Annotated in this window: 103 protein-coding genes and 1 tRNA gene (1 of these 104 only partly in view); 39 read left to right on the top strand and 65 right to left on the bottom strand. The window is 74.1% G+C overall.

Annotation, left to right across the window (positions count from 1 at the left end):
- Positions 1-615 precede the first annotated feature (615 nt).
- Positions 616-1,614, top strand: coding sequence for a tryptophan--tRNA ligase (gene trpS / locus ACFVU3_RS10635; protein WP_390065449.1), 999 nt, complete (start codon positions 616-618; stop codon positions 1,612-1,614).
- On the opposite strand, the gene ACFVU3_RS10630 is transcribed toward trpS, so the two are convergent.
- A complete protein-coding gene (locus tag ACFVU3_RS10630; RefSeq protein WP_390065447.1) occupies positions 1,581-2,579 on the bottom strand; it encodes a GlxA family transcriptional regulator in 999 nt (332 codons plus the stop codon). The two genes, trpS and ACFVU3_RS10630, sit on opposite strands and share 34 nt — an antisense overlap.
- Positions 2,580-2,654: 75 nt before the next feature.
- Here ACFVU3_RS10630 and ACFVU3_RS10625 point away from each other — a divergent pair, with 75 nt between their 5' ends.
- Positions 2,655-3,260 carry a cysteine hydrolase family protein gene (locus ACFVU3_RS10625; RefSeq protein WP_390065446.1) on the top strand — a complete coding sequence of 202 codons (606 nt, stop codon included), beginning with the start codon at positions 2,655-2,657 and terminating at the stop codon, positions 3,258-3,260.
- 3 nt (positions 3,261-3,263) lie between these two features.
- Here ACFVU3_RS10625 and proC read toward each other — a convergent pair whose 3' ends face one another.
- The 5 genes from proC to ACFVU3_RS10600 form a co-directional block, all read right to left on the bottom strand.
- The gene (proC, locus tag ACFVU3_RS10620; protein WP_390065444.1) at positions 3,264-4,073 is read right to left on the bottom strand and encodes a pyrroline-5-carboxylate reductase; all 810 of its coding nucleotides are present in this window, start codon (positions 4,071-4,073) and stop codon (positions 3,264-3,266) included.
- Positions 4,074-4,158: 85 nt separating this feature from the next.
- On the bottom strand, positions 4,159-4,896 hold the full coding sequence (locus tag ACFVU3_RS10615) for an ABC transporter permease (RefSeq protein WP_390065443.1): 738 nt from the start codon (positions 4,894-4,896) through the stop codon (positions 4,159-4,161).
- Positions 4,893-5,726 carry an ABC transporter ATP-binding protein gene (locus ACFVU3_RS10610; RefSeq protein ID WP_390065441.1) on the bottom strand — a complete coding sequence of 278 codons (834 nt, stop codon included), beginning with the start codon at positions 5,724-5,726 and terminating at the stop codon, positions 4,893-4,895. The genes ACFVU3_RS10615 and ACFVU3_RS10610 overlap by 4 nt, the downstream gene beginning before the upstream one ends.
- Before the next feature lie 88 nt (positions 5,727-5,814).
- Entirely contained in the window at positions 5,815-6,321 is a 507-nt protein-coding gene (locus tag ACFVU3_RS10605) for a hypothetical protein (protein ID WP_390065439.1), read from the bottom strand.
- A gap of 49 nt (positions 6,322-6,370) precedes the next feature.
- Positions 6,371-6,625 (bottom strand): SH3 domain-containing protein, encoded by a 255-nt coding sequence (locus tag ACFVU3_RS10600; protein WP_390065438.1) that lies wholly within the window; start codon positions 6,623-6,625, stop codon positions 6,371-6,373.
- 138 nt (positions 6,626-6,763) lie between these two features.
- Between ACFVU3_RS10600 and ACFVU3_RS10595 the strand changes: the two genes are divergently transcribed.
- Positions 6,764-8,995 (top strand): protein kinase, encoded by a 2,232-nt coding sequence (locus ACFVU3_RS10595; protein WP_390065436.1) that lies wholly within the window; start codon positions 6,764-6,766, stop codon positions 8,993-8,995.
- Between the two features lie 89 nt (positions 8,996-9,084).
- Here the strand turns inward: ACFVU3_RS10595 and ilvD are convergent, their stop codons facing one another.
- The 4 genes from ilvD to ACFVU3_RS10575 all read right to left on the bottom strand — a co-directional run bounded on the left by ilvD (position 9,085) and on the right by ACFVU3_RS10575 (position 13,531).
- Positions 9,085-10,938 (bottom strand): dihydroxy-acid dehydratase, encoded by a 1,854-nt coding sequence (gene ilvD, locus ACFVU3_RS10590; RefSeq protein ID WP_390065434.1) that lies wholly within the window; start codon positions 10,936-10,938, stop codon positions 9,085-9,087.
- 92 nt (positions 10,939-11,030) lie between these two features.
- Positions 11,031-11,645 carry a TetR family transcriptional regulator gene (locus ACFVU3_RS10585; RefSeq protein WP_390065433.1) on the bottom strand — a complete coding sequence of 205 codons (615 nt, stop codon included), beginning with the start codon at positions 11,643-11,645 and terminating at the stop codon, positions 11,031-11,033.
- Positions 11,642-12,466, bottom strand: coding sequence for a sugar phosphate isomerase/epimerase family protein (locus ACFVU3_RS10580; protein ID WP_390065432.1), 825 nt, complete (start codon positions 12,464-12,466; stop codon positions 11,642-11,644). The genes ACFVU3_RS10585 and ACFVU3_RS10580 overlap by 4 nt, the downstream gene beginning before the upstream one ends.
- A gap of 120 nt (positions 12,467-12,586) precedes the next feature.
- Positions 12,587-13,531, bottom strand: coding sequence for a Ppx/GppA family phosphatase (locus ACFVU3_RS10575; RefSeq protein WP_390065431.1), 945 nt, complete (start codon positions 13,529-13,531; stop codon positions 12,587-12,589).
- 152 nt (positions 13,532-13,683) lie between these two features.
- Between ACFVU3_RS10575 and ACFVU3_RS10570 the strand changes: the two genes are divergently transcribed.
- A complete protein-coding gene (locus ACFVU3_RS10570; protein ID WP_390065473.1) occupies positions 13,684-14,490 on the top strand; it encodes a hypothetical protein in 807 nt (268 codons plus the stop codon).
- Between the two features lie 21 nt (positions 14,491-14,511).
- Here the strand turns inward: ACFVU3_RS10570 and ACFVU3_RS10565 are convergent, their stop codons facing one another.
- The gene (locus tag ACFVU3_RS10565; RefSeq protein ID WP_390065430.1) at positions 14,512-16,359 is read right to left on the bottom strand and encodes a hypothetical protein; all 1,848 of its coding nucleotides are present in this window, start codon (positions 16,357-16,359) and stop codon (positions 14,512-14,514) included.
- 206 nt (positions 16,360-16,565) lie between these two features.
- Between ACFVU3_RS10565 and radA the strand changes: the two genes are divergently transcribed.
- Positions 16,566-17,972, top strand: a complete 1,407-nt coding sequence (gene radA / locus ACFVU3_RS10560; protein WP_390065428.1) for a DNA repair protein RadA — start codon at positions 16,566-16,568, stop codon at positions 17,970-17,972.
- Positions 17,973-18,215: 243 nt separating this feature from the next.
- Positions 18,216-19,340: a DNA integrity scanning diadenylate cyclase DisA gene (disA, locus tag ACFVU3_RS10555; protein WP_390065426.1), complete on the top strand. Its 1,125-nt coding sequence runs from the start codon at positions 18,216-18,218 to the stop codon at positions 19,338-19,340.
- A gap of 130 nt (positions 19,341-19,470) precedes the next feature.
- Here the strand turns inward: disA and ACFVU3_RS10550 are convergent, their stop codons facing one another.
- Positions 19,471-20,343 carry a hypothetical protein gene (locus ACFVU3_RS10550; RefSeq protein ID WP_390065425.1) on the bottom strand — a complete coding sequence of 291 codons (873 nt, stop codon included), beginning with the start codon at positions 20,341-20,343 and terminating at the stop codon, positions 19,471-19,473.
- Positions 20,344-20,558: 215 nt separating this feature from the next.
- Between ACFVU3_RS10550 and ACFVU3_RS10545 the strand changes: the two genes are divergently transcribed.
- The 6 genes from ACFVU3_RS10545 (at position 20,559) to cseC (ending at position 25,812) form a co-directional block, all read left to right on the top strand.
- Positions 20,559-21,236, top strand: coding sequence for a phosphatase PAP2 family protein (locus tag ACFVU3_RS10545; RefSeq protein WP_390065423.1), 678 nt, complete (start codon positions 20,559-20,561; stop codon positions 21,234-21,236).
- 33 nt (positions 21,237-21,269) lie between these two features.
- Complete coding sequence (locus ACFVU3_RS10540; RefSeq protein WP_390065421.1) at positions 21,270-22,208, top strand: A/G-specific adenine glycosylase; 939 nt, start codon at positions 21,270-21,272, stop codon at positions 22,206-22,208.
- Between the two features lie 159 nt (positions 22,209-22,367).
- Positions 22,368-22,964 carry a SigE family RNA polymerase sigma factor gene (locus ACFVU3_RS10535; RefSeq protein ID WP_390065420.1) on the top strand — a complete coding sequence of 199 codons (597 nt, stop codon included), beginning with the start codon at positions 22,368-22,370 and terminating at the stop codon, positions 22,962-22,964.
- Complete coding sequence (locus tag ACFVU3_RS10530; RefSeq protein WP_390065419.1) at positions 22,952-23,737, top strand: hypothetical protein; 786 nt, start codon at positions 22,952-22,954, stop codon at positions 23,735-23,737. Before ACFVU3_RS10535 ends, ACFVU3_RS10530 begins: the two co-directional genes overlap by 13 nt.
- A gap of 47 nt (positions 23,738-23,784) precedes the next feature.
- Complete coding sequence (cseB, locus tag ACFVU3_RS10525) at positions 23,785-24,492, top strand: two-component system response regulator CseB (protein WP_390065417.1); 708 nt, start codon at positions 23,785-23,787, stop codon at positions 24,490-24,492.
- A gap of 3 nt (positions 24,493-24,495) precedes the next feature.
- The gene (gene cseC, locus ACFVU3_RS10520; RefSeq protein WP_390065415.1) at positions 24,496-25,812 is read left to right on the top strand and encodes a two-component system sensor histidine kinase CseC; all 1,317 of its coding nucleotides are present in this window, start codon (positions 24,496-24,498) and stop codon (positions 25,810-25,812) included.
- A 68-nt stretch (positions 25,813-25,880) separates the two neighbouring features.
- Here the strand turns inward: cseC and ACFVU3_RS10515 are convergent, their stop codons facing one another.
- Positions 25,881-27,455: an MDR family MFS transporter gene (locus ACFVU3_RS10515; RefSeq protein WP_390065413.1), complete on the bottom strand. Its 1,575-nt coding sequence runs from the start codon at positions 27,453-27,455 to the stop codon at positions 25,881-25,883.
- A gap of 105 nt (positions 27,456-27,560) precedes the next feature.
- On the opposite strand from ACFVU3_RS10515, the gene ACFVU3_RS10510 reads away from it, so the two are divergent.
- Positions 27,561-28,118 (top strand): TetR/AcrR family transcriptional regulator, encoded by a 558-nt coding sequence (locus ACFVU3_RS10510; protein ID WP_390065411.1) that lies wholly within the window; start codon positions 27,561-27,563, stop codon positions 28,116-28,118.
- A 20-nt stretch (positions 28,119-28,138) separates the two neighbouring features.
- Here ACFVU3_RS10510 and ACFVU3_RS10505 read toward each other — a convergent pair whose 3' ends face one another.
- Positions 28,139-28,858, bottom strand: coding sequence for a M23 family metallopeptidase (locus ACFVU3_RS10505; RefSeq protein ID WP_390065409.1), 720 nt, complete (start codon positions 28,856-28,858; stop codon positions 28,139-28,141).
- A 790-nt stretch (positions 28,859-29,648) separates the two neighbouring features.
- Entirely contained in the window at positions 29,649-32,168 is a 2,520-nt protein-coding gene (locus ACFVU3_RS10500) for an ATP-dependent Clp protease ATP-binding subunit (protein WP_390065407.1), read from the bottom strand.
- Between the two features lie 473 nt (positions 32,169-32,641).
- Between ACFVU3_RS10500 and ACFVU3_RS10495 the strand changes: the two genes are divergently transcribed.
- The gene (locus tag ACFVU3_RS10495) at positions 32,642-33,238 is read left to right on the top strand and encodes an SCO3374 family protein (RefSeq protein ID WP_390065405.1); all 597 of its coding nucleotides are present in this window, start codon (positions 32,642-32,644) and stop codon (positions 33,236-33,238) included.
- Here ACFVU3_RS10495 and ACFVU3_RS10490 read toward each other — a convergent pair.
- The 10 genes from ACFVU3_RS10490 to ACFVU3_RS10445 all read right to left on the bottom strand — a co-directional run bounded on the left by ACFVU3_RS10490 (position 33,217) and on the right by ACFVU3_RS10445 (position 41,388).
- Entirely contained in the window at positions 33,217-33,552 is a 336-nt protein-coding gene (locus ACFVU3_RS10490) for an Lsr2 family protein (RefSeq protein ID WP_390065403.1), read from the bottom strand. The genes ACFVU3_RS10495 and ACFVU3_RS10490 overlap by 22 nt on opposite strands.
- Before the next feature lie 164 nt (positions 33,553-33,716).
- The gene (locus tag ACFVU3_RS10485) at positions 33,717-34,226 is read right to left on the bottom strand and encodes an amino-acid N-acetyltransferase (protein WP_390065401.1); all 510 of its coding nucleotides are present in this window, start codon (positions 34,224-34,226) and stop codon (positions 33,717-33,719) included.
- A 15-nt stretch (positions 34,227-34,241) separates the two neighbouring features.
- Complete coding sequence (locus ACFVU3_RS10480; RefSeq protein ID WP_390065400.1) at positions 34,242-34,652, bottom strand: BlaI/MecI/CopY family transcriptional regulator; 411 nt, start codon at positions 34,650-34,652, stop codon at positions 34,242-34,244.
- Between the two features lie 120 nt (positions 34,653-34,772).
- Positions 34,773-34,949, bottom strand: coding sequence for a hypothetical protein (locus ACFVU3_RS10475; RefSeq protein WP_390065398.1), 177 nt, complete (start codon positions 34,947-34,949; stop codon positions 34,773-34,775).
- 14 nt (positions 34,950-34,963) lie between these two features.
- Complete coding sequence (locus ACFVU3_RS10470) at positions 34,964-35,539, bottom strand: hypothetical protein (protein ID WP_390065472.1); 576 nt, start codon at positions 35,537-35,539, stop codon at positions 34,964-34,966.
- Between the two features lie 318 nt (positions 35,540-35,857).
- Positions 35,858-36,664, bottom strand: coding sequence for a type III pantothenate kinase (locus ACFVU3_RS10465; RefSeq protein ID WP_169093168.1), 807 nt, complete (start codon positions 36,662-36,664; stop codon positions 35,858-35,860).
- Positions 36,664-37,677, bottom strand: a complete 1,014-nt coding sequence (gene nadC, locus ACFVU3_RS10460; RefSeq protein ID WP_390065397.1) for a carboxylating nicotinate-nucleotide diphosphorylase — start codon at positions 37,675-37,677, stop codon at positions 36,664-36,666. The genes ACFVU3_RS10465 and nadC overlap by 1 nt, the downstream gene beginning before the upstream one ends.
- Positions 37,674-39,365 (bottom strand): L-aspartate oxidase, encoded by a 1,692-nt coding sequence (locus ACFVU3_RS10455; RefSeq protein ID WP_390065395.1) that lies wholly within the window; start codon positions 39,363-39,365, stop codon positions 37,674-37,676. The genes nadC and ACFVU3_RS10455 overlap by 4 nt, the downstream gene beginning before the upstream one ends.
- Positions 39,362-40,432 (bottom strand): pantoate--beta-alanine ligase, encoded by a 1,071-nt coding sequence (gene panC / locus ACFVU3_RS10450; RefSeq protein WP_390065394.1) that lies wholly within the window; start codon positions 40,430-40,432, stop codon positions 39,362-39,364. The genes ACFVU3_RS10455 and panC overlap by 4 nt, the downstream gene beginning before the upstream one ends.
- Positions 40,429-41,388, bottom strand: a complete 960-nt coding sequence (locus ACFVU3_RS10445; protein WP_390065393.1) for a Rossmann-like and DUF2520 domain-containing protein — start codon at positions 41,386-41,388, stop codon at positions 40,429-40,431. Before ACFVU3_RS10445 ends, panC begins: the two co-directional genes overlap by 4 nt.
- 136 nt (positions 41,389-41,524) lie before the next feature.
- On the opposite strand from ACFVU3_RS10445, the gene ACFVU3_RS10440 reads away from it, so the two are divergent.
- A complete protein-coding gene (locus tag ACFVU3_RS10440) occupies positions 41,525-42,784 on the top strand; it encodes a threonine aldolase family protein (protein ID WP_390065392.1) in 1,260 nt (419 codons plus the stop codon).
- Here the strand turns inward: ACFVU3_RS10440 and ACFVU3_RS10435 are convergent.
- On the bottom strand, positions 42,741-42,980 hold the full coding sequence (locus ACFVU3_RS10435; protein WP_390065390.1) for a hypothetical protein: 240 nt from the start codon (positions 42,978-42,980) through the stop codon (positions 42,741-42,743). The two genes, ACFVU3_RS10440 and ACFVU3_RS10435, sit on opposite strands and share 44 nt — an antisense overlap.
- Positions 42,981-43,080: 100 nt before the next feature.
- Here ACFVU3_RS10435 and ACFVU3_RS10430 point away from each other — a divergent pair, with 100 nt between their 5' ends.
- Positions 43,081-44,172, top strand: coding sequence for a DUF5937 family protein (locus tag ACFVU3_RS10430; protein ID WP_390065388.1), 1,092 nt, complete (start codon positions 43,081-43,083; stop codon positions 44,170-44,172).
- A gap of 20 nt (positions 44,173-44,192) precedes the next feature.
- Here ACFVU3_RS10430 and ACFVU3_RS10425 read toward each other — a convergent pair whose 3' ends face one another.
- Positions 44,193-44,870 (bottom strand): response regulator, encoded by a 678-nt coding sequence (locus ACFVU3_RS10425; RefSeq protein WP_390065386.1) that lies wholly within the window; start codon positions 44,868-44,870, stop codon positions 44,193-44,195.
- A gap of 37 nt (positions 44,871-44,907) precedes the next feature.
- Positions 44,908-46,110: a sensor histidine kinase gene (locus ACFVU3_RS10420; protein ID WP_390065384.1), complete on the bottom strand. Its 1,203-nt coding sequence runs from the start codon at positions 46,108-46,110 to the stop codon at positions 44,908-44,910.
- 96 nt (positions 46,111-46,206) lie between these two features.
- Here ACFVU3_RS10420 and ACFVU3_RS10415 point away from each other — a divergent pair, with 96 nt between their 5' ends.
- Together ACFVU3_RS10415 and ACFVU3_RS10410 are read left to right on the top strand one after the other, a co-directional pair.
- Complete coding sequence (locus ACFVU3_RS10415) at positions 46,207-47,208, top strand: SAM-dependent methyltransferase (RefSeq protein ID WP_390065382.1); 1,002 nt, start codon at positions 46,207-46,209, stop codon at positions 47,206-47,208.
- Between the two features lie 225 nt (positions 47,209-47,433).
- Positions 47,434-48,576, top strand: a complete 1,143-nt coding sequence (locus ACFVU3_RS10410; RefSeq protein WP_390065380.1) for an NADH-quinone oxidoreductase subunit D — start codon at positions 47,434-47,436, stop codon at positions 48,574-48,576.
- Between the two features lie 13 nt (positions 48,577-48,589).
- On the opposite strand, the gene ACFVU3_RS10405 is transcribed toward ACFVU3_RS10410, so the two are convergent.
- From ACFVU3_RS10405 to ACFVU3_RS10385, 5 genes are all read right to left on the bottom strand, one after another.
- The gene (locus ACFVU3_RS10405; protein WP_390065379.1) at positions 48,590-49,090 is read right to left on the bottom strand and encodes a GNAT family N-acetyltransferase; all 501 of its coding nucleotides are present in this window, start codon (positions 49,088-49,090) and stop codon (positions 48,590-48,592) included.
- On the bottom strand, positions 49,087-50,244 hold the full coding sequence (locus ACFVU3_RS10400; RefSeq protein WP_390065377.1) for a hypothetical protein: 1,158 nt from the start codon (positions 50,242-50,244) through the stop codon (positions 49,087-49,089). The genes ACFVU3_RS10405 and ACFVU3_RS10400 overlap by 4 nt, the downstream gene beginning before the upstream one ends.
- Before the next feature lie 130 nt (positions 50,245-50,374).
- Positions 50,375-51,349: an ABC transporter substrate-binding protein gene (locus ACFVU3_RS10395; RefSeq protein WP_390065375.1), complete on the bottom strand. Its 975-nt coding sequence runs from the start codon at positions 51,347-51,349 to the stop codon at positions 50,375-50,377.
- 35 nt (positions 51,350-51,384) lie between these two features.
- Positions 51,385-52,053 (bottom strand): ABC transporter permease, encoded by a 669-nt coding sequence (locus ACFVU3_RS10390; protein ID WP_390065374.1) that lies wholly within the window; start codon positions 52,051-52,053, stop codon positions 51,385-51,387.
- 1 nt (position 52,054) lies between these two features.
- Positions 52,055-52,741: an ABC transporter permease gene (locus ACFVU3_RS10385; protein WP_390065372.1), complete on the bottom strand. Its 687-nt coding sequence runs from the start codon at positions 52,739-52,741 to the stop codon at positions 52,055-52,057.
- A 160-nt stretch (positions 52,742-52,901) separates the two neighbouring features.
- Between ACFVU3_RS10385 and ACFVU3_RS10380 the strand changes: the two genes are divergently transcribed.
- Positions 52,902-53,918 carry an ABC transporter ATP-binding protein gene (locus ACFVU3_RS10380; protein WP_390065370.1) on the top strand — a complete coding sequence of 339 codons (1,017 nt, stop codon included), beginning with the start codon at positions 52,902-52,904 and terminating at the stop codon, positions 53,916-53,918.
- A 15-nt stretch (positions 53,919-53,933) separates the two neighbouring features.
- Here ACFVU3_RS10380 and ACFVU3_RS10375 read toward each other — a convergent pair whose 3' ends face one another.
- Complete coding sequence (locus ACFVU3_RS10375) at positions 53,934-55,046, bottom strand: alpha/beta hydrolase (RefSeq protein WP_390065368.1); 1,113 nt, start codon at positions 55,044-55,046, stop codon at positions 53,934-53,936.
- A 161-nt stretch (positions 55,047-55,207) separates the two neighbouring features.
- Here ACFVU3_RS10375 and ACFVU3_RS10370 point away from each other — a divergent pair, with 161 nt between their 5' ends.
- The 6 genes from ACFVU3_RS10370 to ACFVU3_RS10345 all read left to right on the top strand — a co-directional run bounded on the left by ACFVU3_RS10370 (position 55,208) and on the right by ACFVU3_RS10345 (position 60,051).
- A complete protein-coding gene (locus ACFVU3_RS10370; RefSeq protein ID WP_390065366.1) occupies positions 55,208-57,061 on the top strand; it encodes a phosphatidylglycerol lysyltransferase domain-containing protein in 1,854 nt (617 codons plus the stop codon).
- A gap of 37 nt (positions 57,062-57,098) precedes the next feature.
- Complete coding sequence (gene folP / locus ACFVU3_RS10365) at positions 57,099-57,962, top strand: dihydropteroate synthase (RefSeq protein ID WP_390065365.1); 864 nt, start codon at positions 57,099-57,101, stop codon at positions 57,960-57,962.
- A gap of 74 nt (positions 57,963-58,036) precedes the next feature.
- A complete protein-coding gene (locus ACFVU3_RS10360) occupies positions 58,037-58,456 on the top strand; it encodes a nuclear transport factor 2 family protein (protein ID WP_390065471.1) in 420 nt (139 codons plus the stop codon).
- Between the two features lie 111 nt (positions 58,457-58,567).
- Entirely contained in the window at positions 58,568-58,927 is a 360-nt protein-coding gene (gene folB / locus ACFVU3_RS10355) for a dihydroneopterin aldolase (RefSeq protein ID WP_352058171.1), read from the top strand.
- Positions 58,924-59,523 (top strand): 2-amino-4-hydroxy-6-hydroxymethyldihydropteridine diphosphokinase, encoded by a 600-nt coding sequence (folK, locus tag ACFVU3_RS10350; protein WP_390065363.1) that lies wholly within the window; start codon positions 58,924-58,926, stop codon positions 59,521-59,523. Before folB ends, folK begins: the two co-directional genes overlap by 4 nt.
- Before the next feature lie 48 nt (positions 59,524-59,571).
- Positions 59,572-60,051 (top strand): DUF3180 domain-containing protein, encoded by a 480-nt coding sequence (locus ACFVU3_RS10345; protein WP_390065361.1) that lies wholly within the window; start codon positions 59,572-59,574, stop codon positions 60,049-60,051.
- A gap of 18 nt (positions 60,052-60,069) precedes the next feature.
- Here the strand turns inward: ACFVU3_RS10345 and folE are convergent, their stop codons facing one another.
- From folE to dacB, 6 genes are all read right to left on the bottom strand, one after another.
- Positions 60,070-60,675: a GTP cyclohydrolase I FolE gene (gene folE / locus ACFVU3_RS10340; RefSeq protein ID WP_319009021.1), complete on the bottom strand. Its 606-nt coding sequence runs from the start codon at positions 60,673-60,675 to the stop codon at positions 60,070-60,072.
- 100 nt (positions 60,676-60,775) lie between these two features.
- Positions 60,776-62,803: an ATP-dependent zinc metalloprotease FtsH gene (gene ftsH, locus ACFVU3_RS10335; protein ID WP_390065359.1), complete on the bottom strand. Its 2,028-nt coding sequence runs from the start codon at positions 62,801-62,803 to the stop codon at positions 60,776-60,778.
- A 192-nt stretch (positions 62,804-62,995) separates the two neighbouring features.
- On the bottom strand, positions 62,996-63,535 hold the full coding sequence (gene hpt / locus ACFVU3_RS10330) for a hypoxanthine phosphoribosyltransferase (RefSeq protein WP_067161225.1): 540 nt from the start codon (positions 63,533-63,535) through the stop codon (positions 62,996-62,998).
- Between the two features lie 41 nt (positions 63,536-63,576).
- On the bottom strand, positions 63,577-64,593 hold the full coding sequence (gene tilS, locus ACFVU3_RS10325; protein ID WP_390065358.1) for a tRNA lysidine(34) synthetase TilS: 1,017 nt from the start codon (positions 64,591-64,593) through the stop codon (positions 63,577-63,579).
- Positions 64,594-64,832: 239 nt separating this feature from the next.
- Complete coding sequence (locus tag ACFVU3_RS10320) at positions 64,833-65,972, bottom strand: zinc-dependent metalloprotease (RefSeq protein WP_390065357.1); 1,140 nt, start codon at positions 65,970-65,972, stop codon at positions 64,833-64,835.
- 58 nt (positions 65,973-66,030) lie between these two features.
- Positions 66,031-67,437 carry a D-alanyl-D-alanine carboxypeptidase/D-alanyl-D-alanine-endopeptidase gene (gene dacB, locus ACFVU3_RS10315; protein ID WP_390065356.1) on the bottom strand — a complete coding sequence of 469 codons (1,407 nt, stop codon included), beginning with the start codon at positions 67,435-67,437 and terminating at the stop codon, positions 66,031-66,033.
- Between the two features lie 102 nt (positions 67,438-67,539).
- On the opposite strand from dacB, the gene ACFVU3_RS10310 reads away from it, so the two are divergent.
- The gene (locus ACFVU3_RS10310) at positions 67,540-68,031 is read left to right on the top strand and encodes an inorganic diphosphatase (protein ID WP_030495855.1); all 492 of its coding nucleotides are present in this window, start codon (positions 67,540-67,542) and stop codon (positions 68,029-68,031) included.
- Positions 68,032-68,156: 125 nt separating this feature from the next.
- Positions 68,157-69,806 carry a threonine/serine exporter ThrE family protein gene (locus ACFVU3_RS10305; RefSeq protein WP_390065354.1) on the top strand — a complete coding sequence of 550 codons (1,650 nt, stop codon included), beginning with the start codon at positions 68,157-68,159 and terminating at the stop codon, positions 69,804-69,806.
- Positions 69,807-69,907: 101 nt separating this feature from the next.
- Here ACFVU3_RS10305 and ACFVU3_RS10300 read toward each other — a convergent pair whose 3' ends face one another.
- Complete coding sequence (locus tag ACFVU3_RS10300; RefSeq protein WP_390065352.1) at positions 69,908-71,197, bottom strand: DedA family protein; 1,290 nt, start codon at positions 71,195-71,197, stop codon at positions 69,908-69,910.
- A gap of 167 nt (positions 71,198-71,364) precedes the next feature.
- Between ACFVU3_RS10300 and ACFVU3_RS10295 the strand changes: the two genes are divergently transcribed.
- The 3 genes from ACFVU3_RS10295 to ACFVU3_RS10285 all read left to right on the top strand — a co-directional run bounded on the left by ACFVU3_RS10295 (position 71,365) and on the right by ACFVU3_RS10285 (position 74,606).
- Positions 71,365-71,733 (top strand): YbjQ family protein, encoded by a 369-nt coding sequence (locus ACFVU3_RS10295; protein ID WP_390065350.1) that lies wholly within the window; start codon positions 71,365-71,367, stop codon positions 71,731-71,733.
- 151 nt (positions 71,734-71,884) lie between these two features.
- Positions 71,885-73,162, top strand: coding sequence for an ion channel protein (locus ACFVU3_RS10290; RefSeq protein ID WP_390065348.1), 1,278 nt, complete (start codon positions 71,885-71,887; stop codon positions 73,160-73,162).
- 22 nt (positions 73,163-73,184) lie between these two features.
- Entirely contained in the window at positions 73,185-74,606 is a 1,422-nt protein-coding gene (locus tag ACFVU3_RS10285; RefSeq protein ID WP_390065347.1) for a glutamate decarboxylase, read from the top strand.
- Between the two features lie 17 nt (positions 74,607-74,623).
- Here the strand turns inward: ACFVU3_RS10285 and ACFVU3_RS10280 are convergent, their stop codons facing one another.
- The 4 genes from ACFVU3_RS10280 to ACFVU3_RS10265 all read right to left on the bottom strand — a co-directional run bounded on the left by ACFVU3_RS10280 (position 74,624) and on the right by ACFVU3_RS10265 (position 79,106).
- On the bottom strand, positions 74,624-75,850 hold the full coding sequence (locus ACFVU3_RS10280) for a WD40/YVTN/BNR-like repeat-containing protein (protein WP_390065345.1): 1,227 nt from the start codon (positions 75,848-75,850) through the stop codon (positions 74,624-74,626).
- A 220-nt stretch (positions 75,851-76,070) separates the two neighbouring features.
- Positions 76,071-76,610, bottom strand: a complete 540-nt coding sequence (locus ACFVU3_RS10275) for a DinB family protein (protein WP_390065343.1) — start codon at positions 76,608-76,610, stop codon at positions 76,071-76,073.
- A gap of 71 nt (positions 76,611-76,681) precedes the next feature.
- Positions 76,682-78,139, bottom strand: a complete 1,458-nt coding sequence (locus ACFVU3_RS10270; protein WP_390065341.1) for an aldehyde dehydrogenase family protein — start codon at positions 78,137-78,139, stop codon at positions 76,682-76,684.
- Between the two features lie 94 nt (positions 78,140-78,233).
- Positions 78,234-79,106 carry a helix-turn-helix domain-containing protein gene (locus ACFVU3_RS10265; RefSeq protein WP_390065340.1) on the bottom strand — a complete coding sequence of 291 codons (873 nt, stop codon included), beginning with the start codon at positions 79,104-79,106 and terminating at the stop codon, positions 78,234-78,236.
- Between the two features lie 350 nt (positions 79,107-79,456).
- Here ACFVU3_RS10265 and ACFVU3_RS10260 point away from each other — a divergent pair, with 350 nt between their 5' ends.
- Positions 79,457-79,960 carry an ATP-binding protein gene (locus tag ACFVU3_RS10260; RefSeq protein WP_390065338.1) on the top strand — a complete coding sequence of 168 codons (504 nt, stop codon included), beginning with the start codon at positions 79,457-79,459 and terminating at the stop codon, positions 79,958-79,960.
- Positions 79,961-80,038: 78 nt separating this feature from the next.
- Here ACFVU3_RS10260 and ACFVU3_RS10255 read toward each other — a convergent pair whose 3' ends face one another.
- The 7 genes from ACFVU3_RS10255 to ACFVU3_RS10225 all read right to left on the bottom strand — a co-directional run bounded on the left by ACFVU3_RS10255 (position 80,039) and on the right by ACFVU3_RS10225 (position 86,467).
- The gene (locus ACFVU3_RS10255) at positions 80,039-80,251 is read right to left on the bottom strand and encodes a DUF397 domain-containing protein (protein ID WP_030219358.1); all 213 of its coding nucleotides are present in this window, start codon (positions 80,249-80,251) and stop codon (positions 80,039-80,041) included.
- A 282-nt stretch (positions 80,252-80,533) separates the two neighbouring features.
- Complete coding sequence (rpmG, locus tag ACFVU3_RS10250; RefSeq protein ID WP_351851482.1) at positions 80,534-80,698, bottom strand: 50S ribosomal protein L33; 165 nt, start codon at positions 80,696-80,698, stop codon at positions 80,534-80,536.
- 77 nt (positions 80,699-80,775) lie between these two features.
- Positions 80,776-81,507 (bottom strand): hypothetical protein, encoded by a 732-nt coding sequence (locus ACFVU3_RS10245; protein ID WP_390065336.1) that lies wholly within the window; start codon positions 81,505-81,507, stop codon positions 80,776-80,778.
- Positions 81,504-82,067: a SigE family RNA polymerase sigma factor gene (locus ACFVU3_RS10240; RefSeq protein ID WP_390065335.1), complete on the bottom strand. Its 564-nt coding sequence runs from the start codon at positions 82,065-82,067 to the stop codon at positions 81,504-81,506. Before ACFVU3_RS10240 ends, ACFVU3_RS10245 begins: the two co-directional genes overlap by 4 nt.
- Before the next feature lie 80 nt (positions 82,068-82,147).
- Entirely contained in the window at positions 82,148-82,720 is a 573-nt protein-coding gene (locus ACFVU3_RS10235; protein WP_390065334.1) for a hypothetical protein, read from the bottom strand.
- Between the two features lie 167 nt (positions 82,721-82,887).
- Complete coding sequence (locus ACFVU3_RS10230; protein ID WP_390065333.1) at positions 82,888-85,146, bottom strand: FUSC family protein; 2,259 nt, start codon at positions 85,144-85,146, stop codon at positions 82,888-82,890.
- 169 nt (positions 85,147-85,315) lie between these two features.
- Positions 85,316-86,467: a DUF2786 domain-containing protein gene (locus tag ACFVU3_RS10225; RefSeq protein WP_390065332.1), complete on the bottom strand. Its 1,152-nt coding sequence runs from the start codon at positions 86,465-86,467 to the stop codon at positions 85,316-85,318.
- A gap of 140 nt (positions 86,468-86,607) precedes the next feature.
- Here ACFVU3_RS10225 and ACFVU3_RS10220 point away from each other — a divergent pair, with 140 nt between their 5' ends.
- Both ACFVU3_RS10220 and ACFVU3_RS10215 read left to right on the top strand, forming a co-directional pair.
- Complete coding sequence (locus ACFVU3_RS10220; RefSeq protein ID WP_390065330.1) at positions 86,608-87,390, top strand: ABC transporter ATP-binding protein; 783 nt, start codon at positions 86,608-86,610, stop codon at positions 87,388-87,390.
- Positions 87,384-89,474, top strand: coding sequence for an FtsX-like permease family protein (locus ACFVU3_RS10215; protein ID WP_390065328.1), 2,091 nt, complete (start codon positions 87,384-87,386; stop codon positions 89,472-89,474). The genes ACFVU3_RS10220 and ACFVU3_RS10215 overlap by 7 nt, the downstream gene beginning before the upstream one ends.
- An 86-nt stretch (positions 89,475-89,560) precedes the next feature.
- Here ACFVU3_RS10215 and ACFVU3_RS10210 read toward each other — a convergent pair whose 3' ends face one another.
- Complete coding sequence (locus tag ACFVU3_RS10210) at positions 89,561-90,472, bottom strand: NADP-dependent oxidoreductase (RefSeq protein WP_390065469.1); 912 nt, start codon at positions 90,470-90,472, stop codon at positions 89,561-89,563.
- A 175-nt stretch (positions 90,473-90,647) separates the two neighbouring features.
- On the opposite strand from ACFVU3_RS10210, the gene ACFVU3_RS10205 reads away from it, so the two are divergent.
- Positions 90,648-91,892 (top strand): LuxR C-terminal-related transcriptional regulator, encoded by a 1,245-nt coding sequence (locus ACFVU3_RS10205; protein ID WP_390065326.1) that lies wholly within the window; start codon positions 90,648-90,650, stop codon positions 91,890-91,892.
- Between the two features lie 80 nt (positions 91,893-91,972).
- Entirely contained in the window at positions 91,973-93,670 is a 1,698-nt protein-coding gene (locus ACFVU3_RS10200) for a bifunctional 3'-5' exonuclease/DNA polymerase (RefSeq protein WP_390065324.1), read from the top strand.
- A 151-nt stretch (positions 93,671-93,821) separates the two neighbouring features.
- On the opposite strand, the gene ACFVU3_RS10195 is transcribed toward ACFVU3_RS10200, so the two are convergent.
- Both ACFVU3_RS10195 and ACFVU3_RS10190 read right to left on the bottom strand, forming a co-directional pair.
- Complete coding sequence (locus ACFVU3_RS10195) at positions 93,822-95,180, bottom strand: hypothetical protein (RefSeq protein WP_390065323.1); 1,359 nt, start codon at positions 95,178-95,180, stop codon at positions 93,822-93,824.
- A 91-nt stretch (positions 95,181-95,271) separates the two neighbouring features.
- Positions 95,272-95,781: a SigE family RNA polymerase sigma factor gene (locus tag ACFVU3_RS10190; RefSeq protein ID WP_390065321.1), complete on the bottom strand. Its 510-nt coding sequence runs from the start codon at positions 95,779-95,781 to the stop codon at positions 95,272-95,274.
- A 169-nt stretch (positions 95,782-95,950) separates the two neighbouring features.
- Between ACFVU3_RS10190 and ACFVU3_RS10185 the strand changes: the two genes are divergently transcribed.
- Positions 95,951-96,328, top strand: coding sequence for a DUF6479 family protein (locus ACFVU3_RS10185; RefSeq protein ID WP_390065319.1), 378 nt, complete (start codon positions 95,951-95,953; stop codon positions 96,326-96,328).
- Position 96,329: 1 nt separating this feature from the next.
- Positions 96,330-97,100 carry an RNA polymerase subunit sigma-70 gene (locus ACFVU3_RS10180; RefSeq protein ID WP_390065317.1) on the top strand — a complete coding sequence of 257 codons (771 nt, stop codon included), beginning with the start codon at positions 96,330-96,332 and terminating at the stop codon, positions 97,098-97,100.
- 50 nt (positions 97,101-97,150) lie between these two features.
- Here ACFVU3_RS10180 and ACFVU3_RS10175 read toward each other — a convergent pair whose 3' ends face one another.
- The 9 genes from ACFVU3_RS10175 to ACFVU3_RS10135 form a co-directional block, all read right to left on the bottom strand.
- Positions 97,151-97,798, bottom strand: a complete 648-nt coding sequence (locus ACFVU3_RS10175) for a pyridoxamine 5'-phosphate oxidase family protein (RefSeq protein ID WP_390065467.1) — start codon at positions 97,796-97,798, stop codon at positions 97,151-97,153.
- Positions 97,799-97,937: 139 nt separating this feature from the next.
- Positions 97,938-98,852 (bottom strand): DMT family transporter, encoded by a 915-nt coding sequence (locus ACFVU3_RS10170; protein WP_390065316.1) that lies wholly within the window; start codon positions 98,850-98,852, stop codon positions 97,938-97,940.
- A gap of 31 nt (positions 98,853-98,883) precedes the next feature.
- A complete protein-coding gene (locus ACFVU3_RS10165) occupies positions 98,884-99,381 on the bottom strand; it encodes a YbaK/EbsC family protein (RefSeq protein WP_390065314.1) in 498 nt (165 codons plus the stop codon).
- Positions 99,378-101,330: a class II fructose-bisphosphate aldolase gene (locus tag ACFVU3_RS10160; protein WP_390065465.1), complete on the bottom strand. Its 1,953-nt coding sequence runs from the start codon at positions 101,328-101,330 to the stop codon at positions 99,378-99,380. Before ACFVU3_RS10160 ends, ACFVU3_RS10165 begins: the two co-directional genes overlap by 4 nt.
- Before the next feature lie 5 nt (positions 101,331-101,335).
- Positions 101,336-102,778 (bottom strand): hypothetical protein, encoded by a 1,443-nt coding sequence (locus ACFVU3_RS10155; RefSeq protein ID WP_390065313.1) that lies wholly within the window; start codon positions 102,776-102,778, stop codon positions 101,336-101,338.
- Positions 102,779-103,459: 681 nt separating this feature from the next.
- Positions 103,460-103,533 (bottom strand) — tRNA-Thr (locus ACFVU3_RS10150).
- Between the two features lie 96 nt (positions 103,534-103,629).
- Complete coding sequence (locus tag ACFVU3_RS10145) at positions 103,630-105,189, bottom strand: alpha/beta hydrolase (protein WP_390065312.1); 1,560 nt, start codon at positions 105,187-105,189, stop codon at positions 103,630-103,632.
- A 68-nt stretch (positions 105,190-105,257) separates the two neighbouring features.
- Positions 105,258-106,460: a DNA polymerase III subunit delta' gene (locus ACFVU3_RS10140; protein ID WP_390065310.1), complete on the bottom strand. Its 1,203-nt coding sequence runs from the start codon at positions 106,458-106,460 to the stop codon at positions 105,258-105,260.
- 154 nt (positions 106,461-106,614) lie between these two features.
- Positions 106,615-106,788, bottom strand: coding sequence for a hypothetical protein (locus tag ACFVU3_RS10135; RefSeq protein ID WP_390065309.1), 174 nt, complete (start codon positions 106,786-106,788; stop codon positions 106,615-106,617).
- Between the two features lie 143 nt (positions 106,789-106,931).
- Between ACFVU3_RS10135 and ACFVU3_RS10130 the strand changes: the two genes are divergently transcribed.
- Together ACFVU3_RS10130 and ACFVU3_RS10125 are read left to right on the top strand one after the other, a co-directional pair.
- Positions 106,932-108,131 (top strand): sensor histidine kinase, encoded by a 1,200-nt coding sequence (locus tag ACFVU3_RS10130; protein ID WP_390065307.1) that lies wholly within the window; start codon positions 106,932-106,934, stop codon positions 108,129-108,131.
- Complete coding sequence (locus ACFVU3_RS10125) at positions 108,119-108,763, top strand: LuxR C-terminal-related transcriptional regulator (protein WP_390065305.1); 645 nt, start codon at positions 108,119-108,121, stop codon at positions 108,761-108,763. The genes ACFVU3_RS10130 and ACFVU3_RS10125 overlap by 13 nt, the downstream gene beginning before the upstream one ends.
- Before the next feature lie 138 nt (positions 108,764-108,901).
- On the opposite strand, the gene ACFVU3_RS10120 is transcribed toward ACFVU3_RS10125, so the two are convergent.
- Positions 108,902-109,585: the final stretch of an FtsX-like permease family protein gene (locus ACFVU3_RS10120; protein ID WP_390065304.1), read on the bottom strand. The gene runs 1,734 nt beyond the window's last position; the window shows 684 of its 2,418 coding nt (coding positions 1,735-2,418); the start codon falls outside the window, past its right edge — the gene reads right to left on this strand; the stop codon is at positions 108,902-108,904.

The following is a 109,585-nucleotide window of genomic DNA, read 5'->3' as shown; positions in this document are numbered from 1 at the left end:
TCCTTCGTTCCTGTTTCCAGGCCCTCCGGGCGCTTCCTTCGTTTCCGACTCTATCAGATCTTTCCGATCCGATTTCCTCGGTGCTTTCCAGTCCCTTTCGCTTTCGCTCCGGGCCCTTCCGGCGTTTCCGACTCTATCAGATCCTTTCGGCGTCTGATTCCCAGTCAGCGGGGTTTGTCTTCCCGGCTGTTGGGCCGTTCCGACGAGTGAGACATTAGCGGATTCCCCGGCCCCGAAGCGAATCGGGGCCCGCGTCCGGACTTCGAACGCGGATTCCTCATTTCGCAAAAACGCACGGAAAGCAGAACGGCACGACGAATCGCGGCCGTCAGGCTCAGTGGTTCTTGCGGAATCGCTGTCCGGGGCCGGCCGGGGCCGGTGCTCACGTCGGACAACTCGGAGAACACTACGGATCCGTCAATCCCGTGTCAACCCTGGTCCGGAGGCGTACGCTCTCCCCATGACTACGCATGCGCACACCACCCAGTGGTGGGCCGCCTGACCGGCGGCCCGTACTGACGCATGCACACGGCCGCCGCCTCGGCGGCCGTTCGCGTATCCCCCTCCGGGAGCCGGGCCGTCGGGCCGGCGATGGACGGAGAAGGAACGGACGCGATGACGAGGATCTTCAGCGGGGTCAAGCCGACCGGGCATCTGACGCTGGGCAACTACCTCGGGGCCGTACGGCGGTGGGTCGAGGTGGACCAGCACCGGGGCGAGGCGCTGTTCAGCGTGGTGGACCTGCACGCGCTGACCGTGGAGCACGATCCCGCGCGGGTGCGCCGGCTGAGCCGGCAGGCGGCGACGCTGCTGCTGGCGTCGGGGCTCGATCCGGAGCTCTGCACGCTCTTCGTGCAGAGCCACGTGGACGAGCACGCCCGGCTCTCGTACCTCCTGGAGTGCACGGCCACCGACGGCGAGCTGCGGCGGATGATCCAGTACAAGGAGAAGAGCGTGCGGGCGCGGGAGTCGGGGCAGAGCGTGCGGCTGTCGCTCCTCACCTATCCCGTGCTGATGGCGGCGGACATCCTGGCCTACGGGGCCGAGGAGGTGCCGGTGGGCGAGGACCAGACGCAGCACGTGGAGCTGACGCGGGACCTCGCGGTGCGGTTCAACCAGCGGTACGGGCACACGTTCGCCGTGCCGAGGGCGACGCGGCCGGCGGTGGCGGCGCGGGTGATGGACCTCCAGGACCCCGGTTCGAAGATGGGGAAGTCGCACGAGAACGGGGCCGGGATCGTCTATCTGCTGGACGACGCGGAGACCGTGCGGCGGAAGGTCATGCGGGCCGTGACGGACAGCGGGCGTGAGGTCGTCTACGACCGGGACGCCAAGCCTGGTCTCGCGAACCTGCTCGATCTGATGGCGGCGGCGACGGAGGGGAGCCCGGAGGAGCTGGCCGGGGCGTACGCGTCGTACGGAGCGCTGAAGAAGGACACCGCGGACGCCGTCGTCGAACTGCTGCGGCCGGTGCGGGAGCGGCATGCCGAGCTCGCGGCGGATCCCGGGTACGTGGACGGGGTGCTGAGGGAGGGGGCCGAGCGGGCCCGGGGCATGGCGCGGCCGCTGGTGGACCGGGCCTATCGGGCGATCGGGCTGTTGCCCGCCGTGTGACGGAAGGCGCCGCGGTAGTCGCGCGGGCTGGTGGCGAGGTGCGAGGCGAAGTGCTGGCGCATCGTGACCTCGCTGCCGAAGCCCGCGCGGCGGGCCACCTCGGGGAGGGGGTGGTCGGTGCGTTCGAGGAGTTTCTGGGCGGCGGCGACGCGCTGGGTGATGAGCCAGTGGAGCGGGGTCGTTCCGGTGGTGGCCTGGAAGTGGCGGGCGAAGGAGCGCGGGGACATGCCGGCGCGGGCCGCGAGGCTCGCGACGGTGTGGGGCTGGTCGAGGTGGGCGAGCGCGTGGGCGCGGACGGCGGCGAGCGCGTCCTCGTCGCGGTCGGCCCTGGGGGTGGGGCGCTCGATGAACTGGGCCTGGGTGCCGGTGCGGAAGGGGGCGGTGACCATCGAGCGGGCGACGGTGGCGGCGACCTCGGCGCCGTGGGCCGTACGGACGAGGTGGAGACAGAGGTCGATGCCGGCGGCGGTGCCGGCCGAGGTCCAGATGCCGGTGTCCTCGATGTGGAGCGCCTCGGGTTCGACGCGGACCCGGGGGTGGCGGGCGGCCAGGGTGTCGGCGAGGCGCCAGTGGGTGACCGCGCGGCGGCCGTCGAGCAGGCCGGCGCGGGCCAGGACGAAGGCGCCGGCGCAGAGGGAGGCGACGGGGACGCCGCGCGCGTGGGCGCGGCGGAGGGCGTCGAGGACGGGGGCGGGGACGTCCGTGTCGGGGTCCTCGATGCCGGGGACGAGGACGAGGTCGGTGGGGGTGAGGGTGTCGAGCCAGTCCAGCGGGCGGTCGGGGGTGAGGCTCAGGCCGCCGCGGATCGGGATCGGGGTGGCCGGGTCGGCCGCGGTGCGGCGGAGTTCGAGGGCGGGGACGCCTCGGTCGGTGCGGTCGGTGCCCCAGACCTCGGTGACGACGGAGACGTCGAAGGCGCGGATGCCGGGGAAGGAGAGGAGAGCGATGCGCTGGGGGGCCGCCATGGCTGGCAGTAAACCATCGATCGTCGGCTTCCGGGCTTCTGGGGCGGGCGTCGGGGCGGCGGCAGGATCGTGGTCATGGAGATCGAGAAGAACGCGGCGCTGATCGTCGTCGACGTCCAGAAGGGCTTCGGGAGCGAGTTCTGGGGACGCCGGGACAATCCCGGGGCGGAGGAGAACATGGCCGCCCTGATCGACCGGTGGCAGGAGACGGGGAGGCCGGTGGTGTTCGTGCGGCACGACTCGGTGCAGGAGGGGTCGCCGCTGCGGCCGGGTACGGAGGGCAACGCGTTCCAGGACTTCGTCGAGGAGCGGCGGGGCAGGGGCGCCGGGCCCGAGGTGCTGGTGACGAAGACGGTGAACTCCGCCTTCTACGGGGAGCCGGACCTCGACGCGTGGCTGAGGGGGGCGGCTCGCGGCGGAGCCGCCGGCGGACGCCGTGGGCAGGTCGTGATCGTCGGGATCCAGACGAACATGTGCAACGAGACGACGGCCCGGATGGGCGGGAACCTCGGGTACGACGTGCTGTTCCCGCTGGACGCGATGCACACCTTCGACCTGGCCGGGCCCTTCGGGTGGACGCGGACGGCGGAGGAGCTGACCCGGGCGACGGCGGTGTCGCTGCACGGTGGGCGGTTCGCCCGGGTCGTGACCACCGAGGAGGTGCTGGCGGCGGCCGGGTAGGGGTCAGCCGTTGCCGGAGGCGAGCTCGCGGCTGCGGTCGCGGGCGGCTTCGAGGGCGGCGATGAGGGCGGCGCGGACGCCGTGGTTCTCCAGCTCGCGGATGGCGCTGATGGTGGTGCCGGCCGGGGAGGTGACGGCCTCGCGGAGCTTCACGGGGTGCTCGCCGCTGTCGCGGAGCATGACGGCGGCGCCGATGGCGGCCTGGACGATGAGGTCGTGGGCCTGGGCGCGGGGCAGGCCGAGGAGGATGCCGGCGTCGGTCATGGCCTCGACGAGGAAGTAGAAGTACGCGGGGCCGGAGCCGGAGAGGGCGGTGGCGGCGTCCTGCTGGGACTCGGGGACGCGGAGGGTCTTGCCGACGCCGCCGAAGATCTCCTCGGTGTGGGCGAGGTGGGCGGCGGTGGCGTGGCTGCCGCCGGAGATCACGGACATGCCCTCGTCGACGAGGACGGGGGTGTTGGGCATGACGCGGACGACGGGGGTGCCGGGGCTGAGGCGTTCCTCGATGAAGGAGGTGGGGATGCCCGCGGCGGCGCTGATGACGAGACGGTCGGTGGCGACGTGGGGGCCGAGTTCGTCGAGGAGGCGGCCCATGTCCTGGGGCTTGACGGCCAGGATGAGGGTGTCGGCGCGCTTGGCGGCCTCGGCGTTGGTGACGGTCTCGACGCCGTAGCGGTCGCGGAGTTCCTCGGCGCGCTCGCTGCGGCGGGTGGTGACGAGGAGGTGCGCGGGGCGCCAGCCGGCTCGGATCATGCCGCTGAGGAGCGCTTCACCGATCTTGCCGGTGCCGAGGACTGCGACGGTCTGGGTCATGGCTCTGTTCACCTCGCCGGAGGGGGTACGTGTCGTCATCCTCGCACCGGCGGGGCGGCCGGTGCGCGGGGTGTCCGAGGGTCGGTCACGCGGTGCGGCGGCGGAGGGTGGCCGCGCCGAGGACGAGGACGAGGACGGCGCAGCCCGCGACGACGAGGGCGTCGCGGACGAAGGCGCCGGTGATGTCGGGGTGGCGGAGGACCTCGTTCATGCCGTCGACGGCGTACGACATGGGGAGGACGTTCGAGACGGCCTCCAGGGCGGGGGCCATCTTGTCGCGCGGGGTGAAGAGGCCGCAGAGGAGGAGCTGGGGGAAGATCACGGCCGGCATGAACTGGACGGCCTGGAACTCGGAGGCGGCGAAGGCGGAGACGAAGAGGCCGAGGGCGGTGCCGAGGAGGGCGTCGAGGAGGGCGACGAGGAGGAGGAGCCAGGGGGAGCCGACGACGTCGAGGCCGAGGAGTCCGACGGCGAGGCCGGTGGCGAGGACGGACTGGACGACGGCGACGAGGCCGAAGGCGAGGGCGTAGCCGGCGATGAGGTCGGCCTTGCCGAGGGGCATGGCGAGGAGGCGTTCGAGGGTGCCGGAGGTGCGTTCGCGCAGGGTGGCGATGGAGGTCACCAGGAACATGGTGATGAGGGGGAAGATGCCGAGCAGCGAGGCGCCGATGGTGTCGAAGGTGCCGGGGCTGCCGTCGAAGACGTAGCGGAGCAGGAAGAGCATCGCGCAGGGGACGAGGAGCATCAGCGCGATGGAGCGGGGGTCGTGGCGGAGCTGGCGCAGGACGCGGGCCGCGGTGGCGAGGGTGCGGGAAGCCGTCATGGGTGGGTCTCCTCGTGGGCGGCGCGGGCCGCGGCGGCGTCGACCAGGTGGAGGAACGCCTCTTCGACCGTGGTGGTGCCGCTCTGCCGGCGGAGGGCGTCGGGGGTGCCTTCGGCGAGGATCTCGCCTTCGCGCATGAGCAGGAGGCGGTGGCAGCGCTCGGCCTCGTCCATGACGTGGGAGGAGACGAGGAGGGTGGTGCCCCGGTCGGCGGCGAGGCGGTGGAAGAGGTCCCACAGGTCGCGGCGGAGGACGGGGTCGAGGCCGACGGTGGGTTCGTCGAGGACGAGCAGGTCGGGGGTGCCGAGGAGGGCGACGGCGAGGGAGACGCGGCTGCGCTGGCCGCCGGAGAGGCGTCCGGCGAGGGCGTCGGCGTGGTCGGTGAGGTCGACGTCGGCGAGGGTGTGCTCGACGGCGGTGCGGCGGGCGGGGCGGTGGGCGCGGCCGGGCAGGAGGACGGAGGCGAAGTAGTCGAGGTTCTGCCGGACGGTGAGGTCGTCGTAGACGGAGGGGGCCTGGGTGACGTAGCCGATGCGGGGGCGGAGGCCGGGGTGGCCGGCGGGGCTGCCGAGGACGGTGAGGGTGCCGGTGACCTTGGCCTGGGTGCCGACGACGGCCCGCATGAGGGTGGTCTTGCCGCAGCCGGAGGGGCCGAGGAGGCCGGTGACGCGGCCGGCGGGGACGGTGAAGTCGAGGTCGCGCAGGACGGTGCGGTCGCCGCGTACGGCGGTGAGGGCGCGGGCGGTGAGGGCGGGGGCCGGGTCGGGGGGTTCGGGTTCGCCGGGCTCTCCGGGCCGCTCCGCGGGCTCCCCGGAGTCGTAATTCATCATGTGATGAATAGTGGGGACGGAGAAGCCCCCGCGTCAAGGACCGCGGGGGCTCGGGAAGGGGCCGGGGCCGGGCGCGCCGGACCGGGCCTCAGGAACGCCTGGGCTTCTTGCGGGCGGCGGGGTTGCCGGTGCGGGCGCCGCGCCGCTTCTCGTGGCGGGTGCGGGCGGTCTCGTACTCGGCGCGGCGCAGCTTCTCGCCGGGGGCCTCCAGGAGACAGCGGAGGGCGTAGGCGAGGAGCACGCCGATGAAGCCGATGGCCTTGAGGCTCTTGAGGGAGTCCTCGCGGGCCTGGTCGGCGGGGCGGCGGCCGAAGCCCTCCCAGGTCTTGGTGAAGGCGATGGCCGCGCAGATCGCGAACATCAGGATGACCAGCGTGTTCACGATGCCGCCGACGTCCGCGACCTGGAGTCCCTGGTAGGCGAAGCGCAGGACGAAGGCGCCCGCGACGGCCGCGGCGAGCGCGCCGGCGGCGAGGCCGGCGCGCCGCAGTCCGTAGTGGGCGCTGTGGTCGACCCAGGTCGTCCCGAAGAAACGGATCTCCTCGGGCTGGGGGCCGCTCGTGCCGGTTCCGGGGGTCTGCTTGTCCTCGCTCACGAGACCGATTATCCCCGGTGCGGCGCCCGGAGGGCCGAGGCGAAGGTCCTCAGGCGCAGCGCGGCGCGACGTAGTCGTCGCTTCCGGTCTTCACGTAGGCGTCGGAGACGTACTGGCCCGGGGCGATGCTGTCCCAGACGCGGGTGGTGCCGTACGGTCCGGAGACCCACTCGCCCGGCTTCTGGCAGTGGATCGGGACGGTCGCGCCCTCGGACAGCACCCGGACCACCGGGTACTGGGTGCTCGGACCGGACCGGACGTTGAGCCGGTAGCCCGGCGCGACCGGGTAGTACTTCACCGCCATGATGTTCTCCCCCTGGTTTCACTCTGTGCGACGCGCGCAGGCTAGCAAGCTCCTCCGACATCACGGGGCCCATCGACTAGGCTCCGTCGCGTCGCGCACGCGCGCGTGGACGGACGCGGAACCACACGGGGGTGGGAGATGCCGCCGTTGAGCAGCACCAACGCCGACAGGGACGCCGAGGGTCCCGAGTACGCCGGGGAGTACCGGCTGCAGGCGGTGCTCGGCGCGGGCGGCATGGGTGTCGTCCATCTGGCCTCCTCGCCCTCGGGGCTGCGGCTCGCCGTGAAGGTGGTGCACGCGCGCTACGCGGAGGATCCCGACTTCCGGGCCCGGTTCCGGCAGGAGGTGGCCGCCGCCCGACGGGTCAGCGGCGCCTTCACCGCGCCCGTCGTGGACGCCGACCCGGACGCCGAGCGCCCCTGGATGGCCACCCTCTACGTCCCCGGCCCCACCCTCGCCGACCAGGTCCGCCAGCGCGGCCCCCTCTCCCCCGCCGAGCTGCGCCGGCTGACCGCCGGGCTCGCCGAGGCGCTGCGCGACATCCACCGCGCCGGGGTGGTGCACCGGGACCTCAAGCCGAGCAACGTGCTCCTCACCGACTCCGGGCCCAAGGTCATCGACTTCGGGATCTCCCGTCCCGTCGACAGCGACCTGCACACCGAGACCGGGAAGCTGATCGGCTCCCCGCCGTTCATGGCCCCCGAGCAGTTCCAGCGACCGCGTGAGGTCGGGCCGTCCGCCGACGTCTTCGCGCTCGGCTCGGTCCTGGTGCACGCGGCGACCGGCCACGGCCCCTTCGACTCGGACAGCCCGTACATCGTGGCCTACCAGGTGGTCCACGACGAGCCGGACCTCAGCGGGGTGCCCGCCGAGCTGGCGCCGCTGGTCGCGCGCTGCCTCGCCAAGGAGCCGGCCGACCGGCCCGGCCCGGCCGAGATCATGGCGGCCCTGCTGCCGCCCTCGTACGAGGCCGAGGCGTTCATACCGTCCCAGCGGCGGCGGCCCTCGCTGCCGGTGGACCCGTTCGCGCCGGACGGGCGTACCGGCGGCTCCGCCGGGGCCCGGACCGGCGGCCTCGGCCGCGACGACACCACCACCCGGGCCTCCGTGCCCGCCCCGCCGGCGCCCCGCCGGCGCTCCCGGCTCGCCCCGCGCCTGACGGTCTCCGCCGCGGTCGTGCTCGTCCTCGCCGGAGCCGGCGTGTACGCGGCGGTGCGCCCGCCGGCCCGGCCCGTGGTCGAGGGGCCCGCCCACCCCGCCGAGGTGGCGACCTCGTTCGACGGCTGGCACACCCAGCTCCAGCGGTACGGCGCCTCCACCGCGCCCGCCTGCTTCCACGAGGCCGGCTCCCTCTACTGCGCGGCCCGGGGCGTGGCGCTCGCCCGCCTCGACCCGCGGACCGGCGAGCTCCTGTGGAAGCGGACCGGCCCCGTCGACGCGGAGCCGCCGGACGCGCCCGTGCCGCTGGCAGGCGGGACGGACGCGCTGGTCGGCGCCGCGCCGAAGGCCGGTCCCCTGCGCGCGTACGGCGTCGCGGACGGGACGCCCGGCTGGGCCGCGGACACGGACGTGCCCGAGACGTACCGTCCGGCCGGCCCGGTGGTCGTCCTCTCCGACGGGCGCGGCGCGCTCCGGGCGGTCGACGCGCGGACCGGGGAAGCGCGGTGGGCGCGTCGCCTGCCCGGGTTCGACGCGCCGGTGCTCGGCGCGTACGACGCCCCGACGGGGCTGCTCACCGTCTCCGAGACGGCCGCCGACGGGCGGAGCAGCCGGATCGCGGCCGTGCTGCCGGCGACGGGCGAGATCGTGTGGAGCCGGGAGGTGACCGGGGACGCCGCCCCGGTCGGGCGCACCGGCGACGGCACGCTGGTCCTCGCCTCGCGGTACCAGGGGGATCTGGTCGACGCGCTGGTGCTGCTCGCGCCGGGCGACCCCCGCGATCCGGGCAGCGGGCCGGACGCCGGTGCGGAGCGCCGGATCGGGCTCCAGGAGCGGATGCCGCTCGGCGGCATCGCCGTGCGGGGCTCGGTGGTCCACCTGCTCTCCGTGGACGGGCGGCTGCTCGCCGTGGACACGGCGGTGGAGAAGGGCGGCCGGCTGTGGGAGCTGGAGACGGGGGCCTCGAACGTCTCCGCGCCGGTCCTCGGCCCGGACGACCGGCTCTACCTCTCCGCGGCGGACGGGCGGCTGTTCGCCGTGGACACCGCGCGCGGCGCGGTCGTCGGGCAGACCCGCCCCCGGCTGCGGAACGGGCGGCTCGGGTACGCGACGCAGGTGCCGGCGCCCCTGGTCGCCGGGGACCGGGTGTTCGGCACGGCGCCGGACGGCTCGGTCTTCGCGGTGGACGCGCGGGTGGCGGAGTCCTGGTAGCCGTACGTCCGTACCGGACGCACGCGTGAGGGGGAGCGGGTCCGTCGACCCGCTCCCCCTCTCGCGTACCCGCCGGGGACGTCCCGGTGTCAGCCGAGCTTCGACACGTCGCGGACGGCGCCCTTGTCGGCGCTGGTCGCCATCGCCGCGTAGGCGCGCAGCGCCGCCGACACCTTGCGCTGGCGGTTCTTCGGCGCGTAGACGCCGCCGAGCGCCTCGCGGCGGGCGGCGAGGGTCTCGTCGTCGACGAGCAGCTCGATCGCGCGGTTCGGGATGTCGATGCGGATCCGGTCGCCGTCCTCGACGAGGGCGATGGTGCCGCCCGAGGCCGCCTCGGGGGAGGCGTGGCCGATGGAGAGGCCCGAGGTGCCGCCGGAGAAGCGGCCGTCGGTCACCAGGGCGCAGGTCTTGCCCAGGCCCCGGCCCTTGAGGAAGGAGGTCGGGTAGAGCATCTCCTGCATGCCCGGGCCGCCCTTGGGGCCCTCGTACCGGATGACGACCACGTCGCCGTCCTTGACCCGCTTGTTGAGGATCTTCTCGACGGCCTCCTCCTGCGACTCGCAGACGACGGCCGGGCCCTCGAAGGTCCAGATCGACTCGTCGACGCCGGCGGTCTTCACGACGCAGCCGTCGACGGCGATGTTGCCGCGCAGGACGGCGAGGCCGCCGTCCTTGGAGTAGGCGTGGGCCGCGTCGCGGATGCAGCCGCCGGCCGCGTCCAGGTCGAGGGTCTCCCAGCGCTCGGACTGGGAGAACGCCTCCGCGGAGCGGACGCAGCCGGGAGCCGCGTGGAACAGCTCGACGGCCTCGTCGGTGGGCGAGCCGCCGCGCACGTCCCAGGCGTCCAGCCACTCCTTGACGGAGCGGGAGTGGACGGCGTGGACGTCCTCGTTGAGCAGCCCGGCGCGGTACAGCTCGCCGAGGATGGCGGGGATGCCGCCGGCCCGGTGGACGTCCTCCATGTAGTACGTGCCGCGCGGGGCGACGTTCGGGGCGACCTTGGCCAGGCAGGGGACGCGGCGCGAGACCTCGTTCATGTCCGACAGGCCGTAGTCGAGCTCGGCCTCCTGGGCGGCGGCGAGCAGGTGCAGGATCGTGTTGGTCGAGCCGCCCATGGCGATGTCCAGCGCCATGGCGTTCTCGAAGGCCGCGCGGGTGGCGATGGAGCGCGGCAGGACCGAGGCGTCGTCCTCGTCGTAGTACCGGCGGGTGATCTCGACGACCGTGCGGGCCGCGTTCTCGTACAGGGCGCGGCGGCCGGTGTGGGTGGCGAGCATCGAGCCGTTGCCGGGGAGGGAGAGGCCGATGGCCTCGGTCAGGCAGTTCATCGAGTTGGCGGTGAACATGCCGGAACACGAGCCGCAGGTCGGGCAGGCGTTCTCCTCGATGCGGAGGATGTCCTCGTCCGAGATCTTGTCGTTCACGGCGTCGGAGATCGCGTCGACCAGGTCGAGCGTGCGGACGGTGCCGTCGACGAGCGTGGCGCGGCCGGACTCCATCGGGCCGCCGGAGACGAAGACCGTGGGGATGTTGAGGCGCAGGGCCGCGTTCAGCATGCCGGGGGTGATCTTGTCGCAGTTGGAGATGCAGATCAGGGCGTCGGCGCAGTGCGCCTCGACCATGTACTCCACGCTGTCGGCGATCAGGTCGCGGGAGGGCAGGCTGTAGAGCATGCCGCCGTGGCCCATGGCGATGCCGTCGTCGACGGCGATGGTGTTGAACTCGCGGGCGATGCCGCCGGCCGCCGTGATGGCCTCGGAGACGATCCGGCCGACCGGCTGGAGGTGGGTGTGGCCGGGGACGAACTCGGTGAACGAGTTCGCCACGGCGATGATCGGCTTCCGCCCGATGTCCGCGCCCGGTACACCGGAGGCGCGCATAAGGGCGCGGGCGCCCGCCATGTTGCGGCCGTGGGTGACTGTGCGGGACCTCAGCTCGGGCATCGTCGCTCGCTCCTCGTGACGGGTGTGCTTCCTACGAGCGTACGCCGACGCTCCAAGATCTGGACAGCCTGTCCGGAATGCGGGACGGGTGTTCAGGCTTCGGTCAGGTAGCGCTGGAGGGTCGGGGCCACCTCGGCCACGATCTGCTCCGGGTCCGCCGAGGCCAGCGGCTCGACCTGGATCACGTACCGCAGGATCACGATCCCGATCATCTGCGAGGCCGCCAGCTCGGCCCGGAACCTGGGGTCCGGTACGGCCAGGTCGGCGGCGATCCGCTCCAGGAGCCGGCGCAGCACGAAGCTCCGCAGCACCTTCGCCGCCGCCTCGTGGGTGACCGCCGAACGGATCACCGCGAGCAGCGGGGCGCGGGTCGCCGGGTTCTCCCAGACCCCGATGAAGAAGCGGGCCAGCCGCTCGCCGACCGCCTCGCGCGGGCCGTCGAGGATGGCCGGGACGACGAGCGCGGGCTCGAAGGAGACCTCGATCGCCGCCGCGAAGACCTCGTCCTTGGTCCCGAAGTAGTGGTGCACGAGGGCCGGGTCGACCCCGGCCGCCTTGGCGATGCCGCGGACCGAGGTCTTGTCGTAGCCGCGCTCCGCGAAGTGGGTCCGGGCCGCCGCCAGGATGCGCTCGCGGGCGCCGGGGCCGCTGTCGTCGGCGGTGCCGCGCGCGGGGCGGCCGCGGCGCCGGGGGGAGGCGTCGCTCACGCGCGCGTGCCCCGGGCCGCCGAGGCGAGGTGGAGCCGGGTGAAGGCGAGCGCCTCGGCGAGGTCGGCCTCCCGTTCGGCGGCGGACATCGCGCGCCGGGTGTTGACCTCGATGACGACGTGCCCGTCGAAGCCGGACACCGCCAGCCGCTCCAGGAGCTCGGCGCACGGCTGGGTGCCCCGGCCCGGCACCAGGTGCTCGTCCTTGGCGGAACCGCGCCCGTCGGCGAGGTGGAGGTGGCCGAGCCGGTCGCCCATGCGGTCGATCATCGCGAGGGTGTCGGTGCGGGCGGTCGCCGTGTGCGAGAGGTCCAGGGTGAAGTGCCGGTAGTCGTCCTTGGTGACGTCCCACTCGGGGGCGTACGCGAGCATCTCGCGGTCCTTGTACCGCCACGGGTACATGTTCTCGACGGCGAAGCGGACGTCGGTCTCGTCCGCCATCCGCCAGATGCCGGTCACGAAGTCGCGGGCGTACTGGCGCTGCCAGCGGAACGGCGGGTGGACGACGACCGTGGACGCGCCGAGCTTCTCGGCGGCGGCCTGGGCGCGCTGGAGCTTGACCCAGGGGTCGGTGGACCAGACGCGCTGGGTGATGAGCAGACAGGGGGCGTGGACGGCGAGGATCGGGACCTGGTGGTAGTCGGAGAGCCGCCGCAGGGCCTCGATGTCCTGGCTGACCGGGTCGGTCCACACCATGACCTCGACACCGTCGTACCCGAGGCGCGCGGCGACCTCGAAGGCCGTCGCCGTCGACTCCGGATAGACCGAGGCCGTCGACAGGGCGACCTTCGCATCCGGGACGCGCACCGCTGGTTCTGCCACGACAGACAGGGTACGGGGCGCACCTGGGCGCGGGAGGGTGGTTCAGGTCACCCCCGCACGCCGCCGGTCCGCCCCCGTCCGCACGCGCGCGTGGCACCGCCGTACGGCCCCGGGCAGGGCTCACGCGCCGACCGGCACCTCGGGGAGGTGGTCGAGGCGGCGCAGGATGACGCCCTCGCGCAGGGCCCAGGGGCAGATCTCCAGCTGCTCCACGCCGAGCAGGTCCATCGCGCCCTCCGCGACCAGGGCGCCGGCCAGCAGCTGGGCGGCGCGGCCCTCGGAGACGCCGGGCAGGGCCGCGCGCTCGCCGCCGGACATGGCGGCCAGCCGGGGCACCCACTCCTCCAGGGAGGCGCGGGTCAGCAGCCGCTCCACGTACAGGCCCTCCCCGGAGCCGGGCGCGCCGGCGATCCGGGCGAGCTGCTTGAAGGTCTTGGAGGTGGCGACGACGTGGTCGGGCCTGCCGAAGCGGCTGAACTCGCCGACCGTCCGGGCGATCTGCGCGCGGACGTGGCGGCGGAGCGCCTTGACGTCCTCCGTGTCGGGCGGGTCGCCGGGCAGCCAGCCGGCGGTGAGCCGGCCCGCGCCGAGCGGCAGGGAGACGGCCGCGTCGGGGTCCTCGTCGATGCCGTAGGCGACCTCCAGGGAGCCGCCGCCGATGTCGAGGAGGAGGAGCTTGCCCGCCGACCAGCCGAACCAGCGGCGGGCGGCGAGGAAGGTGAGCCGGGCCTCCTCCTCGCCGGTGAGGACCTGGAGGTCCACCCCGGTCTCGTCCTTGACCCGGGCGAGGACCTCGTCGGCGTTGCTGGCCTCGCGGACGGCGGAGGTCGCGAACGGCAGGACCTCCTCGCACCCCTTGTCCTCGGCCGCGTGGAGCGCGTCCCGGACGGTCCCGATGAGCCGCTCGACACCGCCGGGCGCGATGGCGCCGCGCGGGTCGAGAAGCTCGGCGAGCCGCAGCTCCGCCTTGTGGGAGTGGGCGGGCAGCGGGCGGGCGCCGGGGTGGGCGTCCACCACGAGCAGGTGCACCGTGTTCGAACCGACGTCGAGGACTCCGAGTCTCATGGCGGAAACGCTACTGCGCCCACCCGCATACGCTTGGCGTTGTGCCAAAGACGAAAAAGGCGAAGCCGGGCAAAGACAGTGCCTCCGGTGGCGACGGTGCCGTGCGCGACGAGGCCGCGCACGACGTGCGGGACGTGAAGTACGCGCGGGACGTGAAGGGCGCGAAGCCGCCCGTCAAGGGTGTGACGAAGCAGCGCAAGGGAGCGGAGCCGGACGAGCAGGGGCTCGACTTCCCGCGCGCGTGGGTGGAATTCGCGGATCCGGCCGACGAGGAGCAGGTCTTCCGCTGCGACCTGACCTGGCTGACCTCGCGCTGGACCTGTGTCTTCGGCAGCGGCTGCCAGGGCATCCAGGCGGGCCGGGCCGCGGACGGCTGCTGCACGCTGGGCGCCCACTTCTCCGACGAGGACGACGAGAAGCGGGTCGCCGAGCACGTGGCGAAGCTCTCGCCGGAGCTGTGGCAGTTCCACGACGTCGGCAGCGAGACGGGCTGGACGCAGGTCGACGAGGACGGCGACCGGCAGACCCGCCGCTGGAAGGGCTCGTGCATCTTCCAGAACCGTCCCGGCTTCGCGGGCGGCGCCGGCTGCGCGCTGCACATCCTGGCCCTGAAGGAGGGCCGGGAGCCACTGGAGACCAAGCCGGACGTGTGCTGGCAGCTGCCGGTGCGCCGGACGTACGACTGGATCGACCGGCCCGACGACACGCGCGTGCTCCAGGTCTCCATCGGCGAGTACGACCGCCGGGGCTGGGGCCCGGGCGGTCACGACCTGCACTGGTGGTGCACGTCGGCGACCTCGGCCCACGGCGGCGGGGAGCCGGTCTACGTCTCGTACCGGCCGGAGCTGATCGAGATGATGGGCAAGGACGCGTACGACGTCCTGGTCGGGCTCTGCGAGGCGCGGCTCGCCTCGACGCTGCCGATGGTGGCGCCGCACCCGGCCGACCCGAAGCCGTAGCTCCTCCTTTCGGGAGGAGCCTCAGGAAGAGGGCTCCGGGGTCGGTCCGTCCGTGGCCGGCGGGGGCGTGCCGGGGTCGGTGGTGCCCGGCTCCGTGGTCGGCGGCGGGTCCGTGGCCGGCGGGGGCGTCGTCGGCTCGGTCGTCGGCGGCGGGGTCGTGGGCTCCGTGGTCGGCGGCGGGGTGGTGGGGGGCTCCTCCGTCGGCGGGGGCGTCGTCGGCTCCGTCGGCTCCGGGGGCTCCGTCGGGAGCGTCGGCCCGGGACCGACCGGCCCGCCGCTGGGCGGGGGCGCGGTGGGCGGGGTCGTGGGCTCCGTGGTGACCGGCGGGGGCGGGATCACCCGGTCGTCGATCGGGGCGACCGGCCCCTGGCCGCTGATCCGCAGCACCGCCCCGGTGGGGTCGACGCCGATCCGGGCGCTCCAGGGACCGCGCGGTTCACGGGCGCGGTCGACGCGGACGGCGACGGTGACGGTCCCGCCCGGGCCCAGGGTGCCGAAGGCCCGGTCCACGTACAGCCAGGGCGCGTCCGTCCACAGCGCCCAGTCGACGGGGGTGCCGCCCTCCCCGGTGAGGGTGATCAGGGTGACGTCCCCGAGACAGCGCGCGGTGACGCCGATCCAGCCCGGCACCGGGTCCCCGGGCCGCGCGGGGGCGGCCGGGGCCGCGGAGCGGGCGGGGGTGACGACCTCGACGGAGACGTCGGGGGAACGGCTCCCCCGGGTGGAGTCCGCGTCGGGGGTCGTCCGGGCGTTGCCGGCGTTCTCGTACCGGTCGTAGGGCCGCCCGTCGGCGCCCGTGCCGTCCCCCCGCTCGCCGGCGCTGACCCGGGAACCGTCCCGTCCCGCCTCGGCGCCCGCGGGGACGCCCCGGTAGGAGGTCCACAGGGCGAGCACCGGCGCGGCGACGACGGCGGCGACCACGGTGGTGGTGACCGCGCGGGCCCGCATCCGGTCCCGGCGGGCGACGAGGTCCTTCGGGTCGATCGGGAAGCCGGTCGGGGCGAAGCGGGGGGCGCCGGCACGCGCGCGCGGGACGTGCAGCATCGCCATGTAGGCGGCGGCCCGGGGCGCCTCGACCAGCGGCAGCCGGTCCTGGACGGCCCGCGGCCCGCCGCCCGGCCAGGGGGCGGTGGCGCCGACCCGCTCGGCGGTGCGGCGGCAGACCGGGCAGTCGTCCACGTGCCGGACCAGTTCGGCGCGCAGGGCCGCCGAGAGGATCAGCTGCTGGTCGCCGGTGAGGAGCCGGGCGACGGTGGGGCAGCCGCCGGTGGAGACGACGGCGAGCGCGGCCCGGGTGCGCTCGACCTCGCAGCCGGCGGTGGCGAGGAGCTCGCGGGCGGCCTGCGGGTCGAGGGCCAGGACGGCGGCGACCTGGCGCGGGCTCAGGCCGTGCCGGACGGCCAGTTCGAGCGCCTCGCGCTGCTCGGGGGTGGTGCCGGCGGCCTCGGGCCAGGCGAGGGTGGCCAGCTCGGCGCGGCGGCGCTCGGCGGTCTCCGCGGAGACCGGCGGCGGTCCGGGCGGGGTGACGGCGGGGCGGCCGGTGTGCGCGCCCTGGCGCCGGCGGCGCTGCTCGCCGAGGCTGCGCAGACAGGCCCAGCGGGCCAGCGCGTACAGCCAGGCGGTGCGGCCCTCCGCGTCGGAGGGGCAGCGGCCGTGGTGGCGCTCGGCGGCGGCGAGGACGTCGCCGAGGACGGCGGTGGCCGTGTCGTGGTCGCAGAGGACCGAGAGGCAGTACGTGAAGAGCCCGTCGAGGGCGGCCTCGTAGCGGGCGGGGGGTCGCTGGCCGAGCGTGCGCGGTCCCTGCTGCGGGCCGCGGCGCGCCCGGTGGGCGCCCGGGGTGCGGGAGGAGTCCAGCCTGCTGCTCGTCACTGGGCGACCGTAGGCGCGCAGGGGGGCACTCTTCATACCGGATCCGCCGTTCTCAGCCTTACGGGTGAAGCCCTCACTCGAAAGGGGACAGGAGGAGGGTGTTCCGCTGCCGTGGCGGCGGGCTGTCCACAGGTCGCGCGCCGTCCGTCCACAGGCCGGGAGCGGACGGCGGTCCGCTGTCGGTGGCGGCGGCTACGGTGTGGGGCATGGCTGCCCGTACGAAATCCGCCAAGGACCGTCCGTCCTACCGCTGTACCGAGTGCGGCTGGCAGACGGCCAAGTGGCTCGGCCGCTGCCCCGAGTGCCAGGCGTGGGGGACGGTCGAGGAGTACGGCGCGCCCGCCGTCCGGACCACCGCCGCCGGCCGGGTCTCCACCGCCGCGCTCCCCATCGGCCAGGTCGACGTCCGGCAGGCGACCGCCCGCTCGACCGGTGTCGACGAGCTGGACCGGGTCCTCGGCGGCGGTCTGGTGCCCGGCGCCGTCGTGCTGCTCGCGGGCGAGCCGGGCGTCGGCAAGTCGACGCTGCTGCTCGACGTGGCGGCGAAGGCGGCGAGCGACGCGCACCGCACCCTGTACGTGACGGGCGAGGAGTCCGCGAGCCAGGTCCGGCTCCGCGCGGACCGGATCAACGCCCTCAGCGACCACCTGTACCTGGCCGCCGAGACCGACCTGTCGGCGGTCCTCGGCCACCTGGACGAGGTGAAGCCCTCCCTGCTGATCCTGGACTCGGTGCAGACGGTCGCCTCGCCGGAGATCGACGGCGCCCCCGGCGGCATGGCGCAGGTCCGCGAGGTCGCGGGCGCGCTGATCCGGGCCTCCAAGGACCGCGGGATGTCCACGCTGCTCGTCGGCCACGTGACGAAGGACGGGGCGATCGCCGGTCCCCGGCTCCTGGAGCACCTGGTGGACGTCGTCCTGCACTTCGAGGGCGACCGGCACGCGCGTCTGCGTCTGGTCCGCGGCGTGAAGAACCGGTACGGGGCGACGGACGAGGTGGGCTGCTTCGAGCTCCACGACGAGGGGATCACCGGGCTCGCCGACCCGTCCGGGCTCTTCCTGACCCGCCGTGACGTGGCCGTGCCGGGCACCTGCCTCACGGTCACCCTGGAGGGCCGCAGGCCGCTGGTCGCCGAGGTGCAGGCGCTGACGGTGGACTCCCAGATCCCGTCCCCGCGCCGGACCACCTCCGGCCTGGAGACCTCCCGGGTCTCGATGATGCTGGCGGTCCTGGAGCAGCGGGGCCGGATCAGCGCGCTGGGCAAGCGGGACATCTACAGCGCCACCGTGGGCGGGGTGAAGCTCTCCGAGCCCGCCGCCGACCTGGCCATCGCGCTGGCGCTGGCCTCCGCCGCGAGCGACACCCCGCTGCCGAAGAACCTGGTGGCGATCGGCGAGGTCGGCCTCGCGGGCGAGGTGCGGCGGGTCACCGGCGTACAGCGCCGTCTGGCCGAGGCGCACCGCCTGGGCTTCACCCACGCCCTGGTCCCCGGGGACCCGGGGAAGGTGCCGGCGGGCATGAAGGTGACGGAGGTCGCGGACATGGGCGACGCCCTGCGGGTGCTGCCGCAGAACCGCCGCGCGGCCCGGCGGACGGAGGAGTCGGGGGGCTGACGGGGCGGGTCCCGGGGCCGCCGGAGGAGGGCCCCGCCGGGTCCTCCGGTGCGGGGCGGGGGTACTCCGGTGGGGTCGCGGAGGGGTAGGCGCGTGACCGAGCGGGTAGGGCGGATCGCGACCGGGCCGCCCCGGCGGGCGCCCGTCCGGAGCACCCTGGACCGGCGCGCGGCCCAGGGCGGCGGGGTGGTGTCGCTAGACTTTGCCCTGGTCTCGCCCATCCGTACGAGCCGGAGGAGTGCAGTGGCAGCCAAGGACGGGGCAGCAGCTCCTGGAAAGTCCGGCGCGGGCTCCGGCAACGAAGCGCTCATGCGCGCGGCCCTGAGCGCCGTCGCGCCCGGCACCGCCCTGCGCGACGGCCTGGAGCGGATCCTCCGCGGAAACACCGGTGGCCTGATCGTCCTGGGCATGGACAAGACGGTGGACTCGATGTGCACCGGCGGCTTCGTGATCGACGTCGAGTTCGCCGCGACCCGCCTGCGCGAGCTGTGCAAGCTCGACGGGGCGCTCGTCCTCGACAAGGACATCTCCAAGATCCACCGGGCGGGTGTGCAGCTGGTCCCGGACGCGTCGATCCCGACCGAGGAGACCGGCACCCGTCACCGCACCGCGGACCGGGTCTCCAAGCAGTGCAACTTCCCCGTCGTCTCCGTCTCCCAGTCGATGCGTCTGATCGCGCTGTACGTGAACGGCGAGCGGCGGGTCCTGGAGGAGTCGGCCGCGATCCTCTCCCGGGCCAACCAGGCGCTCGCGACGCTGGAGCGGTACAAGCTCCGCCTCGACGAGGTCGCCGGCACGCTCTCCGCCCTGGAGATCGAGGACCTGGTGACCGTCCGGGACGTCACCGCCGTCGCCCAGCGCCTGGAGATGGTCCGCCGGATCGCCACCGAGATCGCGGAGTACGTGGTCGAGCTCGGCACCGACGGCCGGCTGCTCTCGCTCCAGCTCGACGAGCTGATCGCGGGCGTGGAGCCGGAGCGCGAGCTGGTGATCCGGGACTACGTGCCGGAGCCGACGGCGAAGCGTTCCCGCACGGTCGCGGAGGCGCTGACCGAGCTGGACGCGCTCACCCACACCGAGCTCCTCGAACTGCCCGTCGTCGCGCGGGCCCTCGGCTACAGCGGCTCCCCCGAGACCCTCGACTCGGCGGTCTCCCCGCGCGGCTATCGGCTTCTCGCCAAGGTGCCGCGGCTGCCCGGCGCGATCATCGAGCGTCTGGTGGAGCACTTCGGCGGGCTGCAGAAGCTGCTCGCGGCGAGCGTGGACGACCTCCAGACGGTGGACGGCGTCGGCGAGGCCCGGGCGCGCAGCGTCCGCGAGGGCCTGTCGCGGCTGGCGGAGTCGTCGATCCTGGAGCGGTACGTCTGACGGACGGGCCTCCGCCCGCCTTCCCCGCCCGGGTCCGGGGCAGGTCGCAGGAGCCGGGTCGCCCGGGGCCGGGTCCTTACGGGCCGGGTCCTCTTGGCGCAGGTCCACGTCGGCCGGTCGCGGGGGCCGGTCAGTCCTTGGCGAGGGCGAACGGTGCCGCGACCGCCTTCGCGCCGGGCACGGTCGCCTCGACCAGGTAGTTGCCCGGACCGGCCTCCCCCGCGGGGGCGGTGGCGCACGGGGAGGCGCTGCGCCGGAGGTCCCACTCCACGGTGTGGGTGATCGTCCCGCGCGCGGGGACCTTCAGCAGCACCGGGTCGCCGGGGCGCGGGCAGTCGTCGGAGGCCCACAGCCGGTCGTTGCGCGCGTCGCTGATCTTCAGCACGGCGGAGCGCGGTCCGAGGTCGGCCTTGCAGTCGGCGTCCGAGGTGTTCCTGACGGCGAGGTGGAAGCGGGGCTTCTCGCCCGGCTCATAGGTGAGCTTGGCGCTGCGCAGCGTCAACTCCAGTGAACCGGCGGGGCAGTTCGGGAGCGTGGAGCCGGCCGGGACCTGCTGGCCGGCGCCGGTGCCCGCGCCGCCGTCGCCGCCCGCGCCGTCGGTGTCGCCGTTCTTGCCCGGCGTACCGGAACCGGCCGAGCCGGAGCCGTCGCCGGAAGCCCCGCCCGTGTCCGTACCGGATCCGGCGTCGGAACCCGCACCCGACCCGGAGCCCGAGCCGTCGCCCGTACCGGACTCGCCCGCGTCGCCGGACTCGCCCGACTCGTCGCGTCCGCCCGGCTGTTGGCTGATGGCGGGTCCGGTTCCGGCGGGGCCGGGGGTGATGGAGGGCGCGGGGGCCGAGCCGTTGGCGGCGTCGTTCGCCTTCTTCCCGCCTCCGTCACCGGAGGTGACGGCCCACAGGGTCAACAGGGCGAGAAGTGCGATGAGACACAGCGCGACCGCCCTCCGTCGCCAGTAGATGGTGGAGGGAAGCGGCCCGACCGGATTGCGCAAAGATCCCACGCCCCGAACCTTACGAGAGATCCGGCCCAACTCCCGCCCCACCCGCCGCCCGAGAGGCCAAGTTTTGCCGATGATCACATCCCCCGGGAACGGGAACTCTCGCCGCGATGGCCGGAAATCACCCCTCCCTCCAGCCATCCCCCACTTTCGTCAGGGGTCGGATCCTTCCTTGGCCCGGGGCGCGACACCCAGAATTCCGGTTAGCGTCATGCACCATGGACAACCTCCTCGACCTCTCCGACCGTCTCTACCTCGACGTCCTCGACTTCGCGCACTCCACACCGCACTGGTTCCAGTGGCTCGCCGAGGTCTGGACGGAGCTCGGGCTGCTGCTCTTCGGCGCACTGTTCCTGGCCGGGTGGTGGCGCTCGCGGACCGGATCGAGCCAGGCGATGACCCTCGCGCTCCTCGCCCCTCTCGCCACCGCCTTCGGATACGTGGTGAGCGAGGGCCTGAAGTCGCTGATCGACGAGGAACGCCCGTGCCGGGCCGTCGCCGGGGCACCCGCCGCGCTCATCGAATGCCCCGCCTACGGCGACTGGTCCTTCCCCAGCAACCACTCCGCCATCGCCGGCGCGGCCGCCATCGCCCTCGCCCTCTCCTGGCGCGGGATCGTCTGGCTGACCGTGCCCATGGCGATCCTCATGGCCTTCTCCCGCGTCTTCGTCGGCGTCCACTACCCGCACGACGTGACCGCCGGCCTGCTCCTCGGCGGCCTCGTCGCCTTCCTCTTCATGCGCGCCGCGCGCCGGCCGATGACGGCACTGGTGGACACGGCCCGCTCCAGCAGGAGCGCGGCGGTCGTGTGGTGCGCGGGGCGGGGGCCCGCGACCCCCGCGCACGCCTCCGCGCGCCCCGAGCGCCGTACGCGGGCCCGCCACGGCGCGTACTGATCGCTCCCCGGACGTGCCAGGATCGGGGGTGCCATGACTTCCATCGATGCCCCCGCCTCCCTGTCCTTCCCCACCGGTACGGCTCCGTCCGCCGTCGCCCCGACCGAGCTGCACGGGCCGGTCCTCGCCTGGTTCGACCGGCACGCCCGTGACCTGCCCTGGCGCCGCCCCGAGGCCGGCGCCTGGGGCGTCATGGTCAGCGAGTTCATGCTCCAGCAGACCCCCGTCGTCCGGGTGCTCCCGGTGTACGAGCAGTGGCTGGCGCGCTGGCCGCGCCCGGCCGACCTGGCCGCCGAGCCGCCCGGCGAGGCCGTCCGCGCCTGGGGCCGGCTCGGCTACCCGCGCCGGGCGCTGCGGCTGCACGCGGCGGCCGTGGCGATAAGGGACCGCCACCGCGGTGACGTCCCGAGCGACCACGGACAGCTCCTCGCCCTCCCCGGCATCGGCGAGTACACCGCCGCGGCCGTCGCCTCCTTCGCCTACGGGCAGCGGCACGCAGTCCTCGACACCAACGTGCGCCGGGTCTTCGCCCGCGCGGCGAGCGGCGTCCAGTACCCGCCGAACGCCACCACCGCCGCCGAGCGGCGCCTCGCCCGCGCCCTGCTCCCCGACGACGAGGGCACCGCAGCCCGCTGGGCCGCCGCCTCGATGGAACTCGGCGCCCTGGTCTGCACGGCGAAGAACGAGGACTGCGGGCGCTGCCCCATCGCCGACCGCTGCGCCTGGCTGACCTCCGGCAAGCCCGCCCACGACGGCCCGCCCCGCCGCGGCCAGACCTACGCCGGCACCGACCGCCAGGTCCGCGGCCGGCTCCTCGCCGTCCTCCGCGACTCCCCCGGCCCCGTCCCCCAGTCCGCCCTCGACGCCGTCTGGGACGAGCCGGTCCAGCGCGGCCGCGCCCTCGACGGCCTGGTCTCGGACGGGCTGGTGGAGCCGCTGGACGGCGGGCGGTACCGGCTTCCGCTGACCTGAGGCCGGCGGAATCGGATCCCGGCCCCCCGGCTGTTACACAACCGATGGGTAGCCGTGCGTCCACCGACGGCTGCCCCGCACACCCTCGTGACAACCGCTCCGTAGCGTCGTCGTCGACACGGAGAACAAGCAGGTCACGGGGATGTGGAGGCAGTCGGGATGAGCCAGGGCGAGGTGCTCGACTTCGAGGAGTACGTCCGCACACGGCAGGACGCGTTGCTGCGCAGCGCCCGCCGGCTCGTCCCGGACCCGGTCGACGCGCAGGATCTGCTGCAGACCGCGCTGGTGCGGACGTACGGCCGGTGGGACGGGATCGCGGACAAGTCGCTGGCCGACGCGTACCTGCGGCGGGTCATGATCAACACGCGGACGGAGTGGTGGCGGGCGCGTCGGCTGGAGGAGGTGCCCACCGAGCAGCTTCCGGACGCGAGCGTCGAGGACCCGACCGAGCAGCACGCCGACCGGGCCCTGCTCATGGACATCCTGAAGGTGCTGGCGCCGAAGCAGCGCAGCGTCGTGGTGCTGCGGCACTGGGAGCAGATGAGCACGGAGGAGACGGCGGCGGCGCTCGGCATGTCGACGGGTACCGTGAAGTCGACGCTCCACCGCGCGCTCGCCCGGCTCCGCCAGGAGCTGGAGAGCCGCGATCTGAACGCCCTCGCCCTGGGGCGGCCCGTGGAGCGGACCGGAGGACAGCGGTCGGCTGCGGCGGCCGTGCGAGGTGACGAGGGAGGGCGCCAGCGGTGCGCGGCCTAGACGACGGCGAAGTCGGCGACGGCAGAACCGGCGACGGCGGAACCGGCGACAGAGCCGGGGCCCGGGGCGGGATGCCCCGGGCGGCCGGTACCAAGGCGGCGGGTGTCACGGCGGTGGCCGGACTCGCCGCCCTCGGGCTGTTCGTGGCCGCGTGCTCGACCGGCGGGACGGGTTCGCGCGACGAGGGCGCGGCCCGCGCCGACGCGACGGCCGCCGCCGCCCCCACACCGCCCGCCACGGCCTCCGGCTCGGCGAAGGCGGCCGAGCGCGTGGACCCGATCGCGCTCCTCAAGGGCGACCCGAAGATCGGCGCCCGGGTGAAGGACGACCTGAAGCCGTGCGTGGCCGACGCGTACCCGGTGGACACCTCGTACGGCAACCTCACCGGCGGCACCGCGCCCGACGTCGTCGTCAACGTGATGACCTGCGGGGACGCGGTCGGCATCGGCACGTACGTCTACCGCAAGCAGTCCGGCGGCAACGCCACCGCGGACACGGCCACCGCCGACGGCTACGAGAACGTCTTCATGGCGGAGGACGCGGCGGTCTACGGCACCATCGACCGCGGCGACCTGATCGTGACGAAGCAGGTGTACGCGGAGGACGACCCGGTCGCGTACCCGTCGGGCGAGGACGTGATCACGTACCGCTGGTCGGGGAACCGGTTCACCCAGCACGACTGGGTGCACAACGACTACAGCCGGGCCGTCGGCGAGGGCGACGGGGCCACCGAGACGCCGGAACCCGCGCCGGAACCCTCCGCCGCCGACTGACCCCCGACCCGACCGCCCCACCCCCCACACCGAAGGACCCCCGCACGATGGCCGAGACCCATGTCCTGTTCGTCGAGGACGACGACGTCATCCGTGAGGCCACCCAGCTCGCGCTGGAACGGGACGGCTTCCGCGTCACCGCGATGCCCGACGGGCTCTCCGGCCTCGACGCCTTCCGCGCCCACCGCCCGGACATCGCGCTGCTCGACGTGATGCTGCCCGGCATGGACGGGGTCAGCCTCTGCCGCCGCATCCGCGACGAGTCGACCGTCCCGGTGATCATGCTGTCGGCGCGGGCCGACTCGATCGACGTCGTCCTCGGCCTGGAGGCCGGAGCGGACGACTACGTGACCAAGCCCTTCGACGGTTCCGTGCTCATGGCCCGCATCCGGGCCGTGCTGCGCCGTTTCGGCCACGCGGCCGGCAACGGGACGGGGGAGGCGGAGGAGCGGGCCGGGGACGGCGGGCCGCTCGTCTTCGGCGACGGGGACCTGGAGGTCGACACCGAGGGCATGGAGGTGCGGCGGGGCGGCGAGCCGGTGGCACTGACGCCGACCGAGATGCGACTGCTGCTGGAGTTCTCGTCCGCGCCGAACACCGTGCTCTCCCGGGACAAGCTCCTGGAGCGGGTCTGGGACTACGGCTGGGGCGGCGACACCCGGGTCGTCGACGTGCACGTGCAGCGGCTGCGGGCCAAGATCGGCCAGGACCGGATCGAGACGGTCCGCGGCTTCGGCTACAAGCTCAGGGGCTGATCGGTGAGAGCGCTTCCGCTCCGCACCGGCGTCCGCTGGAAGATCGCCCTGGCCATCGCGGCGGTCGGCGCGCTGATCGCGGTCACGCTCAGCGTGGTCGTGCACAACGCCGCGCGGATCTCGATGCTCGACAACGCGCGCGAGGTCCAGATGGAGCGGCTGCTCTTCGCCCAGCGCCTGTACGAGACCTCCAAGCCGAAGGAGCCGCGCTTCGGCGCCAAGCTCAACGACCCGGCGCTGCCGGACCAGCTCGACCAGCTGATGCGCGACCAGCGCCGGGGCACGTACGTGCAGGAGCACCGGCACGGCGGGCCGCCGGACGTGTGGGCGGCGGTGCCGCTGGCCAACGGCGACGTGCTCTCCCTGCACATCCCCTTCGCCGACCGCAGCGCCACGATCATGAAGGACCTCGACCGGGCGCTGGTCATCGGCTCGGTCTCGGTGGTGTTCGGCGGCTGCGCCCTCGGCATCCTCGTCGGCGGCCAGCTCTCCCGGCGGCTGCGGAAGGCAGCGGCGGCGGCCGGGCGGGTCGCCCAGGGCAACGGCGACGTCCGGGTCCGGGACGCCGTCGGCGGAGTCGTCCGGGACGAGACCGACGACCTGGCGTGGGCCATCGACTCGCTCACCGACGCCCTCAACGAACGGATCGAGGCCGAGCGGCGGGTCACCGCGGACATCGCGCACGAGCTGCGCACCCCGGTGACCGGGCTGCTCACGGCGGCCGAGCTGCTGCCGCCCGGGCGCCCCACCGAACTGGTGCGGGACCGCGCGCAGGCGATGCGGACGCTGGTCGAGGACGTGCTGGAGGTGGCCCGGCTGGACGGGGCCTCGGAGCGGGCGGAGCTCCAGGAGATCGCGCTCGGGGAGTTCGTGGAGCGCCGGGTGCGGTCGATGTTCCCGGACGCGGAGGTCCGGGTGGTGCACGAGTCCTGGGTGTCGACCGACCCGCGCCGGCTGGAGCGGATCCTCGGCAATCTGCTGGCCAACGCGGCCAAGCACGGCAAGGGCCCGGTGGAGGTCACCGTCGAGGGCCGGGTGGTACGGGTACGGGACCACGGCACCGGGTTCCCGGAGGCGCTGCTGCGCGAGGGCCCGAGCCGCTTCCGTACCGGCACGAGCGACCGGGCGGGCCAGGGACACGGGCTGGGCCTGACGATCGCGGCGGGTCAGGCGCGGGTGCTCGGCGCCCGGCTGACCTTCCGCAACGTGGCCTCCGAGGCGTCGCCGGAGGGGGTGGGCGGCGCGGTCGCGGTGCTGTGGCTGCCGGACCACGCGCCGACGAACACGGGGAGCTTCCCGATCCTCCGGCTGCCGGAGTAGGGCTCCGGGTACGCGCGTGGGGCCCGGTCTCGCGGAAACCGGGCCCCACGCGCGCGTGCCGGACGGGGTCAGACCGTCTCGGCGACCTTCGCCGTGCCGTCCTCGGCCGGCTTCTCGGCCGGGGCGGGGCCGGCGCCGCGCAGCGCCACCTCCTTGACGAAGAAGGCGAGGACGAAGCCGAGGACCGCGACCGCCGAACCGACGAGGAAGGCGGAGTGGGTGCCGACGGCGACCGCCTGCTGGTACGCCTCGCGCAGCGCCTCCGGCAGCTTGGCCAGGCTGGCGGCGTCGAGCTGCGCGGTCCGCTCGGTGAGGGCGGAGCCGCCGTTGGCGGCCATCTCGTCCTGGACGCGGCTGGTGAAGAGGGCGCCCATGATGGCGACGCCGAAGGAGGAGCCGAGGGTCCGGAAGAGGGTGGTGGAGCTGGAGGCCACGCCCATGTCCTTCATCTCGACGCTGTTCTGCGCGACGAGCATGGTGATCTGCATGAGGAAGCCCATGCCGGCGCCGAGCAGGGCCATGTAGAGGCCGGAGACCAGGCGGGTCGTGCCGGTGTCCATCGTGGAGAGCAGGAACAGGCCGGCGATCATCAGGGCGCCGCCCGCCACGGGGAACGCCTTGTACTTGCCGGTGCTGGTGGTGACGCGGCCGACGACGAGCGAGACGACCATCATCGACAGCAGCATCGGCAGGAGCAGCAGGCCGGAGTTGGTGGCCGAGGCGCCCTGCACGGACTGCTGGAAGATCGGCAGGTAGAGGACCGCGCCGAACATGACGAAGCCGGTGATGAAGCCGATCAGCGACATGAGCGTGAAGTTGCGGCTGCGGAAGATGTGCAGCGGCATGATCGGGTCGCTCGCGCGGGTCTCCACGTACAGGAAGGCGGCGAGGGCGGCCGCACCGCCGAGCGCGAGGCCGACGATGGTGGCCGAGCCCCAGGCGTACTCGGTCCCGCCCCAGGTGGTGACGAGGACGATCGCGGTGATGCCGACGGTCAGCAGGGCCGCGCCGAGGAAGTCGATCCGGGTGCCGGCCGCCCGCTGCTTCCGGGGCAGGTGGAGGACGGCGGTGACCATGGCGAGGGCGACGGCGCCCAGCGGCAGGTTGATGTAGAAGGACCAGCGCCAGCCCCAGTGGTCGGTGATGGTGCCTCCGACCAGCGGTCCGCCGATCATGGCGAGCGCCATCACGCCGGCCATCATGCCCTGGTACTTGCCCCGCTCACGGGGCGGGATCAGGTCGCCGATGATCGCCATCACGCCGACCATGAGACCGCCGGCGCCGAGGCCCTGGACGGTGCGGAAGCCGATGAGCTGGCCCATGTCCTGGGCCATGCCGCTGAGGGCCGAGCCGATCAGGAAGATGACGATCGAGGTGAGGAAGACGCCCTTGCGGCCGTACATGTCGCCGAGCTTGCCCCAGATGGGGGTGGAGGCGGCGGTGGCCAGGGTGTAGGCGGTGACGACCCAGGAGAGGTGCTCCAGGCCGCCGAGCTCGCCGACGATCGTCGGCATCGCGGTGCCGATGATCATGTTGTCCAGCATCGCGAGGAGCATCGCGATCATGAGGGCGAGGAGGACGACCCGCACGCTGCGCTGCGGCCGCTCCCCCTGTACCTGGTGAGATGGTGCGGTGTCCGTCATGGCCGTCCCCTTACTTGCCGCCCGGCTAGTTACTACACTGGGGACGGTAGGCCCGTCACTTGCCGGTCGTCAAGTAAGTTTTGTGGAAAGTGGGAGTGAACAGCCATGGCCCGAGGCAACACCCGCCAGCGCATCCAGGACGTGGCTCTCGAACTCTTCGCCGAGCAGGGCTACGAGAAGACCTCGCTCCGGGAGATCGCGGAACGCCTCGACGTCACCAAGGCCGCGCTGTACTACCACTTCAAGACCAAGGAGGACATCCTCGTCGGGATCTTCGAGGACCTCACCCGGCCGATGGACGAGCTGATCGAGTGGGCGCAGGCGCAGCCCCGGACCCTGGAGACCCGCCAGGAGGTGCTGCGCCGCTACCAGGTGGCGCTGCGCGCCGCGGCACCGCTCTTCCGCTTCATGCAGGAGAACCAGGCGACGGTCCGCGAGCTCAGCGTCGGCCTCACCTTCAAGGAGCGCATGATCGCGCTGACCGGCCTGATCCAGGAGCCCGACTTCGCGACCGTGGACCAGGTCCGCTGCGTGAGCGCGATCTTCACGCTGCACGCGGGCACGTTCTTCATGCAGAACGTCGAGGGCGACCCCGAGGAGAAGCACGAAGCCGTCCTCGAGGTCGCCCTCGATCTGCTGAACCGGGCCCACGGGGCCGGCTAGCGCGTCGTTCGACCGTCCACTCAGATGGACACGCCGTGGGTCCGCAGGAACGCGGCCGGGTTGACGGCGGAGCCGTAGTTCGGGGTCGTACGGATCTCGAAGTGCAGGTGCGGGCCGGAGGAGTTTCCGGTGTTGCCCGAGAGGGCGATCTTCTGGCCGGCGGCGACCTTCTGGCCGACGTGGACCTGGATCTTCGACAGGTGGGCGTACTGGGAGTACGTGCCGTTGGCGTGCTTCACGACGATGGCGTTGCCGTACGCGGGGCCGTCGCCGCCGCCGTTCGGGCCGGCCTTGACGACGGTGCCGGCGCCGGCGGCCTTGACCGTGGTGCCGACCGGGACGGCGAAGTCCTGGCCGGAGTGCTTGTGCGCCCACATGGCGCCGCCCTGGTTGTAGCTGGCGGTCAGGGTGTAGGCGGCGACCGGCTTGACCCAGCCCTTGGCCTTCTTCGCGGCGGCGGGCTTGGCGGCGGCCTTCTTGGCCGCGGCCTTCACCTGGGCCGCCTTCGCGGCCTTCGCCTGGGCGGTCTTGGCCTGGGCGGCCTTCACCTGGGCGGCGACCTTGGCCTGGGTCTCGGCCTGCGCCTCGATGGCGGCGGCCGCGGTGCCGGCGAGCGGGGCGGCCTTGCTCTCGGCGGCGAAGGCGGACCCGGCTCCGGCCACCAGCGACGCTCCCAGACCGGCGGTGGCGAGGGCGACGGCGGTGACTCGGACGGCGGGGTTCATGACGCGCTTCGACATACGGGGGAAGACCTCCGGGCAGTACGGGACCCGACGCGATCGGTGCGTTGCGCCGGGCTGGCTGTTCCTTGGTAACCCGCCACCCAGGTCATCCCAAAACACCCCATCTACGACACAAGGTCGTAGCGATCTCCACAGGAATACGGCTCTTGACACCCCCGGGGGCCGTCCTTGAAATCGGACATATCAACCCAAGTTTCTAGGTTTAGCGCCATGTCGGCGGGGCCCCGCACGGCCCGGGGGGCGGCGCGGCGCCCGATTCGACCGACTCGGGACCCAGGTCCCGGCGGTTGACTCCTGAACGTCCCGATTCGCCCCTTATCAACACTACGATCCCGTCTAGTACCCCTTAAAACCCCTGTGCCGCTTGTCACCGCGCGGGGCCTGCCATTGGGACCTGGGTCACGCAACCGGAGCCTCCGCGCGACCGTCCCGTACGACGCCGCCCGCACCGGGGACGCTCGGGGAGGGGCCTGGAATCAGCGCTCATCGGCACCCGGCTCGCGTCGGCCGCGATCGGCCCGCCGCCGAGGAGACCGCCGGCCGGCGACGTCCCCGGAGCGGGTCTCACCGGCCGGGACCGGCCCTGACGGGCTGGACGGCCCCCCGCCCGGCCGGAACGGCCGGCAGGGGCGTTCCCCCGGCTCCAGGGCCTCCTCGTCCCGCCGGGCCCGGACGGCCCCGCCCCGTGCGCAGCGTCCGACCACGCACCGGAATCCGGCCCCACCGAAAATAGGGGCGGCCCCGGAACCGTGTGGTTCCGGGGCCGCCCCTTAGGCGCGGACCGTGCTTACGCGTCCTTGGACAGGTTCGGGCCCGTCTCGCCCGCCGCGACCGGCGGAGCGTCCGGCAGGGCCGCCTTCTCCTCGCCGCGGAAGGTGAACTTCTGCTCCTCGCCCTCGCCCTCGGTGTCCACGACCACGATGTGACCGGGGCGCAGCTCGCCGAAGAGGATCTTCTCGGAGAGCGAGTCCTCGACCTCGCGCTGGATCGTCCGGCGCAGCGGCCGGGCGCCCATGACCGGGTCGTAGCCCTTCCTCGCCAGGAGCTCCTTGGCGGACTGGGAGAGCTCGATGCCCATGTCCCGGTCCTTGAGGCGCTCGTCCACGCGGCCGATCATCAGGTCGACGATCTGGAGGATGTCGTCCTGGGTCAGCTGCGGGAAGACGATGACGTCGTCGACACGGTTGAGGAACTCGGGGCGGAAGTGCTGCTTCAGCTCCTCGCTGACCTTCGCCTTCATCCGCTCATAGTTGGACTTCGTGTCGCCCTGGGCGGCGAAGCCCAGGTTGAAGCCCTTCGAGATGTCCCTGGTCCCGAGGTTGGTCGTCATGATGATGACCGTGTTCTTGAAGTCCACGACCCGGCCCTGGGAGTCGGTCAGGCGACCGTCCTCCAGGATCTGGAGCAGGGAATTGAAGATATCGGGGTGGGCCTTCTCGACCTCGTCGAAGAGGACGACGGAGAACGGCTTGCGGCGCACCTTCTCGGTGAGCTGGCCGCCCTCTTCGTAGCCGACGTATCCGGGCGGCGAGCCGAAGAGACGGGAAACCGTGTGCTTCTCGCTGAACTCCGACATGTCGAGGGAGATCATCGCGTCCTCGTCGCCAAAGAGGAATTCGGCGAGCGCCTTGGAAAGCTCGGTCTTACCGACACCGGACGGACCGGCGAAGATGAACGAGCCGCCGGGGCGCTTCGGGTCCTTCAGACCGGCCCGCGTACGCCGGATGGCGCGCGAGAGGCCGATGACGGCGTCCTTCTGGCCGATGACGCGCTTGTGGAGCTCGTCCTCCATGCGGAGCAGACGCGAGGACTCCTCCTCGGTCAGCTTGAAGACCGGGATGCCGGTGGCGGTCGCGAGGACCTCGGCGATCAGCTCGCCGTCGACCTCGGCGACGACGTCCATGTCGCCGGCCTTCCACTCCTTCTCCCGCTTGGCCTTCGCGGCGAGGAGCTGCTTCTCCTTGTCGCGCAGGGACGCGGCCTTCTCGAAGTCCTGCGAGTCGATCGCGGACTCCTTGTCGCGGCGGACGCCGGCGATCTTCTCGTCGAACTCGCGGAGGTCCGGCGGCGCGGTCATCCGGCGGATGCGCATCCGGGAGCCGGCCTCGTCGATCAGGTCGATCGCCTTGTCCGGGAGGAAGCGGTCCGAGATGTACCGGTCGGCCAGCGTCGCGGCCTGGACGAGGGCCTCGTCGGTGATGGAGACGCGGTGGTGGGCCTCGTACCGGTCGCGCAGACCCTTGAGGATCTCGATGGTGTGCGGCAGCGACGGCTCGGCGACCTGGATGGGCTGGAAGCGGCGCTCGAGGGCGGCGTCCTTCTCCAGGTACTTGCGGTACTCGTCGAGCGTGGTGGCGCCGATGGTCTGGAGCTCACCGCGGGCCAGCATCGGCTTGAGGATGCTGGCGGCGTCGATCGCGCCCTCGGCGGCGCCCGCACCCACGAGGGTGTGGAGCTCGTCGATGAACAGGATGATGTCGCCGCGGGTGCGGATCTCCTTGAGGACCTTCTTCAGGCGCTCCTCGAAGTCACCGCGGTAGCGGGAGCCGGCGACCAGCGCGCCGAGGTCCAGGGTGTAGAGGTGCTTGTCCTTGAGGGTCTCGGGCACCTCGCCCTTGACGATGGCCTGCGCCAGGCCCTCGACGACGGCGGTCTTGCCGACGCCGGGCTCGCCGATGAGGACCGGGTTGTTCTTGGTGCGGCGGGACAGCACCTGCATGACCCGCTCGATCTCCTTCTCGCGCCCGATGACCGGGTCGAGCTTGGACTCGCGGGCCGCCTGGGTGAGGTTGCGGCCGAACTGGTCGAGGACCAGGGACGTCGAGGGGGTGCCCTCGGCGGGACCGCCGGCGGTGGCGGCTTCCTTCCCCTGGTAACCGGAGAGCAGCTGGATGACCTGCTGCCGCACCCGATTGAGGTCGGCGCCCAGCTTCACGAGGACCTGGGCGGCGACGCCCTCGCCCTCGCGGATCAGGCCGAGCAGGATGTGCTCGGTGCCGATGTAGTTGTGGCCGAGCTGGAGGGCCTCGCGGAGCGAGAGCTCCAGGACCTTCTTGGCACGAGGGGTGAAGGGGATGTGGCCGGACGGGGCCTGCTGGCCCTGGCCGATGATCTCCTCCACCTGCTGGCGGACCGCCTCGAGCGAAATCCCGAGGCTCTCCAGGGCCTTAGCGGCGACACCCTCACCCTCGTGGATAAGGCCCAGAAGGATGTGCTCGGTGCCGATGTAGTTGTGGTTGAGCATCCGGGCTTCTTCCTGAGCCAGGACGACAACCCGCCGCGCGCGGTCGGTGAACCTCTCGAACATCGTTAATCGCTCCTCAGAGCGGTCAGTCAGTTAGGGGTCGATCCCCTCCCTGTCCTTCCGCAGCTTAGTCCCGCAAGCGGGGACCGCTCATTCCAACTGCCGACATCCGTCCGGATCACCCCCTTGTCCATGGGGTGGTCCGCTGCCGAACAGCCGACAAATGCTCCAACTCGATGGTGCGAGACGATGTTCCCGCAGGCCAAGTAGTTACCCCCGCCTTGAGTACGCCGATGGCGAACGTGAGACGGCCCGGCCCGAGGAGTCACCCCTCTCCACTAGGAATGTCTTACCCGTAGGGTCCGACACTCCATGCGGCGCACCCGGGGTCCCTCCGCTACCAGCGAACAGAGTTGCGCCGCCGAATGCACTCGTACACCCCATTCCCGGACACCTCGGGTCCCCGGACCGGAACGTTACGTCACCGGTGACGCCCGGGGCCGTAACCTCCCCGGCTCCCCGGGAGTTCCCCGGGCATGGCCCTCACCGTCCCCTTTCCCCGCTCGCCGATCGACGGCGGACGGGCGCTCTCGCTCTGGTACGAGCGGGAGCTCGGGTGGGCGACGGTGCCGGGCCCGCCGGTGCAGCTGGTGACGGGGCTCCGCTTCGACGTGCTGGAGCTGCCCGCGGCGGCCGGCCGGGCGGTCCTGCGCCGGGTGGGCGCCGCGACGGGGCCGGTGGCGCTGATGGGGCGCCGCATGCGGCTCCTGGTGGCAGCGGGGAGCGCGGAGGAGCTTCCCGGTCTGCTGGAGTGGCTGGAGTGGGGCGGGATCTCACTGGATCTCGCGGCGCTGGGCGCCGACGGCCGGATGACCGCTCCCCTGCCTCCGGGGCGGGGTGGCTCCGGCGCGCCGGGCGCCGCCGTGTGGCTGCGGGCTCCCGGGCCGGGGCGCGAGGTGGAGTCCTCGCTGCCGGCGCCGAGGTCCGGGCCGTGGGGCCGTGCGGAGGCCCCGTGCCTGACGCGCCTGGTGGCCGCGGCCGCGGTGGAGTGCCATCGGCTGCGGCTGCTGAGCGCCCGGACCGGCGGACCGGCGGCTCAGCGGGGGACGCCTCAGCGGTTCGCGTCCTCGTAGGCCGCCTTGACGTGGGCGGGGACGCGGCCGCGGTCGTTGACCTCCATGCCGTTCTCCTTGGCCCAGGCGCGGATCTTCGCCGTGTCCTGGCTGCCGGAGGCGGCGGGGCGGCCCTTGCCGCGGCCCGTGGTGGTGCGGCCGCCGGTGCGGCGTCCGTTGGCGGTGTACGGCTCGAGCAGGCCACGGAGCTTTTCCGCGTTGGCGGTGGTGAGGTCGATCTCGTAGGTCTTGCCGTCCAGCGCGAACGTCACGGTCTCGTCCGCCTCGACACCGTCGAGGTCGTCGACAAGAAGGACCTGAACCTTCTGTGCCACCGGATTTCCTTTCATCGAAAATGCAGTACGCGGAAAGGAAACCGCTTTTCCGGGAAAAACACAAACCCCTGGCAGAGGTTCAGAACCTCGGCAACGCGGGAAACGTACGCGATTCGGACATAGGGTTCCGCCGGGGTTCCGTCCGGGTTCCCCCGGGCTTCCGGTCACAGGTGCAGAAGCATCCGGCTGTTGCCCAAGGTGTTCGGCTTCACTCGTTCGAGACCGAGGAACTCCGCGACACCCTCGTCATAGGAACGGAGGAGCTCGCTGTAGACATCTCCGTCGACCGGGGTCTCACCGATCTCGACGAAGCCGTGCTTCGCGAAGAAGTCGACTTCGAAGGTGAGACAGAAAACCCTGCGCACACCGAGCCAGCGCGCGGTCTGCAACAACTGGGCGAGCAGCTGATGACCCACGCCGGCGCCCTTGGACTCGGGATCGACGGCGAGCGTACGGACTTCCGCGAGGTCTTCCCACATGACGTGCAGGGCGCCGACTCCGACGACCTCCGCGTCCTCGTCGCGTTCCGCGACCCAGAACTCCTGGATGTCCTCGTAAAGCGTCACCGTGGCCTTGTCGAGGAGGATGCCACGGCGCGCGTAGGGATCGACCAGACGTCGCACGGCGGCGACGTCGGAGGTGCGGGCACGGCGTACGGTGACGGCTTTCGACATGGGGGGACGGTACCGCTAGGAGGGCGCCGGTTCCCCTCCGCCCTCCTCGGGCGCGGGAAGCGGGTTGTCGCGCTGGACGATGCGGATGGCGTCGTTGAGGGACTCGCGCTGTTCCGGGGACATCATCCCGAAGAAGGCGACCAGGGCGGCCGCGGGGTTGTCGCTCTGCGCCCAGGCGTCGTTCATCAGTGCGGCCGAGTAGGCGGCGCGGGTGGAGACCGCCGTATATCGATAGGCGCGGCCTTCGACTTCCCTGCGCACCCAGCCCTTCTGATGGAGATTGTCCATGACGGTCATGACGGTGGTGTAGGCGATGGAGCGTTCCTGCTGGAGGTCTTCCAGGACTTCCCGGACGGTCACCGGGCGGTTCCATTGCCAGACGCGCGTCATGACGGCGTCTTCGAGTTCTCCCAAGGGGCGGGGCACGGACTCAGCCTAGTAGGAGATTCCGGGAAGAACGGTTATTGATCCCCGAATCGCGGCCAGAACGCGACAAAAGGGGCGCCGACCGCGGACGGTCATGCGCCCCTCGGGGGTTCGGGGGTCCTACGCGTCGGTGCCGTCCGCCTGGCGGGCGGCCTCCGCGCGGGCGAGCGCCGCGTCGACCGCCGCGTCCTCCTTGGCCTTGTTCGGGCCGCCCTGGGTCTTCACGATCACGACGATCAGGGCGATGAAGAACGCAGCCATCACGACGGGGGGCAAAAGCGCGGATACGTAGTCCATGGCGACCAGAGTAGCTAGCCCGCGACCCGCTCCTCGGGCGGGGGCGGCGGCACGGGCCGCCGGCGCGGCGGGAAGACCTCGGAGGGCTTGGGCACCGGGCGCTCGGCGGGGGCCGGGCGGGGCGGCTCGGGCCGGGGCTCCTCGGACGCGCGGCCGCCGGGCAGGGCGAGCAGCCGGGCCCGGGAGGCGGCGGCCGGGGCGCTCGCGGTGGCCTGGGAGACGCGCGCGAGGCGGGCCCTCACGGAGCGCTCGGCGAGGATCTGGCAGCGGTCGAGCAGCCGGGCGGCGGCGGGGGCGGCGCGCAGCGCCCGCAGGGCGGCGAGGTCGTCGGCCCCGGGGTCGTACCCGCCGGCCAGGGAGTCCTCCAGAAGGTCCAGGTAGCCGGGGAGCGAGCCGGGGAGCGCCTCCCGGTAGCGGGCGAGGTCGTCGAGGAGGAAGGCGCGCAGCCGGCCCGCCTCGCGCACGACCTCGTCCACGGAATCGGCCAGGCGGAGGGCGTCGCGGACGTCCTCGTCCGGGAGGGGGGCGGGGTGGAGGGCGTTGGCGAGGGCGCGTCGGAGCACACGCAGCTCGTCCGCGCTGAACGCCATGCCGCCGCGGGATCCGTATGGCGTGGGCATGGCCCGACGATACGCGCTAATCGGACAAATTTCGCTTAGCGATCATCCGGCGCGTCGGCGCCGAATGCCCCTCCACCTGCGGATTCCCGCCCCCAGGCGCATGCCTCCCGTCGCGGGTGCGATCACCGCGAAGCGTCGTGACCGCGCGGTGCCGCACCCGCGGCGACCCGGTCAGGACGGTGCACCCGGGGCGGCCCGGCCAGGGCGTCGTGACCGCGCGGTGCCGCACCCGGGCGGCCCGGTCAGGGCGGTGCCCCGGGGAGCCGCCGCGGGCGGCACCCGGCGGGGTCACATGCGGGAGACGTTCCGCTCGTAGACCAGGCGCAGGCCGATCAGCGTCAGCCAGGGCTCGTGCCGGTCGATCTCCGCCGAGTCCCGCAGGACCATCGGCGCGAGGCCGCCGGTGGCGATCACGGTGACGGTCGACGGGTCGCCCTTCGGGCCGACCAGCTCGCGCTTCATCCGGGCGACGACGCCGTCCACCTGGCCCGCGTAGCCGAAGACGATGCCGGACTGCATCGCCTCGACCGTGTTCTTCCCGATCACCCCGCGCGGCCGGACCAGCTCGATCTTGCGGAGCATCGCGCCCTTCACGCCGAGCGCCTCGACCGAGATCTCGATGCCGGGGGCGATCGCGCCGCCCGCGTACTCCCCGCGCGCGGTGACCGCGTCGTACGTGGTCGCCGTGCCGAAGTCGACCACGATCGCCGGACCGCCGTAGAGCTCGACCGCCGCGACCGCGTTGATGATGCGGTCCGCGCCGACCTCCTTCGGGTTGTCGGTGAGGATCGGCACGCCCGTCTTCACGCCGGGCTCCACGAGGACCGCCGGCACGTCCCCGTAGTAGCGGCGGGTCACCTCGCGCAGCTCGTGCAGCACCGAGGGGACCGTCGCGCAGATCGCGATCCCCTCGATGCCGTCGCTCAGCTCGGCGCCGAGCAGCGGGTGCATGCCCATCAGGCCCTGGAGCAGGACCGCCATCTCGTCGGCGGTCCTGCTGGGATCCGTGGAGATCCGCCAGTGCTCGACGATCTCCTCGCCGTCGAAGAGCCCGAGGACCGTGTGCGTGTTGCCGACGTCGATGGTGAGCAGCATCAGCCGCGCACCTCGCGCAGGTCCAGGCCGATGTCGAGGATCGGGGAGGAGTGCGTGAGGCCGCCGACCGCCAGGTAGTCCACGCCGGTCGCCGCGTACGCCGCCGCGTTCTCCAGGGTGAGCCGGCCCGAGGACTCCAGGACCGCGCGGCCGCCGACCAGGGCCACCGCCTCCTCGGTCTCGCCCGGGGTGAAGTTGTCCAGCAGGATCAGGTCGGCGCCCGCGTCCAGCACCTCGCGGACCTGGTGCATCGTGTCGACCTCGACCTCGATCGGCACCTCCGGGAACGCCTCCCGGACGGCCTTGAACGCCTCGGCGACCCCGCCGGCCGCCACCACGTGGTTGTCCTTCACCAGGGCCGCGTCCGAGAGCGACATCCGGTGGTTGACGCCGCCGCCGCAGCGGACCGCGTACTTCTCCAGGGCGCGCAGGCCCGGCGTCGTCTTGCGGGTGTCGCGGACCTTGGCCTTCGTGCCCTCCAGGGCGTCCGCCCACGCGCGCGTGGCGGTGGCGATGCCGGAGAGGCGGCACAGGATGTTCAGCGCGCTGCGCTCGCCCGTCAGCAGGTCGCGGGTGCGGGCGGTGACGCTGAGCAGCAGGTCGCCGGGCTCGACGCGCTCGCCGTCCTCGCGGTGCCGCTCGACCTCGAACTCCTCGGTGCAGACGATCGACAGGACCGCCTCGGCCACCCGCAGACCGGCGACCACGCCGGCCTCGCGGGCCACGAAGTCGGCGGTCGCGACGGCGTCCTCGGGGACGGTCGCCACCGTCGTCACGTCCACGCCGCCGTCGAGGTCCTCGGCGATCGCCAGGTGGGCGATGTCCTCGACCTGGACGGGGTCGAGGCCGGCGTCGGCGAGCAGCTGGGCGAGCGCGGGGTCGAGCCCGCACTCGTACTCCTCGGCGTCGCCGCAGCCGCAGCCGTCGCCGCAGCCGCCGGTCTCCTCGTACGAGCTGATCTGGATGAGAGGGACGTCCACGGGCTCGGGACGGGCTTCCTCGGGCGTGCTCACGGCTGCGGCTCCCTGGGGGCTTCGGGGGTTACGGGCGGAAAGTCCGCGGTCTCGGTGGTGCGCACCACCGGCCGGCGGTCGGGCGTGAGGCGGACGACCAGGTGGCGGCGCCACCGCTCGTCGTCCCGGTCCGGGCGGTCCTCGCGCCAGTGGCAGCCGCGGGTCTCCTCGCGCGCCAGGGCGGCCGCGGCCAGGACCCGGGCCACGCAGAGCAGGTTGGTGGTCTCCCAGGAGTCGACGCCCGGCTCGGCCGCCTTGCGCTCCTCCTCGGCGTCCTGCCGGAGCGCCTCCAGGGCGTCGGCGGCGGCCGTCAGGGAGGCGGCCGAGCGCAGCACGCCCGCGTCCCGGGTCATGATCCGCTGGATCTCCCGGCGGACCTCGGGGGCGAGCAGCGTCAGCACCGTCGTCCCCGGCTCGGTCCGGAGCACGCCCTCGCGGTGCGGGCCGTGCCCGGCGATGTCCGCGGCGATCCGCTCGGCGAAGACCAGGCCCTCCAGGAGGGAGTTCGAGGCGAGCCGGTTGGCGCCGTGGACGCCCGTGCAGGCGACCTCGCCGCACGCGTACAGACCGGGGACGGTGGTGCGCCCGAGCAGGTCGGTGCGGATGCCGCCGGAGGCGTAGTGGGCGGCCGGGGCGACCGGGATCGGTTCGGTGACCGGGTCGATGCCGTGCGCCCGGCAGGCGGCCAGGATCGTGGGGAAGCGGTGCTCCCACATCTCGGCGCCGAAGTGCCGGGCGTCGAGGTACATGTGCGCGGCGTCCTGCTCCTGCATGCGGCGGGTGATCGCCTTGGCGACGATGTCCCGGGGCGCCAGCTCGGCCAGCTCGTGCTGCCCGAGCATGAACCGGACGCCGTCCGCGTCCACCAGGTGCGCGCCCTCGCCGCGGACCGCCTCGGAGACCAGCGGCTGCTGGCCCTCGGCGCCGGTGCCGAGGAAGAGCACGGTCGGGTGGAACTGCACGAACTCCAGGTCGGAGACCTCGGCGCCCGCGCGGAGCGCGAGGGCGACGCCGTCGCCGGTGGAGACGGACGGGTTGGTGGTGGCCGAGAAGACCTGGCCCATGCCGCCGGTGGCGAGGACCACGGCGGGGGCGCGGACGGCGCCGACGCCGTCGTGCTGGCCCTCGCCCATGACGTGCAGGGTGACGCCGGCGGTGCGGCCCTCGTCGTCCTTGAGGAGGTCGAGGACGAGCGCGTGCTCGATGGTGCGGACGCCCTGCGCGCGGATGGCCTCGACGAGGGCCCGGGAGATCTCCGCTCCGGTGGCGTCGCCGCCCGCGTGGGCGATCCGGCGGCGGTGGTGGCCGCCCTCGCGGGTGAGGGCGATCTCGCCGTCGTCGGTGCGGTCGAAGTCGGCGCCGGTGGCCATGAGCCGGCGGACGGCGTCCGGGCCCTCGGTGACGAGGAGGCGGACGGCCGGCTCGTCGCAGAGCCCGGCTCCGGCGACGAGGGTGTCGTCCAGGTGCTGGCCGGGGGTGTCGCCCTCGCCGAGGGCGGCGGCGATGCCGCCCTGGGCCCAGCGGGTGGAGCCGTCGTCCAGGTTGGCCTTGGTGACGACGACCGTACGGAGCCCGGCGGCGGTGCAGCGCAGGGCGGCCGTCAGTCCGGCGACGCCGGAGCCGACCACGACGACGTCGGCGTCGATGTCCCAGCCCGGCGCGGGGGCGTGCAGCCGTATTCCGGTCACGTGGCGGCTCCCTGGGTGGCTCCGAAGGTCAGCGGGATGTTGTCGATGAGGCGGGTGGTGCCCACGCGCGCGGCGAGCGCGAGGATCGCCTCGCCCCGGTGGGCGTCCTCGACCTCGGTGAAGTCGGCCGGGTCGATCAGGGCCAGGTAGTCGAGGACCAGCGGCGGCTCCGCCTTCGCCGCCTCGTCCAGGACGGCCCGCGCGGCGGCCCGCACGGCCTCGGCGCCGCCGCCGTCGCCGGCCTGCGCGACCGCGTGCGCGTCGGCGGCTGCCCGGGCCTCGCCGATCCGGGAGAGCGCCTCCGCGCGGTTCCCGGCGCGCCCCTGGGCGCCCGGCAGGGCGACGGCGCGCGCGTGCAGGGCCTCCTGCGCGGCGAGCCGGTCGCGGGCGGCGAACAGGGCCCGGGAGAGGGCGAGGGCGGTGTGCCGCTCCGGGGGCGACAGGTAGCGGTTGCGGCTCGACAGGGCGAGGCCGTCGGTCTCGCGGACGGTCGGGACGCCGACGATCTCGACCGGGAAGTTCAGGTCCCGCGCCATGCGGCGGATGACGGCCAGCTGCTGGGCGTCCTTCTGGCCGAAGAGGGCCAGGTCGGGCCGGGTGAGGTGGAGCAGCTTGGCGACGACGGTGAGGACGCCGTCGAAGTGCCCGGGCCGGGAGGCGCCCTCCAGACGGTCGCCCATGGGGCCGGCGGTGATCCGGACCTGGGGCTGCCCACCGGGGTACACCTCGTCGGCGGAGGGGGCGAAGACGGCGCTCGCGCCGTTGGCGAAGGCCAGCTCCAGGTCGGCGTCGAGGGTACGGGGGTAGCGGTCGAGGTCCTCGCCGGCGCCGAACTGGAGCGGGTTGACGAAGACGGTGACGACGACGAAGCCGTGCGCGCCGACCCGCTCGCGGGCGGCCCGGATCAGGGTGGCGTGCCCCTCGTGGAGGGCGCCCATGGTCATCACGACGGCGTTGGTCCCCGGCTCGCCGCCGAAGCGGGACCGCGCCCGCTCCAGCTCCGCGCGCGTGGAGACCAGCTCCGCGGGCGCGTGGCGTCCGGGGCTCGTCCGGTCGGTCGGGCTCATCGGTCGTCTCCTCGGGGCCCGTCGGCGGGTCCGGTCGTGTCGGCGCCGGGGTCGGCGGCCAGGACGCCCAGCAGGTCCTGGGCCAGTTCGGGCTTGAGCAGGCCGTGCGCGAGGGCCCGGTCGGCGGTGGTGCGGGCCATCGCGAGGTAGCCGGCGACGGTGCCCGGCGCGTGCTTGCGGAGCTCGGCCACGTGGGCGGCGACCGTGCCGGCGTCGCCGCGGGCGACGGGGCCGGTCAGGGCGGCGTCGCCGGACCGCAGCGCGTTGTCCAGCGCGGCGCCGAGGAGGGGGCCGAGCATCCGGTCGGGGGCGGCGACGCCGGCCGTGCGGAGCAGCTCCATCGACTGGGCCACCAGGGTGACCAGGTGGTTCGCGCCGAGGGCGAGGGCCGCGTGGTAGAGCGGCCGGGCCTCCTCGGCGATCCACTCGGGCTCCCCGCCCATCTCGATGACCAGGGCCTCGGCCGCGAGCCGCAGCTCCTCCGGCGCGGTCACCCCGAAGGAGCAGCCGGCCAGCCGCTGCACGTCGACGGCGGTGCCGGTGAAGGTCATGGCCGGGTGGAGGGCCAGCGGGAGGGCGCCCGCGCGGCGGGCCGGGTCGAGGACCCGGGCGCCGTACCGCCCCGAGGTGTGGACGATCAGCTGTCCGGGCCGGACGGCTCCGGTCCCGGCGAGCCCCTCGACGAGGCCCGGCAGGGCGTCGTCCGGGACGGTGAGCAGGACGAGGTCGGCGAGGGCGAGGACGCGCGCGGGCTCCACCACCGGTACGTCCGGCAGGAGCTCGGCGGCGCGGCGCCGGGAGGCGTCGGAGACCGCGGAGACGGCGACGGGGCGGTGTCCGGCGAGCTGGAGGGAGGCGGCGAGGGCGGGGCCGACGCGGCCGGCGCCGACGACTCCTACGGTGAGCCGGGCGGGCCGGTCCTCGGCCCTGGGCTCTGGCGCTGATGGTGCGTTCACGGTGGGTACGGCCTTCCGTTCCAGTCCTCGGCGGGTACCGGACGATTTCTGGTCATGCTACGCCAGCGTTTCGTCCCTCCCCCGGTCGCCCGAAAGTCGTGAGCGGCGGTGCGGGCGACGGTGTGATGATCTGCCCATGGATGTGGATGCACTGCCACCGGAGACGCCCGGTGAGGTGACCGGCGGGACCGCCGGGACGACGGACGACGGGGTCGCCGGGACGACCGACGGAGGGTCCGCCGAGGCGGCGCCCGACGAGGGTGCCGCGCGGCGGTACCGCGCCCAGGTGTGGGGCGGTGCCACCCGCTCGATGTGGCGGCCGTCCGTGGACGGCACGGTCGGCGGACGGCTGCGCGCGCTCGCCGACTGGACGGACGCCGCGGGCCTCGCGGACGCCGCCCCCGACCTGTACGGCGACGGGCTGGTGGAGGTCCTGGAGGAGCGGATCGCCGCGGAGCTGGGCATGCCCGCCGCCGTCTTCTTCCCCACCGGCACCATGGCCCAGCAGGTGGCGCTGCGCTGCTGGGCCGGGCGCACCGGCAGCCCGGTCGTCGCCCTCCACCCGCTGGCCCACCCCGAGGTCCACGAGGACGGCGCCCTCGGGGCGGTGTCGGGGCTGCGGACGGTGCACCCGACGGACGCGCCCCGGCTGCCGACGGCCGAGGAGGTGCGGGACCACCCGGAGCCCTTCGGGACGCTGATGCTGGAGCTGCCGCTGCGGGACGCGGGCTTCGTGCTGCCGTCCTGGGAGGAGCTGACCGCGGCGGTCGGGGCGGCCCGGGAGCGGGACGCGGTGGTCCACTTCGACGGCGCCCGGCTGTGGGAGTGCCCGACGCATTTCGGCCGTCCGCTCGCGGAGATCGCCGGGCTCGCGGACAGCGTGTACGTCTCGTTCTACAAGTCCCTCGACGGGATGTCGGGGGCGGCGCTGGCCGGTCCCGAGGACCTGGTGGCGGAGGCGCGGGTCTGGCTCCACCGGTACGGGGGCCAGGTCTTCCAGCAGTACCCGGTGGCGCTGGCGGCGCTGCGCGGCCTGGACACCGAGCTGCCCCGGCTGCCGTCGTACGTGGCGCACGCGCGCGTGGTGGCCGAGGCGCTGCGCGAGGCGCTCGCGGCGGAGGGCGGTCCCGGCTGGTTCCGGATCCACCCGGAGGTGCCGCACACCCACCAGTTCCAGGTGTGGCTGCCGTACGAGCCGGACGTCCTCACGGCGGCGGCGCTCGCCCTGACCGAGCGGACCGGGGCCTGCCTCTTCCGCCGCTGGTCCCCGCCGGGCGCGGGCGGCCCGCCGGGGACCGCCGTCACCGAGGTGACGGTGGCGGCGGCGGGTCTGGAGTGGACGGCGGAGGACGTCAGGACGGCCGTACGCGACTTCCTGGCGCTCGTCGCCCGCTGAGGGCCCGCACCAGCCGGGCCAGGGCCGCGCGGAGGCGGCCGGTCGCGGGGCGGCCGGCCACCACCCGCTCGAAGCGGCGGTGGTCGCGGAGCCCGCGCAGCACGGCCAGGTCGTGGGTGCCGGGGGCGGGCGGGGCGGACTCGCCCCGCTGCGCGGACCGGTAGCTGTCGAAGAGGTGCTGCTGCAGCGCGTCCATGGGCTCACCCTGGGGCCGCCGCGGGCCGCCCCGCCCTCCGATTGACGGGCCTCGTCAATCGGAGCGACGGAGTCCCCGGTGCGTCCCGCACCATGGGGGCGTGAGCGTGACCATCGACATCACCGGAGTGCCGCCCGAGCGGATCGTCTTCTGCCCCTCGCCGCTGGCCGAGCTCGGCAACGCCGTCCACGTCCTGGCGGAGCCGGGTCACCATCCCGGCCACCACGCGTGGGCGACGGCGACCGCCGCCGCCCTGGAGCCCGGCCTCGCCGACCGGCTCCTGGAGGCGGACTTCATGTGGCGGTCGACCCGCTCGGACTTCCTGCTGCCGGCGCGGCCCCGGGAGACGCTGGCCGAGGAGCTCGACGACCTGGACCGGCTGGACGACGAGAAGTTCGTCGGCGCCGCCCTGGAGATCTCGTGCAGCCCGCTCTACGCCCGGGGCGGCATCCCGTCGCCGCTGGTCGACGAGCGGTCCGCGCGGCGGGCCCTGGACCTGGCCGCCGCGCGCGGTCCGCGCCAGGCCGCGTTCGCGGAGCGGATGCTCGTCGCCCCCACCGCCACGCGCGCGTGGATCCGGCGTCTCCTGGAGGACTGCGACGAGGCGTTCTTCGGCGACGCCTGGCGGCGGATCCGGGTGCAGCTCGCCGCGGACGCCCGCCACAAGACGGAGCTGATGCGTCACAAGGGGCTGGCCGAGGCCCTCGCGGACGCCTCGCCGGCGCTGAGCCTGGAGGAGGACGGCGAGAGCAGCCGGATCGTGGTCGACAAGCTGATGGAGGCCCGGGCGGACGCGCGGGCCGGAGCCGTGACGCTGGTGCCGAGCGCCTTCGGCCGGCCGCATCTGATGGCCCTGTACTCGCCCGGCTGGCAGCCGGTGATCATGTACCCGGCGGCGAGCCGCGAGGTCGGCGGCCTGGAGTCGGTCGAGACCGTGCGGCTCCGCCTCGACGCGCTCGCCCACCCGGTGCGGATGCGGATGTGCCGGAGCCTGGCGCGCGGCCCGTACTCGACGAGCGAGCTGGCGGACACGTACGGCATCACGGCGCCGGAGGTCTCCCGGCACCTGGCCGTCCTGCGGAAGGCCGGGCTCCTCACCACCCGCCGCCGGGGCCGTTACGTCCTCCACCAGCTGGACTTCTCGGTCGTCGCCCGCCTGGGCAGCGACTTCCTGGAGTCGGTGCTGCGCTGAGCCCCGGCACCGGCCGCCGGTCAGCCCTTGGCGCCGCCGCCCGCGCGGACCAGGCCCGTCTCGTACGCGAGGACGACGACCTGGACGCGGTCGCGCAGGCCCAGCTTGGTGAGGATGCGGCCCACGTGGGTCTTGACCGTCGCCTCGGAGAGGACCAGACGGGCGGCGATCTCGCCGTTGGAGAGGCCCTGGGCGACGAGGAGCATGACCTCGCGCTCGCGCTCGGTCAGCCTCTCCAGCTCGCGGTGCTCGGGCTCGCGGCCGGAGGACGGGAGCATCGGGGAGAAGCGGTCCAGCAGGCGGCGGGTGGTCGAGGGGGCGACGACGGCGTCGCCGCTGTGCACCGAACGGATCGCGCCGAGCAGTTCGGCCGGGGGCACGTCCTTCAGCATGAAGCCGCTCGCGCCGGCCTTCAGGCCGGAGAACGCGTACTCGTCGAGGTCGAAGGTGGTCAGGATGAGGACCTTCGGGGCGTCGGGCTCGGCGCAGATCCGGCGGGTCGCCTCCACCCCGTCGAGGCGCGGCATCCGGACGTCCATGAGGACCACGTCGACCTGGGTGGCCCGCAGCACCTCCAGGGCCTCCGCCCCGTCGCCCGCCTCCGCCACGACCTCCATGTCGGGCTGGGCGGCCAGCACCATGCGGAAACCGGTGCGGAGGAGCACCTGGTCGTCGACGAGCATCACGCGGATGGACATGCGGTTCCTTCGGTGGGTGGGGACGGAGCTCGGGCTCTCAGTGTGCGGGCTTGAGCGGCAGCAGGGCGCTGATCCGGAAACCGCCGCCCGGGCGCGGGCCCGTGTCCAGGGTGCCGCCCACCATGCCGACCCGCTCCCGCATGCCGATGAGGCCGTGGCCGCGCCCGTCGGCGCCGCCGTCCTCGTACATCTCCTGGGGGGCGCCCCGGCCGTCGTCCTCGACGAGCAGGCCGAGGCCGTCGTCGAAGTAGACGAGCCGGACGCTGGCACCGACGTCGGGGCCGCCGTGCTTGCGGGTGTTGGTGAGGGCTTCCTGGACGATCCGGTAGGCGGTCAGGCCGACGCCGGTGGGCAGCTCGCGCGGGGTGCCCTCGACGGTGAGGTCGACCGTCAGGCCGGCGCTCCTGACCTGCTCGACCAGCTCCTCGATCTGCTCCACGTCGGGCTGCGGCACGTACTCGCCCGCCTCGCGGTGCTCGCCGGTGCGCAGGATGCCGAGCAGCCGGCGCATCTCGGCGAGCGCCTGCCGGCCGGTGGTGGAGATGGTCTCCAGGGCCTGCTTGGCGGTCTCCGGGGAGGAGTCCATGACGTAGGCGGCGCCGTCGGCCTGCACGACCATGACCGACACGTTGTGCGCGACGACGTCGTGGAGCTCGCGGGCGATCCGGGCCCGCTCGGCGGCGACCGCGACCTTGGCCTGCGCCGCCCGCTCCTTCTCCAGCCGGGCGGCCTTCTCCTCCAGCTGCGCGAAGTAGGCGCGGCGGGTGCGGAGCGAGTCGCCGAGGACCCAGGCGAGGGCGAACGGCACGGCCATGATCACCGTGAAGAAGACCCGGGCGGGCACCGAGACCGTCTCCTCCAGCGGCCATCTCAGCTGGGAGAGCGGGGCCGCGCAGAGCCCGCCGACGAGGGCGAGCCGCGAGGCCCAGCGGGGGCCGTCGTGGGCGGCGACGGTGAAGATCACGACGAGCATGGCGAAGTCCGCCAGGAACGTCTCCAGGTCGAGGACGAGCTGGACGACGCCGAGGGCGACGGCCAGGAGCAGCATCCGCTCGGGGGCCCGCCGCCGCAGGGCGACGACCAGGGAGAAGAGCGTGGCGACCACCCCGTAGCCGACGGCTCGGGCGGGGGGCGGGGACACCGACCCGATCCACAGCGCGGACATCCCGAGGAGGACGACGGCCCAGAAGACGTCGACGCCCGTCGGGTGGCTGCGGATGAAGTCGTAGAGGCGCTGCACGTAACCCAGAGTAGGGAACGGGTGCGGGCGGGGGATCAACCGTGCGGTCGATCCTTGCGGCGGGACCCGTACACCCCGGGGTGGAGACTGGGGCGCGTGACGGATGACGTGACGGACGGGACGGACCTGCCGGCGGGCGACGGGCGGGAGTGGCGGGGCTGGCGGGAGGCCACGGAGCGGGCGCTGTACGGCCCCGGTGGCTTCTTCCTGCGCCCCGAGGGCCCCGCGGGGCACTTCCGCACCTCGGTGCACGCCTCGCCGCTCTTCGCGGCGGCGGTGGCGCGGCTGCTCGTCGCGACGGCGGAGGAGCTGGACACCGACGAGGTCGCCCTGGTGGACATGGGCGCGGGCCGCGCCGAGCTGGCGGCAGGGGTGCTGGCGGCGGTCCCGGCGGGCCTGCGGGTGCGGGCGTACGCGGTCGAGCGGGCCGCCCGGCCGGACGGGCTCGACCCGCGGGTGGAGTGGGTGGCCCGGCCGCCGGAGGGGGTGCGCGGGCTCCTCTTCGCGAACGAGTGGCTGGACAACGTGCCGGTGGACGTCGCCGAGGCCGGCGAGGACGGCACGGTCCGGTACGTGGAGGTCCGCGGCGACGGTGCGGAGCGGCCGGGCGCCCCGGTCGAGGGCCCGGACGCGGAGTGGCTGGCCCGCTGGTGGCCGCTGTCCGGGCCGGGCGAGCGGGCCGAGATCGGCCGGCCGCGGGACGAGGCGTGGGCGGCGGCCGTCGGCTCGCTGGCGGCGGGCCGCGCGGTGGCGGTGGACTACGGGCACGTACGGGACTCCCGGCCGCCCTTCGGGACGCTGACCGGCTTCCGGGCGGGCCGCGAGGTCGCGCCGGTCCCGGACGGCAGCGGCGACCTCACCTCGCACGTGGCCCTGGACGCCTGCGCGGCGGCGGTCCACGCGCGCGTGGAGGCGGAGCTGACGACCCAGCGGGAGGCGCTGCGCCGGCTCGGGGTGTCCGGCGGGCGGCCGCCGCTGGCGCTGGCCTCGGCCGACCCCGTGGCGTACGTGCGGGCGCTGTCCGCCGCCGGGGAGGCGGCGGAGCTGACCGCGCGCGGCGGCCTGGGCGACTTCCTGTGGCTGGACCAGCGGGTCTGACCAGCGCCGTCGGACCAGCGGGTCCGGGCGGTCCGGAGGGCTCGGGCGGCGGGGCTCGGGCGGCGGGGCGGGTACGTGGCGGGGCGTCCCCCGGGCGGCGGACGCGGGGCGTCCCGGGCGGCGGACGCGGGGCGGTGGCGCGCGTCCCCGGGAGGAGCGGGCGGGTTGTCCACAGGCTGGGCCCTGGCCCGCCAGCGGGCCGCTCGGCGGGGGATACTGTCCGGCATGACGGAGACCACGGTCGGTATCGGCGGCGCGGCGGAGAGCACCGACATGGTGCTGAACATCGGACCGCAGCACCCCTCCACGCACGGCGTGCTCCGGCTGCGGCTCGTGCTCGACGGCGAGGTGATCCGGCACGCGGAGCCCGTCGTGGGCTACATGCACCGGGGTGCCGAGAAGCTCTTCGAGGCGCGTGACTACCGCCAGATCGTCATGCTGGCCAACCGGCACGACTGGCTGTCGGCGTTCTCCAACGAGCTCGGTGTGGTGATGGGCGTCGAGCGGATGCTCGGCATGGAGGTGCCGGAGCGGGCCGTGTGGCTGCGGACGCTGCTCGCGGAGCTGAACCGGGTCCTCAACCATCTGATGTTCCTGGGCTCCTACCCGCTGGAGCTGGGCGGGATCACGCCCGTCTTCCACGCCTTCCGGGAGCGCGAGGAGCTCCAGACGGTGATGGAGGAGGTGTCCGGCGGCCGGATGCACTACATGTTCAACCGGGTCGGCGGCCTCAAGGAGGACCTGCCGGCCGGCTGGCTCGGCCGGGCCCGCCAGGCGGTCGCGGACGTGCGGTCGCGGATGGACGTGTACGACCGGCTGGTCCTCGGCAACGAGATCTTCCGCGCCCGCACGCGCGGGGTCGGGGTCCTGGCCCCGGAGACGGTGCACGCCTTCGGGGTGTCCGGTCCGATCGCCCGCGCCTCCGGCGTCGACTTCGACCTGCGGCGCGACGAGCCGTACCTCGCCTACGGGGAGCTCCAGGACACCCTGCGGGTGGTGGTCCGCGAGGAGGGCGACTGCCTGGCCCGCTTCGAGTGCCTCCTGGAGCAGACGCACAACGCGCTGGAGCTGGCGGACGCCTGCCTGGACCGGCTGGCCGAGCTGCCGCAGGGGCCGGTCAACCAGCGGCTGCCGAAGGTGCTGAAGGCGCCGGAGGGCCACACGTACGCCTGGACCGAGAACCCGCTCGGGCTGAACGGCTACTACCTGGTGTCGAAAGGCGAGAAAACCCCGTACCGGCTGAAGCTGCGCTCGGCCTCGTACAACAACATCCAGGCGCTGGTGGAGCTGCTGCCGGGGACGCTGGTCGCGGACATGGTCGCGATCCTGGGGTCGTTCTTCTTCGTCGTCGGCGACATCGACAAGTGACCGCCCGGGCCGCTCAGACCCGGTCCGCCCGGTCCAGGCGCATCACCACGTAGTCCCGTTCCTCCCGGTCGGGGCGGCGGCGCCCGGCGACCGTCCAGCCCCAGCGCCCGTACCGGTCCGTCAGCTCCGGCACGTCGAGGGTCATCAGCAGGGCGGGCCCGGCCCCAGCGACCACCAGCAGGGCGTCGTGGAGGGACCGGCCGAGGCCGCGGCCCTGGTGGGCGGGGGCCACGACGAGTTCGGCGAGCTCGAAGGCGGGGGCGGCGCCGGAGAGGGCCGTGTCGGTCCAGCCCGCGGCGAGACCGAGGAGCGCGTCGTCGGGGCCGAGGGCGACCGCCGCGCGGAAGCCGGGACGCCGGGCGGCGGAGTCGAGCAGCCGGTCCACGGTCCGTACGGCGCCGAGCGGCGGCTCGTGCCAGGGGGCGCCGGCGAACGCCTGGGCGCACAGGGCGATCAGCTCGTCCCGGCGGGCCGGGACCTCCTCCGGGAGGAGGAGGCCGAGGCGGTCGGTCACTGGTTGACGGCGCCGCGCAGCTCGGCGAGGTCGAGCTGCTCGGTCTCGTCGTGCGCGGTCAGGTCGATGACCTGGCCGATCGGGCCGGCGGCGGAGGGGCGGACCAGGACGGGCTCGTCGCCGGCCGGCTCCTCGCCCGCGCGCTCCCCGGGCCCCTCGACGGCGGCCGAGGCCGGGACCGGGGTGAGGGCGGGGGCGTGCGGCAGCACGGCCGCCGCGCGGGCCTCCTCCAGGACCTCCTCGCCCACCACGTCGGCGAGGTCGGTGTCCTGGACGGCCTCGATGGCCGCGGCCTTCTGGGTGCCGAAGAAGTCGAAGCCGCCCTCGGTGCGCTGGACGGGCCGGCGGGCCGCGTACGGGACGATCGCGCTGGCCGCGGGGACGGCCGGGGTCCGGTCCTGGGCCGGGGCCGCCGGGGGCAGGGCCTTGGCGGCGGCCGCGGGGGCGAGGGCCGCCGGGCCGGCCGGGGCGTCCTGCGCGGCCGGGCGGGCGTGCTGCTCGGCGGCGTGCCGGCCGCGCGGCTCCTCGGTCTCGGCGGCGCGCTCGGCGAGGTCGCGGGCGCGGGCCGCCTCCGCGGTGCGGCGGGCCCGCTGGGCGGCGGCGTTGCGGGGCAGGTCGCGCAGGGCCTCGGCGGCGCGGCGGTACGCCTCCGGGGTCGGCGTCGAGCCGGCGGCGGGCAGCTCCTTGGGGGCGTCGCCCGCGCCCGCCTGGGCCAGGACGCGGCGGCCCTCCAGGGCGCTGGCGCGCTCGGTCTCGGCGGTCGCGTAGCGGCGCAGCAGGTCGGCGTGCTCGCCGCGCAGTCCGGCCAGTTCGACGCGCTTGGCGCGGAGCTTGGCGTCGAGGCGGATGCGCAGGGCGCGGGACTCCTCCAGGTCCGCCTCCAGTTCGGCGAGGCGCTCCTCGGCCTTCCACTGGTCGGCGGTGCGGGCCCGGGTCAGCTCGGCGACCTGGCGGCCGGCGCTGCGGTCCCAGCCGCGCATCAGGACGGCACCGGTGACGGCGGCGGCCGCCGCCGCGGCGGCCAGCAGCCGCACGACCACGAGTTCCCCGGGGATCCAGGCCGCCGCGGCGCAGACGACCGCGGCGCCGGCGACCGCGGAAGGCGGCATCAGCTTGTGCAGAGGCGGGGAATGACGGTGGCGTCCACGTGGCATGGCCTGAAATTTACCGTGCGTAGGCACGGTGTGGGGGGTCGGCCCGGTAATCTCTTGGCCACTTCTCGACACCGGAATCGGAGAGACCGCGTTCCGCTTCCGCTTCGGGCCGACTTCCCCTCTCCGGCGACTACTTGCCGACCAGCCCCTTCTCCTTCAGATAGGCGGCCGCCACGTCCTCGGGCTTCGCCCGCTCGGCGTCGACCTTGCGGTTGAGTTCGGCGAGATCCGCTGTGGTCAGCACCTTGGTGATCTTGTCGAGGGCGGCGGTGACCTCGGGCGTCCCGGCCTCCTTCGCGTTCACCACCGGCAGCACGTTGTCCGCGTTCTGCAGCTGCTTGTCGTCCTCCAGGAAGACCAGGCCGAAGCTGTCCACCGTGGCGTCCGTCGTGGTCGTCAGGACCAGCTGGTCCACGCCGTCCTTGACGGCCTGCTTGGCCTGCGGGGTGCCGACGCCCTTCGGGTCGATACCCGCCACGTCGATGCCGTAGGTCTTCTTCAGACCGGGGGCGCAGAAGGGGCGGACCGCGCATTCGTCACCCGCCGCGATCTTCACCTCCAGCTTCGCCGCGCCGAGATCGGAAAGGGTCTTCAGCTTGTTCTTCTCCGCGAATTCCTTCGACACCGCGAAGGCGTTCTGGTCGACCGCCTCCCCGGCTTCCAGGACCTTCAGTCCGCGCGGTTCCGCGAGCTTCCGCAGCGCGTCCACGGTCGCCTTCACGTCACCGGAGGCGACCGGCTTCTCCTCGGGCGCCTTCGGGCCGTTCGCCTTGGCGTTGAGGAATTCCGCGAGCGTCGCCGCGTATTCCGGTACGACGTCGATCTCGCCCTTCTCCAGGGCGGGCTCGTACAGCTCCCGGTTCTTCACCGTGGTGACCGAGACCGCGTAGCCCTCGTCGCGCAGCAGCTGCGCGTACAGCTCGGCGAGCACCTTCGACTCGGTGAAGGCGGCCGCGCCCACGACCAGCGAGCCCTTGTCGCCGCCGGAGCCCCCGGACGTCTTCTCCTTGCCCTGCTCCAGGCTGTCCCCGCCGCACGCGGCGAGCGAGACGGCCAGCGCGGCGGCGCCCAGCAGCGCGCCGGCGGCGCGCGAGATCCTGTTCACGGATTCAGTCCTTCGCTCTCGGTGTCCTGAGTACGTCAAGTCCGGGGCGGCCGGGGCACGAGGAGCCGGTCCACGGCGACCAGCACCCCCTCCACCACGAGCGCCAGCAGCGCCACCAGGACGGCGCCCGCGACCACCTGGGCGGTGTCGTAGAGCGCGAAGCCGGCCGTGATGATCCGGCCGAGACCGCCCTGGCCGACCATGGCGGCGATGGTCGCGGTGGCGACCACCTGCACGGCCGCGGAGCGGATCCCGGTCATCACCACCGGCGCGGCCAGGGGAAGTTCGACCCTGCGGAAGACCTGGCCGCCCGTCATGCCCATGCCCCGGGCCGCGCGGACCGCCGCCCGGTCCACCTCGCGCACGCCCACGTACGCGTTGGTCAGCAGCGGCGGGATCGCGAAGAGGACCAGGGCGGAGACGGTGGGCACATAGCCCGCGTTCCGCAGCGGGGAGACCATGAAGAGGGCCAGGACGGCGAAGACCGGGACCGCCCGCCCCACGTTCGACACGTTGACCGCCAGCGCGCCGCCGCGCCCGACGTGGCCGAGCCACAGCCCGAGCGGCAGCGCGACCGCGCCGGCGATCAGCAGCGCCAGCACGCTCACGTACGCGTGCTCGGCGAGGCGCGCGCCGATGCCCTCCTCGCCGCTCCAGTGCGCACCGGTGGTGAGCCAGGTCCACGCGTCCGTCATCACGCCCATCTCACCCGCCCCCCGGCGCGCCCTGGGCCCGGGACCAGGGCGTGAGCAGCCGCTGGACGCCCAGGAGCAGCAGGTCGGCGGTGACGGCCAGCAGCACGCACAGCACGGAGGCGGCGAGCACCTGGGCCTTGAAGAAGGTGGGCAGGGCGTCCTCGATGAGATTGCCGAGGCCGCCGCGGCCGACGACCGAGCCGACGGTGGTGAGCGCGATCGTGGAGACGGTGGCCATCCGGACGCCGGCCATCAGGACGGGCAGCGCGAGGGGCAGTTCGACCTGCCAGAGCAGCCGCCAGGGGCCGAAGCCGAGGCCCCGGGCCGCCTCCCGGGTCTCCGCCGGGACGGCTTCGAGACCGGCCAGCGTGTTGCGCACCAGGATCGTCAGCGCGTACAGCACCAGGCCGGTGACGACGAGCGCCGAGGAGAGCCCGAAGACGGGCAGCAGCAGCGAGAACATGGCGAGCGACGGCACCGTGTAGAGCAGCGTGGTCAGCCCGAGGACCGGGGCGGCCAGACGCGGCCGAGCCCGGACGAGAAGGGCCAGCGGCACGGCGACGAGCAGCGCGACCACGACCGAGGCGGCGGTGATGCCGATGTGCTGGACCAGGGCGTCGGTCAGCTCCTCGCGGCGGGTGCGCAGATACTCCCCGCAGATCCAGTCGTTGGCGACCAGGCAGTTCGCCGAGCTCATCCGGACCTCCCCCCAGGCCGCCGTCGTTAGAACGTGTGTATGGCGACCCTAGCCGCCGCCACCGACGATCGGGCCGATCCGGAGCCCGCGCCGCCGATCCGCCACCTCGCCGCAACACCGCCTTCACACATGCCGGATGACGACAGGACAGAATGGGCCCATGATCCGGTTCGAACAGGTGACCAAGCGCTATCCGGACGGCACCACCGCGGTCGACGACCTCTCCTTCGAGGTCGCCGAGGGCGAGCTCGTCACGCTCGTGGGCCCTTCGGGCTGCGGCAAGACCACCACGATGATGATGGTGAACCGGCTGGTCGAGCCGACCGCGGGCCGCGTCCTCGTCGACGGCCGGGACATCGCCGGAGTGGACCCCGTCGCCCTGCGCCGCAAGATCGGCTACGTCATCCAGCAGGTCGGCCTCTTCCCCCACCGCACGGTCCTCGACAACACCGCGACCGTCCCCGCCCTCCTCGGCTGGAAGAAGTCCGCCGCACGCGCGCGTGCCGCCGAACTCCTCGAACTCGTCGGCCTCGACCCCGCCGTCCACGGCCCCCGCTACCCCGCACAGCTCTCCGGCGGCCAGCGCCAGCGCGTCGGCGTGGCCCGCGCGCTCGCCGCCGACCCGCCCGTCCTCCTCATGGACGAACCCTTCGGCGCCGTCGACCCGGTCGTCCGCGAACGGCTCCAGAACGAGTTCCTCGCCCTCCAGGCCACCGTCCGCAAGACCGTCCTCCTCGTCACCCACGACATCGAGGAGGCCGTCCGGATGGGCGACCGCATGGCCGTCTACGGACAGGGCCGCATCGAGCAGTTCGACACCCCGGCCACCGTGCTCGCCTCCCCCTCCACCCCGTACGTGGCCGACTTCGTCGGCGGCGACCGCGCCCTCAAGCGGCTGGCGGTCACCCCCGTCACCGCGGAGGACCTGGACCCGCTGCCCGGCACCGCCGACAGGACCCCCGCCACGCGCGCGCGTGCCGAAGCCGGCCCCGTACCCCGCTCCGTACCCCTCGGGGGGACCCTCAAGGACGCGCTCGCGCTGCTCCTCCAGGACGACTCCGGACACCTCACCGTCACCGGCGCCGACGGACGGCCGCTCGGCACCCTCACCCCCGCCGGAGTGCACCGGGCCCTGCGCCGCGCGGGCCGACCCGCCGGAGCGAACCCTCCGGCCTGATCCGGAGGAGACCGCCTAGTCCGCCCGGAGCTTCCCGCTCATCCACACCAGGCCCGGCGGGATCTCCCGGTTCCAGGTGGTGAAGTTGTGGCCGCCGCTCTCCAGCGTGATCGAGGAGACCCGGGCCGGGCTCTTCACCTTCCGGATGAACTCCTCGGTCCCCTTCCGGTTCCCCTCGCCGGACTTCGACGTCGTCACCAGGAACGACGACTCCGGCTGCGGCCGGTGGTCCAGGCTCCACAGCAGGTCGGCCCGCTGCCGCAGCCCCTGGTCGCCGTGGAAGAGGTCGCCCGTCGTCACGTCCTCCGCCGCCTTGTAGTACGCGGAGAAGCCCGCCCCCGCCACGAACCGGTCCGGGTGGTTCAGCGCGATCTTCAGCGCGCAGTAACCGCCCGTCGAGTTCCCCATGAACCCCCAGTTCCGCGGCTTCGTCCCCACCCGGTACGTCTCCGACACCGCCCTCGGCAGGTCCTCGGCGAAGAAGGTCTCCGTCCTCGGCCCGCCCGGCACGTCCACGCACTCGGTGTCCCGCGGCGGCGCCACCGTCGGCCGCAGCATCACCAGGATCATCGGCTGCATCCGGCCCTCCTTGGCCTGGAGGTACGCCGTCCGCGGGTACTTCAGCCCCTTGATCAGGTTCTCCGCGGTCCCCGGATACCCCGTCAGCACCACCGCCGCCGGGAACGACCGCTTCGCGTACCGCTCCTGGAAGTACTCCGGCGGCAGGTAGACGAAGGCCGGCGAGGTGATCCCCGACCGGTCGCCCCGCACCACCACCTGCTGGATCTGCCCGCCCACCGAAGGGCGCGCGCCGCCCGGCACGTCCAGCGCGCGCGTCCCCACCACCCGCACGTCCTTCGAGGCGGCCCCGTGGTCGACGACCACCCCCATCTCCTGCTCCTGGCCGAACAGGTCCGCCCACGAGCCGTAGAAGAGGAAGGAACGGTTCGCCGCCAGCCCCACCGCCGCGAACAGCGCCAGCTGCGTCGCGAACAGCAGCCCGACCCTGCCGGCCACCGGCCGCCACCCCCGCCGGGCCAGCCGGGGCCACAGCACCACCGTGACCGAGAACAGCACGAGGGCCACCGCCACCGCCGTGACGAGGGCTGCGCCGCTGGTGAGACCCATGAGACGTCCGAACCTTCCTGAATACGACTTCCCGGACGTCCCGACGACTTCCTGAGAATTTCCTGTGTCCGAATGAACCCGCCCCCGCGCAGCCACGTCCTAAGGGGAGCCCCGAACGGGGCCGGAAAAAGACCACGGAAGCACGGGAAGCGCGGGAAGCGATGTCTGTCACGGTAGATGGGGACAAAACATCATCGGTTCCGGTTCGGGTCCGCCGAATTCTCAGCGGCCCGGCCCCCGAGAAGGTCCCCTCCCTCGTCGGTACGGCCTGCACGCTCATCGGACTCGTCGACATCGCGGCCGGGGTCTTCCCCCGCTTCCGCGCCAGCCGGGTCCACGCCCTCGCCGAGGTCCTCCCCGGCACCCTCGGCCCCCTCTCCGCCGCCGTCTCCCTGAGCGCCGGCGTCCTCCTGCTCCTCCTCGCCCACGGCCTCAAGCGCCACAAGCGCCGCGCCTGGCGCGCCGTCGTCCTGCTCCTCCCCCTCGGCGCCGCCGCCCAGTTCGTCTGGCGCCACTCGATCCTCGGCTCACTGCTCTCGCTCGGCCTGCTCGCCCTGCTGCTGCGCCACCGCGACCAGTTCGCCGCCCTCCCCGACCCCCGCAGCCGCTGGCGGGCCCTCGCCAACTTCGTCGTCATGGGCGCCGGCTCCCTCGCCCTCGGCCTCGTCGTCGTCAGCGCCCACCCCCGCCGCGTCGTCGGCGACCCCAGCCTCACCGACCGCCTCGAACACGTCCTCCTCGGACTCTTCGGCGTCGAAGGCCCCGTCGCCTACACCCACGGCGTCGACTGGACCGTCGGCTACTCCCTCGGCGCCCTCGGCATGCTCACCGCCCTCACCACGCTCTACCTCGCGCTCCGCCCCGAGCACCCCGCCGCCCGGCTCACCACCGACGACGAGACCCGGCTCCGCGCCCTCCTCGAACGCCACGGCGACCGCGACTCCCTCGGCCACTTCGCCCTCCGCCACGACAAGGGCGTCGTCTTCTCCCCCAGCGGCAAGGCCGCCGTCTGCTACCGCGTCGTCTCCGGCGTCATGCTCGCCAGCGGCGACCCCATCGGCGACGTCGAAGCCTGGCCCGGCGCCATCGAACGCTTCATGGACGAGGCCCGCGCCCACTCCTGGACCCCCGCCGTCATGGGCTGCTCCGAGACCGGCGGCCAGGTCTGGACCCGCGAGACCGGCCTCGACGCCCTCGAACTCGGCGACGAGGCCGTCATCGACGTCGACGCCTTCTCCCTCTCCGGCCGCGCCATGCGCAACGTCCGCCAGATGGTCAAGCGGATCGAACGCAACGGCTACACCACCCGCGTGCGCCGGGTCCGCGACCTCGACGACACCGAACTCGCACTCGTCCGCCGCGCCGCCGCCGACTGGCGCGGCACCGACACCGAACGCGGCTTCTCCATGGCCCTCGGCCGGATCGGCGCCCCCGGCGACGGCGACGCCGTCATAGCGACCGCCCACCTCACCGACCCGGACGACCCCGGCGCGGACGGCCCCTACGGCGACCTCAAAGCCATGATCCACTTCGTGCCCTGGGGCCCCGACGGCATGTCCCTGGAACTCATGCGCCGCGACCGCTCCGCCGACCCCGGCATGAACGAGCTCCTCATCGTCGCCGCCCTCCAGGCCGCCCCCGCCCTCGGCATCCGGCGCGTCTCCCTCAACTTCGCCATGTTCCGCTCCACCCTCGCCCGCGGCGAACGCATCGGCGCCGGCCCCGTCCTCCGCCTCTGGCGCGGCCTGCTCCTCTTCCTCTCCCGCTGGTTCCAGATCGAGTCGCTCTACAAGTTCAACGCCAAGTTCCAGCCCCGCTGGGAACCCCGCTTCGTCGTCTACCGCGCCGGCCGCGACCTGCCCCGCATCGGCCTCGCCGCCATGCAGGCCGAAGGCTTCCTCACCCTCGCGCTGCCCCGCCCCTTCGCCCGCCGCCGCCCCACCCGCGCCCCCCGCCCCTGCGCCCACGTCGTCCCCCCGCGCGGCAGCCGCGACCACGAGGTCAGCACGGCCTGAAACCGCCCCCGGCCCCGGCGGGCCCTACGCTGGTCGTATGAGTACGACGATCGACCGGGGCGCTCCCCTCGGCCTCCCCGAGTGGGACCGCTGCGCGGTCATGGGCGTGGTCAACGTGACCCCGGACTCCTTCTCCGACGGCGGCCGCTGGTTCGACACCACGGCCGCCGTCAAGCACGGCCTCGACCTCGTCGCCCAGGGCGCCGACCTCGTCGACGTCGGCGGCGAGTCCACCCGCCCCGGCGCCACCCGCGTCGACGAGGACGAGGAGCTCCGCCGCGTCGTCCCCGTCGTCCGCGGCCTCGCCGCCGAAGGCGTCACCGTCTCCGTCGACACCATGCGGGCCTCCGTCGCCGCCGCCGCCGTCACGGCCGGCGCCACCCTCGTCAACGACGTCAGCGGCGGCCTCGCCGACCCCGGCATGGTCCCCGCCGTCGCCGCCGCCGAGGTCCCCTTCGTCGTCATGCACTGGCGCGGATTCAGCCAGGCCATGAACAGCCTCGCCGTCTACGACGACGTCGTCACCGAGGTCGTCACCGAACTCCGCACCCGGATGGAGGCCGTCGTCGACGGCGGCATCGCCCCCGAGCGCATCGTCATCGACCCGGGCCTCGGCTTCGCCAAGCTCGCCCCGCACGACCTCGCCCTCGTCGCCCACCTCCCCGCCCTGCGCGCCCTGGGCCGCCCCCTCCTGGTGGCCGCCTCCCGCAAGCGCTTCCTCGGCCACGTCCTCACCCGCGAACCCGGCGCCACCCCGCCGCCCGCCCGCGAACGCGACGCCGCCACCGCCGCCGTCACCGCCCTCGCCGCCCACGAGGGCGCCTGGGCCGTCCGGGTCCACGAGGTCCGGGCCAGCGCCGACGCCGTCCGCGTCGCCCGCGCCGTCGAAGGAGCCCGGTGACCGGCGGGGGCGAGGCCGACCGGACCGCCGACCGGACCGCCGTGGAAGCCGCCAACACCGCCTTCTACGAGGCGATGGAGGAAGGCGACTTCGACCGGCTCGAAGACCTCTGGCTCGACGACGGCGCCACCGAGATCTCCTGCGTCCACCCCGGCTGGCCCGTCCTCACCGGCCGCGGCGAGGTGCTCCGCTCGTACGCGCTGATCATGGCGCACACCGACTACATCCAGTTCTTCCTCACCGACGTCCGGACCGCCCTCGCCGGCGACACCGCCCTCGTCACCTGCACCGAGAACATCCTCAGCGGCGGCCCCGCCGAGGACGGCGCCGAGCTCGGCCCCCTCGTGGGACAGCTCGTCGTCGCCACCAACGCCTTCCGCCGGACCCCCGAGGGCTGGCGGATCTGGTCCCACCACGCCTCCCCCGTCCTCGCCGGACCCGACGACGACACACCCCCCGCGGCCCCCGACGACACCGCCGGACCCTCCGCCTGACGGCCCCGACAGCAAGCGCTGTCGGTGCCCGCAGGTAGATTCGATGGAGGACACCCGGCCGTCCGCACCCGGCTGCGTGCCCCCGCAACTACGACAGCAGGAGTGATTCGCGTGGATCGTGTCGCGCTGCGCGGCCTCAAGGCCCGAGGTCACCACGGCGTCTTCCCCAAGGAGCGCGAGGAGGGGCAGACCTTCATCGTGGACCTGGTCCTCGGCCTCGACACCCGCCCGGCGGCCGCCGACGACGACCTCACCAAGACCGTCCACTACGGCATCGTCGCCGAGGAGGTCGTCGACGTCGTCCAGGGCGAGCCCGTCGATCTGATCGAGACCCTCGCCGAGCGCATCGCCCAACAGTGCCTCAGCCACGCCGGCGTCCAGGAGGTGGAGGTGGTCGTCCACAAGCCGGACGCCCCCATCACCGTCCCCTTCGACGACGTCACCGTCACGATCACCCGGAGCCGTCGATGAAACCGAACCAGAGCGACCCCACCGTCCAGCCCGTACCGGCCTCGGTCGTCGCCGCCGTCGACGCCGCGGACAGCACGCTCTCCAACCCGCACTGGGCCGTCGTCGCGCTCGGCGCCAACCTCGGCAACCGCCTGGAGAACCTCCAGGGAGCCGTCGACGCCCTCGGAGACACCCCCGGCCTCCGCGTGAAGGCCGTCTCCCCCGTGTACGAGACCGAGCCCTGGGGCGTCGAACCCGGCAGCCAGCCCTCGTACCTCAACGCCGTCGCCCTCGTGAAGACGACCCTCCCGCCCTCCTCCCTCCTGGAGCGCGCCCAGGCCGTCGAGGAGGCGTTCCTCCGCGTCCGGGACGAGCGCTGGGGCGCCCGCACGCTGGACGTCGACATCATCAGCTACGCGGACACGGTCTCCGACGACCCCGTCCTCACCCTCCCCCACCCCCGTGCCCACCAGCGCGCCTTCGTGCTCGCCCCCTGGCACGACGTGGACCCCGACGCCCAGCTCCCCGGCCACGGCCCGGTGGCCGCCCTCCTGGCCGCTGCCGACCGCACCGGCGTGACGCCCCGGACCGACCTGGAACTCCGTCTCCCCGAGTAGTCGTTACGCTACGTGGCAGACCACCCGCGACCACGTGAAGGACACCCGGTGAAACAACTGCGGCTCAAGGTGCTCGCCGGACTCTTCCTGGTCGCGGGCATCCTCTCCTGGGGCGGCGCCCGCCTCTGGGACTCCGTCGGCACGCTCCCCAGCGTGCCGCTCGCCGCGCCCATCGTCCTCGCCGTGATCGCGGTGGTCCTCACCGCCACCGCCCTCTCGATCCGGGCCCGTCTCAAGGCCCAGCGGGAGCGCCGCCCCGGAGCCAAGGGCGTCGAACCCCTGATGGCGGCCCGCGCGGTCGTCTTCGGCCAGGCCAGCGCCCTGGTCGCCGCCCTCGTCGCCGGTCTCTACGGCGGCGTGGGCGTCTTCCTCCTCGGCTCCCTCGACGTCCCCGCCCGCCGCGACCAGGCCCTCTACGCCGCCGCCTCCGTCGTCGCCGGCTTCGCCGTCATCGCCGCCGCCCTCTTCCTGGAGCGCGTCTGCAAGCTCCCCGAGGACGACGAAGGCCCGGGCGGCGCCCGGGCCTGACATCACCGCCGGAGCGCGTCAGCGCGCCATGATGAGGCTCATCGCCTCGGCGCGGGTCGCGGGGTCGCGCAGCTGGCCCCGGACCGCCGAGGTGATGGTCTTCGCGCCCGGCTTGCGGATGCCGCGCATCGACATGCACATGTGCTCGCACTCGAAGACCACGATGACGCCGCGCGGCTCCAGGATCTCCATGAGCGAGTCCGCCACCTGCGTGGTGAGACGTTCCTGCACCTGGGGGCGGCGGGCGTAGACGTCGACCAGCCGGGCGAGCTTCGACAGGCCCGTGATCTTGCCCGTGGTGGACGGGATGTACCCCACGTGGGCCACCCCGCGGAACGGGACGAGATGGTGCTCACAGGTCGAGTACACCTCGATGTCCTTGACCAGCACCATCTCGTCGTGGCCCAGGTCGAACGTGGTCGTCAGCACGTCCTCGGGCCGCTGCCACAGTCCGGCGAAGATCTCCTTGTACGCCCTCGCCACGCGCGCGGGCGTCTCCCTGAGGCCCTCGCGGTCCGGGTCCTCGCCGACCGCGATGAGGAGCTCTCGTACGGCGTTCTCGGCGCGCTTCTCGTCGAACTCGCCGATCGTGCCCTCGCCGTCCAGCGTCACCGGGTCGGTCATCTGTGCCTCGTTCCGTCTGGTCTGACATGGCGCGAAAAAGGCCGCGCCCCCACAGGCTAGAACCTGTGGGGGCGCGGCTTCCATTCCGGGGGGCCGGGGCTCAGGGCTCCGGGGTGTCCTCGGGGGCGATGTCGATGCCCTTGGTGGTGTCCACCGGGGCCGTGCCGTTCGCCGACGTGCCGTTCGCGCTGTTCGTCAGGGCCAGCTCCTTGGGGGAGAGGACCGGCGGACGCGTGGACGGGGTGCGGCGGGACGAGCCGGTCCAGGCCGGACGGGCCGGGCGCTTGACGATCGGCGCGAAGATCTCGGCGATCTCCTCCTTGCCCAGGGTCTCCTTCTCCAGGAGGGCCAGGACCAGGTTGTCGAGGACGTCGCGGTTCTCGACCAGGATCTCCCACGCCTCGTTGTGCGCGGTCTCGATGAGCTTCTTGACCTCTTCGTCGACGAGCGCGGCGACCTCTTCCGAGTAGTCGCGCTGGTGCGACATCTCTCGGCCGAGGAAGGGCTCGGTGTTGTCGCCGCCGAACTTGATGGCGCCGAGCCGCTCGGTCATGCCGTACTGGGTGACCATCGCGCGGGCGGTGGCCGTGGCCTTCTCGATGTCGTTCGCGGCACCCGTGGTCGGGTCGTGGAAGACGAGCTCCTCCGCCGCACGGCCGCCCAGCATGTACGCGAGCTGGTCGAGCATCTCGTTGCGGGTGGTGGAGTACTTGTCCTCGTCCGGGAGGACCATCGTGTAGCCCAGGGCGCGGCCGCGGGACAGGATGGTGATCTTGTGGACGGGGTCGGCGTTCGGGGAGGCCGCCGCGACGAGGGCGTGGCCGCCCTCGTGGTACGCGGTGATCTTCTTCTCCTTGTCCGACATGATCCGGGTCCGCTTCTGCGGGCCCGCGACCACGCGGTCGATCGCCTCGTCCAGCATGTGGTTGTCGATCAGCTTCTTGTCCGAGCGGGCGGTCAGGAGCGCCGCCTCGTTGAGGACGTTGGAGAGATCGGCACCGGTGAAGCCGGGGGTGCGGCGGGCGACGGCGGCGAGGTCGACGTCGGGCGCGACCGGCTTGCCCTTCTGGTGGACCTTGAGGATCTCCAGACGGCCCTGCATGTCGGGGCGGTCGACGGCGATCTGCCGGTCGAAGCGGCCCGGGCGCAGGAGGGCGGGGTCGAGGATGTCGGGGCGGTTGGTGGCGGCGATCAGGATGACGCCGCCCTTCACGTCGAAGCCGTCCATCTCGACGAGCAGCTGGTTGAGGGTCTGCTCGCGCTCGTCGTGGCCGCCGCCGAGGCCGGCGCCGCGGTGGCGGCCGACCGCGTCGATCTCGTCGACGAAGACGATGGCCGGGGCGTTCGCCTTGGCCTGCTCGAAGAGGTCGCGGACCCGGCTGGCGCCGACACCGACGAACATCTCGACGAAGTCGGAGCCGGAGATCGAGTAGAAGGGCACCCCGGCCTCGCCGGCGACGGCGCGCGCGAGGAGCGTCTTGCCGGTTCCGGGCGGGCCGTAGAGCAGGACGCCCTTGGGGATCTTGGCGCCGACGGCCTGGAACTTCGCGGGCTCCTGGAGGAATTCCTTGATCTCGTGGAGTTCCTCGACGGCCTCGTCGGAGCCGGCGACGTCGGCGAAGGTCGTCTTCGGGGTGTCCTTGGTGATGAGCTTCGCCTTGGACTTGCCGAACTGCATGACGCGGGAGCCGCCGCCCTGCATCTGGTTCATCAGGAACAGGAAGACGACAACGATGAGGACGAAGGGGAGGAGCGAGAGCAGGATCGAGACGAAGGGCGACTGCTTCGTCGGGGAGACGGTGTAGCCCTTCTCGATCTGCCCGGCCTCGAACTTCTCCTGGAGCTTGTCGGCCAGGTCGGCGCCCTGGGTGCCGATGTAGCTGGCCTGGATCTTGCTGCTGTTGTCGATCTTCTGGCCGTCGACGAGCTCGGCCTTGATGATCTGTTCGTCACCGGTGGTGAGCTTGACCTGCTTGACCTGGTTCTTGTCGATCGCCTGGACGACCTGGCCGGTGTCCACCGTCTTGTAGCCCTCGGACGAGCCGACGACCTGCATCAGCACGACCACGGCGAGGACGGCCAGCACGATCCACATGACCGGCCCACGGAAGTATCGCTTCACGTCCATCCATACGGAGCGAGAACGCCCCGTCCCTCCTGCCCGTAGGTAAATGCCTCTGTTGTGAGAAAAGCTGTGCGAGAAACGCGGTGTGAGAAAAGCTGTTCTTCGGACGGTACCTCAGCATCGTCGCCCGCGACCGCCTTCCCGTGGTTCAACGGGGGGAAGGCGGTGCGGGTTCCCCGTGTCCGGGGTGCCTGCTCAGCCGCCGTAGACGTGCGGGGCGAGCGTGCCGACGAACGGAAGGTTCCGGTACTTCTCGGCGTAGTCGAGGCCGTAGCCGACGACGAACTCGTTGGGGATGTCGAAGCCGATCCACTTGACGTCGATGGCGACCTTGGCGGCGTCCGGCTTGCGCAGCAGGGTGCAGACCTCCAGGGAGGCCGGCTCGCGCGAGCCGAGGTTCGACAGGAGCCAGGACAGCGTCAGGCCGGAGTCGATGATGTCCTCGACGATCAGGACGTGCTTGCCCTTGATGTCGGTGTCGAGGTCCTTGAGGATGCGGACGACGCCCGAGGACTGGGTGCCGGCGCCGTAGGAGGAGACGGCCATCCAGTCCATGGTGACGGGGGTGGACAGGGCGCGTGCCAGGTCCGCCATCACCATCACGGCGCCCTTGAGGACTCCGACGATGAGCAGGTCCTTGCCCGCGTATTCCGCGTCGATCTTCGCGGCCAGCTCGGCCAGCTTGGCGTCGATCTCTTCCTTGGTGATGAGCACCGACTGGAGGTCGGTGCCCATGTCCTTCTCGTTCACCCGGGTCACTTTCGTTGCAGCGTGCGTCAGCCTTGCCGGATGACCAGTCTGCCACCCTGGCGGCGGGCTTCGACGCGGCCGGGCAGGTTGATGGCGCCCTGGCCGCGCCAGCCGGTGATGAGCCGGTCGAGTTCTTCGATGTGCCGGGCGAAGAGGGAGCCGGCGGGGGCGCCCTCGGCGATCACGGCGCGGCGCAGGACGCGGCGGCGTACGGCGGGGGGCAGTCCGTGGAGCTTGGCGCATTCGAGGGCGCCGGCCTCGTCGCGTACGGAGGTCTCGGCGTCGGCGGCCCAGGTGTCGAGGGCGTCGGCGTCGTCGCGGGAGAGCTGGGCCGTTCGGGCGAGGGCTTCGACGACGCCCTTGCCGAGGGCCTTCTCCAGGGCCGGGAGTCCTTCGTGGCGCAGGCGCGAGCGGGTGTAGGCGGGGTCGCTGTTGTGCGGGTCGTCCCAGACGGCCAGTTCCTGGGCGATGCACGCCTTGCGGACGGTCTGGCGGTCGAGCTGGAGGAAGGGGCGGCGGTAGCGCCCGCGGGCGCCGGAGACGGCGGCCATGCCGGAGAGGGAGCGGATCCCGGAGCCGCGGGCGAGGCCGAGGAGGACGGTCTCGGCCTGGTCGTCGCGGGTGTGGCCGAGGAGGATCGTGGTGGCGCCGTGGCGCTCGGCGGCGGCGTCGAGGGCCGCGTAGCGGGCGTCGCGGGCGGCGGCTTCGGGTCCTCCTTCGCGTCCGACGGTGACGGAGACGGCTTCGACGGGGCCGAGGCCGAGGGCGGTCATACGCCCGGCGACCTCGTCGGCGCGGCCGGTGGAGCCGTCCTGGAGGCCGTGGTCGACGGTGATGCCTCCGGCGCGGACGGGGAGTTTGCGCGCCTCGAAGGCGAGTGCGGAGGCGAGCGCCATGGAGTCGGCTCCGCCGGAGCAGGCGACGAGCACGAGGGGGTGCGTGTCGCGGGGTGCGGCGGGGTCGGTGGGGTGCTCGGTGAGGACGTCGTGGAGTACGCGGCGGACCGCCAGGCGTATCGCCGCGACCGCAGGATGGGGACCCATGGTTCGGTGCCCTTCGTGAATGGGGTGGGGTGCCTCGGTCGGAGTCTTAACGGTCGGAATGGGGTGTTCGGTCACTCAGAGTGCGTCGATGGTGACAGAAACGTGGCCCTTACCCGAGCATTGCACGCCTCACCCCACGCCCAGGGTCCCTCGGATGGGTGATTGGTGGGGTGTTCGCCGGTGTCGTCGTGTCGTCCGGCGCTTCCGCCCCAGGGGTCTGCCGTACGGTTCACCCTTCCTCAGGAGTCGGCCTTGCGGTGCACGCGGGCGATCCAGTCGGCGGGGGCGGCGATCTCGCTCTTGGTGGGGAGGGTGTTGGGGGAGGTCCAGACGCGGTTGAAGCCGTCCATGCCGACCTGGTCGACGACGGCGCGGACGAAGCGTTCGCCGTCGCGGTACTGGCGGAGCTTGGCGTCGAGGCCGAGGAGCTTGCGGAGGGCGAGGTCGAGGCGGGAGGCGCCGCGGGCGCGGCGCTGCTGGAACTTCTCGCGGATCTCGGCGACCGAGGGGACGACCTGGGGGCCGACGCCGTCCATGACGTAGTCGGCGTGGCCTTCGAGGAGGGACATGACGGCGGTGAGGCGGCCGAGGATCTCGCGCTGTTCGGGGGTCTGGACGAGTTCGACGAGGGACGGGGAGGGGTCGCTCTCCTCGGCTTCGGGGCGGCCGCCGGCGAGGGTCTGGGCGGCTTCGCGGAGGCGTTCGACGAAGGTGCCGGGGTCGACCTCGGTGGCGGCGAGGAATGACTGGATCTCGCCCTGGAGGTGGTCGCGGAGCCAGGGGACGGCGGTGAACTGGGTGCGGTGGGTCTCCTCGTGGAGGCAGACCCAGAGCCGGAAGTCGTGGGGGGAGACGGCCAGTTCGCGTTCGACGTGGACGATGTTGGGGGCGACGAGGAGGAGCCTGCCGCCGCCTCCGGGGGCGCCGGGGAGGTCGCGGGTGACGGGGGCGAAGGTCTCGTACTGGCCGAGGATGCGGGAGGCCAGGAAGGAGAGCAGCATGCCGAGCTCGACGCCGGTGACCTTGCCGCCGACGGCGCCGAGGACGGTGCCGCCGGGGGTGGTGGTGCGGCGTTCCTGCATCTTGCCGAGGAGCGGGGTGAGGAGTTCGCGGAAGCCGGCGACGTTGGCCTTGATCCAGCCGGTGCGGTCGACGACGAGGACGGGCGTGTCGTGGGCCTCGGCGCCCTCGGGGAGCATCCGGGTGTAGGCGCGGACGTGTTCCTCGGCGGCCTTGGCGTGCCGGCGGAGTTCGGCGACGACGGCGCGGGCCTCGTCGCGTCCGACGTCGGGTCCGGGGCGGACCAGCCGGGTCGCGGTCGCGACCGCGAGGTTCCAGTCGACCATTCCGGACGTGCCTGCACCACCGATGCTCGTCATGCGTCAACGGTACGGGTTCGGGGCCGGATCGGGTCCTCTCCGGGAAGTGGCGCAGCGATCACTTCTGGCCGGTGAGGGCCGCGGAGAGGCGGTCGAGGGCGGGCTGGGCGAGGTCCGGCGAGGGGGTGCGGCCGGCGAGGAAGGCGAAGGCGAGGAGGCGGCCGTCGGTGGTGACGACGGTGCCGGCGAGGGTGTTGACGCCGGTGAGGGTGCCGGTCTTGGCGCGGACGAGTCCGGCGCCGGCGGGGGCCTGGCCGTAGCGGCCGGCGAGGGTGCCGGTGAAGCCGCCGACGGGGAGGCCGGTGAGGAGGGGGCGGAGTTCGGGGCGGGCGGGGTCGGCGGCGCGGGCGAGGAGGCCGGTGAGGAGGGCGGCGGAGACGCGGTCGCGGCGGTCGAGGCCGCTGCCGTCGGCGAAGCGGGCGCCGGCGAGGGGGAGGCCGAGCGTGCCGAGTTCGTCGCGGACGGCCTTCTCGGCGCCGCGGAAGGAGGCGGGCTGCCGGTGGGCGAGGGCGGTCTGCCGGGCGAGGGCCTCGGCGAGGTCGTTGTCGCTGTGGGTGAGGGTGCGCTCGACGAGGTCGGTGAGGGGGGCGGAGTGGGTGCGGGCGAGGGGGGTGCCCTTCGGGGTGCGGCCGGGGGCGGGGTCGCCGGTGACCTTCACCCCGGCGTCGGCGAGGTGGCCGGCGAAGGCGGTGGCGGTGTCGAGGGCGGGGTCGCCGGAGCGGGGGGCGGGCCCGGAGGCGCTGTCGTCGAGGCGTCCTCCGCGGGTCATGAGGGCGGTGACGGGGGCGAGGTTCTCGTTGGGCCCGATGGGGTGGACGGCGGGGCCGGAGTAGAGGCCGGTGTCGTAGGCGAGGCGTACGGGGGCGCGGCCGCGCTTCGCGAGGGCGCGGGCGGTGTCGGCGGCGAGGGTCTTCAGCCGGGCCGGGTCGAGGGTGGGGTCGCCGCCTCCGGTGAGGGTGACCGTCCCGCCGTCGGGGGTGGCGGTGACCGTGGTGGCGATGCGGTGGTCGGGGCCGAGGGCGGAGAGGGCCGCGGCGGCGGTGGCGATCTTGACGGTGGAGGCCGGGGTCATCGGGGTGCCGGCGCCTTCCCCGTACAGCTGCTCTCCGGTGGCGGTGTCGACGACGGAGGCGGTGCGCGAGGTGCCGAGGCCCGGGTCGGCCAGGAGGGGAACGAGGGTGCGGGCGAGGTCGGCCGGGCGGGTTCCGGGGGCGGGGGCCGCGAGGGCGGTGAGGACTCCGGGGGCGCTGGGCGCGGGGGCGGGTTCGGCGCGGGGCGGGGCGGCGGGGGCGGCGGCCGGGGCGGGGTGACGCTCGCCACCTGTCGCGGGGGCGGCGGCGCGGGCCCGCTCGGCCGTACGCTGGCCTCCGTCCCATGGTCCGGCCGCGGTCGCCGCCGCGGCGGCGAGTGCCAGACCGAGCACGGCGGAGCCCGCCGTGAGCTGCCACACCCTCGGTTCCGGCATTGCTGACCAGCCCCTTTCGCGATCACGTACCTGCGTGAGAGACACTTAATCACCGCGCGTCGTCGCGAGCATTCACTTGTGTTGATTCAGGAGGAGCCACCCGTGGAGTTCGACGTTCTCATCGAGATCCCCAAGGGATCGCGGAACAAGTACGAGGTCGACCACGAGACCGGTCGTATCCGTCTGGACCGTCGCCTCTTCACGTCGACGGCGTACCCGACCGACTACGGCTACGTGGAGAACACCCTCGGCGAGGACGGCGACCCGCTGGACGCGCTGGTCATCCTCGACGAGCCCACCTTCCCGGGCTGCCTCATCAAGTGCCGCGCCATCGGCATGTTCCGCATGACGGACGAGGCCGGCGGCGACGACAAGCTGCTGTGCGTGCCGGCGACGGACCCGCGCATGGAGCACCTGCGCGACATCCACCACGTGCCGGAGTTCGACCGCCTGGAGATCCAGCACTTCTTCGAGGTCTACAAGGACCTGGAGCCCGGCAAGTCGGTCGAGGGTGCGGACTGGGTCGGCCGCGCCGAGGCCGAGGCCGAGATCGAGAAGTCGATCGCGCGCGCCAAGGAGCAGGGCGCTCACTGACGTCCGTGTGCGCGGGAGGCGGTGCGCCCTTCGGGGTGTGCCGCCTTTTGCGTATCCGCCTTTCGCACACGCGTCGGAGACTCATACTGGAATCCACGATTCCCTGGGTGTGAGGCGGAGAGCGAGTGGTGGCGGAGCCGGAGGGCCCCGAGGAGGCTCCGGAGGACCGGAAGCCCCTGTCGGACGAGGCGACCTCGGAGTTCGCCCTGCCGGAGGGGCTGGTGCCGGAGCCGCCGCCGGCCGAGCCGGAGGGATCGGCCTTCGTGGTGCCGGAGGGGCTCACGCCCGAGCCGCCGCCGGAGCCGGAGGGCTCGGCCTTCGCCACGCCGTCGACGTACTCGGCGAAGGACTCGCCGCCGGCCTTCACCCCGGCGTACGGGGTCCCCCTGGCGCGGCTGCCGCACAACGCGCCGTGGCAGGACCGGATGCGGACGATGCTGCGGCTTCCGGTGGGTGACCGGCCGGTGCCGGAGCGGGCGCCGAAGGACGAGTCGGGCCCTTCGGTGCCGCGCGTGCTCGACCTGACCCTCCGCATCGGCGAGCTGCTGCTCGCGGGCGGGGAGGGCGCCGAGGACGTCGAGGCGGCGATGTTCGCGATCTGCCGGTCGTACGGGCTGGACCGGTGCGAGCCGACGGTGACGTTCACGCTGCTGTCGATCACGTACCAGCCGTCGCTGGTGGACGATCCCGTGACGGCGAACCGGACGGTACGGCGCCGGGGCACCGACTACACCCGGCTGGCGGCCGTCTACCAGCTGCTCGCGGACATCAACGCGCCGGCGCACGAGGTGTCGCCGGAGGACGCGTACCGGCGGCTCGCGGAGATCCGGCGCAACCGGCATCCGTACCCGGGCTGGGTGCTGACGGCGGCGGCGGGCGTGCTCGCGGGCGCGGCGTCGACGCTGCTCGGCGGCGGGCCGTGGGTCTTCTTCGTGGCGGCGCTGGGCGCGGTGCTGGGCGACCGGCTGGCGTGGCTGTGCGCGGGGCGCGGGCTGCCGGAGTTCTACCAGTTTCTCGTGGCGGCGATGCCGCCGGCCGCGATGGGGGTGCTGCTGACGATGCTCCACGCGGATCTGCGGCCGTCCGCGGTGATCACGGGTGGCCTGTTCGCGCTGATCCCGGGGCGGGCGCTCGTGGCGGCGGTACAGGACGGTCTGACGGGCTTCTACATCACGGCCTCGGCCCGGTTGCTGGAGGTCGCCTACTTCTTCGTGGCGATCGTGGTGGGCGTGCTGTCGGTGCTGTACGTGGCGGTGCAGTTCGACGCCCAGCTCAATCCCGAGGGGGCGCTGAGCCCGGCCGAGCGGCCGGTGACGCAGATCCTGTCGTCGATGGTGCTGTGCGCGACCTTCGCCATCCTGTTGCAGCAGTCGCGGGCGACGGTCCTCTTCGCGACGCTCAACGGTGGCGTGGCCTGGGTGGTCTACGCGTCGATCGCGGTGACCGCGCAGGGGTCGGCGGTGATGGCGACGGCCGTGGCGGCCGGTCTGGTGGGTCTCTTCGGGCAGCTGATGGCCCGCTACCACCACACGTCGTCGCTGCCGTACGTGACGGCGGCGATCGGGCCGCTGCTGCCCGGTTCGGCGACGTACTTCGGCGTACTCGCGATCGCCCAGAACAACCTGGACCAGGGCTTCACGTCGCTGGCGAAGGCGGCGGCGCTGGCCCTGGCGATCGCGATCGGGGTGAACCTGGGAGGCGAGCTGGCGCGCCTCTTCATGCGGGCTCCGGGCGCGGCCGCGCGCAGCGCGGCGAAGCGGACCCGGGGGTTCTGAGCCGTCCGGCCTCACGAAGAAGCCCCGCTCCCGGCCGGAAGGGCGGGGGCGGGGCTTCTGCCGGTGTTCCGTGCGGCCCGGCGAGATCCGAAAGGGACGGCCTAGCGCCGGCCGTGCGGCCCGTCCCCGCCGTGCGGCGGCGGGTTCTGGCCGCCGTGGCCGCCGTGGCCGCCCTGGGCGTCGTAGCCGGGCTGACCGCCGTGGCCGGGCTGATTCTCGTAGCCGGGCTGGTTGCCGTAGTCGTAGCCGGCCTGACCGTTGTAGCCGCCCTGACCGGCGTAACCGGCCTGACCGGCGTAACCGGCCTGGTTGCCGTACCCGGCCTGACCGGCGTATCCGCCCTGACCGGCGTAGCCGCCCTGATCGCCGTAACCGGCCTGGTTGCCGTACCCGCCCTGGTTGCCGTACCCGCCCTGGCCGGCGTAGCCGCCCTGGGCCGCGTATCCGCCCTGGCCGCCGTACCCGGCCTGATCGCCGTATCCGCCCTGGTTGCCGTATCCGCCCTGATCGCCGTAACCGCCCTGGTTGCCGTGACCGGCGTAGCCGCCCTGGCCCGCGTAGCCGTCCTGGTGGCCGTAGCCGCCCTGGTCCGGCCGGCCGCCGTGGCCGTTCTGGCCGCCCTGGTCGCCGTAGCCGCCCTGGCCGGGCTGCTCGCCGTAGGCGGTCCGGCCGTGACCGGGCTGGGCGCCGTGGAAGCCCTGGTCTCCGGGGGTCGCCGGGTCGGCGGGAGCCGCCGGGTCCGCGGGGGCCGTGCCCTGGGCGGCGGCCTTCTTCGACTGGGAGCGGGCCTTGAGGTACTCGATCACGATCGGGACGACCGAGAGGAGGACGATGCCGATGAGGATCGCCTCGATGTGCCGGTGCACGAAGTCGATCTTGCCGAGGGAGGCGCCGAGCAGGGTCACGCCGGCGCCCCAGAGCACGCCGCCGATGATGTTGAAGGTGATGAACGAGCGGTAGTTCATCCGGCTGACGCCGGCGATGATCGGCGTGAACGTGCGGATGATCGGCACGAAGCGGGCCAGGACGAGGGACTTCGGGCCGTGCTTCTCGAAGAACTCGTGGGCCTTCTCGACGTTCTCCTGCTTGAACAGCTTGGAGTCGGGGCGCCGGAAGAGCGCCGGGCCGACCTTGCGGCCGAACAGGTAGCCCACCTGGTCGCCGATGATCGCCGCGGCGACGACCAGGGTGCAGACCATCCACAGCGGCTCGTCGAGCTTGCCGGTGGTGACGAGGAGACCCGTCGTGAAGAGCAGCGAGTCGCCGGGCAGGAAGAACCCGATGAGCAGGCCGGACTCGGCGAAGACGATGATCAGGACACCGATCAGGCCGAAGGTCTGGATCAGGTGGTCCGGATCCAGCCAGCTCGGTCCGAGGGCAAGCGTGTTCACGGTTCCGGGCTCCTGCGGGTGGTGGGGGGCATGTCGGGACGGGGACATGCGCACGGCGCGCCCCAAGCTATCAACGTGGCGGGGCGTGCCCCGGTTCCACCCGGGTGCCACGGGATTGCGGAGCGGCCCGGTCGCCCCGACCCTGGGTGATCAGGAGGTGAGTGCCGATGGGCATCGAAGAGTACGGAGGCGGTCAGGGACCGCACCCGGACGTGCTGGTCGTGACGACGAACGACATCCCCGGTTTCGAGGTACGCCAGGTGATCGGCGAGGTCTTCGGGTTGACGGTCCGCTCGCGGCATCTGGGCAGCCAGATCGGCGCCGGTCTGAAGTCGATGATCGGCGGTGAGCTGAAGGGGCTGACCAAGACCCTGGTGGAGACCCGGAACCAGGCGATGGAACGCCTGGTGGAGCAGGCCAGGGCGCGCGGCGCGAACGCCGTCCTGATGTTCCGCTTCGACGTGACGGAGGCCGCCGATGTCGGCACCGAGGTCTGCGCGTACGGGACGGCCGTGGTGATCGCGCCACGCGCCTGAGCCGTGGACGACGGCCGCGGCCCGTGAGCGGCGGCCGTCGTCGCGCCCGCGCGCCGGCGCCGGCCTCGGTCCTGACGCGGCGTGAGGAGCAAGCCCGCGAGCCCCGGTCTTTCGAGGTGTTATGCGGCATTTGCTCACTTATGGTGGGTCGGTGTCCACCGATCATGACGCGACCGCCCCCGCCGAAGCCCCGGTACGGCTTCTTCTGCCGCAGGTCCTGCCCGCCCTCGTGGTGGGCGTCGGGTCGGCCCTGCTGTTCCTCGGCATCAGCGAGCTCGCCGAGGAGCTCCAGTCGGTCCTCTGGGAGACCCTGCCGGACGCGCTGGACATCGGCCCGTACTCCTCGCTCTGGATGATCGCGGTGCTCACCGCCACCGGTGTCGCCGCCGGCCTGGTCGTGTGGAAGGTGCCCGGGCACGCCGGGCCCGACCCGGCCTCCGAGGGGCTCGGCGGGCCGCCGGTGGCGCCCGGCGTGGTGCCGGGTCTGCTGCTGGCCAGCACCCTCGCCCTCGCGGGCGGCGTCAGCCTCGGCCCCGAACAGCCGACGATCGCCGCCGCCATCGCGCTCGCCGCCTGGCTGGGCCTGCGGGCCGCGCCGAACGTGCCGGGCGCCTTCTGGGTCTCCCTCGCCGTCGCCGGCACCTTCGGCGCCCTCTTCGGCACCCCGGTCGCCGCCGCCCTCGTCCTCTCGGAGGCGCTCGCCGGGAAGCCCGGCAGGGGCTCCCTGTGGGACCGGCTCTTCGCGCCGCTGGTCGCCGCCGGCGCCGGGGCGACGACCACCCAGCTCCTCTCCGACCCCAGCTTCGCCATGGGCCTCCCCCCGCTGACCGACCCCGGCTGGGAGGACCTCCTCGCCGCGCTCGTCGTGGCCACCCTCGGCGCCGTCTTCGGCCTGCTCGGCTGCTACGCCTTCCCCGTCCTCCACCGGGCCTTCGGCAGGCTGCGGCATCCCCTGCTGATGCTGCCCGCCGGCGGCCTGGTCCTGGGCCTGCTGGGCGCCCTGGGCGGCCATCTGACGCTCTTCAAGGGCCTCCACGAGACCAAGGAGCTCGTCGCCTCCATCGGGGTGTACTCCTCCGGCGAGCTGGCCCGGCTGGCCGTCGTCAAACTCGCCGCCCTGCTGGTCGCCGCCGCCTGCGGCTTCCGCGGCGGCCGGGTCTTCCCGGCGGTCTTCATCGGCGCCGCCCTCGGCCTCGTCGCCCAGGCCCTCGTCCCGGAGATCCACCCGGCGGTCGCCGTCTCCTCCGCCGTCCTCGGCGTCCTCCTCGCGACCACCCGGCAGGGCTGGGTGAGCCTCTTCATCGCCGCCGTGATCGCCGCCTCCCCCGCCATGCTGTCGCTGCTCTGCCTGGCGACCCTCCCCGCCTGGCTGGTCGTCACCGGCCGGCCGCAGCTCGAACTCGACCACCAGGGCAACGCCCTCCGCTGACCGCCGCAGAAGGAGCCCCCCGATGGCCCCCCTCCACAAGGGAACCGACGACCCCGACTCCGCGCCCTACCGCCGGCTCGCCCTCAACCCCTTCTACGGCGAGGCCGACCCCGTCGGCGGGATGACGCAGGCCCCGCCGCGCCACCGGATGCCCGACGGGCCGCTGCCGCCGTCCAGCGCCTACCAGCTGGTCCACGACGAGCTGATGCTGGACGGGAACTCCCGGCTCAACCTCGCCACCTTCGTCACCACCTGGATGGAGCCCCAGGCCGGTGTCCTCATGGCCGAGTGCCGCGACAAGAACATGATCGACAAGGACGAGTACCCGCGCACCGCCGAACTCGAACGCCGCTGCGTCGCCATGCTCGCCGACCTCTGGCACGCCCCCGACCCGGCCGCCGCCGTCGGCTGCTCCACCACCGGCTCCAGTGAGGCGTGCATGCTCGCCGGCATGGCCCTCAAGCGCCGCTGGGCCAAGAAGAACGCCGACCGCTATCCGGCCACCGCCCGCCCCAATCTCGTGATGGGCGTCAACGTGCAGGTCTGCTGGGAGAAGTTCTGCACCTTCTGGGAGGTCGAGCCCCGCCTCGTCCCCATGGAGGGCGACCGCTACCACCTCGACGCCGCCTCCGCCGCCGCCCTGTGCGACGAGAACACCATCGGCGTCGTCGCCGTCCTCGGCTCCACCTTCGACGGCTCCTACGAGCCCGTCGCCGAGATCTGCGCCGCCCTCGACGACCTCCAGGCCCGCACCGGCCTCGACATCCCGGTCCACGTCGACGGCGCCTCCGGCGCCATGGTCGCGCCCTTCCTCGACGAGGACCTGGTGTGGGACTTCCGCCTCCCCCGCGTCTCCTCGATCAACACCTCCGGCCACAAGTACGGGCTCGTCTACCCGGGTGTCGGCTGGGCGCTGTGGCGCAGCGCCGAGGAGCTCCCCGAGGAGCTGGTCTTCCGGGTGAACTACCTCGGCGGCGACATGCCGACCTTCGCCCTCAACTTCTCCCGCCCCGGCGCCCAGGTCGTCGCCCAGTACTACACCTTCCTCCGGCTGGGCCGGGACGGATACCGGGCCGTCCAGCAGACCAGCCGGGACGTCGCCCGGGGGCTCGCCGAACGCATCGAGGCCATGGGCGACTTCCGTCTCCTGACCCGCGGCGACCAGCTGCCCGTCTTCGCCTTCACCACCGCGCCCGACGTCACCTCCTACGACGTCTTCGACGTCTCCCGCCGGCTCAGGGAGCACGGCTGGCTCGTCCCCGCCTACACGTTCCCCGCCCACCGCGAGGACCTCTCCGTGCTGCGGATCGTCTGCCGCAACGGCTTCTCCGCCGACCTCGCGGGCCTCCTCGTCGAGGACCTGAAGCGGCTGCTGCCCGAACTGCGCAGCCAGCCGCGCCCGTTCACCCACGACAAGGGCGCCGCGACCGCCTTCCACCACTAGGGCGTCCGCGCGCACCGCTAGGGCACGCCCACGGAGGCGTCGTCCCCGCACGCCAGCAGGAACTCCGCCCAGCGGACCCCGTCCCGCGTCACCTCGTACCGGCAGCGCGAGCCCTCCCGCAGCAGGCCGGCGCCGGTGCGGCGGACGTACGCGCTGCCGTCGTCCAGCTCCCGGAAGGTCCGGCCGCCGTCCGCGCTGCGGTACCCGGACGACTGGGCGGCGATCTCCACCCGTCCGCCGGGCCCCGGCACCGGCAGGCCCTCCAGCGAGCGCGGCTCGGCCACCGCGCCGGTGGTCCACGTCCGCTCCCAGGTCCGGCCGCCGTCGCGGGAGCGGTGCAGCGCCCGCAGCGGGTTCTTGACCGGCTCGCCGCCCTTCAGCTCGCCCATCTCCGCGGCGTACACGGCGTCCGGGCCGACCACGACCTGCGTGTACCCATGCGGGGCGGCGGCCGCGCTCGGCAGCCGGCTCACGGACCAGCTCCGGCCCGCGTCCCGGGAGACCGCGACCGCCGGCCGCCCCGTCCCCGGCTCGACGCCCGAGACCCACCAGGAGCCGTCCGGCTCCGCCACCGCCGCGGGCCGGGGGTGCGCGCCCAGCGCCGGCTGCGCCACCAGCCGCCGCCGCCGTCCGTCCCGCGGCGAGACGACCGCCAGCACCTCCCGGGCGCACGACTCGGGCGGGGCTCCCGGGTCCGTGGCGCACTCGGCGGTCAGCGCCCCGCCCGCGGGTATGTCCGGGGTCCGGCCGGCCGGGCGCGGATCCACTGCGCGCCAGCTCCGGCCGCCGTCGCCGCTGAACCAGCCGTGCGGCGGCTCGTCCCCGCCGCCGTCCTCGATCAGCGCGCGCCCCGGCCCCAGCACCCACAGCCGCGCCGACACCCCTTCGGCGCCGCGCAGTTCGGGCAGGGGCGAGACCCGCTGCTCCCAGCGGTCCGCCCCCCGGTCGAGCGCCGCGATCCGCTGCCGGCAGAAGCCGTTGGCCGGCTCGGCCGGGTCGTTCACGCACTCCGCGAGCAGCGCGAAGCCGCTGCCGTCGGCGGCGAAGCCGAGGTCCGCCGCCCAGCCGGGCAGTCCCGCGCCGTCCGGTATCTCCGGCGGGGCGCCGAACGCCCCGTCGCCGGCGGGCCGTTCACCGCCGCGTACCGGTTCCTGCCCTCCCGTGCAGGCGGCCAGGAGCCAGGCGAGCAGCAGGGCCACGAGCGCGCGCAGCGGAGCCGGCGCCCGGGAAACGGGAACGCGCATCGGACTTCCCCCTGTCCCTCGGGCGGTTCGCGGTGAACCGTCTGCTTCTGGTACACCGCTCACCGCCTCCGGGTTCCCACCCGGGAGGAAGATTCTTCGGGGGGATCCACCCCTGCGCCGCACAGGCCCCACCGGGGATCCGCCGGGGGACCACCGGGGATCCGCCGGGCTCGACCCACCGGGATCCGCCGGGCTCGACCCCGCCCGGGGCCCGCCCGGCTCAGCCCTCGCGCTCCAGCGCGATCAGGTCGAAGGAGCCCTTGCCGTCGAGGGACTCGCGGATCACGTCCGCGTGTCCGGCGTGCCGGCCCATCTCCTGCACCAGGTGCAGGAGCATCCAGCGGACCGAGACCCGCCCCTCCGCCGGGAACCAGGGCGCCGGGGGCAGGGGGAAGGTGTCGTCCAGGCTCGGGGCCGTACGGACGAACTCCTCGGTCTCCTTGGCGACCCCGTCCCAGAAGGCGAGGACCTCCGGGATCGTCTCGCCGTCGACGAGGCGGAACGCCTCGCCCCAGGTCTCCTGGCTCCGCTGCCGCTCGTTCTCACGCTGCTGCGCGAGGCGGAGCCAGTTCAGCTCCATCTCGGCCACGTGCTTGACCAGGCCGGAGAGGCTCAGCTCGCTGACGCTGGGGCGGCTCGCGGCCTGCTCCTCGGTGAGGCCGAGGAGGGCGCGGCGGAGCGCGGCGCGCTGGACCTCCACGAAGTTGAGGAACGCGCCGCGCTCGTCGCCGGGGGCCTCCGAGGGAACAAGAGCCACCATGATGTCCGCCTTCCGTCCGTGTGTCGCTCGGGCAGGACCCACGCTACGGAGGAAAGAGGACAGGTTCGGTCCTAGAAGGGGAACTGGCTGCGGCCGTACTGGATCGAGATCCACTTCTGGGTGGTGAACGCCTCGATCATCGCGTCGCCGTTGAGCCGCCCGATGCCGGAGTGCTTCTCGCCGCCGAAGGGGACGATCGGCTCGTCGTGCACGGTGCCGTCGTTGATGTGGATCATGCCGGTGTGGATCCGCTTCGCCACCCGGACGCCCCGCTCGATGTCGCCGGTGTGGACGGCGCCGCTGAGCCCGTACGGCGTGTCGTTGGCGATCCGTACGGCCTCGTCCTCGCCGTCGAAGGGGAGGATCAGGGCGACGGGGCCGAAGATCTCCTGGGCGAGGACGGGGGCGTCGGCGGGGAGGCCGGTGAGGACGGACGGGGAGACGACGTTGCCCTCGACCGTGCCGCGCAGCAGCGCGGTGGCACCGGCCGCCACGGCCTGCTCGACGGCGCCGTCGACCGACTCGGCCTGCTGGGAGTTGATCAGCGGGCCGATGTGGGTGGCGGGGTCGGCCGGGTCGCCGACCCGCAGGGTCTTCACCTTGGCCACGAACTTCTCGGTGAACTCCGCCTCCACGCGGCGGTCGACCAGGATGCGGTTGGCGGCCATGCAGACCTGGCCCTGGTGGACGAAGCGGCTGAAGACGGCGGCGTCGACCGCGTAGTCGAGGTCGGCGTCGTCGAGGACGATCAGGGCGCTGTTGCCGCCGAGTTCGAGGACGGCGTGCTTGAAGTTCTGGGCGCAGACGGTGGCCACGTGGCGGCCGACCCTGTCGGATCCGGTGAAGGAGATGACCTTCGGGACCGGGTGGGTCAGCAGCGCGTCGCCGATCTCGGCGATGTCGGTGACGACGACGTTGAGCAGGCCGGCCGGGAGGCCCGCCTCCTCCAGGATGCTCGCGACCAGGGTGCCGCCGCAGATCGGGGTGTTCTGGTGCGGCTTGAGGACGACCGCGTTGCCGAGCGCGAGGGCGGGGGCGACCGACTTGATGGAGAGGAGGAAGGGGAAGTTGAAGGGGGAGATGACGCCGACGACGCCGACCGGGAGGCGGTAGACGCGGTTCTCCTTGCCGTCGAGCGGGGACGGCAGGATGCGGCCCTCGGGGCGCAGCGCCAGCTGGACCGCCTCGCGCAGGAACTCCTTGGCGAGGTGGAGCTCGAAGGCGGCCTTGAGGCGGGTGCCGCCGAGCTCGGCGACGATCGTGTCGGCTATCTCGTCCTCGCGGTCCTCGACGATCCGCAGGGCGCGCTCGAAGACCAGCCGGCGGGCGTAGGGGTTGGTCTCGGCCCAGGCGGCCTGCGCGCGCTCGGCGGCACGGTAGGCGCGGTCCACCTCCTCGGCGGTGGCCACGGTGATCGAGGCGAGCTTCTCCCCGGTGTACGGGTTGAAGTCGATGATGTCCCAGGAGCCGCTGCCCGGCTTCCACTCGCCGTCGATGAACTGGTGGGCCAGGTCGGTGAAGTGCGACATGGACGGAGAACCCCTCTGCCGGCTGCCGGTCGCCCGGGCGCGCGCGGGCGCCCGATCGCCGTGGCTACTGATGCGCCGTCATCGTACTGATGTCTCAGGAGAGTTGGAGGAGCCCCCGGAGAAGATCACGGCTTTCGGCCGGATCCGGACTGTCCTTCGCCAGCTTCTCCATCACGGCGCCGTACTGGGCGACCTCCTCGCGCTTGTCGAGGTAGAGGGCGCCGGTGAGCTGTTCCAGATAGACGACGTCGGAGAGGTCGGACTCCGGGAAGCTGAGCATGGTGAAGGAGCCGCTCTCGCCGGCGTGGCCGCCGAAGCTGAAGGGCATGACCTGGAGGGTGACGCCGGGGTGCTCGGAGATCTCGATGAGGTGCTTCACCTGGCCCCGCATGACGGCCCGGTCGCCGTACGGGCGGCGGAGCGACGCCTCGTCGAGGACGACGTGGAAGTGGGGGGCGCGCTCGGAGACGAGGACCTTCTGGCGTTCGAGGCGGAGGGCGACGCGGCGGTCGATCTCGGCCTGCGAGGCGCCGGGCATGCCCCGGGTGACGACCGCGTGGGCGTACTCCTCCGTCTGCAGCAGACCGTGCACGAACTGCACTTCGTAGACGCGGATGAGGGAGGCGGCGGCCTCCAGGCCGATGTAGGTCTGGAACCAGCCCGGCAGGACGTCGCCGAAGCTGTGCCACCAGCCGGCGAGGTTGGCCTCGCGGGCGAGACCCAGGAGCGCGCCGCGCTCGGTCTCCTCGGTGACGCCGTAGAGAGTGAGCAGATCCTCTATGTCCCTGGCCTTGAAGCTCACCCTTCCCAACTCCATGCGGCTGATCTTGGATTCGGAGGCGCGGATCGAGTAGCCGGCGGCCTCGCGGGTGATGCCCCTCGATTCGCGCAGGCGCCTCAGCTGGGAGCCCAGCAGGATGCGCCGGACGACGCTCCCGCCCGCTCCGTTCATTTCGCCTGCGGTCACGGCTCCAGCCTTCCCTTCACGGTGACGAGCCCCCGTCGAGCCCCGGATTCTGCCACCAAACGCTTCAGCGCGTACACATCTGGTTACGGAAGGGGAGGCAGAGGGGTGAGATCCGGACGGGGGCCGGACACGCCCGCGTCAAGAAGATTTCCACAGATTCACCACAGGCTCGGACAGGTCCGGCATCCGGCGGCCGCGTGCACGTGCATCTGCCCTTGCATCCCGTGGTCGCATTCGGAACCATGGACCCCGCGCAGCCGCGTACTCGTTCGCGTTGTCGTGTTGTCGCAATGTTTCGCACTGTTTGCACCGTTGTCGCACCACCGCCGCGATTCCCGGGAGTGCCTCGCATGGGGACGAATGGATCGACCGTGCTCGAGCCGTTACGGCAGGGTCTCCCGCCGATCGATCCCGGCGCCGTCTCCACCTCCGCCTCCTGCGCCCTGCCCGCGCGGTACGAAGCCGTGCGCGGGGCCCGGAAGTTCACCAGCGCGACGCTGGACAGCTGGAATCTCGGCGACCGCTTCGACGACGTGGCCCTCGTGGTCTCCGAGCTCGTCACCAACGCGCTGCGGCACGCCGTCCCCGACGGCGGCTGTCCCGACGACCCGCAGGCTCCGCCGGTGCGGCTGCACCTGATGCGCTGGGCGTCCCGCCTGGTGTGCGCGGTGCGCGACCCCAGCCGGGAGAGCCCGGAGGCGCGCGGCGGCGAGGAGGACTTCTCCGCCGAGTCGGGCCGGGGGCTGTTCCTGGTGGAGTCGTTCAGCGACAGCTGGGGCTGGCACCCGCTGGCCGGACGGCTCCAGGGCAAGGTGGTGTGGGCCCTCTTCCGGGTCGGCCCCGAGGAGGAGTAGGCACGAGGACCGAGAGAAGGCCCCGGCGGTGACCGCCGGGGCCTTCTCCGTGTCCGTGGTCCCCGCCGGCCCGGCGGGTCAGACGAGGTGGTCGAACTCCCCGTCCTTGACACCCAGCAGGAGCGCCTCGATCTCGGCCGGCGTGTAGACGAGCGCGGGCCCGTCCGGGTGGCGGGAGTTGCGCACGGCAACGTTTCCCCCGGGCAGTTTGGCGAACTCCACGCAGGAGCCCTGCGAGTTGCTGTGCCTGCTCTTCTGCCAGACGACGCCCCGCAGCTCCGTGGCCGCCATGCCGTTGTACGCGTGGTGCGCGTGATGCACTGGTAGCTCCCCGAGTTGCTTGGTGCAGGTGTCAACTTCCCCGGATCATAGCTTCGTTCATATGCCGATGCATGAGCAGATGCACGTGCACGAGGCGTGGCGTAGCGGCTACGCGACGCAGCGTGCGACCTGCGCCGTTCGCACCCGGGCCGCGCCCGGGAACGCCCCCGCGATCTTCCCATCCGGGTGGACGGGCGCGCGGGGGCGGTGGTTCCCTGCGGGCTCCCGGCGCGGGCCGGGGGACCGCTCCGGTCAGCGCTCCTCTCGGAAGTCGACGTGCCGGCCGGCCACCGGGTCGAACTTGCGGAGGGTGAGCCGGTCGGGGTCGTTGCGGCGGTTCTTGCGGGTGACGTAGGTGAACCCGGTTCCGGCGGTGGACCTGAGCTTGAGGACCGGGCGTATCTCGTTGCGTGCCATGCGGCCGAGGGTAAAAGAAAACGGATCCCATTTCCACTATGATCTCCGCTCCTCGCACGGACTGATATCTCCGCAGGTCAGACGGGTGGCTGCTCCGCCAGGAGACGGCCCGCGCCGTCGTACAGGCGGGCGCCGACGGGGGTCTCGTCGGGGGCGACGGCGTACCAGACGCCCCAGCCGGGACCGCCCGGGAGCTGGAGGAGCCGCGCGGGCGTGGTGCGGCCGCGGGCGTCCACGAGCTCGACCCGGCCGGCGTCCCGGGTGCCGTAGTAGAGGCCGGAGTGGAAGGTGCCCTCGCCCTGGTGGCTGAGGTCGGGGCGGCTCAGGTCGATGTTGCCGTCGGTGACGCTGCGGAACTGCTCCAGCCCGTCCGCCCCGCCCTTCCAGTGCTTGCCCCGCTCCGTGAGCCACACCGTCCACCCCGGCGCGGCCGCCACCCGCTCCCCCGCCGCGACGGTCCGCACCGGGGCCGGGACCCGCGGCTCGCCGGCCGAGGTCCGGGAGACCCGGGGCACCGGCGGGGCGGAGGAGCCGGTCGCGGTCACGGCGGGCGGGGCGGCGAGCCCCGCGGCGGGGTGCGGGTCGCCGGCCAGGGCCGTGCCGGCGGCGACGGCGGCCGAGACGCCGAGGACGGCGAGGACGGAGAGGGCGACGGTACGGCGCCTGCGGCGCGCGCGGCCCGCCCGGACGACCGCCGCGACGGGCGCGGGCCCCGGGGTCACGTCGTGGGCGGCGCGGGCGAACTCGGCGCGGAGCAGGTCGTCCCACGCCTCGGCGGCGTCGGGCCCGGCGTCGGGTGCGGGGGTCATGGGCGGGCTCCGTAGGGGGTGCGGAGGGGCGGGCCGGGCAGCGGCGGGGCGCCGGCGGCGAGCCGGGGGTGGGCCCGCAGGGCGGCGAGACCGCGCCGGGCGTGGGTCTTCACCGTGCCGACGGAGCACTGGAGGACGTCGGCGATCTCCTGTTCCGTCAGATCGTCCCAGTAGCGCAGCACCATCACAGTGCGCTGACGGACGCTCAGATCGGCTAACGCCTCCAGGAGCACGGCCCGTTCCTCGACGTGCTCGGCGTGGCCGGCGTCCCGGTGCCGGGAGGGTTCCGGCAGCACCGGCACGAGCAGATGGGCGACCCGGCGGCGGCGCAGACGGCTGAGGTTGTTGTTGACGAGGGCGCGGCGCACATAGAGGTCGATCGCGTCGCGCGGGACCTTGCGCCAGCGGCCGTACACCTTGGCCAGGGTCGTCTGCACCAGGTCCTCGGCCTCGTGGAAGTCGCCGGTGAGCAGCTGGGCCGTGCGGACGAGCCGGGGCCACGCGGCGGTGGCGAAGTCGGCGAAGTCGGCGTCGGGCTCGGGAACCGGTGGGTGGGTCACGGTGGCGGACCTCGCGATCGGAAGGTGGTGCGGCGGGGCCCGCCCCGTGCCGGGCCCCGCCGAGCGTGAGGGACGGCCCGTCAGAAGTCCATGGCGGGCAGCTCGACGAGGAGCCGGCCGTCCCGGGCGTAGAAGGCGACGGAGACGTCGCGGTCGGAGGGCGCGGTGTGGGCGTACCAGACGCCCCAGCCCGGCCGGCCGGGCAGCTGGAGCAGGGTCGCGCGGGTGACGCGGCCTTCGGCGTCGGTCACCTCGACCCGGCCGGGGGCCTGCGGGCCGCCGTAGACGCCCGAGTGGAAGGTGCCCTCGCCCTGGTGGCTGAGGGCGGGCCGGGTGAGGTCGAGGTTGCCGTCGACGACGCTGCGGAACTGCTCGAAGCCGTCCGGGCCCGTCCAGTGCTTGCCCTGGCGGGTGAGCCAGATCGTGTAGCCGCCGCCGGCGTCGACGCGCTCGCCGGAGCGGACGGTCCGCACCGCGGCCGAGGGGGCGGCGGCGTCGGGGGAGAGGGAGGAGAGGGAGGAGAGGGACGCGGTGGGGGTGGTGAGGGAGGGGGCGGTGGGGGCGGGTGCGGCGGCGGTGGCCGGGGCGGCGAGGACGGCGGCGGCCACCGCGGCGGTGACGGCGGCGCCCGCGGCGAGCAGGTACTTCTTCATGGGATCGCTCCTGGTTCCGTACGGTCTTCCACCCTTCTCAACTCCGCCCGGACCGGCCCTGGATGACACCGCGGCGCAAGATTTCCGGGAAACGGGGAAACGGGGAAACGGGGGAAACGGGGAAACCGGGGAATCCGGCCGACGGGGCAGCGGGCGGCGGGCGGGGCTCAGGCGTCGGCGAGGGCGGCCGCGAGCTCGTCCAGGGCGGCCAGGAGCAGCCGCGCCGCCTTCCGCAGCAGCGGGTCGGCGACCTCCGTGTCCCAGGCGGCGACGGTCTCGCGGAGGTCGTCCCAGGCGGGGACCTTGCGTTCGCGGACCGCCTTCGCGCCGCGCTCGGTCGCCTTGCGCAGCGCCTCGGCGAGGCCGGCCGCGGCGGGCAGCGGCGGGGCGCCGTGCTCGGGGAGGTGGGCCTCCAGGAGCATCGCGGCCCGCCCGAACTCGGCGAGCGCGTGGCCCGCGCCCTCGGCCGCCGCGTGCGAAAGGCCGCGGTGCCGCACCGGCTCGTGCCCGGCCCGCCCCACCGCGTCGTGCCAGGCCACGCGGGCGGCGCGGGCGGAGAGCAGCGCCTCGCGCACGTCGGGGCTGCCGGGTCCCGCGGGGTCGGCGTACCGGGCGGCGACGGCCGCCGCGTACCGCCCGGAGGCGGTGAGCCAGTCGGCGAGCCGGCCGCGCAGCCGGGGCGTCTCCCAAGCCGGGTAGAGGGCGTAGCCGAGCATCGCGAGGAGGCCGCCGAGGAGCGTGAGCAGGACCCGGTCGCGGACGGTCTGGGTCACCCCGGAGCCCTCCATGCCGAGGAGGAAGACGACGTACGCGGCGACGCAGACCTGGCTGACGGCGTACCCCGTCTTCATCAGCAGGTACATGCCGAAGGCGCAGAGGACGGCGAGACCGGCCGAGAGGTACGTCCCCGGGTGCGCGGTCTGCACCACGGCGGTGGCGAGCGCGACGCCGACGAGCGTGCCGCCGAAGCGGGCCACCGAGCGGGCGTACGTCTGCGAGAAGTCCGGGCGCATCACCATCACGGACGCCATCGGCGCCCAGTACCCGTGTCCGAAGGGCAGCACCAGGCCGAGCAGATAGCCGGCCGCGGTGACCCCGGAGACCCGCAGCGCGTGCCGCAGGATCGCCGACCCCGGCCGCACCTCGGCCCGCATCCTCGCGAGGACGAGCGGCGCGAGACGGAGGAGGGTGGGCCGGGTGCGCGCGGCGAGGAGGGGATCACGCCCCTCGCCGCCCGGCTGGCCGAGCCCCGCGTCCGCGCGGGGCCCGCCCGGTGTGGTCCCCGCGCCCGGTGTGCCCGAGGCCGGCGTGCCCGAGGCCGGCGTGCCCGAGGCCGGCGTGCCCGGAATCGGCCCCGCACCAGGCGTGCCCGGGGTCGGCCCCGTGCGGTCCTCCCCCGTGCGGTCCTCCCCCGTGCGGTCCTCCTCAGGGTCGGTCTCCGTGCGGGGGTCCGCCGTCTCGACGACGTCGCCGAGGAGGGCGATCAGGCGGAGGGCGGTGCGGTGGGCGCGGTCGGTGAGGATCGTGCCGGTGTCGGGGGTGCGGAGGGCGGCGACGGCGGGCGCGGGCAGCCGGACCGGCTCGCCGTGCCGGATGGCGTGCGCGGCGGCGTCGAGGACCTCGCCCGCCGCGGCGAGCAGCTCGCGGACCCGGTCGCGCTGCGGGCCCTCGGCCGGGGCGCCGACGGCGGGGTCCGCGAGCGAGGCGAGCACGGGCCGGATCCGCTCGGCGAGCCGCCGGGGTCCGTGCAGTTCGGCGGGCCGGCGGCGGGCCTGCCGGGGGGTGACCGCGGCGGCGCTGCGGGCGGTCATGAGCGGGACCGGGTCGAAGGGCGCGACCGGGTCGTGGCGCAGCCGGCGGGCGTAGTCCGCCTCCGCGGCGAGCGCGTCCGCGAGGGCGTCGCGCTGGGCGCCCCAGGGCCGGACCGGGAGCAGCACGACGAGCGCGGCCTGGACGACCCCGCCCGCGAAGATCATGACGGCGTGCCCGGCGGCGGTCGCGACGGAGGTGGGCAGGGTGATCGTGACCAGCATGATCGCCACGTTGGAGGAGGCGATGATGCCGGCCGTGGGTCCGGCAGCCCAGGCGAGCCCGGAGAGGAAGGTCCAGGACACCAGGAGGGCGAGGAAGAGCACCGTGTGGGAGCCGGTCAGATAGCCCAGGAAGGTGGAGACGGCGAGGCTGCCGCCGGAGGCGAGGGCGAGGGTCGGCCGGGGCCGCCAGGACCGCTGGAAGGTCGCGATGGCGGCCTGGAACGCGCCGAACGCCGACGACGCGGCGACGGCGGGCCCGAAGACGGCCAGCGAGAAACCGACGACCAGCGCGAGTCCGAGGGCGCCCCGGGCGGCGACGACGGGGGCGAGCCGCCGCCGCTCCACGGTGAGGCCGGAGCGGGCGGTCTCCCTCAGCGCCCGGAGCCAGCTCATGGACCGAGCGTAGCGACGATCACCCCGTAACCCGACATTTCACCCCGGAGGCGCGAGCCCGGCACGGTCCCCGGCGGAGGCGCCGCGCGCCGGGCCACGGTCCGGCGGAGGCGCGAGCCCTGCGGCATCCCCCGGAGTCGCGAGCCCGGCGGGATCCGAAAGAGACGGCCTAGCCCTGTCCGCGCCGGTCGAGGCGGGCGCGGTCCGGGGTGAGGGTGGCGGTCTCGGCGGCGGTGGCGCCGTGGTTCCAGCCGTCCTCGTCCCACATGGCGCGGACCCGGGTGGCCCGCGTCTCCGGGAAGAGCTCGTCCGTGCGGGCGGTCACCGCGACCTCGCGGGAGGCCAGGACCGGAAGGAGGGTCGGGGCCTCGGCGGCCACCCGCCGGGAGGTCGCCTCCAGGCGGGCGCCGAGCCGGTTCGCGTACGCGAGCAGGAAGGACTGCCGGAAGGACTTGGTGCGCTTGCGGCCGCCCCTGCGCTGCTCGGCCTCCGCACGGGTCATCGCCGCCGTCCCCTGCACGAGGAGCGAGGTGTACAGCAGCTCGACCGGGTCGAGGTCGGCCTCGAAGCCGACCACCGTCGAGAAGCCGTACGGCTCGTTCCACACCGCCCGGCAGTGGTTCGCGGTCGCCACCGCGTCGAGCAGGATCGCCTTCGCCTGCTCGTACGGCGGCTCCACGCCGATCCGGATGGCGCCCGGCGTCTGCGGCGACGGGGCACCGGCCGCGAGCCCCGCCTCGTCGAGGCTGTGCCGGGCCATCAGCTCCTGCGCCTTCGCGGTCAGCGCCTCGGCTTCCTCCGGGTAGCCGGTGGCCTCCGCCTTGGCGAGCAGCGCCCGGATCCGGGTGAGCATCCGGGGCTCGCCGGCCGCCGCCGGCGGCAGCGTGTCGCCCGGTACGGGACCGACCGCGTCGAGCCGGGGCAGCCGGACCAGCAGCCGGTACAGCTCCAGGGCGGCCGTCGCGGAGGAGAAGCGGTCCGCCGGCGGGCCGCCGGTCCCGTCGTCCAGTGCGTCGAGCTGCTCCCGCCAGCGCCGGGGCAGCGTCGCGTACCGGGCCGTCTCGGCCCGCACCAGCCCGCCGAGCAGCCGCAGGTGCTCCTCCGCCAGCTCGCGGCGGACCGTGCGCGCGAGGTCGGCGGGCTGCCAGCCGCGCTCCCACAGCGTCCGTACGAACTCCTCGCCGCGCCGCGCGAGACCGGCGTCGGCGCCCGGGTCGGCGGCGAGCAGGGAGGCCGCCGTGTCGAGGGAGCGGTCGTCGCGGGTGTGCAGCGACTCCCGCAGCGCCCGCTCGACGGTGGACTCCCGTGCCTCCTCCTGCATGACTGTGACCGTGCCCTTCCGTACCTCGCGTCGTCGACCTCCTCCGATGGTCTCAGCCCGGCGGGGGTAGGTCTGGCCCTACCTCGGGACGCCCGGCAGACGGCGTGACCGGGACCCCGGCGGAACGGTTCGCTGGAGCCATGACCAGCACCCTTCCTTCCTCCGCCCCCGCCCCCGCCGTGCGGCTCCGGGGGCTCGTCCGGCGGCACGGGGACGTCCGGGCCCTCGACGGCGTGGACCTCGACGTCGCCGCCGGGACCTTCACCGCCGTCATGGGCCCCTCCGGCTCCGGGAAGTCCACCCTGCTGCGCTGCGCCGCCGGGCTCGACCGCCCGGACGAGGGCGTCGTCGAGGTGGCGGGCACAGCCCTGGAGGGGATGAGCGAGCGGCGGCTCACGCTGCTGCGGCGGGACCGGATCGGCTTCGTCTTCCAGTCCTTCAACCTGATGCCGACGCTGACCGCCGCACAGAACGTGGCCCTGCCGCTGCGGCTCGCCGGCCGCCGTCCCGCCCGCGGCGAGGTCCGGGCGGCGCTCGCCCGGGTCGGGCTCGCCGGGCGCGAGCGGCACCGGCCCGCCGAGCTCTCCGGAGGCCAGTGCCAGCGGGTCGCCATCGCCCGGGCGCTGATCGCCCGCCCCGCCGTGCTCTTCGGCGACGAGCCGACCGGCGCGCTCGACTCCACGACCGGCGCGGAGGTGATGGACATGCTGCGGTCCCTCGTGGACGAGGAGGGCCGGACGCTGGTCATGGTGACCCACGACCCGCTCGCCGCGGCCCGCGCGGACCGGGTCGTCCTCCTGGTCGACGGCCGCGTGGCGGACGAGATCGCCGCGCCCTCGGCGGACGGCGTCGCGGCCCGGCTCGCGGAGCTGCGCCCGGCGGGGGCGGCCGCCGGGGCGCGGACCGGGGGTGCGGCGTGCTGAGCGTCGTGGTGAACGGGCTGCGGGCCCGGTGGGCGTCCTTCCTGGGCGGGTTCCTCGCCCTCATGCTCGGCGCCGGGCTGCTGACGGCGACCGGACTCGGCCTCGCCGCCGCCCTGGACCCGCCGCCCCGCGCCCCCGAACGGTTCGCCTCCTCCCCGGTCGTCGTCCTCGGCCAGGACCGGCTCACCGTGGAGGTCCGGCGCGGCCCCGGGACCGCCCTCGTCTCCCGGCCGCTCGACCGTCCACAGCCTGTGGACACCGCCGCGCTGCGCGAACTCCGCGCCCGGTGGACCCTCACCGAGAACCCGGCGGGCGTCCGGCACCCCGACGCCGTCGGGCTCGACGCCCCCGCCGAGCGGGTCCGGGAGCTCGTCGGCGACCGGGCGCAGGTGCTCACCGGCGCCGAACGCCGCCGCGCCGACCCCGGCCACGAGCGGGACGGCCACGAACTCACCGGCCTCGACGCCCTCCTCGGCACCGCCGGCGGCGTCGCCGCCTTCGTCTCGGTCTTCGTCGTCGCCTCCGTCTTCGCCTTCTCCGTGGCCCTGCGCCGCCGCGAGTTCGGGCTGCTCCGCACCGCCGGGGCCACCCCCGGCCAGATCCGCCGGCTGCTGCTCGCCGAGGCGACGGTGCTCGGCGTGACCGCGTCCGCCGCGGGCTGCGCGCTCGGCGGCCTGGCCGCGCCGCCGATGGCGCGGGCCCTGGTGGCCCGGGGGCTGGCCCCCGGCTGGTTCGCGGACGCCGCCGGCGGGAGCGCCGGATGGCCGTACCACCTCGCCTTCTGGACGGGGCTCGGCGTCGCCCTCGCCGGAGCGGCCGCCGCCGCCCACCGCGCCGGGCGGACCGGCCCGACGGACGCGCTGCGCGAGGCCGACGTCGACCGGGACGTGCTGCCGCCCGGCCGGGCGCTGCTCGGCGCCGGACTGCTCGCGGCCGGACTCGGACTGCTGGCCTGGACGTACGCCACCGAGCCCGAGGCGCTGCTCAAACGGAAGACGTACACCACCCTGCCGATGCTGCTCACCGGCGGCGCGGCCCTCCTCGCCCCGCTGCTCGTACGGCCGGTGGCCCGGCTCCTCCCCGTCCCCCGCGGCGGGGCGATCGGGCTCCTCGTCCGGGAGAACGGCGCGGCCGCCGTGCGCCGCACCGCCGCCGTCGCCGCGCCCGTCCTGGTGACCGTGGCGCTGGCCGGGACGCTCTTCGGCGCCTCGGAGAGCGTGACGCGCGCGAAGGAGACGGAGGCGCGGGAGCGGACGGCCGCCGCCCACGTGGTCGAGGGACGGGGGCTGGAGCTCCCGGCGCGGACGCCCGGCACGGTCGTCGCCGCCTCCGGGCCGACCTCCCTCTTCGTACGGGACGGGGCCGAGGCGGTCGTGAAGTACGGGGCCCGGGCCGTCGCCGACCCGGCCGCCTTCGCGGCGCTCGCCCGGCTCCCCGTCGTCGCCGGCGACCTGCGCGACCTCGACGACCGGTCGATCGTCGTCAACGAGGACTTCGAGCGGCGGCGGGTCGGCGAGCACCTGGAGGTGTGGCGGGCCGACGGCAGCGGTCCGGTACGGCTCCGGATCGCGGCCGTCCTGGCCCGCGGCACCGGCGACAACGGCCCGTACGTCACCCGCGCCCAGGCACCCGGCGCGCCGCTCGACCGCCTGGAGTCCGACCGGCCCCTGGCGGCGGCCGGCGACCCCTCCGCCGCGCCGGCCGTGAACCGGGCCGCCAGGACCGGCCTGCGCCTGATCCTCGTCCTGGTCCTCCTCTACACGGTGATCGCCCTGGCGAGCACGCTGCTCATGGCCACGTCGGTCCGCGGCGGGGAACTGGCCTCGCTGCGGCTGGCCGGCGCCACCCGCGCCCAGGCCCTCGGGGCGGTGACCGGCGAGGCGCTCCTCGCCGTCGGCATCGGCACGGTCCTCGGGCTCGGCGTGACCGCCGTCGTCCTCGGCGCCCTCGGCGCGGGCCTCGCCGCGCTCTCCGCGCCGGTCGTCCTGGCCCTGCCGTGGGCGCAGACGGGGGCGGCCGCGGGGGTCTGCGCCGTCGTCGCCGTCGCCGCGTCGGCCCTCCCCGCGTGGCGGCTCGCGCGCTGAGCGGCGAGGCTGGGACACGGGCGGTGGCCGGGGTCGGAGCCGGGCCACCGCCCCACCCCCGCCCCTGCGCCCGAGCCGGAAGCCGGCTACGGGGTCAGGACCAGCTTGCCCCGGACGTGGCCCGTCTCGCTCAGCTCCTGGGCCCGGGCCGCCTCCTTGAGGGGGAGGGTGTCGGCGCGGCGCAGCCGCAGGGTGCCGGCCAGAACCCCCTCGGCCTGCGCCGTCAGCCAGGCCCGTACCCGGTCGAAGTCCTGCTCGGGGACGCTGTAGGGGATCCCGTACGCCGCCGCGTCCGTGGAGGCGATCGTCGCGATCCGCTCCTTCGGCGCCAGCTCGATCGCGACCGGCAGCACGCCGTGCCCGGCGGCGTCGAAGACCGCGTCGACGCCCCGGGGGGCGGCGGCCCTCACCCGGTCGGCGAGACCGTCGCCGTACGCGACCGGGATCGCGCCGAGTCCGCGCAGATGGGCGTGGTTGGGCGCGGAGGCCGAGCCGACGACCGTGACGCCGGCGGCGACCGCGAGCTGCGTGGCGAGCGTGCCGACGATCCCGGCCGCGCCGTGCAGGAAGAGCGTCTCGCCCTCCCGTACGCCGATCTCCGCCAGGACCCGCGCCGCGGTCTCGCCCGCGACCGGGAGGGCGACCGCGTCCTCCCAGGAGAGGGCGGCCGGCTTCGGCAGGAGCCGGCTCCCGAGGGCGTACTGGGCGTAGGCGCCGCTCGTCGTCCAGCCGAACACCTCGTCGCCGACGGCGAGTCCGGTGACACCGTCGCCGACCGCGTCGACCGTTCCGGCGACCTCGATGCCCGGCACGGCGGGGAAGGCCGTGGGGTAGAAGTCCTCCAGCAGGCCCCGGCGCACCTTCCAGTCCATCGGGTTGACCCCGGCCGCCGCGACCCGCAGCCGGACCTCGCCGGGGCCCGGCTCGGGGACCTCGGCGCCGGTCACGTGCCGCAGCACCTCGGGGCCGCCGAACTCGTCGAACACGATCGCTTCCATCGTCGCCATGTCGCCCTCCGCAGCTGTGCGTCCGCCTCCCGGGACCGGGTGCGTCCGTCTCTCGACACGCTCAAGCCTGCGCCCCGGGCCCCCGCTCCCCCGCCCGCCGTCCGGCCGGTCCCACCTGTCCGGAAGACCAGCCGCCCAAGCCCGTCCGCCACCTAGGCTGGCCGTCATGGACCCGCTCACGCTGACCACCGTGCACGAGATCCTCAGCCGGCCGCTCGACGGCGTTCTCGCGCAGCTCTCCGCCGCGCTCGCCCCGGTCGTGCCGCACACCGGCGCGGCCGAACTCTCCACGCACTGCGCGCACTCGCCGTTCAAGACCACCGGCGAGGCCGCCGGCTCCACCACCGCGGAGCTGGTGCCGCTGCTCGCCGCAGGGGTGCCGGGCGAGCCCTGGCAGGGGACGGCGCGGATCGGCGGCCGGCCGCGCACGGTCCTGGCGGTGACCAGCGGCGCCACCGCCCGCCACTCGCTGCTCGTGCTGGTGCGGGAGGACGGATCCGCCCCGGCCGAAGCTCCCGCGGCGGCCCTGGCGCAGGCGCTGTGGGACGTGGTGACCAGCCACCTCGACCGGTTCGCGGTCGAGGCCATGCCGGGGGCGCTGGCCCGCTCCCGTACCGCCGCCGACACCCGCGCCCGGGTCGGCGCCGAACTGACCACCGCTCATGCCGCCGCTCTCTCCGGGCTGTTGTCGGTGCTCCGCAGCGGCACCCTGGACGACACGGCCGCGCGGGCGGCCGCGACGGAGCTCGCCGCGGACGCGCTCCTGGAGGCGCGGGCGGCGCGGCGGCAGGACCGGGCGATCGCGGAGGAGCCGGCCGGCGACGCCTTCGCCCGGCTGGCCGACCAGCTGCGGCCGATGCTGCGGCACAGCCCGGTCCGGCTCGAACTGGGCCCGCCGGACGACACCCGGTCGCTCGCCGCCGACGTGGCGCACGGCGCCCGGGCCATCGTCCGGGCGCTGCTCCTGATCGTCCTGGAGCAGGAGGGCCTGAACCGGGTCCACGTCGGCTGGCAGCTGACCAAGGACGAGCTGCGGGCGGCCGTCCGCGACGACGGCCCGGGGGTCATCGGGGCCTGCGAGACGGGGGCGGGGACCGTCCGGGACCGGCTGGACGTGCTGGGCGGGCGGCTGGAGATCGAGTCGGTGCCGCACTGGGGCACCACGATGACGGCCGTCCTGCCGCTGGCCGCCCCGGACGCCCCGGCCGGGCCCGCGCACCCGCTGGCGACCCTGGGCGACCGGGAGATCGAGGTCCTGCGGCACCTGGCCCTCGGCCACCGCAACCGCCGGATCGCCGAGGCGCTGCACATCAGCGAGTCCACGGTGAAGTTCCACGTGGCGAACATCCTCGGCAAGCTCGGCGTCGCCTCCCGCGGCGAGGCGGCGGCCCTCTTCCACGCGGCGGCGTAGGCCGCCTCCGGACCCTGCCGGGCGCGCGTCCGGGATGTCGTGATCCGCCGCTGTCAGTGGGGGATGCCAGACTCGCACCCATGAGCGAGAGGTGGGCGCTGGCCCCGGAGCCGGAGGGGGAGGGCGTGGCCCTCGTCCCCCTCGGGCCGGAGGGCCTGCCCGCCGGGGAGGTGCGCCGCGAGCCGGACCTGGCCGCGGCCGTCCGGGCCCGGCCGGAGGTGGCGCGCTGGGTGTGGCGGTCGACGGCCGAGGTGTATCCGCGGCTGCTCGCCGCCGGTGTCCGGGTCGAGCGGTGCTACGACGTGGAGGACGCCGAGCAGCTGCTCCTCGGCCACGAGGGCCGGCTCGGCGAGCCCCGTTCGGCGGCCGCCGCGTGGGCCCGGATGCGGAACGAGCCGGTGCCCCCGGACCCGCCGCAGCGCACCGCCGAGCCCGGTCCGCAGGACTCCCTCTTCGAACCGAGACCCGTGGCCTCCGTCCCCTTCGAGGGCCTGCTCGCGGTCTACGCGGAGCAGCAGCGCCGCCACGACCGGGCCGGGCATCCGGGCCGGATGCGGCTGCTGACCGCCGCCGAGTCGGCCGGGATGCTGGTGGCCGCCGAGATGCACCGGGCCGGGCTGCCGTGGCGGGCCGACGTGCACCGGGAGCTGCTGCACGAGCTGCTGGGCGAGCGGTACGCGGGCGGGGGCGAGCCGCGCCGCCTCGCCGAGCTCGCGGACGAGGTGTCGGCCGCCTTCGGGCGCCGGGTCCGGCCGGATCTGCCGGCGGACGTGGTGCGGGCCTTCGCCCAGGCCGGCATCCGGCTGCGGTCCACCCGCCGCTGGGAGCTGGAGGAGATCGACCACCCGGCGGTGGCTCCGCTCATCGCCTACAAGAAGCTGTACCGGATCTGGACGGCGCACGGCTGGTCCTGGCTGGCGGACTGGGTGCGGGACGGCCGGTTCCGGCCGGAGTACCTGCCGGGCGGCACGGTCAGCGGCCGCTGGACGACCAACGGCGGCGGGGCGCTCCAGATCCCGAAGGTGATCCGGCGCGCGGTCGTCGCCGACGAGGGCTGGCGTCTCGTGGTGGCGGACGCCGACCAGATGGAGCCGCGGGTGCTGGCCGCGATCTCCCGCGATCCGGGCCTGATGGACGTCGCCGGGCACCCGGACGACCTCTACACCCGGCTGTCCGACCGGGCGTTCTCCGGCGACCGCGACCACGCGAAGCTCGCCCTGCTGGGCGCGATCTACGGCCAGACCAGCGGTGACGGCCTGAAGAACCTGGCGGCGCTGCGGCGCCGTTTCCCGCGCGCGGTCGCCTATGTGGACGAGGCGGCGAGGGCCGGCGAGGAGGGCCGGCTCGTCCGCACCTGGCTCGGCCGGACCAGCCCCAGGGCGGTCGGCGCGGGCGACGACGGCGAGGCGGGGCTCCCCCAGGAGGGTCCCGAGCAGGTCGCCGCGGAGGAGGGCTTCACCCCCGGCTACGCCTCCGGCAACGCCCGGGCGCGGGGCCGTTTCACCCGCAACTTCGTCGTCCAGGGCAGTGCCGCCGACTGGGCGCTGCTGATGCTGGCGGCGCTGCGGCGCACCCTGTCGGCCGGCGGGATGCGGGCCGAGCTGGTCTTCTTCCAGCACGACGAGGTGATCGTGCACTGCCCGGCGGAGGAGGCCGGGGCGGTGACGGAGGCGATCCGGGCGGCCGGGGACGAGGCGGGCCGGATCGCGTTCGGGGCGACACCGGTGCGCTTCCCGTTCACGACGGCGACGGTGGAGCGGTACGCGGACGCCAAGTAGCCTCCACGCACCGCTCGTTCCCCCGTCGGGCGGCCCGTTTCCCCCGTCGGGCCGCTCGCTTCCCCCGTCGGACCGGCCGTTCCCCCTTCGGACCGGCAGCTCCCCCGTCGGACCGGCCGCCGTCGGACCTCTCGCCCCCCGGCGGACCCTCCTACTTGGCGGGGATCTTCGCCCACTTCGGGTCGAGGGCGATCGTCTTCAGCTGCTCCAGGGTGAGCGCCGGTTCGGCCCGGGTGGCGGCCTCGTGCTGGGCGCCGGTGTTGAAGGCGGAGACGACGACGCGGAAGCCGCTCTTCGTCAGGGTGTCGGCGGTCCACCACACGACGCCCTCGCCGCCCTTCTCGCCGGGCTGCCGCGTGAGCTTCACCTTGCGCCCGTCGGGCAGGGTGGTGACGTCGCCGGAGCGGAAGAGCTGGTCGGCGACGCCGCCCATGCCGTACTGGACGTTGACCTGGACGAGGCTCTTGCCCTTGCCGTCGTCGACGACGACGAACGCGAACTCGCCCTCGCCGCCCTTGTCGGTGACCCGGAGCCCCTTGGGCAGCAGGGCGCGCAGGGTGGCGGAGACGCCGTCGCCGGCGATCTGCGGCGGCGCCTTGCGGACCTTGCCCGGCGTTCCGGGCTGTCCGGCCTGTCCGGGCGGGGCGGCCTTGCCGGGCCGGGCGGGCGCGGTGGGCAGCGGCGGGATCCGCTCCAGGAGGGGCCGCCACGCCTCGGCGGTGACGAGCGCCTTCAGCTGGGCGGCGGTGAGGGGAGGGTTGTCGCGGGTGATCGGGCCGCCCTTCTCGGCGGGCGCGTTGTACTCGCTCGCGTCGACCAGGAAGCCGTCCCCGGTGAGCAGCACGGCCCGCCAGTTCTTGGTCTCCTCGCGCTTGTCCGGGTACTCGTACCCCTGGAAGACCATCCAGCGGGAGCCGTCGGAGAGCCGTCCGGTGTCGCAGCCGTCGTGGGGGACGTACGCCCGCTCGGGGCAGGTCACCATGTCGACGCCCGCGTCGGGGGCGCGGCCGGCCCGGCTGAGGGAGACGCCGACCGCGGCCTCGCCCTCGCCGTCGTCGTAGATGCCGCTGATGGCCTGGCCGACGCCGCTCTCGTCGTTGAACCGCCATTGTCCGGCGGGGGTGTTGGCCCTGATGACGTCCGCGATCTCGGAGAGCGGGATCTCGGCCTCGCCGGGCTTCAGGGAGTCGGAGGCCGGTTCCCCGCTCTGTTCGGCGGTGGGTGACGGGCTGGTCTTCTGGGGCGCCGCGACGGACGCCTTGTCCGGTGCTCCGGCGGGGGTGACGACGGTGCCGGCGTAGACGCCGCCGACGCCGACGGCGGCGAGCGCGAGGGCCCCGCCGGTCACGGCGAGCCGGCGGCGGAGCAGCCGGCGGCGGCCGCGGGCGAGACCGCCGGAGACCAGTTCGGTCCGGCCGTCGAGGGCGAAGCTCTCTCCGGTGGAGCGGAGGGCGGAGCCGAGTTCGCCGGCGAACCCGGCCTCGGGGTCGTGGTGTTCGTTCTGGGACATGACGAGATCACCGTCTCTGCTTCGGAAGTACGGGTGAAGGGGCGGGCGTCGGCGGACGCCCGGGACGTGGGCCCGGTGCGCGGGCGGTCGCTCAGCGGCCGGCGAACTCGGCGATGCTGCCGCCGAGCCGCTGCCGCAGCTTGCCGAGCGCGCGCGTGGAGCGGGTGCGGACGGCCGCGGAGCTGGTGTGCAGGGCGTCGGCGGTCTCCTCGACGCTGCGGTCCTCCCAGTAGCGCAGCACCACGACCGCCCGGTCCTTCGGGGGCAGTGCGGCGAGTGCGTCGAGGAGGGCGATCCGCAGCAGCGGGTCGCTGCCGTCGTCCGGGGTGTGGTCGGGCAGTTCGCCCAGCGGGCGCTCGGTCGCGGAGCGCCGCCGCTGGTGGCTGAGGAACGTGCGGACGAGGACGGTCTGGGCGTACGCGGCGGGGTTGCCGATCCGGGACACCCGTCCCCAGAGGGCGTACATCTTGCCCAGCGTCTCCTGGGTGAGGTCCTCGGCGAGGTGGATGTCCCCGCTGGTCAGCAGACAGGCCGAGCGGAACAGCTGGCCCGTGCGCGCCGAGGCGAACTCCAGGAACTCGTTCGCGCGGGGCGTTCTCATGCCCCTCCTCTCCCTGGCGGTCGCGAGTGGTCACGAGCGGTCGCCCTGTGCGACCGCTCCCCTCGCCGTGGTGCCGTACATCCCTTCGACGCGGCGGGAGCGGGGAAATGTTTCATCGAACTCGCCCGCAAACGCATCCGAAGAAGCGGAATCGGGTAATCCTGTTGGTATGAACACTCTCAGCGCAGAGATCCTGGCCGCTGGGGTCTGGCAGTCAGGACTGGGACAAGTCATCGGCGGCCTCGTTCTCGTCGCCGTCCTGATCACGGCCTTCTGGTTCGGTTACCGGGTCCGCACCCGGGAGCCCCGTCCACCGCAGCCCGAGGAACAACCGCACCGCCCCGACACCGGGGCGCTCCCCGGTGAGATGTCGGAGTACCGCCGGCCGAACGAGATGCCCCACACCGACGGCGAGCACCGGCTCATGCCGTACCAGCTCAAGGACGGCGGGACCGCCGACACCGAGCCGCAGACCGAGGAGAAGCGCAAGTGGGGCGGCATCTCCAGCGGCGGCTTCGGCAGTGGAGGCACCGGACACGGCGACTGACGTGCACACCACCCCGCCCGCCCGGCTGCGGGCCATGGCCCACGGCCTGCTCGGCTCCGCCCCCGAGGCGGCCCGCGCGGTACGGACCACGGAACGCGTCCTCGCCTCGTACGGCCCCGGCCCCGGCGCGCGCCGGGGCCCCGGGCCCGTCCCCGATCCGGGCCCGTCGCCCGAGGCCGTCCTGGCCCGGGTCTGCCTCGGCCGGCTCCGGGCCCGCGAGGCCCGCCGCACCGACCCGTGGGACCCCTGGTCGGACCCGCCCGACTCCCCCGTCCTGACCCCGGCGGAGCGGCTCGTCCTCGTCCTCCACGACCGCTTCGGCGTCCCGTACGACGACCTCGCCCTCGCCCTGGAGCGCGGCCCGGCGGCGGTCCGCCAGATCGGTGCCCGCGCGCGGGCCCGGGCCCGCGGCGCCGAGGAGATGCCCGCACCCGATCCGGTCCGCCTCCGGGCGGCCGTCGACGCGGTCCTCGCCGCGGCGCGGAACGGCGACACGGCGGCCCTGCGCGCCCTGCTCGACCCGGACGCCGTCCTGCGGGCCGACACCGGAGCCGTACGCGGCGGGGTCAGGCCCGCGCACGGCGCCCCCGCGGTCGCCCGGGTCCTCGCGGCCCGCGCGGCGGTGGCCCGGCCCGTCCTGGTGGACGGGGCGCCCGGCCTCGTCGCCGCCCCGGACGCCGTCTACCGCTTCACGGCCCCGGCCGGCCCGATCACCTCGATCGACGTCCTGGCGGACCCGCCGCACCTCTCCCGCCTGGCGATCACGAACTAGGCCGCTCTTCCGGATCAGGCCGGGCTTCCGGATCAGGCCGCTCTTCCGGATCAGGCCGGGCTTCCGTCCGCCCCGTCCGTCCGCCGGCCTGCCCGGTCCGCGATGTGCCCGGGCACGGCGGCGGCCAGCCCGGCCGGCAGCGCCGGGTCGGGGACGGGCGTGCCGAACGTGGTCACCACCGGCAGCACCCCCGCCCACAGGCCCAGCTCCGCGTCCTCGGAGTCGCCGTCGTCCGGCGGCCCGCCGCGGGTCTTCACCGACGCCTCGGTGAGGTCGAGCGCCAGCAGCGCGGTGGCCGCCAGCTCCTTGCGGCTGGGCCGGCGCACGTACTCCCACTGGCCCGGGCTGCTCTGCTCGGTCAGCGCCCGCAGGCCCCGCAGCTTCTCCTCCGGGTCGGTCACCAGCTCGGGAACGCCGTAGACCATGGCGCACCGGTAGTTCACCCCGTGCTCGAACACCGACCGGGCCAGCACCAGCCCGTCCACGTGCGTCACCGTCACGCAGACCGTGCTCTCCGGCGCCTGCACCAGGCTCCGGCTCGCCACCGAGCCGTGCACGTACAGCCGGTCCCCGTCGACGCCGTACGCGGTCGGCACCACCATCGGCACCCCGTCCACGGTCACCCCGAGATGGCACAGCCACCCGGCCGCGAGCACGGCGTCCAGATCCGCCCGCCGGTACGACCCCTTCTCCCGCATCCGCCGCAACCGCGTCCGCCCGGTCACGGCCAGCTCGCTCTCGCTCACGCTTCCCCCTGCTCCACCCAAGGGTCCCGGTCAGGCCCGGGACCTCAGCCGTACCGATCCAACCATCCCCGGCCGTACGGCCGTTCCGGCCTCAGCCGCGCCCGGCCCCGACGGGGACCGGGGCCGCCCGGCGGGGCGTGCCGTGCGCCGCCATGATCCCGGCGATGACCAGCACCGCGCCCAGCGGCTGGTTCCAGGCCGGCCGCTCGCCCAGCAGGAGCACACCGGCCGTGACCCCGACGACCGGGGTGAGGTAGGTGACCGCGGAGGCGTTCACCGCGCCCCACGCCTGGACGATGTTGTTGTTCCACAGGTAGGCGAGGCCGGTGCTCAGCGCGCCCAGCGCCACCATCGACAGCGTGATCGGCGCGTCCAGGCGCGGCGCCGGTTCCGCGATCCACGGCGTGGCCAGCAGCATGACGGCCGCGCCGATGGTCACCTGCACGAACGCGACGCTCACCGCCGGCAGCCCCAGCGGCGTGACGTACCGGCGCAGATAGACGAAGGCGACGCCGTAGCAGGCGGTGGCGCCCAGACAGGCGAGCTGGGCCAGGAGCCGGTCGCCTCCCCCGCCGGTCAGGCCCCCCGGGCCGATCAGCACCAGGACCCCCGCGAAGCCGGTGAGCAGGCCCGCCGTCCGGCGCCGGTCGAGCCGCTCGTCCGCCAGGGCGACCGCGCCGACCGCGAGGGTCAGCAGCGGGGTGGTGGCGTTGAGGATGCTCGCCATGCCGGAGTCGAGGTGCTGCTCCGCCCAGGAGAAGAGCAGGAAGGGCACGACGCACAGCAGCGCGGACACGACGGACAGCCGCAGCCAGAGTCCGGGATCCCGGGGGATCCGGCTGCGCGTCACCGCCATGACGCCGCAGAGCGCCAGCGCGCCCAGCACCAGCCGCCCCCACACCACCTGGGCGGGCGTCAGCCCCTCCAGCGCGACCTTGATGAACAGGAAGCTCGAACCCCACGCGCATGCCAGCGCGACGAACTGAGCCCCGATGCGCAGCCGCAAGCCGACGCCCTCCCCTTCTCCCGTGCCGCTTCTACTCCGCGGCGGCCGGGGCCGCCGGCGCCGCGATGGACGCCACCGCGGGCGCCACGATCCGTACGTAGTCCTCCGTGGCCATGACCACCGACCGGTCGAGCCGCCCCGCGTTGAAGGCGATCTCCTCGTGGGACGCCAGGAACTCCGCGTCCACGACGACGGGCAGCTCCCCGGAGAGCGACAGCGGCGGGATGGCGCCGACGACGCAGCCGGTGAGCCGCTCGGCCAGGTCCGACGGGGCGAAGCCGCCCTTCCTGCCCTCCACCGCCGCGACGACCTTCTTCAGGTCCGCGCGCCGGTCGCCCGCCAGCACCGCCAGCACCGCGGGCGACTCGATCCCCTTCACCCGGCACACGAGCGCCTTCGCGCCCTGCGACACCGTCGTGCCGCGCACCGCGGCCACCTCCTCGGAGCGCCCTTCGGCGGGGTGCTCGACCACGCGGAAGCGGGCCTCCTCGCGGGCGAGGAGCTCGACGATCTGCTCAAAGGGACTCAACTGCGGCCTCCCAGGGCCTCTCGGGGCGTGCGGTCGCGGAGCGGGGCCGCGTAGCGCCGCTCCAGCCGGCTGACGAAGGTGTCCACGAAGGACGGCGGCGCATGGGTCCACGACCGCCAGTCCCGTGTCGCCTCCGCAAGGTACGACATGCGCCGTACGTGCTTCCAAGTTCCGTCACCCGTCGGTGCGTTGCCCTCCACGCCGAGGTCGACGGGGAGATGGGCGCCGAGCGCCTCCAGATAGTCGGTGTAGACGCCGCTGCCGAAGTTGACGCGGGCGACCCCGTGCGCCGACAGGGCGGCCAGGTCCACCCGCGAGATCGAGCTGCCGCCGTGCACCACCAGGGCGCGGCCGGTGCCCGCCAGCGTGCCCGTGAGGGCCTGGACGAGGCCGTGGTCGACCGCCGCGTACCGGTGCTCGCGCGCCGGCTCGGTGGCGAAGACCTCGTCCCACAGCTCCGTCTTGCGCCGGGTCTTGGCCAGCCGCCGCTCCAGCCACTCCCGCTCCAGGAGGTCGACCAGCGGCCGCTGGAACACCGGGACGCGGGCCCGCGTCTCGCGGAACACGGCGTCCAGCCGCGGCCCCGCGTCCGGCCCCTCCCCCTCCGTCGTGGCCCGGCGGGCCAGCGCGGCCACCAGCCGGTGCTCGGCCGAGTAGCCGGGAAGCCCGGAGTCCGTCAGGCCCTTCTCGACGCGGGCGCACGCCTCGGCGAAGGCGTGCAGGTCGTCACCGGTGGCCCGGGCGTCCATGAGACCGACCTCGGCCAGCGACCGGCGGGTGGTGGCGAAGCCGTAGTCGAAGCTGTGGAACTGGCCCACGTGCGCCCCGACCAGGTCGAGGTCGGTGTTCTCGACGAACCGGGCGAAGTCGCTCGTGGTCGTCTTGTTCCACTTGCGCAGCCCGGCCCCGTCGATGGAGCCGATCTCGCCCTCGACCAGGACGCCGTAGCGCCGGGCCAGTTCGGTGGCCGCGTTGGTGAAGAGCACGTTCTGGTGGAGGGTGCGCCCGGAGCCGTCGACCATCACCGAGTCGAAGCCGGCCTCGCAGGCGGCCTGGATCACCTCGTAGTCGTCCGCGTGGTCGAGGTGCAGCAACAGGCGCGAGCCGACGACCGTGTTGAGCCGGTCGACGTCCTGCCGGAGCGCGCGGAAGACCTCGGCGACGGCCGGGGCGGGCCCCCGGCCCACGCTGTCCGCGACGAACAACAGGGCTTCCTGCGGCGAGATCTCGCAGTACACCTCCCGTCCGGTGCGCGCCGACAGCAGGGCGTACGGCAGCAGCATGGACGGGTGCTTCACGTTGAAGTTCGGCACCGCCCCGGCCCAGCGGGCGGGGGGCGCGACCGCCTCCCCGGCGGCCGGCCGGACGGGCCGCCGGTTGCGCAGCTCCCAGTGGTACTCGTGCCGGACCCGCTGCACCTCGGCGAGGAAGTCGGGCAGGTCCGTGTCGCCGGGCGACAGGGTCCGCACCAGCGGGCCGAGGGCACGCGGGTCGAGCGCCCGGCGGTCCTCGACCATGAAGACCACGCCGAGCAGCGGGTCGTCGCGCCGCAGCGCCTCGGTGCGGCGGGCCGCCCAGCCCATCGCGGCCAGGCCGCTGACCGGCAGCTCCTCGCACACGAACGCCACCGACTGGGCGGCGAGCGTGTCGAGCACCCGCTCGCACGACAGCCGCTCGTCGGCGATGACGGTCCGCAGCCCGAGCCGTTCGAGGAGCGGCCGGGCCCACCGGGTGTGCCAGACCTCGGCGCCGATCACGACGTGCGGGGCGTCGGCGCGGCGCGGCTGCACGGCGGCCCCCGGAACCCCCGGCGGCAGCGGCGCCCGGGGCGCCGGCCGGCCGGGCGGCGCCGCGCCGGACCCGGCGGACCCGGCCTCCAGGTCCTCCGGGACGGTCAGGTCCTCCGCCGTCTCCAGGCCCTCCGCCGTCCCCAGGTCCTCCGGGGTCACGGTGCTCAACGGAACACCTCGCCCAGGAGGCGGGCCGCGGCCGGCGAGTCGACGTGGGCGTCGAAGGAGTAGGCGAGCCGGTCCAGGCCGTGGTGCTGGAGCAGGTCGGCGACCTCGGCGCGGACGGCCGTGGGCTCGGCGCGGCGCAGCACCACCTTCGCCACCAGCCGGGCCACCTCGCGCATCTCCGCCTCGCGCAGCCCGCGCCGGGTCATCGCCTGGACGCCGAGCCGGAGGCCGTGCAGGCCGTTGGCGCCCGGCACCTCGATGTTGGTGGTGCGGATGCCGGCGTGCGCGAGGTCGCCCAGGGACAGGCGCAGCGCGTCGGCGGCGGACCCCGTGATGATGTGCACCTGATGGGTCTCGGTGAAGCCGAAGGACTCTCCGGAGACGCGGACGCCCTCCTCGTGCAGGGCGTGCGCGAGGGCCTTGGCGTTGGCGACGATCTGGCGCGCGTAGTCGTGGCCGTAGAGGGCGATCTCGGAGAGGGCCACGTACATGGGGGCGATCAGTTCGGCGTGGGAGTTGCTCTGCATCTGCGGGCAGACCCAGTCGGAGACCGCCCTGAGCTTCGGGTGGTCGGCGTCCCGGAAGGCGATGTACGCCTTCTGCGGCCCGGCGATGGTCTTGTGCGTGTTGCCGTGCACGGCGTCCGCGCCGAGCAGCGTCGGCTGGGGCAGCGCCCCGCCCGCGATCAGGGCGCCGTCGTGGCTGGCGTCGTAGGCGAGGAAGACGCCCTCGGGCAGCGCGGCCCTGATCTGGGCCAGCGGCTGCCAGCGCAGCTTGAACGACTGGTCGAGGATGACGAGCTTGATCTCCGGGTGCTCGGCGCAGAGCGTGGCCAGCCGGTCGACGTCGATGAGCAGGGTCCGCTCGACCATCGGCAGGTGGTACGTGTTGACGCCGGCCGCGGCGGCCAGCGACTCCAGCGCGAAGTGTCCGCCGTCCTTGTGCGCGAAGTGCACGAAGCCGTCGCCGCGCCCGCAGGTGCCGAGCAGGACGGCCTGTTCGGCGACGGAGCCGCCGTTGGGGCGCCAGTCGAAGGTGGCCGCCTCGAAGAGCTGCCGGCCGATCCCGGTCAGCTTCCCCACCAGGGACGCGTTCGCGCCGGAGTCGGGGAAGGCCCACTCGCCCGCCTCGGCCGGGTACGGCGGGGCGAACTCGTAGAAGCCGCCCTGCAGTCCGCTGCCGAGCATCCGGACGAGCTTGCTCGGGTAGTTCTCGCTGGCGGTGAGGCTCAGGTGCTGCTCGCGGTAGGTGTTGTCGAGCACGAAGTCCGAGGCGAGCCGCTCCAGCAGCTGGGCCACCCGGTCGTCGGGCCACGCCTGGCCGAGCACGCCTCCGGCAGCCTCCGAGGCGTCCTCGACGATCCCCTCGGCCTCCGCCGTCGCCGCCCGTGCTTCCTCGTCGGTCAGGCCGATACCGCGGTCTTGTTCTGCCACACGCATGAGACAACCCCCGTTGCATGTCGAATGAACCAAAAAGAAAAAGACGCCGGAAAGGGGCGGAGTCGGCACCACCGCACGACGCTGTGCGGGGCCGCGGGCCGGAACGAGCCGGCTCTCCGCCGGTCGGACTCTTTCTGTGAGCCCCCCGGGGCCTCGGACTACCGAGGCATCCACATGCCAATGGCGCAGAATATATACAAGGAAGATCAACACCGCCCGCCAGGATCCGGCCATTCCGCTCTCCGGCGCACCTGCGGCAAACCCGTCCCACTCGCGGTAAATTCGTTCCAGGAAGGCGGAAAAGGGGCAAGGGCCACCGGGACCAGCGCCTCACCAGCCGGGATGGCTCCCCAGAACCCCGCAATCCGACACGTACGGACCCTCCGCAAAACGCGCCGCGCCACACAGCCGCCCTGACTCGAATTCGACCGGCCGAACGCCGATTTCCGGCCGCACTCATCATGCGCAGAATTCGGCGTCTCACATTCTGGTATCGGACGCCTCGCACGGTCGAATATCGGACGGTCACCCACCGCCGAATCCGCGGACTTTTACAGGGAATTAACAGCGGTCCGCGAATGGATAAATCCGCGCAGGACCGGATCCGCCCTTTTGCGCTGAAAGGCCCCGGAAACAACAGAGAAGGCCGGATCGGACATCGTCCGATCCGGCCTTCCTCTGAGCCGCCTTCGGGATTCGAACCCGAGACCTACGCATTACGAGTGCGTTGCTCTGGCCAACTGAGCTAAGGCGGCACACTGTGCGACACCATGGTGGGTGCAGCAGCGTCGCCAAGTCTACACAGTTTCCGGGGGTGCTCCGACCAGGGTCGGAGCGGGCGCCCGCGGGGGCTATGAGCAGCGCTTTCCCTCCGCGGGCGGGGTGCCTTCCAGGAGGTAGGTGTTGACCGCGGTGTCGACGCAGTCGCTGCCCCGGCCGTACGCCGTGTGCCCGTCGCCCTCGTAGGTGAGGAGGGTGCCGGAGGAGAGCTGGTCCGCGAGGGACTCGGCCCACTTGTAGGGGGTGGCGGGGTCGCGGGTGGTGCCGACGACCAGGATCGGGGCGGCGCCCTCGGCGGTGATGCGGTGCGGGCGGCCGGTGGCCGGCGCGGGCCAGTAGGTGCAGTTGAGGGCGGCCCAGGCGAGGCCCGTGCCGAAGACCGGGGACGCCTTGTCGAAGGACGGGGCGGCCCGCAGCGCGCCGTCCGGGTCCTGGTAGGCGGGGGGCAGGTCGAGGCAGTTCACGGCGGCGTTGGCGAACATGAGGTTCGCGTACGAGCCGTCCGGCTCCCGCTCGTAGTAGCTGTCGGCGAGCGCCAGGAGCGTCGAGCCCTCGCCGCCGATCGCCCGGGTCAGGGCCTCCCGCAGCTGCGGCCAGGCGCCCTCGTCGTACATGGCCGCGATGACGCCGGTGGTCGCCAGGGACTCCCCGAGCGCGCGGTCCTCGCCGGTGGGGACGGGCCGGGCGTCCGTGGCGCGGAAGAACGCCCGCAGCGCCTTCCCGGCCTCCGCGACCGAGCCGGTGCCGAGCGGGCAGTCGGGCAGGGCGACGCAGTCGGCGGCGAACGCGGTGAAGGCGGTCTCGAAGCCGGCCGTCTGGTCCCGGTTGAGGTCGAGCGCCGAGAGGGACGGGTCCATCGCCCCGTCGAGGACGAGCCGGCCGACCCGTCCGGGGAACAGCTCGGCGTAGGTGGCGCCGAGGAAGGTGCCGTACGAGGCGCCGACGTAGTGCAGCTTCTCGTCGCCCAGCACCGCCCGCAGGATGTCCATGTCCCGGGCCGTCTCCACCGTGGAGACGTGCGGCAGGACCGTCCCGCTGCGCTTCTCGCACCCCGCCGCGAACCGCTTGAACGAGGCGGTCAGCGCGTCGACCTCCGCCGTGTCGTCCGGCGTCTGGTCGATCTGGGTGTACGTGTCCATCTCGGGGCCCGTCAGACAGGCGACCGGCTCGCTGCGGCCGACGCCGCGCGGGTCGACGGCCACCATGTCGTAGCGGGCCCGCACCGGCTCCGGGTAGGCGATGCCGGCGTACCCCTGGAGGTAGTCGACGGCCGAGCCGCCCGGCCCGCCCGGGTTGACGAGCAGGGAGCCGATCCGCTTCCCGGGACCGCTCGCCCGCACCCGGGAGACGGCCAGCTCGACCTCGGGCCCGTCCGGCTTCGCGTAGTCGAGCGGGGCGCGCAGCGTCGCGCACTGGAAGCCCTCGACGCCGCACTCACGCCACTTCGGCCGCTGCCCGTAGTACTTCCTCAGCGCCTCGGGCGAGGGCGCGGGCGAGGCGGCCGGCCGCGCGGAGGCGACCCCCTGCCCGGCGGGGGCGGCCGCGTCGCTCCCTCCCGTACAGCCGGAGAGGATCAGTCCGGCGGCGGCGAGCGCCGTGGCGGAGGTGCGGAGGAGACGCCTGGAGTCCATGACCGGAGCGTATCCGGACGAGTACGGACCGTGTCCAATCGCGCGGCGGGGCCCTCCGCGCCCCGGGCTCAGTCGCGCAGCGCCATCGCCATCGCCTCCACCGCGAGCAGCGGAGCCACGTTCCGGTCGAGGGCCTCGCGGCAGGCGAGGATCGCCTCCACGCGGCGCAGGGTCCGCTCCGGGCCGGTGGCGCGGGCGATCCGCTCCACCGCGTCCCGCACGTCCTCGTTGGCGAGCGCCGAGCGGGTGCCCAGCTGGAGCGTCAGCACGTCGCGGTAGAAGCCGGTCAGATCGGTGAGGGCGAGGTCCAGGCTGTCGAGCTGGGTCCGCCGGCCGCGGCGCTTCTGCTTCTCCTCCAGCTCCTTCATCATCCCGGCCGTGCCGCGCGGCATGCGGCCGCCCTGCACGGCGCCGAGGGCCGCCTTCAGCTCCTCGGTCTCCTTGGCGTCGACCTCCTCGGCGACCTGCTTCGCGTCCTCCGCCGCCGCGTCCACCAGCTCCTGGGCGGCCCTGAGGCAGCCGCCGATGTCCGCCACCCGCAGCGGCAGCTTCAGGACGACGGCGCGGCGGGCGCGGGCCCGCTCGTCCGTGGCGAGCCGCCGGGCCCGGTCGACGTGGCCCTGGGTGGCCCGGGCCGCCGCGTGGGCGACCTCCGGCTCGATGCCGTCGCGCCGGATCAGCACGTCGGCCACGGCCTCGACCGGCGGGGTCCGCAGGGTCAGGTGGCGGCAGCGGGAGCGGATCGTCGGCAGGACGTCCTCGACCGAGGGGGCGCAGAGCAGCCACACCGTCCGCGGGGCGGGCTCCTCGACGGCCTTCAGGACGGCGTTGGCCGACTTCTCGTTGAGCCGCTCGGCGTCGGTGACGAGGATGATCTGCCACCGGCCGTTGGCCGGCGAGGTGAAGGACTTGCGGACGGTGTCGCGCATGTCCTTGACGAGGATCTCCGTGCCGACGGCGGAGACCGTCGTCACGTCGGCGTGGGTGCCGACCAGCACGGTGTGGCACCCGGTGCAGAAACCGCAGCCCGGTGCCCCGCCGAGCGCCCGGTCGGGGCTCACGCACTGGAGGGCCGCCGCGAACGCCCGCGCGGCGTCCACCCGGCCCGCTCCGGGCGGTCCGGTGAAGAGCCAGGCGTGCGTCATCTTCGACGCCTCGGGGGCGGGCTCGCCGGCGGCCTGGGCGGTGACCAGCGCGTCGGCGTCCCGCGCGGCGGCGGCGAGCTGCTCCTCGACCCGCTCCTGTCCGACCAGGTCGTCCCATACGGCCATGTCTGCCCCTCCTGAAGGTACGTCCTCCATTGTGGGGCAGGCGTCCGACAACCCGGGCCGACCCCGGAGTCCGGCCACGGTCCCGGCCGGGTTCCGACCACCCGGCCCGGGCCCGCCCGGCGTCCGGCCCCGGCCCGCGGGCCCCTCCGGACCGTCAGGCGTCGGCCCGGGGCCGGGTGAACCACAGGCCGGCCGCCGAGGCGAACAGGACGACGCCGGTGCCGACGCTCCCGGCGACCCGGAGTCCGCCGGTCCAGCCGGCGACGGTGCTGATGGCGACGTTGGCCAGGACGCTCACGGTGAGCAGCAGCCAGAGCAGGGCCCTCATGGGGTGTCTCCTCGATGCGGTGGGTTCCGGTGACGCCTCGATCCTCCGGCGTACGCCGCCCGCGCACAGCGGAGCCCGCACCCGGACCCATGGTGTAGCCCGCTCCACCGTCCCCCTCGGCTCCGCCGCCTACGCTGGGCCCCATGCGCGAGGCGATCAGGGAAGCGGGCCGGGCGTGGCTCCAGTTGACGATCGGGGCCGCGATCTCCCTCCTCTGCTATCTGATGGTGGGGGTCGTCCTCTTCACCGCCTTCCTCACCCTCACGGTGATCGGCGCGGGCGTGCTCCCCGAGAGCGTGCTGCTGCTGCGCCGGCTCGCCGGCTGGGAGCGGCGCCGCACGGCCGCGTGGACCGGCACTCCCGTGCCGGAGGCGTACCTGCCGCTCGAAGGCCCCCTCCCCGCGCGCGTGCGGACCGCCGTCGACGACCCCGGGACCCGGCGGGACCTGCTGTGGGCCGCCGCGCAGCTCCTCTACGGAAGCGTCCTCTGGTACGTCTCGCTGCCGCTCATGGTGGCCGCGACCGTGGTCGACGGGGTGTGGACGGGGCTCGCCGGGCGGCCGCCGGTCGCGCTGCCGCTCGTGGGGCGGCTCGCCGATCTGGCCGCCACGGTGTCCCGGGAGCTGCTCACGCCCGTCCCGTCGGCGGCCCGGGACGCCGCGCTCGCGGCCCGCATCGAGCAGCTGACGGCCACCCGGGCCGGCGCGGTCGCGGCGCACGGCGCCGAGCTGCGCCGGATCGAGCGCGACCTGCACGACGGCGCGCAGGCCCGGCTCGTGGCGCTCTCCATGCGGATCGGGCTGGCGCGCCGGGCCTACGACTCCGATCCCGCGGCCGCGCGGAAGCTGCTCGACGACGCCCAGGAGCAGGCCGAGGAGGCGCTGGCCGAGCTCCGGCACGTGGTGCGCGGCATCCATCCGCCGATCCTCACCGACCGCGGCCTGACGGGGGCGGTCCGGGCGCTCGCCGCGAGCAGCGGCCTGGAGGTGGACGTCACGGTGGCCGACCTCGCCGACGGGCCGGACGCCGACGGCCCCCGGGCGCCCGCCGCCGTCGAGGCCGCCGCCTACTTCGCCGTCGCCGAGGCCCTCACCAACGCCGCCAAGCACGGCGGCACCGACCGCGCCTCCGTCCTCCTGCGCCGCGAACGGGCGGGCCTCCGCGTCCGCGTCCGGGACGAGGGCGGCGGCGGCGCCGAGGAGGCGGAGCGGGCCGCCGGGGGCGGCGGCTCCGGACTGCTGGGCCTGCGCCGCCGGGTGGCGGCGCTCGACGGGACCGTCCTGCTGACCAGCCCCCTCGGGGGCCCGACCGTGATCGAAGTGGAGCTTCCGTGCGTGTGGTGATCGCCGAGGACAACGCCCTCCTCCGGGAGGGCCTGGTCCTGTTGCTGACCTCGGCCGGGCACGAGGTCGCCGGGGTGGCGACGGCCGGCCCCGAGGTCCTTCCGCTGCTCCTGGAGCACCGGCCGGACGTGGCCGTGCTCGACGTGCGGATGCCGCCGGGCTTCCGCGACGAGGGGCTGCGGGCGGCGCTCGCGGCCCGCGCCGAGCTGCCGGGGCTGCCGGTCCTCGTCCTGTCGCAGTACGTGGAGGAGACGTACGCGGCCGAGCTCCTCGGCGACGGGGCGCGGGGCGTCGGCTATCTGCTCAAGGACCGGGTGGGGCGGGTGGACGAGTTCCTGGACGCGCTGGAGCGGGTGGCGGCCGGCGGCACGGCCCTCGACCCGGAGGTCGTCAGGGAGCTCCTGGCCCGGCGCCGCGACGACCCGCTGGACTCGCTGACCCCGCGCGAGCGGGAGGTCCTGGAGCTGATGGCGCAGGGGCTCGACAACGGCACGATCGCCCGCTCGCTGGTGGTGACCGAGCGGGCCGTGCACAAGCACATCGGCAACGTCTTCGCGAAGCTCGGCCTGCCGCCGAACGACAGCGGCGGCCACCGCCGGGTCCTCGCCGTGCTCGCCTACCTCGACGCGTAGCCGGTACGGCCCCGGCGTACCGGCTCACGGCCGGCGCGCCGCCCCCGCCGGCCCCCTCCCGCCGGCCCCCCGCTCGGCCGCGCGTCCGGTCAGCCGGTCCGTCCGCTCAACCGGCCCGCCGCTCAGCCGCCCCGCCGCTCAGCCGGTCCGTCCGCCGGCGCGGTGGGACCCGAACACGCCCGCCACCACCGTCACGGCCACCGTCCCCGCGATCAGGGCCGCCTGGACGGGCGGCAGGTACGGCGGCCCGCCGGTGTGGGCCCAGGAGAGGGCGGCCAGCGGGAGCGCCGCCACCACGAGCCCGAGGAGCAGGCCGACGGCGGTCAGGAAGCCGGCCTCCAGGCCGAGCATCCGGCGCAGCTGTCCGGCCGACGCGCCGACCTGGCGCAGCAGTTCCAGCTCGCCGCGGCGCCCCGTGCCGATCAGGGCGAGGCTGCTCAGGACGGACAGGACGGTGAGCGCGCCGATCGCGCCGACGACGCCCGCGGCGACGACGCCGTTGAGTTCGGCCCCGGGCGGCACCACGCGCTCGGGGGGCACCGCCCGCCCCTGCCCTCCCGTCGTCCTGGCGAGGACCCTCGCCGGGTACGGATCGGTCATGTGCGGGGCGAGTCCGGCCTTCGGGAGGAGGAACTCGCCGAGCGCGAGCGACCGTTCGTAGACGGCGACGACCCGCAGGTCCTTCTCGGCGCCGTCGCCGAGCCGCAGCCGTACGGTCGAACCGGGGCGCAGGTCAAGGGAGTCGGCCCGGTCCGCGCCCACGGCCACCGTGCCGGGCCCGGTGAGTCCGGCGAGGTCGCCGGCGACGACGCCGGGGTCGAG

It is taken from the genome of Streptomyces sp. NPDC058052 (genome assembly GCF_042885515.1).
Taxonomy (GTDB): Bacteria; Actinomycetota; Actinomycetes; order Streptomycetales; family Streptomycetaceae; genus Streptomyces.
The sequence above is the reverse complement of the archived record's forward strand: the minus strand, read 5'-3'. Positions and strand labels throughout refer to the sequence as shown.

Excerpts from the sequence above, each read along its gene's own strand:
- trpS (WP_390065449.1), top strand. The coding sequence starts at position 616 with ATGACGAGGATCTTCAGCGGGGTCAAGCCGACCGGGCATCTGACGCTG.
- ACFVU3_RS10630 (WP_390065447.1), bottom strand. The coding sequence starts at position 2,579 with ATGGCGGCCCCCCAGCGCATCGCTCTCCTCTCCTTCCCCGGCATCCGC.
- ACFVU3_RS10625 (WP_390065446.1), top strand. The coding sequence starts at position 2,655 with ATGGAGATCGAGAAGAACGCGGCGCTGATCGTCGTCGACGTCCAGAAG.
- proC (WP_390065444.1), bottom strand. The coding sequence starts at position 4,073 with ATGACCCAGACCGTCGCAGTCCTCGGCACCGGCAAGATCGGTGAAGCG.
- ACFVU3_RS10615 (WP_390065443.1), bottom strand. The coding sequence starts at position 4,896 with ATGACGGCTTCCCGCACCCTCGCCACCGCGGCCCGCGTCCTGCGCCAG.
- ACFVU3_RS10610 (WP_390065441.1), bottom strand. The coding sequence starts at position 5,726 with ATGATGAATTACGACTCCGGGGAGCCCGCGGAGCGGCCCGGAGAGCCC.
- ACFVU3_RS10600 (WP_390065438.1), bottom strand. The coding sequence starts at position 6,625 with ATGGCGGTGAAGTACTACCCGGTCGCGCCGGGCTACCGGCTCAACGTC.
- ACFVU3_RS10595 (WP_390065436.1), top strand. The coding sequence starts at position 6,764 with ATGCCGCCGTTGAGCAGCACCAACGCCGACAGGGACGCCGAGGGTCCC.
- ilvD (WP_390065434.1), bottom strand. The coding sequence starts at position 10,938 with ATGCCCGAGCTGAGGTCCCGCACAGTCACCCACGGCCGCAACATGGCG.
- ACFVU3_RS10575 (WP_390065431.1), bottom strand. The coding sequence starts at position 13,531 with ATGAGACTCGGAGTCCTCGACGTCGGTTCGAACACGGTGCACCTGCTC.
- radA (WP_390065428.1), top strand. The coding sequence starts at position 16,566 with ATGGCTGCCCGTACGAAATCCGCCAAGGACCGTCCGTCCTACCGCTGT.
- ACFVU3_RS10545 (WP_390065423.1), top strand. The coding sequence starts at position 20,559 with ATGGACAACCTCCTCGACCTCTCCGACCGTCTCTACCTCGACGTCCTC.
- ACFVU3_RS10540 (WP_390065421.1), top strand. The coding sequence starts at position 21,270 with ATGACTTCCATCGATGCCCCCGCCTCCCTGTCCTTCCCCACCGGTACG.
- ACFVU3_RS10535 (WP_390065420.1), top strand. The coding sequence starts at position 22,368 with ATGAGCCAGGGCGAGGTGCTCGACTTCGAGGAGTACGTCCGCACACGG.
- cseB (WP_390065417.1), top strand. The coding sequence starts at position 23,785 with ATGGCCGAGACCCATGTCCTGTTCGTCGAGGACGACGACGTCATCCGT.
- ACFVU3_RS10515 (WP_390065413.1), bottom strand. The coding sequence starts at position 27,455 with ATGACGGACACCGCACCATCTCACCAGGTACAGGGGGAGCGGCCGCAG.
- ACFVU3_RS10510 (WP_390065411.1), top strand. The coding sequence starts at position 27,561 with ATGGCCCGAGGCAACACCCGCCAGCGCATCCAGGACGTGGCTCTCGAA.
- ACFVU3_RS10505 (WP_390065409.1), bottom strand. The coding sequence starts at position 28,858 with ATGTCGAAGCGCGTCATGAACCCCGCCGTCCGAGTCACCGCCGTCGCC.
- ACFVU3_RS10500 (WP_390065407.1), bottom strand. The coding sequence starts at position 32,168 with ATGTTCGAGAGGTTCACCGACCGCGCGCGGCGGGTTGTCGTCCTGGCT.
- ACFVU3_RS10495 (WP_390065405.1), top strand. The coding sequence starts at position 32,642 with ATGGCCCTCACCGTCCCCTTTCCCCGCTCGCCGATCGACGGCGGACGG.
- ACFVU3_RS10485 (WP_390065401.1), bottom strand. The coding sequence starts at position 34,226 with ATGTCGAAAGCCGTCACCGTACGCCGTGCCCGCACCTCCGACGTCGCC.
- ACFVU3_RS10475 (WP_390065398.1), bottom strand. The coding sequence starts at position 34,949 with ATGGACTACGTATCCGCGCTTTTGCCCCCCGTCGTGATGGCTGCGTTC.
- ACFVU3_RS10470 (WP_390065472.1), bottom strand. The coding sequence starts at position 35,539 with ATGGCGTTCAGCGCGGACGAGCTGCGTGTGCTCCGACGCGCCCTCGCC.
- ACFVU3_RS10465 (WP_169093168.1), bottom strand. The coding sequence starts at position 36,664 with ATGCTGCTCACCATCGACGTCGGCAACACGCACACGGTCCTCGGGCTC.
- panC (WP_390065394.1), bottom strand. The coding sequence starts at position 40,432 with ATGAGCCCGACCGACCGGACGAGCCCCGGACGCCACGCGCCCGCGGAG.
- ACFVU3_RS10440 (WP_390065392.1), top strand. The coding sequence starts at position 41,525 with ATGGATGTGGATGCACTGCCACCGGAGACGCCCGGTGAGGTGACCGGC.
- ACFVU3_RS10435 (WP_390065390.1), bottom strand. The coding sequence starts at position 42,980 with ATGGACGCGCTGCAGCAGCACCTCTTCGACAGCTACCGGTCCGCGCAG.
- ACFVU3_RS10425 (WP_390065386.1), bottom strand. The coding sequence starts at position 44,870 with ATGTCCATCCGCGTGATGCTCGTCGACGACCAGGTGCTCCTCCGCACC.
- ACFVU3_RS10410 (WP_390065380.1), top strand. The coding sequence starts at position 47,434 with ATGACGGAGACCACGGTCGGTATCGGCGGCGCGGCGGAGAGCACCGAC.
- ACFVU3_RS10400 (WP_390065377.1), bottom strand. The coding sequence starts at position 50,244 with ATGCCACGTGGACGCCACCGTCATTCCCCGCCTCTGCACAAGCTGATG.
- ACFVU3_RS10390 (WP_390065374.1), bottom strand. The coding sequence starts at position 52,053 with ATGGGCGTGATGACGGACGCGTGGACCTGGCTCACCACCGGTGCGCAC.
- ACFVU3_RS10385 (WP_390065372.1), bottom strand. The coding sequence starts at position 52,741 with ATGAGCTCGGCGAACTGCCTGGTCGCCAACGACTGGATCTGCGGGGAG.
- ACFVU3_RS10380 (WP_390065370.1), top strand. The coding sequence starts at position 52,902 with ATGATCCGGTTCGAACAGGTGACCAAGCGCTATCCGGACGGCACCACC.
- ACFVU3_RS10375 (WP_390065368.1), bottom strand. The coding sequence starts at position 55,046 with ATGGGTCTCACCAGCGGCGCAGCCCTCGTCACGGCGGTGGCGGTGGCC.
- ACFVU3_RS10370 (WP_390065366.1), top strand. The coding sequence starts at position 55,208 with ATGTCTGTCACGGTAGATGGGGACAAAACATCATCGGTTCCGGTTCGG.
- folP (WP_390065365.1), top strand. The coding sequence starts at position 57,099 with ATGAGTACGACGATCGACCGGGGCGCTCCCCTCGGCCTCCCCGAGTGG.
- ACFVU3_RS10360 (WP_390065471.1), top strand. The coding sequence starts at position 58,037 with ATGGAGGAAGGCGACTTCGACCGGCTCGAAGACCTCTGGCTCGACGAC.
- folK (WP_390065363.1), top strand. The coding sequence starts at position 58,924 with ATGAAACCGAACCAGAGCGACCCCACCGTCCAGCCCGTACCGGCCTCG.
- folE (WP_319009021.1), bottom strand. The coding sequence starts at position 60,675 with ATGACCGACCCGGTGACGCTGGACGGCGAGGGCACGATCGGCGAGTTC.
- ftsH (WP_390065359.1), bottom strand. The coding sequence starts at position 62,803 with ATGGACGTGAAGCGATACTTCCGTGGGCCGGTCATGTGGATCGTGCTG.
- hpt (WP_067161225.1), bottom strand. The coding sequence starts at position 63,535 with ATGGGCACCGACCTCCAGTCGGTGCTCATCACCAAGGAAGAGATCGAC.
- tilS (WP_390065358.1), bottom strand. The coding sequence starts at position 64,593 with ATGGGTCCCCATCCTGCGGTCGCGGCGATACGCCTGGCGGTCCGCCGC.
- ACFVU3_RS10320 (WP_390065357.1), bottom strand. The coding sequence starts at position 65,972 with ATGACGAGCATCGGTGGTGCAGGCACGTCCGGAATGGTCGACTGGAAC.
- dacB (WP_390065356.1), bottom strand. The coding sequence starts at position 67,437 with ATGCCGGAACCGAGGGTGTGGCAGCTCACGGCGGGCTCCGCCGTGCTC.
- ACFVU3_RS10295 (WP_390065350.1), top strand. The coding sequence starts at position 71,365 with ATGGGCATCGAAGAGTACGGAGGCGGTCAGGGACCGCACCCGGACGTG.
- ACFVU3_RS10285 (WP_390065347.1), top strand. The coding sequence starts at position 73,185 with ATGGCCCCCCTCCACAAGGGAACCGACGACCCCGACTCCGCGCCCTAC.
- ACFVU3_RS10280 (WP_390065345.1), bottom strand. The coding sequence starts at position 75,850 with ATGCGCGTTCCCGTTTCCCGGGCGCCGGCTCCGCTGCGCGCGCTCGTG.
- ACFVU3_RS10275 (WP_390065343.1), bottom strand. The coding sequence starts at position 76,610 with ATGGTGGCTCTTGTTCCCTCGGAGGCCCCCGGCGACGAGCGCGGCGCG.
- ACFVU3_RS10270 (WP_390065341.1), bottom strand. The coding sequence starts at position 78,139 with ATGTCGCACTTCACCGACCTGGCCCACCAGTTCATCGACGGCGAGTGG.
- ACFVU3_RS10260 (WP_390065338.1), top strand. The coding sequence starts at position 79,457 with ATGGGGACGAATGGATCGACCGTGCTCGAGCCGTTACGGCAGGGTCTC.
- ACFVU3_RS10255 (WP_030219358.1), bottom strand. The coding sequence starts at position 80,251 with ATGGCGGCCACGGAGCTGCGGGGCGTCGTCTGGCAGAAGAGCAGGCAC.
- rpmG (WP_351851482.1), bottom strand. The coding sequence starts at position 80,698 with ATGGCACGCAACGAGATACGCCCGGTCCTCAAGCTCAGGTCCACCGCC.
- ACFVU3_RS10245 (WP_390065336.1), bottom strand. The coding sequence starts at position 81,507 with ATGACCCCCGCACCCGACGCCGGGCCCGACGCCGCCGAGGCGTGGGAC.
- ACFVU3_RS10235 (WP_390065334.1), bottom strand. The coding sequence starts at position 82,720 with ATGAAGAAGTACCTGCTCGCCGCGGGCGCCGCCGTCACCGCCGCGGTG.
- ACFVU3_RS10230 (WP_390065333.1), bottom strand. The coding sequence starts at position 85,146 with ATGAGCTGGCTCCGGGCGCTGAGGGAGACCGCCCGCTCCGGCCTCACC.
- ACFVU3_RS10225 (WP_390065332.1), bottom strand. The coding sequence starts at position 86,467 with ATGCAGGAGGAGGCACGGGAGTCCACCGTCGAGCGGGCGCTGCGGGAG.
- ACFVU3_RS10220 (WP_390065330.1), top strand. The coding sequence starts at position 86,608 with ATGACCAGCACCCTTCCTTCCTCCGCCCCCGCCCCCGCCGTGCGGCTC.
- ACFVU3_RS10210 (WP_390065469.1), bottom strand. The coding sequence starts at position 90,472 with ATGGAAGCGATCGTGTTCGACGAGTTCGGCGGCCCCGAGGTGCTGCGG.
- ACFVU3_RS10205 (WP_390065326.1), top strand. The coding sequence starts at position 90,648 with ATGGACCCGCTCACGCTGACCACCGTGCACGAGATCCTCAGCCGGCCG.
- ACFVU3_RS10200 (WP_390065324.1), top strand. The coding sequence starts at position 91,973 with ATGAGCGAGAGGTGGGCGCTGGCCCCGGAGCCGGAGGGGGAGGGCGTG.
- ACFVU3_RS10195 (WP_390065323.1), bottom strand. The coding sequence starts at position 95,180 with ATGTCCCAGAACGAACACCACGACCCCGAGGCCGGGTTCGCCGGCGAA.
- ACFVU3_RS10190 (WP_390065321.1), bottom strand. The coding sequence starts at position 95,781 with ATGAGAACGCCCCGCGCGAACGAGTTCCTGGAGTTCGCCTCGGCGCGC.
- ACFVU3_RS10185 (WP_390065319.1), top strand. The coding sequence starts at position 95,951 with ATGAACACTCTCAGCGCAGAGATCCTGGCCGCTGGGGTCTGGCAGTCA.
- ACFVU3_RS10175 (WP_390065467.1), bottom strand. The coding sequence starts at position 97,798 with ATGCGGGAGAAGGGGTCGTACCGGCGGGCGGATCTGGACGCCGTGCTC.
- ACFVU3_RS10155 (WP_390065313.1), bottom strand. The coding sequence starts at position 102,778 with ATGCGTGTGGCAGAACAAGACCGCGGTATCGGCCTGACCGACGAGGAA.
- ACFVU3_RS10145 (WP_390065312.1), bottom strand. The coding sequence starts at position 105,189 with ATGGACTCCAGGCGTCTCCTCCGCACCTCCGCCACGGCGCTCGCCGCC.
- ACFVU3_RS10140 (WP_390065310.1), bottom strand. The coding sequence starts at position 106,460 with ATGGCCGTATGGGACGACCTGGTCGGACAGGAGCGGGTCGAGGAGCAG.
- ACFVU3_RS10135 (WP_390065309.1), bottom strand. The coding sequence starts at position 106,788 with ATGAGGGCCCTGCTCTGGCTGCTGCTCACCGTGAGCGTCCTGGCCAAC.
- ACFVU3_RS10130 (WP_390065307.1), top strand. The coding sequence starts at position 106,932 with ATGCGCGAGGCGATCAGGGAAGCGGGCCGGGCGTGGCTCCAGTTGACG.